This is a genomic window from Leucobacter sp. CX169 (assembly GCF_017161405.1).
In the GTDB taxonomy this organism is placed as follows: domain Bacteria; phylum Actinomycetota; class Actinomycetes; order Actinomycetales; family Microbacteriaceae; genus Cx-87.
This window is the reverse complement of the sequence record NZ_CP071051.1, coordinates 2,408,688-2,522,663: the sequence shown is the minus strand read 5'-3', so window position 1 is coordinate 2,522,663 and position 113,976 is coordinate 2,408,688. Positions and strand designations below refer to the sequence as shown.

Genomic DNA, 113,976 nt, shown 5'->3' with positions numbered 1-113,976 from the left:
CCGACACGGCTACCCGTCGTTACTTCTGGTCGATCTTCAGCATGTAGCCGAAGCCGCGCTTCGTCTGGATCAGCGAGTCGTCCGAGTGCTGATCGAGCTTGCGGCGCAGGTACGAGATGTACGACTCTACGATGCCAGCGTCGCCGTTGAAGTCGTACTCCCACACGTGATCGAGGATCTGCGCCTTCGAGAGCACCCGGTTGGGGTTCAGCATGAGGTAGCGCAGCAGCTTGAATTCGGTCGGGGAGAGCTCGATCGGCGTCCCGTTCATGTTGACCTCGTGCGTGTCCTGGTCCATGGTGAGCGGGCCCGCCGTGATGACGGCGTCCTCGTCCTCCTGGATGGTGCGGCGCAGGATGGCCTTAATGCGGGCGATGATCTCGTCGAGCGAGAACGGCTTGGTGACATAGTCGTCGCCGCCGACGGTGAGGCCCATCACCTTGTCCTCGGTGTCGTCCTTCGCCGTGAGGAAGAGGATGGGGGCGGTGTAGCCAGCCGAGCGCAGGCGCTTGGTGACACTAAACCCGTTCATGTCGGGCAGCATGACATCGAGGATGATGAGGTCTGGTTCTTCCTCGAGCACGGCCGAGATGGTTTGCGCGCCGTTTGACACGGAGCGCACACCGAACCCGGCGAAGCGCAAGCTCGTCGTGAGGAGCTCCCGAATGCTGGGCTCGTCGTCGACGATCAGAATACGTGGTCCCTTGTTACCGGTCATGTGTCCCAGTATCTGACCGTTAGCTATGAGCTTGCTGAAAGCCGCAAAGGTTGCTCGGATCGCCCTACAGGTCGTCGGCGTTCACGATCGTGTACGAATAACCCTGCTCGGCCAGGAACCGCTGGCGATTCTGTGCGAAATCCTGGTCGACGGTGTCGCGCGTGACGAGCGTGTAGAAGGAGGCGGTGGCCCCGTTCGCCTTCGGGCGCAGCAGCCGGCCGAGGCGCTGTGCCTCCTCCTGCCGCGAGCCGTACGAGCCCGAGATTTGAATCGCGACCGAGGCATCGGGCAGGTCCACCGAGAAGTTGGCGACCTTCGAGACGACCAGGATCCGCTCTTCGCCGGCGCGGAACGCGTTGAACAGCCGCTCGCGCTCGTCGACCGGGGTCTGGCCGGTGATGAGCGGGCTGCCGAGCGCCTCACTCATCGCCTCGAGCTGGTCGATGTACTGGCCGATCACCAGCACTTGCTCGTCCGGGTGTTTGTCGATGATCCGGCGTGCGATGGTCTGCTTCGCGGGGGCGCTCGATGCGATCCGGTAGCGGTCCGCGTCTTCTGCGGCCGCGTACTCGAGACGCTCGAACTCGGGCAGCACGACGCGGACCTCGAAGCAGGCGGCGGGCGCGATGAATCCCTGGGCCTCGATGTCCTTCCAGGCGGCGTCGTAGCGCTTCGGGCCGATCAGCGAGAAGACATCGCTCTCGCGGCCGTCCTCGCGCACGAGCGTCGCCGTGAGGCCCAGGCGCCGACGCGCCTGCAGCTCGGCGGTGAGCTTGAACACGGGTGCGGGGAGCAGGTGGACCTCGTCGTACACGATGAGGCCCCAGTCGAGCACGTCGAGCAGCGACAGGTGCGCGTACTCGCCCTTCCGCTTGCTGGTGAGGATTTGGTAGGTCGCGATGGTGACCGGCTTGACCTCTTTGCGCTGCCCCGAGTACTCGCCGATGTCGTCCTCGGTGAGCGTCGTGCGCTTGAGGAGTTCATCGCGCCACTGGCGGGCCGACACCGCGTTGGTGACCAGGATCAGGGTGTTCGCCTGCACCGACGCCATGGTGGCGGCGCCCACGATCGTTTTGCCGGCGCCACAGGGCAGCACGACGACCCCCGAGCCGCCGGTCTCGAAGCTGGTCACGGCGCGGCGCTGGTAGTCGCGCAGCACCCAGCCGTCCTCCTGCAGGGCCATCGGGTGTGGCGTGCCGGGGGTGTAGCCGGCGAGGTCCTCGGCGGGCCAGCCGCGCTTCACGAGCTCCTGCTTGAGCTGGCCGCGCGCCCACGCCTCGACCGGGTAGGTGTGGTCGTCGATGCGGTTGCCGAGCAGCGGGGCGATGGCCTTCGCGCTCGTGACCTCGCGCAGAATGGGCGGCTCGTCCGAGCGCAGGATCAGCTGGCCCTCCGCGTCCCGCTCGATCGTGAGGCGGCCGTAGCGGTGCATGGTCTCGTTGATGTCCACCGAGACGGCGCTCGGTACGGGAAACTTTGCGTACTTGTCGAGCGTCTCGAGGATCTCGGTGGCGGTGTGCCCGGCGGCGCGCGCGTTCCAGAGTCCGAGCCGCGTGATCCGGTAGGTGTGGATGTGTTCGGGAGCCCGCTCGAGCTCGGCAAATACCGCGAGATCGTGCCGCGCGTCCTCTGCATCGGGGTGCGCCACCTCGAGGAGGACGGTGCGGTCGCTTTGAACGATGAGCGGGCCGAGTGTCATAGCGGTCTAGCCTAGTCGGCCCACGTGTGAACCGGCTGCCGCGCCCGCCGATTGATCGCGTGCCCGCGCGCGTCAGGCCCTCCGCCGAGCCGTCGCAATCTGCGGCTTCGCGCCACGTGATGCCGCAGATTGAGACTTCTCGATGGCGAGAGCGGGCGGCGTCGATGGGGAGAGCGGGCGGGACGGGAGCTAGAGAGCGCCGTCCGCGTCCTGCACCGGCGCGACGGAGACAAGCGAGGCGAGGGGGAGGGTGCGCTCGACGTCAGCGCCCGGGTCGATGCCGCGGACTCGCCCGTTGGCGACCGCGTGCGGCAGCATGCGCAGCGGCCAGTCTCGGCCGCTCGCGTGCACCACGAGGTCCATGACGGTGCGATCGCGAATGGCGAGCTCCAGGATGCGCACGAAATCACCGGCCTCGGGCTGGCTCTCCGCCGCGGCGCTCACCCGGGACACCATCGCCTCGAGCGCGGGGCTCAGCGGTGCGTGGTCGGGAATCTCCGAGGGCGCGAACGGCGCCATTCTGGGCGCAGCCTGGGCGGCGCAGCGATCGGCCGGCGGTCCCTGGTGCGAGCCCGGGACGGTCACGGGGTACCGGGCGTCGGCCAGGGCGGCGGCGACGTGTTCCGGCGAGAGCCGCGAGAGCGCAATCGGCTTCGCGGCACGTTCCAGCCGGGTTAGCCGCAGGTGCTGGAGCGATCGGTCTACCAGCATCGCGTCGAGCAGCTCGGGTCGCTCGGCAGTGATGCGGCTGCGCGCGCCGTCGCCGTTGTGTGCGGCGACGATGATGCTGCCGTGGCGTGCCTCGACCTCGTCGAGCAGATACGCCAGGGGCTGGGGGATCCCGGTCAGCGAGAGGTGCTCAAGGAACTCGCGGGCTTCCTCGCCGGTCCAGCCGCGATCGAGCGCGCGGGTGAGCGAGCTGGACGACAGTCGAAAGACGGCGGCGATGCCGAGCTGTTCGAGGTCGGCGAGCTCGATCAGTCGTTGCTCGTCGTCGGGGCGAAGCGGGCCGGGGGCGACGACACTGAGATCGGGCTGCACGTAGACGCCATTTACCGGGGCGGGAAAGGCGGAGCTGACGATCTCGTGCGCGCGGTCCCAGTCGCCGGCGAGCAGCGCGGCGGCGGGCTCGCTCAGTTGGCCCCAGGGCGCGAAGCCCGCCTCATCGGCGGAGGCGCAGTACTCGGCTGCGGCTTCGCGCACCTCGTCAGTAGCGAGGGGGAACCGGTCGCGGAGCCCGGAGCCGGTCGCGGAGTCGAGCGAAGCTCCCGGCTCGGTGAGCAGGCCACGAACCGCGAGCGGCATGCCGGCGAGCAGTGCGGTCGCAAGCTCGAGCCAGCGCTCGGGGTGCGGCAGCCGGAGCCAATCGGCAGCGCGCGGGGTCACGACGAGCGGACGAGAACCGTCGCTGTCGCTGTTCCCTGCCCGCTCGGGAACGGTCGTGAGGCCGGCGAGCGAGAGCATCGGCAGGATCCGGATCACTGATGAGGGCTCGGTGTGCGCGGCCGCAGCGAGCGCCTTCACCGTAATCGCGGCGACAACGCCTCGTCGGCGGACGTGACCCGGGGTGCCGGTGAGGGCCCGCAGGATCGCCGCCGCCCGCTGGGTGAGCGTAAACGCGGGCTCGACCCAGTGGTCGGCGCGGCCCGGGGCGGACGGCTCGACCGAGACGGTGGGAGACGGGAGCGCGGCATGATCAAGGTCCGCCACGTCGATCGTCGCAGCGGTGAGTGCCCGTTCGAGCGCGGTGGTGACCTCGGGCAGCGGCACGGTGACCCCGCCCAAAAGCCCGGCGAGGCCGAGCGAGCGAAGTGACTCAGCGGCGTCGGCCGCGAGAGATTCGCCACGGCCGAGGCGCGCAATGTCGGCGAGGGTGCCCCGGTCTGCGGCGGCGAGGGCGCGGCTCAACGAGTCCGGTCGCAGCAGCGCTGTGGCAAGTCCGATCGGATCCTGAATCGCTGTCGGGCCGGACGGCGGGCGAGTGCCCACCAAGCGGGTCAACGCCGCCCGATCCAGGCTGGCGATTGCTCCGGCGAGCGCGAGTGTGCCGCTCACCGGGAAAGACTGCTTCGCTTAGCGGCGCGCATCCCGCGGATTGTCCTTGGCTCGACGCCGATTATTCACGATCAGCAGGGTGATGATCAGTACGAAGCCGATCGGCAGCCCGATATAGGAGGTCCACACCACCAGGGGCCAGCCGCCCGAAGCAAGAATCTCGCGACCCGAGCCGGTCAGGCCGATGATCAGCGTCACGAAAAACGCCAGCACGGCGAGCGCCACGATGGTCACGGCGGCATAGGCAAGGACGCGCTCGAGGCGCGACGGGGAACTGGTCTCAGCAGACATCTCTTCTAGCCTACCTCCCCAGCCCCACGCGGATAGACTGGGGACAACGCGAAGCTTCGGATTCATCACCGACTTGATGAACGGCAAGCACCGATACGCGTGACGACGATCCGCGCCTCGGGCGCGAGCGACCGGGGTGACTCGGGTCGCACCCAAGAAGAAAGGACGACGCATGCCAACTGGCAAGGTCAAGTTCTACGACGATGAGAAGGGCTTCGGCTTCATCGCTGGCGACGACGGACAGCAGGTGTACTTGCACGGATCCGTGGTGCCCGAGGGCGTTACCGTGCGCCCGGGCATGAAGCTTGAGTACGGCATCGCCGATGGCCGTCGCGGCCCGGCAGCCCTCTCGGTGCGGGTTGTTGACGCGCCGCCGCGGCTCGCGCGCATTCGGCGGAAGCCTGCCGACGACATGGCCGTGATCGTTGAGGATCTCGTGAAGCTGCTCGACGCGGTGGGGGGCCGGCTGCAGAGCGGGCAGTACCCGGACGGCGCGCAGGCGCGCACGATCGCGACCATGCTGCGCCGAGTTGCGGACGACTTCGATGCATAGCCCGGAAGAGACAGACGAGACGGCAACGGCCGAGGTCTCTCCCGAGGAGACGGCGATCGAGACGGTTGCCGTTGAGGGTGCTCCTGCAGAGGCGTTGGCGGCGGCAGAGACAGAGGCTGCCCCCATCGAGGCTGAGGTAGCTCCAGAAGAGCCGATTGACCCGGATCCGGTGCTGCTCGCCGCGGTCGATCAGGCGCGCGCCGCGCTTGCCGAGATTACCGACGCGGCAAACATTGGCGAGCCTGCGGGGCACGAGGTCAACGGAATTCACGTGTTGACCCTGTTCTTCGAGAACACCATGCCGGGCTACCCGGGGTGGCGTTGGGCGGCCGCTGTGGCGCGCGTCGACGAGGAATCCGCGGTGAACGTACTCGAGGTCGAGCTTTTGCCCGGTCCCGGCGCGCTCACGGCCCCGGCCTGGCTGCCGTGGTCTGAGCGGTTGGCGCAGTACCGCGAGGCCCAGGAACTACATGCGGCAGAGAACGCCGAGTCAGGCGTGACCGACTTTGCTGAGGGTGACGGGGACGCGTACGCCGATGACGACCCGGACAGCGACATCTTGCTGAACGACTTCAGCGACTTTGACGACGAGATCGACGGGGTCGACGTTGACGGCGAGGACGACGACGAGGACGACGAGGGTGAAGCCGAGGGTGACCTCGACGATTCCGACGACGACGATGAGGATCGCCTCGATCCTGACGAGGACGACGAAGAAGAAGAGTAAGAACCGCCCGAACTTCCCCGGAATCACGGGGCGAAGGACCGTCGCTGATGCGGCGGTCCTTTTCGTTGGTGCGCCCGCGCAGAGGCTAAATACGTAATCCTCACGGATGCCCCGAGATTTCCCCCAAACCTAGCGTTCACATCAAACGGGGGATTCACGCAGTTGGGCACCTGCACACCAGTTCCGCACAGTCCTCCGATCAGATGGAGACGAGGACGCAATGAAGCTTCCCAGCACCCCGATACGTCACCGGGGCGGACGGACCGAGACCGGTCGAGATGGGTCATTCCGAGGCACGCATTCCGCTCGGGGGCTCGAAGGGGGAAGCGGAAAGCCTCGACGATTCAGGCAGCTGTCCGCGGCTCTCGCCGTTGTGGCCTTGGTGCTGATGGGCGCGTCGCCGGCAATGGCCGAGGGAGAGATCGTCGAGCCTGCTCCCGACGCAACCGTAACGGCACCGGCTGAAGCGCCGGCTCCGGAGGCGCCGCCGGCTGAAGCCCCAGCAGCCGAGGTTCCCCCGGCAGAAACGCCTCCGGCGTCCCCTGAGCCCGCACCTCCGGCTCCAGCTCCGGCGCCCCCCGCCGCAGAGCAGCCGGCGCCGGAGGTGGCGCCCGCACCCGCTGAGACGAGCGATGCCGTGGACACTCCGGCAGCTCCGGCAGCGGACGAGGCGCCGGCGCCGCCCTATCTGCGCTGGAACGTGTCGGACGAGTCCGGCGCGCTCGTTGGCGATACCTCGATCACCGTCGAAGGGCCCCGCAATGACGCGGTCGCCGACGACGGAAATGAAAGCCAATGGCAGGGTGTGCTCTCGGCTACCGTCGCAGACAACACCGGCCAAGCCGGCTACGCGGGCTCGGACCTCGACCCTGTGGCCGGATCCTTCCTCGTGAAGCAGCTCGTATCGGACGCCGAAGCGAACGTGACCCACGATGTTGCCGCCGCGGAGCACTTCCGGGTGCGGCCAGCCGTCGCGTCCGAGGGCCTCGCGGTCGGTGATGACGCGGCTTGGCAGGAGCTGGCTTCCGCAGGATCGCCAGATGAGTCCGTGACCGCGGTGGCGTTGGTACCCTCGCCGGCCCCAGCCTCAGCGGCCAGAGTGGCACCCACGGAGGAGCCCGGAATCGTCGCGCTCGCAGCCCCGCCAGGAGCTGCAGACTTCGGCTACTACGGACGCCAGTCCGACAACAGCAACCCGACCACCTGGACGTTTGCGACGAGTGCGCCGGGGAAGTCCCAAGTGCTGAATCTGAGTACATCAATTCAAACCTCGGGCTCAAACTTCAATTTGGCTCTCGAGTTTGACCGAGAGAGTCAGACCGGCACGAACGCTTGGTACATCGAGTACACGATCGCCCCAGAACGCTGGGGGCCCGCCTCTTCGCCGGCAGCGAGCCAAGTTCCGCAACCTGATCGGAGCCAGGGCGGCACCGTGATCTACATTCACCAGCAGGGCAACACGATTGACGTGCTGAGGATCTGTACCTACACGAGCCTCGCGACCTACGCGACGATCGGCGCAAACTGCGTCAATCTCCCGGCAAGCGTCGTGGTGGAGCAGACGACGCACGTGAAGCTGCTCGTACCGCTGAACTCGAGCACTATCGGCGCTCCGGGATGTCCTCCGAAGCTCGGCTCGACCGCTTATGTTCGGGCAACCACCGGTGACGACCAGCTCACCGGCTGGGGAACGCCCGCAGAGCTGGAGCTCGGGAACTACTCGACCTGCGGAAAGATCGTCATCAACAAGCGGGTCATCCGCGCAAGCGCGGACAACCTTGAGGGCGCGACGTTCCGGCTCTACACCGGCACCACCGCCCCGGTGGCACCGATCGGCGACCCCTGGGCAACCTGCACGATCGGTGCTCCACCGGCGACCTCATGCACAATCACATTGGCAGCCGGACAATCGGGCAGCCGGTACTGGGTAGTTGAGGAAACCGCCGCACCGGGAACGTTCGCGTTGAATCAAATCGCGGTGGGTTCGGCGACCGGAAATCTCGATCCCCCGATTTACTACCCCGGACGTACCCCGGTGGTCAATAACGGATCAACGGTCCAGATGCCACAGACCAGCTCAGGCGACACCGCGAGCATCGGCGAGACCACCAACGCTCTGCTGAACCCCACGAAGCCGGCAACGTGTACCGCGGGGCTGCGCATCGCGCTCGTGCTCGACCGGTCAACCTCAATTGAGGAAGATGAACGCGGCCCGTACGCGACGGCGATTCGCTCGCTGGTCAACGGACTCGTCACCCCGGCGAATAACATCCTGATCACGCCGATCATGTTCAACTCGAGCGCCACGGTCGGCTCAACGACGGCCGCCTCGTCAGCACTGGCGACCAGCCTGTACAACACCCTCAACGGTGGGAGCGGATGGGCATCCGCGACGAACTGGGATGCGGCGATGCAAGCCGCGGCCGGGGGTCCATACGACGTCGTACTGATGGTCACCGATGGCGCTCCGACGCAGAGCAGGAGTGGCGGTGCGGACAACGTGAGGATTCACCACATTGAGCAGGCGGTCCTCTCGGCAAACGCTGTTAAGGCTGGAGGAATCCCCGTGATTGCGGTCGGCGTCGCGCTTCCCGCGAACGCACTGGTCAACCTCCAGGCGATCTCAGGACGCACAGCCGGTCAGGACTATTTCAACGTCGCACAATGGGCCGATCTTGGCGCCGACATGACCGCTCTCGCGCAGGCGCTGAGCTGCCAGGTCCCAATCCAGGTGAATAAGACCGAAGTGGCCTACAACACCAACCCCAGGTCTGGGGCCGAAGGCTGGAGCTTCACCGCCGGGAGTACCGGGGCGGGCACCACGCTCACGGGTACCCCGACCAGGAACACGCCGCTGAACGGCGGCCTGACCTGGACCCTCGGGTTCAGCAGCACGACCGGACAAACCGCCGCGGTCACGCTGTCCGAGCCGGCTCGGGCCGGCTGGGTGTTCACCAGCGTGGTCTGCAACAACGTCGACTTGACTTCCTCAGTGGTCACTGCCCCGGACGGGAGGGTGTCCATCACCCTCTCCGGCCTGACTGCTGGTTCGGTGGCCCAGTCGTGTGTCTTCACCAACACTCAACTCCCGCCGACAGCGACGCTGACTTGGTCGAAGGTCAAAGCGGGTACGAGTACCCTCCTCGGCGGATCGGTCTGGAAGATCGTCGGCCCGGCTCCGGACAACCCCGAGCTCGCGGTTCCCGATTGCACGATGCTTCCTTGTGCGGGAGCGGACCAGGATCCTGTCGCGGGTCAGTTCACCGTCAACAACCTCATCTGGGGCGACTACACGGTGACCGAGACGAGCCCGCCACAGGGGTACTCGGGTTCCGCGTCCTTCACATTGACGGTCAACTCCGCTAACGCGGGGACGACGATCAACAAGGGCCCGTTCGAGAACACCCAGCTGTTGGGCGCAGCGACCTGGACCAAGGTGGCGAAGGGGACGACTGACCTCCTGGGTGGTTCGACCTGGAAGATTGTCGGCACAAATCCCGTCGTCTCCGAGGTTGTAATCACGGACTGCATCAGCGGGCCGTGCGCTGGCCCGGACACGGATCCACTCGCCGGCAAGTTCGCCCTCCAGGATCTGGCCTGGGGCGAGTACACGGTGACCGAGACGAGTGCCCCGCAAGGGTACTCCGGAACAGCCTCGTTCTCCCTCACGATCAACGCCGCGAACGCGGGAACGACCGTAGACAAGGGAGCTTTCGAGAACACGAAGCTGCTCGGCTCGGTCACCTGGAACAAGGTGGCGAAGGGAACGACCAATCTGCTGTCCGGGTCCGAATGGAAGATCACGGGGACGAACCCGGTGGTTGCGGATGCCGCGATCGTTGACTGTGTCAGCGACCCGTGCGGTGGTCTCGACAAGGACCCCGCGGCCGGGAAGTTCGAACTCCGGGATCTCGCCTGGGGCGCATACACGATCGCCGAGACGAAGGCCCCTCCGGGCTACATCGGCGGCGCAACCTTCGACATCCTGGTGAACGCCGCGAACGCGGGAACGGTGATCGTCCACGGTGCGGTGGAGAACACGCAGCAGAACGGCGTGGCTATCCCGCTCACCGGCGGTATGAGCACCCTGATGTACACCCTCGCAGGATCGGGAATCGGGTTCCTTGCCCTGCTCCTCGGACTCGCCTACTGGCGCCGGGTACGCCGCCCAGTGGAGGTGAGCTGACATGTCGACGCTCGCCTTCCGCGCCCGCGGCCAACCTCCGCCAGATCGCGCAACTCCTGTTTCTCGCACACCAATACCCACAACGTAGTTCCGCACACCGGGTGCCCAAAGACGCGCCCCGAGGAGAGGTCAATCTCATGAACCAACAGGAACGGGGAGGGCTCGGCAGACGAGCACTCGCCCTCGTCGGAGTCACAGCGCTTGCGCTGATCGGCACGGCAGGCATCGGCTCCGCAGCTTCGGCTGTGGACGAGGTGCCCCCACCCAGCATTTCGAACATCACGGGAACGATGGGGTCGCTGACCATCCACAAGCACGCTGGTGACCCGGGTGCTGCGGGAAACGGATCCGTCATCACTGACGAGGAAGCAATTGCGGCGCTTGGCGAGGGTCTTGAGGGTGTGGAGTTCAGCATCCAGCGCGTTGCCAAGGATGGCGTTCCGATCGACCTGACCACTGCCGCGGGCTGGGATGCCGCGCAGCTGGTCACCCCGGGCAACGTGATGGCGGCACCGTACTCGTTCAGCTCGACGACCCCGGTCGAAACCGGAGCCGGCGGTGTGGTGACCGTGCCAGATCTTCCCTACGGTCTGTACTACGTCACTGAGACAGGCCCCGGAGATAACTCGATCGTTTCCCCGGTAGCGCCGTTCCTCGTGTCCATCCCGTACCCGGTCGCAGCGGACAGCTCCTGGCTGTACAACGTGCACGTCTACCCGAAGAACAAGCTGAACACGACTGTCCCGACGAAGACGGTTTCAGACCCGGTAGCGCCGCTGCTCGGTTCGACCGTCACTTGGACTGTGACCGCACCGATTCCGGCGCTGGGCGCAGGGGACACCTACCGGAGCTTCGTAATCTCGGATCTGCTCGACCCGCGGCTCGAACTCACCGGGATTGTGGTGAAGATCGACGGGGTTGAAGTGAACCCCGATGTATCCACGGGTTACACCCGCAGCGGGACAGGCCAGTCCGTAATCGTGACGCTGAACACCGATGCTCGCACGGCGCTGGTCGCGGGCGAGAATGTCACGGTCGAGTACACGACCAAGGTCGTCAGCCTGGGCGACAACGGCCTGATTGACAACACCGGGCTCGTTTACGTGAACGACACGACCAAGGAGACCGATCACCCTCGGACGAACTGGGGGCCGTTGACGGTCACGAAGAAGGCCGCACAGGATCCCAACCGGACCCTGCAGGGCGCGGAGTTCACGCTGTATGACGAGAAGGACGGCAACATCGTCGGAACCTACATGACGAACAGTGCCGGCCAGATCGTCATCGACGGGCTCTACGTCGGTATGGGTACGGATGTGACCGAGGACTACTGGCTGCTCGAGACGAAGGCCCCGGCCGGGTACGCGCTTCCCACAGGGGACGCCGCGTGGACCGAGGTTACGGTGAACGCCGCGGGTGAGAACGACCCGACAATGATCACCATCAACAACACCCAGCAGAACGGCCCGAACCTGCCGCTGACCGGCTCGACCGGCACGACAATGTTCATGCTCGGTGGGCTCGCCCTGCTCCTGACTGCAGGCGGAGTGGCCCTCGTGGCCTCCTCGCGTCGCCGCCAGGGCACCTTCCAGTAGCGAGCTCGCTCGCACCAGAAGAGGGTGGGGAGGTTTCGGCCTCCCCGCCCTCTCCCAACCCCCACCGACTGCATCAGTGCCGCCCAGGAGGACGCCATGAGCACGATCATCGATCAGGAGCCGCAGGCCGCACCGGCCCGCACCGGCTCCTGGCGGTTCCCGCGCTTCGCGTTCTTCACGGCGCTGCTGGCGCTGACGGGGCTGCTCATCTTTCTCTACCCGGGCATCGCCTCGTGGTTCTCGCAGTACGCCCAATCGCAAATCATCAAGTCCGTCGAGGTTTCAACAAGCAGCGCGGCGACGACGCAGCGCGAGGCCGAGATCGACCGGGCGCGCGCATACAACGAGGCACTCGTTGGCGGTGCGCTTGTCGGAGCGAACACTAACGTCCCCACGAGTGAGGGCACGGAGAGCGGCGACTTCGACTACGACAGCCTGCTTCGAGCCGACGCCGACGGGGTCATGGCGCGTCTGCGTATCCCATCAATCAACGTCGACCTTCCGATCTTTCACGGAACCTCGGATGAGACGCTCGGCAAGGGCGTCGGGCATCTGCAGGGCACGTCGCTCCCGGTCGGCGGCGTCGACCAGCACTCCGTGCTCACCGCGCACCGCGGGCTCGCAAGTGCCGAGCTCTTCACCCATCTCGACCAGGTCAAGGCCGGGGAGATCTTCACAATCGAGGTCTTCGGCGAGGTGATCAGCTACAAGGTGGTTGAGACGCAGGTGGTCGAGCCCAGCGAGACCCAGGCGCTCTACCCCGAGTACGGCAGGGACCTCGTGACGCTCGTCACGTGTACCCCGCTCGGCATCAATAGCCACCGGATCCTGGTGACGGGTGAGCGCATCACGCCGACTCCCATCGGGGCGATCAATGATGCCGGGAAAGCGCCCGACATCCCGGGGTTCCCCTGGTGGGCGGTCGGCATCGGCGTCGCGCTTGCGCTTTTGACGGCGTACGTCTGGCGCATGGGACGGGTCGGCGCGCTGCCGGCGCCGCGCGCCGCGGCGCAGCAGGGCTGGGGCATCGCCCCGAAGGGCTCCGGCCCGCACGCAGACTCCGCACCCGAACACGGGGCCGCGGATGGCCAAGGATCGGGGGGTTAATCCGCAGAGCCATACAGACCCGGGTCAGTGAGTGTCCCCCCGCTCGTTGGCCCGTTGGGGAGCAGGATCGATCACGTCACACGCGAGACTGGCGAATGTTGGAGTTCACCGGAACGACGTCGTACGGAACTCGTTGCCTGCCAGCTGCTGGGCCCGAGGCGCACACGCGCTTTCCCGGGCCCAGCAGTGTTTCTGCGGTTAGCCCAGGCGCTCGAGCACGTAGTCGATTGCGCCCGTGAGGGCGCGCACATCGTCAGGCTCGATCGCCGTGAACGTCGCGACGCGCAGCTGGTTGCGTCCGAGCTTGCGGTACGGCTCGGTATCGACGATGCCGTTCGCGCGCAGCACCTTCGCGATCGCCGCAGCGTCGATGGCGTCGTCGAAATCGATCGTCACCACCACCTGCGAGCGGTGCTCGGGGTTCTCGACGAAGGGGCGCGCGACCGAGCTCTGCTCGGCCCAGTCGTAGAGCACACCCGAGGACTCGGCGGTGCGCGAGGACGCCCAGGCGAGGCCGCCGTTGGCATTCATCCAACGCACCTGCTCGTCCATCATGCCGATGGTGGCGAGCGCCGGGGTGTTCAGCGTCTGGTTCAGGCGCGAGTTCGAGATCGCGCCGGCGAGGTTCAGCGTCTCGGGGATGTAGCGACCCGACGCCGTGACCCGCTCGATACGCTCGATCGCGGCGGGGGAGACCAGGGCAAACCAGATGCCGCCGTCAGAGGCGAAGTTCTTCTGCGGGGAGAAGTAATAGACGTCGGTCTCGGAGGCCTCGAAGTTGATGCCGCCCGCCGCGCTCGTCGCGTCGACGACGGTCAGCGCGCCGGCGTCGCCGTGCACGCGCGTGACGGGCGCCATGACACCCGTAGAAGTCTCGTTGTGCGGGAAGGCATACACGTCAATCCCGGCCTCGGCCTCGGCTGCGCTCCGCGATCCTGCATCGGCGCTGCGCACGGAGGGATCCTGCAAGAACGGGGCAGCCTTGGCGGCGGAGGCGAACTTTGCGCCGAACTCGCCAAAGGTGAGGTGCTGGCTGCGCTGCTCGATCAGGGAGTGCACCGCCGAGTCCCAGAAGGTCGTCGCGCCGCCATTGGCGAGCAGGATCTCGTAGCCCTCAGGTGCGCGGAACAGGTCGAGCAGGCCCGCGCGGACGCTTCCAACCAGGTCCTTCACCGGGGCCTGGCGGTGCGAGGTGCCCAGAACGCCGGGCTGCAGCCGCGACAGGAAGTTCAGCTGCTCGGTGCGGATCTTCGACGGACCGCACCCAAAGCGACCATCGGCGGGCATAAGGGAAGACGGGATCGTGATGTCGGCCATGGCACGATCTTACGCCGGGTTCGGAACCCTCTCGTGCGCGCGATAGGCTGGCGGACAGGCGAAACACTGCAGGAGGGAGCGCGCTATGGCCGACCTGATTGATACGACGGAGATGTATCTCCGCACCATCTTGGAGCTCGAGGAAGAGCGGATCACCCCGCTGCGCGCCCGAATTTCGGAACGTCTCGGCCACTCTGGCCCCACCGTTTCGCAGACAGTCGGGCGAATGGAGCGCGACGGACTGGTCGTCGTCACGGGCGAACGCCATCTCGAACTCACCCCCGAGGGGCGCAAGAAGGCCGTGCAGGTGATGCGGAAGCACCGCCTCGCCGAGCGCCTGCTCGCCGACGTAATCGGGCTCGAATGGGAGTTCGTGCACGACGAAGCGTGCCGCTGGGAACACGTCATGAGCGAGCAGGTCGAACGCAAGCTGCTCACCATTCTCGACCACCCGACGGAGTCGCCCTACGGCAACCCGATTCCGGGACTTGAAGACTTGGGTGAAGTGCCCGCTGCATCGTTCTCCGCGGGAGTCATCGGCGTGCCCGAACTCCTCTCGGGCGGACGCACGCGCGCCTTGGCCACTATTCGTCGCCTCGCCGAACCGGTGCAGGTGGATCCTGAGTTGCTGCGGCAGCTGGGGCAGTCGGGTGTGAAGCCCGGCAACACTGCAACATTTTCCTCGGCGGGCGCGTACGTGCTCGTGGAGGTCGACGGATTCGATGCGGGCATCGAGCTTCCTCACGAGGTAGCCACCCACATCTTCGTCGCGCAGCAGTAGTCCGGGGCGTTCGTCGCCGGGCAGATCATCAATGGAGTTGATACAGAGGAGCCCAGTTTGACGCTGACCGCCGCCCAAGCGCATGTGCAAAGGATCGCAGGGGTCGCGCAGATGCGCGGTCCGCACGAGTCGGAGTTCTTGCAGGCAGTCCACGAGGTACTCGACACGCTCGTGCCGGTGCTGGAGGAACACCCCGAGTTCGTCGAGGCGGGAGTGCTCGACCGCATGATCGAGCCCGAGCGACAGATCGTGTTCCGAGTGCCGTGGTTCGATGACCAGAACCAGGTGCAGGTGAACCGCGGTTTCCGCGTACAGTTCAACTCGGCGCTTGGCCCCTATAAGGGAGGACTGCGCTTCCACCCGAGCGTGAACCTGTCGATCATCAAGTTCCTGGGGTTCGAGCAGATCTTCAAGAACGCGCTGACCCGTCAGGGCATCGGCGGCGGCAAGGGCGGTTCGGACTTCGACCCCCGCGGCAAGAGCGACACCGAGGTCATGCGCTTCTGCCAGAGCTTCATGAACGAGCTGTACCGTCACCTCGGCGAACACACCGATGTTCCCGCGGGTGACATTGGCGTTGGCGGGCGCGAGATCGGCTACCTCTTCGGGCAGTACCGCAAGATCACCAACCGCCACGAGGCGGGCATGCTCACCGGCAAGGGGAAGGCCTGGGGCGGCGCGGAGGTGCGCGTCCAGGCGACCGGATACGGCGCCGTGTACTTCGCCGAGGAAATGCTGGCGCACCGCGGCGAGGGCATTGAGGATCGTCGCGCGATCGTGTCGGGATCGGGCAACGTTGCCACATACGCGATCGAGAAGATCGCCCAACTGGGGGGCCGAGCGATCACCGCCTCGGACTCGCAGGGCTACGTCGTCGACGAGGCAGGAATCGACCTCGAGCTGCTCAAGCAGATCAAAGAGGTCGAGCGCGGGCGCATCTCGGCGTACGCCGACCGCAAGCCCAGTGCCCGCTACGTCGAGGGCGGTTCCGTATGGGACGTGCCGGGCGAGCTCGCCTTCCCGTGCGCAACGCAGAACGAGCTGCCGCTTGCCGGCGCACAGGCGCTGATCCGGAACGGGGTCCGTGCGGTCGCTGAGGGCGCCAACATGCCGACCACCCCCGAGGCGGTCGCCGCGTTCCAGGAGGCCGGCGTGCTGTTCGGCCCCGGCAAGGCGGCCAACGCGGGCGGCGTCGCCACCTCGGCGCTCGAGATGAGCCAGAACGCCTCGCGCCAGCGCTGGGACTTCGGCAAGAGCGAGTCGCGCCTGCACGGCATCATGCGTGACGTGCACCAGTCCACCTTTGCGGCATCTGAGCGCTACGGCCGCCCGGGGGACTACGTTCTCGGGGCGAACTCGGCCTCCTTTGTCACGGTGGCCCAGGCGATGGTCGCGCAGGGCGTGATCTAGGCGCTGACTGCGTTTCGGCAGGATCCTGCTGGTGTGGGGCCTGCGGCGGATGCCGCGGGCCCCGCGCTTTTCCTGGGGAAATGCCTCGACCCAGAGCGACTTTCGGCCCCGGAACCGCAGGATTACGCGGATCTTGGCCTGAGCGTGACATATCCGTGATCTTCGGTTACGCTGGTCGAGGCTCCTGCTTCCAGTAGGAACCGAATCCCCGATCAGCAAACGTGAGGTAGAGCATTGGCACAGACCCCCGGCACCGAACTGGTGACGCGTCAGTCCATTTCGACCATTGGTTCGAAGCTGAAGAAGGGCACTCGAGTTGCCGCAGGTGTGGCGCTGAGCGCCGGCCTGGCCGCAACTTTCGCAATGCCCGCGTACGCGACTCAGACTGTTGAGGGTGCGCCGGACCTGGTCCCCGCCCAGCAGCTGACCACGGTAGACGTCGACACGGCAGTTGCCATCGAACTTCCCCAGGCCACCACGGCCGACGAAATCGCAGCCGAGCAGCGCAAGGTCGCTGAGGCCGAGGCAGCCAAGGCTGCTGAAGAGAAGGCTGCCAAGGCGGCCGAGGCGGTTGCCAACGGCGGCGGCGCCGGCGGCGCTGACCTTCCCAGCGGTTCGGGCGCGAGCGGCCTCCTCGGCGCTGCGTACGCACAGCTGGGTGCGAACCAGGATTGCACCGTCCTGCTCGAGCGCGCGCTTCGCGCGATCGGCTTCGGCGCAGGCGACCTGGGTACCGCCGTCGGCGAGTACACCCGGTACGGCAGCGTCGTGACTTCGGGTGGCTACGCCCCCGGTGACATCCTGATCTGGCCCGGCCAGCACGTCGCCATCTACGCCGGCAACGGCATGGCAGTGCACAGTGGTTACAGCGGCAACCAGACTGTGGTTGCGGGCGCCTGGAGCCCGAACGCGAGCCCGGTCGTCGTCCGCATCGGCTAAGCACTTCTTCCCAAACGGGGCGTCACCTTCGGGTGGCGCCCCGTTTGCTGTGTGTGGGGTGGCTGCGCGCCGCACCTGGCCGCGCCGCACCTGGCTGCGCCTGGCCGCGCCGCGTGCCCGCCCCGCCGCTGCGTCAGCCGCCGCCCCCCCCTGTCACGCATGTCGGAAATGACAATCATTCCGGACGCCCAGGGCAGTTTCCTTCCGGAATAATTCTCGTTTCCGACATGTTTAACGCCGCGCACCGGCGCCGCCACGCGCCGCCACGCGCCGGGGCACGCGGGCCGGGTGGCGTCAGCCGCCGCGCGCGCGCGATAGCATGGTGACCGCGCAGTTTTCGCCCCAGTAGCTCAGTGGATAGAGCACTTCTCTCCTAAAGAAGGTGTCGTAGGTTCGATTCCTATCTGGGGCACCATACGTGGCGCCAGAGCGCTTGGGCCTCAGTTCAGCAGCTCTCGCGCACGACCAGCGGTGACTCGATCAGCTCGGTGCGCGTCTGCGCCGGGCGTTCGGGTGCCGCGAGCAGTTCCACCATCATCTGGGCCGCACGCTGCCCGTACACGAACGGGTTCATGTCGACCGACGTGATCGACGGGGTGTGGAACTGCATCATCGTGCTGTCGACGCCCGAGACGAGCAGCACGCTCTCTCCGACCGTGTGCCCCATGGTGCGCAGCACGCCCGCGATGCGCACTGCGACGCCCTCGCCGCACACGAAGAGGCCGTCGCAGGCACCCGGCGCCCCGGTAAGTCGCTCGCTGAGCTGCTGGTGCACCTTCTCGTTGCTCTCCTGAGCCGAGATGAGAATGATCTCGGGTTCGATCCCGCGCTTGCGGCACCAGTCGAGGTAGACCGCCTCGATCGTGAGCGTCCACTCGGAGACGCGTTCGACGGTGAGGAGGCCGGGCCGACTGGGGCTTCCCGTGCCGCGCTCGAGCATGCGGTCGAGCGCGATGATCGTGCTCGCCTGGGTGTCGGACTCGACGACCCCCCAGGGCCGCGCCGCATCGGCCGGCGGCGGGTCGACGCACACCGTCGGCACGGTGCCCTTGAGAAGCTCGCGCATGCCCAAATCGTCCGAGTGAGGCTCGACGACGATGAAGCCGTCGACCGCGGGGAAGTCTTGCACATCACCCGTGTCGAGCGCCGACGGCAGCAGGATGGGGGAGTGGTCGGTGCTCGCGAGCCCGGCGGCGATGCCGCGTGTCACCTCGGCGAAGTAGAGCGAATACTGCAACACCGTTGAGGGGAAGTAGACGCCGATGGCCCCGGTGCGCGAGGTGCGTAGCGAGCGGCCCGAGCGGTTGATGCGGTAGCCGAGTTCCTCGGCCACCTGGTGCACGCGCTCACGCGTCTCCTCCGAGACCCCCGGCTTGCCGTTCATTGCCATCGAGACAGCTGCGACAGAGAGCCCCATGCGGGCGGCGATGTCTTTGAGCGTCGCGGGCAAAAATCCTCCTGGCGTGCGGGTCACCCGGAGAGTTCGGCGGCGCACAAGACGCCTTCGAGATCAACCCGTGATGATCCGCTTTTGACAATGCGGTCGACGGAGAGCTATTCTCCGAAGATCACTTAAACGATTAAGTTACACGCGGTTAGTTCAGTCTAGCGAGTGTTTTCAAAGGAGCAAACAGTGGGCGATCGGCTCGATCTCGCATTTCTCAACGGCGCAGTGTTCACGGGCGAGGAGTATATCCCCGCCCCCTGCCACGTCGGCATCAAGGACGGCAGGATCCTGCTGCTCGGGAATGAGGTGGAGGCCGCCATTGGAGAGTCGACCGAGGTCGTTGACATCGCGGGACAGCTGTTGCTGCCCGGGATGACCGATTCCCACGTGCACCCGGTCGAGGCGGGCATGGAGATGCTCGGCTGCAATCTCGCCGACGGCTGGAACCGCGAGGACTACCTCGCTACCGTGAGTGAGTACGTCGCGGCGAACCCGGACGAAGAGTGGATCGTCGGCGCCGGATGGCAGCAGGCCGCGTTCCCCGGCGGCGCGCCCCTCAAGGGAGACCTCGACGCGATCTGCAACGACCGCCCGATCATCCTTTCGAACCGCGATCACCACAGCGCCTGGGTCAACAGCGAGGCGCTGCGGCGCTGCGGCATCGACGCGCACACCCCGGATCCTGCCGATGGGCGCATCGAGCGCGACGAGCACGGGGAGCCCACCGGAACGCTGCACGAGGGCGCCCGCATGTTGGCCCTCTCGCACGCACCGCAGCCGAACCTCGACGAGATGTACGCAGGATTCCTGGTCGGCCAGGCGAAGCTGATCGCCTACGGCATCACGAGCTGGCAGGACGCCCTCATCGGGCAGTACGGCAACCACAGCCCCAAGTTCTACGACGTGTACCGGCTCGCCGAGGAGCGCGGCGAGCTCAGCGGGCGCGTCAATGGCGCGCTCTGGTGGGAGCGCAAGGAGGGGCTCGAGCAGATCCCCGCGTTCGTGGCGAAGCGCACTGCGGCACACGGCGGACGATTCCGCGCAGACACCATCAAGATCATGCAGGACGGCGTCGCCGAGAACCAGACCGCCGCGATGATCGAGCCCTATCTTGCGCCAGGCTGCGACTGCGCGACGACCGCGGAAGCGTCGGAAAACGCGGGGCTCTCGTTCGTCGACCCGATCAAGTTGCGGGACATTGTGACCGAGCTCGACCGGCAGGGCTTTCAGCTGCACTTTCATGCGCTCGGGGATCGAGCCGTGCGCGAGGCGCTCGACGCGATTGAGGTGGCGCGCGCCGCGAACGGCGACGCCTCGACGGTGATGCACCAGCTCGCGCACATCCAGATCATCAACCCGAGCGACGTGCCGCGTTTCGGCGCGCTCAACACGTCGGCGAACATGCAGCCGCTCTGGGCAAGCTACGACCCCCAGATGATCGATCTCACGCTGCCGTTCCTCGGGGACGAGCGCGTCACCCACCAGTACCCGTTCGCGTCGCTGGTGCGCAGCGGCAGCCACCTCTGCGCTGGCTCCGACTGGCCTGTGACCTCGGCCGACCCGTGGCTCGGCATGCACGTCGCGGTGAACCGCCAAGTGCCGGTCAGCCACCCCGACTACGACGAGCGGGTGTTTCTCGAGAACGAGAAGCTCGACCTGGCCACCGCGCTGCGCGCCTACACCCTCGGCGGCGTCGAAGTGATGGGGCGCAGCCACGAGGTTGGTCGCGTCGCTCCGGGCTATCTCGCCGACGTGGTCGTCACGAACCAGGATCCCTTCGCGAAGAGCTCCGCGGAGATTCACGAGACGCGCGCCGCGCGGGTCTACAGCGACGGCGCACTCGTCTACTCGGCCTAACTCCTGACTGTTACCCCTCCAATCCACACCCAAACAAAGGAACAACGAATGATGAAGAAGAGCTTGGTGGCCACGGCCGCCCTCGCAGTGCTTCTGACCACCGGTTGCGCGGCAGGAGGTGCCGACGCCAAGGGTGGCGATGCAGGCACCGACGCGGCAAAGCCCGCGAACACGGCCGTCGACCTGTCCAAGATCACGGTGAGCGAAGAGGCAGCGGCGATGCTCCCCTCGGAGATCGCCGAGCGCGGGACGTTCGTCCTCGGCGTCGACGCCACCTACCCGCCGAACGAGTTCAAGGACGATGCGGGCAACCCGATCGGCTGGGAGGTCGACCTCATGAATGCGACGGCCGCCAAGCTCGGCCTCGAGACCGACAACCAGGTCGCGAAGTTCGAGAACATCATCCCGAACATCGAGCTCGGCAAGTTCGACTCGGGCATCGCGGGCTACTACGACACGATCAAGCGTCAGGAGAGCTTCGACATGGTCGACTTCTTCTGGGCCGGCAACCAGTTCGGCTCGCTGAAGGAGAACGAGATCGCGAGCGAGCTCGACATCTGTGGCCAGAAGATCTCCGTGCCCAACGGTGGGTCCGCGCCGCTGTACTACCTGCCCGAGATCGAGAAGGAGTGCCTGGCTGCGGGCAAGGACAAGATCGAGGTCATGGGATACGACACGACCGAGGAGATGGTGGCTGCGGTGTCGCTCGGCCGTGCGTACGCGTTCGTCGCGGACTCACCCGTGGTGAGCTACGCGATCAAGAACAGCGGTGGCAAGCTCGTCGGCTCGGAGATTTACGACACGCTGCCTGCCGGTGCCCCGTTCAAGAAGGGCAACACCGAGCTGGTCGAGGCCTTCGCCGCGGCGATGCAGGAACTGCACGACGATGGCACCTACGACGAGATCCTGGAGTTCTGGGGCGTCGAGGTCGGCCGCGTCGACGCGATCACTGTCAACGCTGGCACGGAATAGTCGATGAGCCAACCGATCACTACTGTGGTCCCGGTGGCACCGCCGAAACCCATTCGCGCGGTGCCCCTCCGGCACCCCTGGCGCAACCTGCTCGCGTTCGCGCTGATCTTCCTGCTGCTTGCGTTCATCGTGGACGCGTCGCAGCGCGAGGCCTACGACTGGCCGGCGTTCGCTGAGTACCTGTTCGATCAGCGCGTCATCACCGCTGCCGGTGTGACGCTCGCCCTGACGTTCTTGTCGATGTTTGGCGCGATCGTCATCGGCATCATCCTCGCGGTCATGCGCGAGACCAGCAACCCGGTCCTTCGTGCGCTCTCCTGGGGGGTCATCTGGTTCTTCCGCGGCACGCGGGTCTGCTGCACGGTTAGGTGACAGTTTCTAGTCACGCAGCCAGTGCGGCTGGCGTGTTCATGATGGCCTCGAAATCGATCGGGGTCAAACGGCCGAGTCGGGGTTGGCGTCGGCGGCGGTGGTAGGTTCGTTCGATCCAGATCACGATCGCTATGCGCAGCTCCTCGCGGGTGGCCCAGGAACGGCGGTTGAGGACGTTCTTTTGGAGCAGACTGAAGAACGATTCCATGGCAGCGTTGTCACCGCATGAGGCGACTCTGCCCATCGACCCGACGAGGCGATTGCGGGTCAGAGCCCGCAGGAACTTCTGGCTGCGAAATTGCGATCCACGATCGCTGTGAACCACACAGCCGGCGACGTCACCGCGCATCGCGATGGCATTCTCCAGAGCGTTGACGGCCAGACTGGACTTCATTCTGGAGTCGATCGAGTACCCGACGATCTTGTTCGAGAACACGTCTTTGATCGCGCAGAGGTAGAGCTTGCCGTCCGTGGTGGTCCTGTGCTCGGTGATATCGGTCAGCCAGAGTTGGTTCGGCTTCTCGGCGGTGAACTCGTGCCGGACACGACCATTCTCGTCGGTGACCGTGCAGAGATCGTCGTGGACGGCCGGGCCGGGCTTCTTGCCGTTCCTGCCCCGTTTCTTCCCGAACACGCTCCACCACGCGTTGTCACGGCAGATGCGCCACGCTGTCCGGTCAGCCATTGCCTCCCCGACGTCGCGGGCCTCGTCCGCGAGCAGCCGGTGACCGAACTCGGGATCGTCGTGGTGGGCATCGAACAGCGCGTTCGCACGATATGCCTCGACCACCTCACTACCGGCGATCGGGTCGAGCAGCCACCGGTAGTAAGGCTGGCGAGCAAGCTTGAGGACCCGGCACGTCACCGCGACAGGGATCCTGTCCTCGGCGAGCTCCTTCACGAGCGGGTAGAGCCTTTTCCCGGCAGATTCGCCTGCGACAGATATGCCGCAGCCCGCCGGAGGACCTCGTTCTCCTGCTCAAGGAGGCGGATCCTCTTGCGCGCTTCGCGCAGCTCCACCGCCTCGCCGCGGGCCTGGCCCGGCTTAGAGCCGTCATCGACCGCAGCGCGTTGCAACCATTTCTGCAGCGTCATCGGATGGACCCCGAAGTCTTTCGCGATCTGCTCAATCGTCACTCCGGGTTCGCGACCTCGAGCGACTTTCACAACACCGTCACGGAACTCACTGGGATAAGGCTTAGGCACAATGACATCCTTCCAGGCCGCCCTCCCGGGCAAGCCAACTCAGATGTCACCTAACCGTGCAGCAGACCCCGCCCGTGTACGTGCAGCTGGTGTTCTGGGGTCTGCTCGGGGCGATTTATCAGTCGATCAACGTTGGTATTCCCTTCCAGGAACCCTGGCTCGTCATCGAGACCATGGACATCGTGCCAGTGTTCTGGATCGCGGTCATCGGCCTGGCGCTCAATGAGGCGTCGTACATGGCCGAGATCGTGCGCGCCGGCCTGCTCTCGGTTGACGAGGGCCAGGTAGAGGCCGCGAGCGCGCTTGGCATGGGCTGGTGGCTCACGATGCGCAAGGTCGTTATTCCGCAGGCCATGCGCGTCATTATCCCGCCGACCGGCAACGAGCTCATCGCGATGCTCAAGACGACCTCGCTCGTCACGGCGGTCCCCTTTAGCTGGGACCTCTACACTCGCACGCGAGACATCTCGGCAGCGACGCTCAACCCGATCCCGCTGCTGCTCGTGGCGTCTGTCTGGTACCTGTTCTTCACCTCGATCATGATGATCGGCCAGGCGCAGCTCGAGAAGCGATTCTCGCGCGGCCACGCAGGGGCGTCAGGTGGGGCAAGCAAGAAGCGCCGCAAGCCCACGGTGCGCACAACTCCGGTCGGGGCGCGGGCAGTCGCCGGTGCAGCGGCAGGATCCGGTTCGAACGAGGGGCAGTCATGAGCGAGATCAAGCTCGTCGCGCAACAGGTCTACAAATCCTTCGGCGACAACCACGTACTCAAGGGCATCGACTTCGAGGTGAAGCGGGGCGAGGTGAGCTGCTTGCTTGGCCCCTCGGGCTCGGGCAAGTCGACGTTCCTGCGCTGCATCAACCATCTCGAGACGATCGATTCGGGCAGGATCGAGGTGGACGGCGAGCTCATCGGGTATCGCGAGCACGGGAATAAGCTCTACGAGCTCAAGCCGTCCGAGGCGGCGCAGCAGCGGGTGAACATCGGCATGGTGTTCCAGCGCTTCAACCTGTTCCCACACATGACGGCGTTCGAGAACATTACGTGTGCGCCGATGAACGTGAGCCGGAAGAACAAGTTGGAGGCGACCGACCTGGCGTTCGAGCTGCTCGACCGCGTCGGACTCGCTGACAAGGCCGACGCGTACCCGAGAGAGCTGTCCGGCGGACAGCAGCAGCGGATCGCGATCGCCCGGGCGCTCGCGATGAAGCCTGACCTCATGCTGTTCGACGAGCCGACGAGTGCGCTCGACCCGGAGCTCGTCGGCGAGGTGCTCGATGTGATGAAGAACCTCGCCGAAAGCGGCATGACCATGATCGTGGTCACCCACGAGATGGGCTTCGCTCGCGAGGTGGCTGACACCGTGACATTCATGGACGGCGGCGCCGTCGTTGAGCACGGTGCACCCGACGATGTGCTGCTGCGGCCACAGCACGGACGCACCCAGGCGTTCCTCTCGAAGGTGCTGTAGTCAGAACACCTTGGATGGGCCCCGACCACACGGTCGGGGCCCATCTGGCATTTTCGGGGGCCGATCATTGATCTGATGAATCTGTGATAACTTGATTCGGTAAGGGTGCCCTTACCAAGATCAGATGAATCGGAAGAGGTGCCCGGCGATGATTGCCACGCTGCTCATTGGACTGCGCGAGGGCCTCGAAGCGGCGCTGGTCGTCAGCGTGCTGCTCGCCTACGTGCACCGGATCGGCCGCCCCGACGCAGCGAGAAAGATCTGGCTCGGCGTGGTGCTCGCCATCGTCGTGTCGCTGGGTATCGGCGCGACGCTCACGTACGGCGCGTACGGGCTGTCCTTCCGCGCACAGGAGCTCATCGGCGGCGGCCTCTCGATCCTGGCAGTCGCCATGGTGACGTGGATGGTGTTCTGGATGCTGAAGATGGCGCGCGGCATCAGCGGCGCGCTGCGGGATCAGGTGGACACGGCCTTGCTCGGCAGCGGCTGGGGCCTTGCGGTGCTCGGCTTCGTGTCCGTCGGCCGCGAAGGACTAGAAACCGCCCTCTTCATCTGGGCCACCACGCGTTCGAGCGGTGTCTCCCCGCTCCTCGGCTTCGCCTCCGCGGTGTCCGGGATCCTGGTGGCGGCCGCGCTCGCATGGGCGCTCTACCGTGGAATGCTGCGCATCGATCTCGGGAAGTTCTTCCGCTGGTCCGGGGTGCTCCTCATCATCTTCGCCGCGGGCGTGCTCGCGTACGGCGTCCACGATCTGCAAGAGGCAGGCGTCTTGCCCGGCCCATTCGTCGCCGCGCCCGTCGGGGCGAGCCCGTTCGTCGCCGCGTGGTTCGGCGAGAGCGCCTGGGCGTTCCAGCTCTCGCACCTCATCGCGCCTGACGGGGTGCTTGGCGTGCTGCTCAAGGGCACCATCGGGTTCTCTCCCGAGATGACGAAGCTCGAGGTACTCGCCTGGGCGCTCTACCTCGTGCCGACGCTGGTCATCTTCCTCCGACGCTCGTCTCGCACCGCGAGCGCGCCCAAGGCCGTGCCGGCCCCGCTGCCGAGCGACGCCCCTGTCACCCCGTAACTTCCCACGAACCACCGACAAAGGACCCTCATGACTCGAACACCCGCATTCCTCCGCTCCGCGCTGGCGGTCACCGCCGTCGCCACGGTCGGGCTGACGCTCACCGCGTGCGTGCCCAACGACGCCCCGAGCGCCGCGTCCATCACGGTGAGCGCCGCGAACGAATCGTGCGCGGTGTCGAGCCCCGAGAGCGCGAGCGGCACCGTCACGTTCGCCGTGACGAACGACGGCGACAAGGTGAACGAGTTCTATGTGCTCGGCGAGAACGAACTCACGATCGTCGGTGAGGTCGAGAACATCGCGCCGGGGGCAACCCGCGAGCTCACCGTTCAGGTGGGGCCGGGGACCTACTACACGAGCTGCAAGCCGGGCATGATCGGCGCCGGTGTCGGCCAGGCACTCTTCACTGTTACCGGTGATGCGGTCAAAACGACGCCCGAGGCGGACGCCGTCGTCTCGCAGTACATCGGCTACGTCAAGTCGCAGACCGAAGAGCTCGTGCCGGCGGTCGAGGAGTTCGTCGCGGCGTTCCAGGCGGGCAATGTCGACGAGGCCCGTCGACTGTTCCCGATCGCGCGCATCGCGTACGAGCGGATCGAGCCGACCGCCGAGCAGTTCGGCGACCTCGACCCCAAGATCGACTACCGTAAGCCCGGCGCGATTGAGGAGGGCCTGCCGTTCACGGGCTTCCACCGCATTGAGCAGGACCTGTGGCTCGACGAGGCGATCGCCAACTATTCGACGCCCGAGAAGGACCACTACGCCAAGGACGATCTCGTCCCGATGACGGCCGAGCAGCGCACCGAGATCGGCGACCAGCTGATCGCCGACATCACTGAGCTCACAGACAAGGTCGCGTCCCCCGACTTCACCCTCACCCTGGCGGACATCACCGAGGGGGCCAAGGGCCTGCTCGACGAGATCGCGGCGCCCGACGGGAAGCTCCCGGGCGAGGAGAACGAGTTCGGCCACACCGACCTCTACGACTTCACCGCCAACGTTGAGGGCTCGCAGGTGGCCTTCGATACCGTGCGCGAACTCGCGGTGGCAAACGGTGAGCAGGATCTCGTCGCCGAGCTCGACACAGAATTTGCCGCGATGCTCGAGTTGCTCGCCGAGTACGGCTCGTACGACGAAGGCTTTGTCTTCTACGACACGGTGGGCGATACGCAGCGCAACGAGCTTGCCGCACAGTTGAACGCGCTGAGCGAACCCATGTCGCGCCTGACCGCGGCCGTCGTCAAGGGCTAATCTCATGGATCAACCTGACCAGGCCCCTGAGGGCGCGCCCGCGCCCTCAGGGATCCGGCCGAGCCGGCGGGCGCTGCTCGGCATGCTCGGCGCCGGTGCCGCGGGACTCGCCGGTGGTGGGCTCGCGGGGGCGGCGATCGCGAGTGCAGCCGCGGCGGGGACCGCTGGAGGAGCCACCACCAGCACGGTCGCGTTTCACGGCGCGCACCAGGCGGGCATCGTCACCCCCGCGCAGGATCGCCTCCACTTCGCCTCGTTCCAACTCGTGCGCGGCACGACGCGGGACGACCTCATCGAGCTGCTGCGCGAGTGGACAGCGGCCGCTGAACCGCTGACGCGCGGCGAGGCGCTCGGCACGGGGCTCGAGCCGGACAACGCGCTCCTTCCGCCCGACGACACGGGCGAGGCCGAGGGGCTGCACGCGGGCCGACTCACAATCACCTTCGGCTTCGGGCGCGAGCTCTTCGTGGGCGACGACGGGGACAGCGACCCGTTTGGGCTGCGTGCGCAGCTGCCGGCGGAGTTCGCCCCGCTTCCCGCGTTCGCCTTCGATCTGCTTGAGCAGGCGCAGAGCGGCGGGGCGCTGTGCGTGCAGGCATGTGCCGACGACCCGCAGGTCGCGGTGCACGCGATCCGAAACCTCGCGCGCATCGCGGTTGGTCGCGCCCACCTCTCGTGGAGCCAGCTCGGGTTCGGGCGCACCGCCTCGACCTCCCGCGAGCAGGAGACGCCCCGCAACCTCTTCGGGTTCAAGGACGGCACGATGAACATCATGTCGGACGAGTCCGCGGCGCTCAGCGACTTCGTCTGGGTCGGGAACGAGGGCCCCGAGTGGATGCGCGGGGGCACGTACCTGGTGGCCCGCAAGATCATGATGACGATCGAGACCTGGGATCGAGCTTCGCTGGGCGAGCAGGAGAGGATCATCGGGCGCACCAAGCGCACGGGCGCCCCGGTGACTGGCGGCGACGAGTTCTCGCAGCCGAAGCTCGGGCTGCGCGGCGAGGACGGCGAGCCCGTCATGGATATGGCGGCGCACGTGCGCCTCGCGCACCCGAAGAACAACGACGGGGCGCGCATGCTGCGCCGCGGCTACAACTACGTCGACGGGTCGAACAATCTCGGCCAGATGGGCGCCGGGCTCTTCTTCATCTCGTTCCAGAACGACCCCGAGATATTCGTCCGGGTGCAGCGCTCGCTCAAGCCGGACCTCATGGGCGAGTACATTCGCCACATCGGCTCGGGGCTCTGGGCGGTGCCGCGGGGAGTGGCAAAGGGGGAGTTTCTCGGGCAGGCGCTGTTTGGCTAGTCATCCGCGGGGCAGGATCGATTCGCCCCAGCGCGCGAGCCGCACGCGGGAGTCGACCCCGCTCTTCGCATAGAGCGAGCCCACGTGGGTCTTCACCGTGGTCACACCGATGTGGAGTTCGTCGGCGATCGCCTGATTGCCCAGGCCGCGGGTGACGAGCTCAAGCACCTGGCGTTCGCGGGTGGTGAGATCAGCGAGGACGGGCGAGCGCCCCGCGGAGTCCGTGCCCGAGGCCTGAGACGCCGTTGCGGCTCGGGCGATGAGTCCGCCGGTAATCGCAGGATCCACCACGTGGCGGTCCGCCGCCACGTGATGCACCGCCTGGATGAGCTCGACGCCGCTTGTGCTTTTCAAGAGATAGCCGTGTGCACCGGCGGCGAGCGCCGCGGCGACCAGGTCGTCCGAATCGAAGGTGGTGAGGGCAATCACGCGTGTGCCGGTTTCGCCGGTGATGCGCGAGATCGCCCAGATGCCGTCGGTGCCGGGCATGCGCAGATCAACGAGCGCGACGTCGGGGGAGTGCCGGTGGGCGGCGGCGAGGGCATCGAAGCCGTTCTCTGCCTCGGCGAGGACCTCGATCGAGGTGTCAGTGCTCAGGATTGCGGCGACCCCGCTGCGCACGGCCTCGTGGTCGTCGGCAATAATTACTCGGACGGTACGAGTCATGCGGTTCTCCGATTCGTGCGTGGCAGGGGGACGACGATGTTGGCGCACCAGCCACCCTGACGATCTCGAGCCGCCGATTCCAGGCGCGCCCCGATGCTGCCGAGCAGCAACTCGGTGCCGCGAATGCCCAGGCCCGAGCCCAGGGCGCTGCTGCGCTTCGGCGGGACGTCGTTGGCCACGCTGATGTGCAGCCCGTCGCTGGGCTCAATATGAGCGTGAATCTGTACGTCACCCGAGCCGTGTTTCGCCGCGTTGACCACAAGCTCCTGCAACGCGCGCAGCAGGACCTGTTGGTGCGCGGGAGGGGCGTTGCTCAGCGCTTCGCGCAGGATCTTGTCGCTTTCGCCGGAGTACTCAAGTGCGCGCCCGGACGGCACGAGTCGCGCGAGTTCGTGCAGTTCGTCCACGAGAGCCGGTGTCTCCGGCTCATCGAGGCCATCGACCGCGCTGAGCACTGCGATCAGATGGCGTAACTCGTGGTGCGCCTGGTCGGTGCCGCGCTTCGCCTGCTCCAGGCTGCGCATCAGCGTGGCGGTGTCTGGTGTATCGCGCGCAGCGACAAGTTTCGCCGCCTCAACGTGCAGGCCAGCCACCGCGATCTGATTCGCGACGAGATCGTGCAGGTCGTGCGCAATGCGGCCGCGCAGCTGGCGCGCCGACAGGACGTGCTGCCTCGCCATTTCGGAGCGCGTGCGCATGCGCTCGCTGCGCACGCTCCACCCCCACATCGCGGGAACCGCCACGATGAGTACCCACTGCACCCAGAAGATCGGCACGGTGGTGTCGTGGAGCGGGCTCCAAATGAGCACCGCGCCGAGCACGACGGCGCAGCCGATCCCACAGCCCAATAGCACCCGGATGGCGCGCTCGCTGCCGTACTTCACGGCGGCATAGATCAGGTCAGTCAAGATAAAGATCACGGCGAGGCTGCCGCCGAAGCTGAGGTCCACGACCGTCAGGGCGACGCCGAGCCCGAGCGCCACGAGTGGCTTCCGTGAGCGCAGGATCGTGGCGCCGCATATCCCGACTAGGGGAAGCACGAACGCCCAGTTCGGCACCGCCACAACCGCGAGACTTGCCCAGAGCCGGACGATCCCCGCGGAGGTGAGCAGCAACCCAAGCAGCAGCCAGCAGCCGGCGACGATCAGGTCGCGTCGTCCAGGGTTCGCCTCGAGCGCCCTCCACCAGCGTGCCACCATGCCCCCCAGTCTGTCGGAACGCTCGTCGCCCCGTCTCATCCGGTCGGAGGAGGCGAGGCGGCCTGGAGGAGGATCCGCTGCGCTCGCCGCAACTTCAGGCTGGAATCATGGATCTCATCGTCATTGGAATCGTCGCCTGCGAGGTCGGGTTCTGGGTCGTGCTCAGCGCCGGACTCGTCGCTCGGTACCTCTTCCGGAGGCGCAGGCTGTCATCACTGCTGCTGCTGTGCGCCCCCGTGCTCGACCTGCTGCTGCTTGCATTGATCGGGTGGGACCTGGTGCTGAATGGCGCGAAGGCGAGCTTCGCGCACGGCCTCGGGGCCGTCTACCTCGGCTTCACAGTGGCTTTTGGGCATCAGGTCATTGCCCGAGTGGATGCCTGGGTTGCGCATCGCTTCGCCGGGGGACCGCAGCCGGTGAGGCCACCGAAATCTGGCCTGGCGCAGTTGCAGTATGAGTGGCGCGAATGGCTGCGCATGCTGCTGTGCGCGGTGGTAGCGAGCGCGGTGCTGCTTGCCATGGTGCGGTTGGTGGGTGACGCCGCGCGCACCGTCGAGCTCTGGGGGTGGCTGAGGCGGGTGTGGCTCGTCACCGGGGTGTGGCTGGTCGGCTGGCCGATCTGGCTCAGCGTGGCCTATGTGCTGCGGCCCCAGGCTCAGCTTGCGCCGAGCGGCGGCTCGACGAGCAGTCCGACCCGTTCGGACACGTAGCGCTCGAACTCCCCGGACGAGGCGAGCGGCATACCCGCGCGCCAGCGCACGCGCGGCACCCCGTCGTGCAGGCCGACGGGGGAATCGTCGCCGAGCACCGCGAGACCGGCGTCATCCGACGGCAGCGCCTCCGCGTCGAAGTGCACGATCGTGCCGACGGGGTACCCGCCGCGCAGAGCGGCCGCCGCGATCTCGCGGCGCTGCTCACGCGACTCCGACTGGAAGTTCGGCCTGCCGCGCTCGGCCGATCGGGTCGAGGGGCCCGCGACAAGCCAGAGCGGAAGAGACGGGGCAGGATCCTGCCGGCGACGAGTCTTCTGAGCCGGTGATACGTGGTCTTCGGGCGAGACCAACAGCAGCACGCCGAGCCGCCAGACCGCGCCCGTCGGACGCATCGCGGGTGGGATCCTGCGGAGGAAGCGACGATGTTCGGGGATCAGCTCGGCAAGCGCCTCGGGCGCGATCCCGGCCGCATGCAGCGCGCTGATAGCCTGAATCCCGGCGTCTGTAATGCGGGCTGCCGCCCCTCCCTCGTGCACCCGGCCAGTGTAGCGCCGGCAAGTGTCACCGGGCCCGGGCACGCACAGGCGACCAAGGAGTTTCATGATCCAGGCCAACGGCACTCGCAACGAAGCGCTGCGCGCCGTCCTGCTCGTGATGGCCGGTTCGATCGGTGTCCAGGTGTCGGCCGCGCTCGCGCTCGGCCTGTTCGACTCGATCGGTGTGCTCGGCACCAGCGCGCTGCGCATGATTATCGCGAGCATCGCGCTCTGCGCGCTGCTGCGTCCGAAACTGCGCGGGCGCAGTAAGGAAGAGTGGATCGGGATCGGCGTCTACGGCGTCTCGATGGCGATGATGAACATCTTCCTCTACCTCGCGATCGACCGGATCCCGCTCGGCGTCGCCACCACGATCGACTTCCTCGGACCGTGTGCCGTCGCGCTCGCCGCCTCGCGCCGGGTGCGTGAGGCAGGGCTCGCGGTGATCGCCCTCATCGGCGTCGTGCTGATCGTGGGGCTCGGCGGCGAGTTCGACCTAATCGGCTACCTCTTCGCCCTTGGCGCAGCGGTGAGTTTCGGCCTGTACACGCTGCTCGCCGCGCACGTCGGCAAGTCGGAGGGCGGCATGAGCGGGGTAGCGCTCTCGGTCGCGTTCTCCGCGGTACTCACGCTGCCCTTCGCCGTCCCGGTCGTCGGCTCGGTGCAGCCGGCGCAGTGGGGCATCCTGATCGTCTCGGCGCTGCTCGGCATGGCGCTCGCGTTCTTCGTGGACACCCTCGCCGCGCGGCTCACCTCCGCGCGCGTGGTCGGCGTGCTGTTTGCGTTTGACCCGGTCATTGGGACGCTCATCGGGTACTTTTGGCTGGGGCAGACGCTCACCCCGCTCGCGGTGTGCGGCATCGTGCTTGTGGTCGGCGCAGGCGCGGGGATCGTCTGGCTGGCGGGGGCGCGTGCCGCCCCGCAGGATCCCGGCGAGCTTGTCACACTCCCACTTTCAGCTGACTCCGACCCAGGAAAGGCGACCCCATGACGGACCACGGCGGCGCAGCATCGCTCGAGATCGAACGCAAGTACGAGGTGCTCGGCGACGAGCCGCTGCCGCGCATCGAATTGCCCGGGGCGGCCTCGGTGGCCGAGATTCGCGCCCAGATGGTCGCGCGCTACTGGGACACCGCTGACCGGGATCTCGGACGCGCGGGCCTCGCGCTGCGCTCGCGCTCGGGCGGATCTGACGCCGGCTGGCACCTGAAGGAGCGCGGCCCGAACGGCGTCCACGAGCTGCACTGGCCCGCGGCGGAGGAGATCCCGGAGGGAGCCGTGAACGTGCTGCGCGAACGGTTCAGGGCGGCGACCCCGGAGCTCGTGCCGGTGGCGACCGTGCAGACCGATCGCACCGTGCGCCGCCTGCTCGACGCCCAGGGTCGCCTCCTGATGGAGTTGGCAGACGACCACGTGTTGGCCACCGACCACGACGGGGGCGCCGTGCGGGCCTGGCGCGAGTGGGAAGCGGAGCTCGGCGAGGGCGCCGCCGCATCGCTGCTCGAACTGGCCGAACCGCAGCTGCTGGCGGCGGGCGCGCGGGCCTCGCTGAGTGAAGCGAAGATTCAGCGGACGCTGGGTCAGACGGTGCCCGCGGCCTGGCGCCGCAGCGCTCCGCTTCCCGAGCTGATCGCCTGCGCGCTCATCGACCTCGCCGACCGCATCGCGGCCGCTGGCGACGCCGTACGCGGCGACGAGCCGGACGCGGTGCACCAGACCCGCATCCTGGTGCGCCGTGCGCGCGACCTCATCACGCTGTTTCGCGCGGACCTCGGGGTCTCATCGGAGGACGCAGCCCCGGCGGTCGAGGCGCTTCGAGGCCTCGGCGCCCTACTGGGCGCGGTGCGCGACGCCGAGGTGCTGGCCGAGCACGCCGAGCGACTGCTCGCCCAGGAACCCGCCGTGGCCGGCCTTCGCCGGGTCAACCGCCTGCTCGTCGGAGCCGCGCAGACCGAGCGGGCCGCGGCCCTTGCCGAGCTGCGGGAGCGCATCGAGTCCGACGGCAACCCCTCGAGCGAGCCGGTCGATCCGGGCGACCCGCTCTCACTGCGCCTGGTCGCGAGCCGCCTCCGTGCGCTCGGATATTTGGCGGCCGAGCAGGATCCCGCCGCGGGAGCCGCGGACCCGGGTGAGCCGCCCGCGCCGCCCGCCGAAGTGATCGCCGAGCGCCTGGACGGGCTGCTCGACCGCCTCGCCCATGCGGCGGCGAAGCGCGCCGACGCGTTCACCGACCTCGAGGGCGCGAGCCGCCTCCACGGCATTCGCAAGCGCGCTCGCCGCGTGCGCTACGCCGTCGAGGCGCTGGGGGAGCGCTCGGGAGCCCCCGACCCGCTGCCCGCGCCGCTGAGTGCGGGGCTCGCGAAGGATGCACACGCGGTGCAAGACCTCTTGGGAGAGGCGCGGGACCGAGTCGTGCTCGCCGAGCATCTGGAGGCGCTCACGGAGCCCGTCGACGGTGCTGACGAGCCGCACGCTGCGACGGCTGAGCTCGCAGGGCGCCTGGCGCGACGGGTGCGCGACGAGGCCGCCGCGGCGCTCTCGGGAGGTCCATCAGCCATCGCCCGGTTGCAGGCGCATAGGGTGGGGGCATGAGCGAAGTAGATCCGAAGGCCCGACGGAAGCAGATCATCGTGGGCCTCGTGATGGGCCTGATTGTCGGCGTCGTTGTGAGCGCGTTGACCGCCTTTTGGCTCTGGCTGCCGGCCGGGCTCGCGCTCGGGCTGGCGTCGGGCGTGATCATCAAGCCGCCGGCCGAGTAGCACCGCGAGATTCCGCTCTTTTCGGACAGCCTGTCCGGCGCGAACGGCGCTCTCAGAAAAACAGAGGATGCGGAAGTTGCATTCGTATGTCAGGATCATTGACATAGCGAGTGAGGACATCATGCATCAGACCGTTTTTGAAAAGAATCGACCCGCAGCGAAGATCGTTGCCGAGTCGCTTCGCGACACCAAGCTTGAGTGCTTCTGGATCGACGACATCGCCGATTCCGTGGCACGCTACCCGGAGCTGAGCGGTATCCAGGTTGTCGACGATGCCGTCGTCGGTGGTGGCTTCGCCGGCCTCTGGACCGCGATCAAGCTCAAGACCGAGCACCCCGACCACCGTGTGGTGCTGCTCGAGGCCAAGCAGGTCGGCTGGGCCGCATCAGGCCGCAACGGCGGATTCTGCGAAGCCAGCATCACGCACGGCGAATCGAACGGCGAGTCGCGCTGGCCGAAGGAAGCCGAGAAGTTGTTCCGCATGGGACACGAGAACCTCGACGCGATGGAGCAGTTCATCGCCGAGAACAACCTCGACGCGGAGTTCGAGCGCAACGGCGTGCTGTCGGTCGCGAACGCGCCCCACCAGGTCGCGTGGCTCGAAGCGGGCGAAGACTCCGTTGTGCTGAGCAAGGAGGAAGCGCAGGCGCGTATCAAGTCGCCCACGTTCCTCGGAGCCACGTTCTCGGCGCGCGAAAACGCGAACATCCACCCCGCGAAGCTCGCTGCAGAGCTGGCCCGCCACGCAGCCTCGCTCGGCGTCGAGATCTACGAGCACAGCCTCGTCCAGGACCTGCACGGCAAGGCCGACCAGCCCATCGTGCTGCAGACGCCCAAGGGCACCGTCCGGGCCAAGCGCGCGGCACTCTGCACTAACGTGTTCCCCTCGCTGCTGAAGCGGTACGCGTTGCACACCATTCCTGTGTATGACTACGTGCTGGTGACCGAGCCGCTGACCGACGAGCAGCTCGCATCGATTGGCTGGGAGGGCCGCGAAGGCCTCGCCGATATGGCGAACCAGTTCCACTACTCGCGTCTCACGGCGGACAACCGCATTCTCTGGGGCGGCTACGACGCGATCTACTACACGGGTGGGAAGGTCCGCGCCGAGTACGAGGACCGCATGGAGAGCCACGAGAAGCTGGCCAGCCACTTCTTCACGACGTTCCCGCAGCTTGCGGGCGTCAAGTTCTCGCACCGCTGGGCCGGCGCGATCGACTCGAGCACCCGCTTCTGTGCGTTCTTCGGATCGGCGCTGGGCGGACGCGTGCAGTACGTCGCGGGCTTCACCGGCCTGGGCGTGGGCGCGACCCACTTCGCCGCCGACGTGATTGTCGACCGCCTGAACGGTCGCAAGACGGAGCGCACCGAACTCGAGATGGTTCGCCAGGTGCCGGTGCCCTTCCCGCCGGAGCCGATTGCATCGATGGGCATCAACTTCACGCGTTGGTCCATGGACCGCGCCGACCACAACGAGGGCAAGCGCAATATCCTACTCAAGACGCTTGATGCGCTCGGCCTCGGCTTCGATTCGTAGGGACTGACGATGACTGAATATGCGCTTCCCGAGGGGGAAAACCGAGTGATCGCAGCCGCGACCGCTTCGATCGAGCTTGAGGCGGTTCCCGCCGACGAGGTCGAGGCAGGAACGCCGAGCCAGGGCATCGTCGAGCTTGGCGCGATCGGCGGCTGCGAGGCTGGCATCTGGGAGCTCCGTACCGGCACGGTCACGGATACCGAGGTGGACGAGTTGTTCGTTGTGCTTTCGGGCTCGGCCGTGATCGAGCTTCTTGACGAGGGATCTCGCGTCGAGGTGCAGGCGGGCGATGTGATGCGCCTCGTCGCTGGTACCCGCACGCGCTGGATAGTCGAGGACCACATCCGCAAGGTGTACCTCGCGGGTTAGTTGATGCAGAAAGACCCTGGTGCTTCGGCGCTGGGGTCTTTTTGCTGTTCGGGACGCCCGTGCCGAGCCTGTCGCCACGCAGGCGAGACGGCAGGTGAATGCGCCCCGGGGCTGTCCAGCTGAATCCCAGCTTGGCGCTAGAATCGCGCAGGGCCCCCGCACAGGGAGGCACGCACACTTGACCCGAGGAGATCGCGCATGGCGCTGCCCTGGAAGCTGCACGGAGACGGCAAGATTGTCTCGACCGATGAGCTGGTGCTCCCCGAAGAGCGCCTGAGCTGGCCGCGCACGATCGGTTTCGGCGCGCAGCACGTCGTCGCCATGTTTGGCGCGACGTTCCTCGTCCCGCTGATCACCGGCTTCTCGCCCACGGCGACCCTGTTCTTCTCGGGCCTCGGCACGCTGCTGTTCCTGCTCCTCACACGCAACCGGCTGCCGAGCTACCTCGGTTCGTCGTTCGCGTTCCTCGCCCCGATTGCGGTTGCGACCACGGGCTTCGAGTACGGGGACCCGGTCGGTCTCGCCCGGGCCTCGTTCGGCATTCTTGCGATGGGCGTGCTGCTCGCCGTCGTCGGCTTCATTGTCCAGCGCTTCGGCGCCGGCTGGATCAACGCACTCATGCCGCCCGTGGTTATGGGCTCGATCGTCGCGCTGATCGGTTTGAACCTCGCCCCCGCGGTGAAGAACAACTGGCTGGGCAACCCGGCCAACAACCCCGACGTGAACCAGGGCCTGCACTCGACCGCCGCGCTCATCACGATCGTCGCGGTGCTGCTAATCACCGTGGTCTTCCGCGGCATTCTCGGTCGCCTGTCGATCGTGCTGGGCATGGTCGTCGGCTACGTCGCCGCGGTCCTCATGGGCATCGTCAACTTCGACGGGGTCGCTGAAGCCGCCTGGTTCGGCCTGCCCGACTTCCACCTGCCCGCGAACCCGTTCGCCGACCCGTCGCTCTGGGGGATCCTGCCCGCGTTCCTCCCCGTCGTGCTCGTGCTCGTCGCCGAGAACGTCGGCCACGTGAAGAGCGTCGGCCTCATGATCGATCGCGACCTTGACGCGAAGACCGGCCCCGCCCTCCTCGCCGACGGCATCGCGACGGTACTCGCCGGCTTCGGCGGCGGCTCGGCCACCACCACCTACGGTGAGAACATCGGCGTGATGGCAGCCACCCGCGTGTACTCGACCGCGGCCTACTGGGTCGCGGGCATCATTGCGATCCTGCTCGGCTTCTCGCCCAAGGTCGGCGCCCTCATCTTCTCGGTGCCCGCCGGCGTGCTCGGTGGCGTCACCGTGGCGCTCTACGGTCTGATCGCGCTCATCGGTGTGAAGATCTGGATTGACAACAAGGTGGACTTCTCAAAGCCGATCAATCAGTTCACGGCGGCCATCCCGCTGATCGTCGGAATCGCCGACTTCACCCTGCAGATCGGCAACGTGGTCTTCAACGGCATCGCGCTCGGCACGGTCGCCGCAATCTGCGTCTACCACCTGATGAACACCATCGGCAAGGCCCGCGGCACTCGCTAGCCGCGCCGCGCCGCAAAACTCCGGCCGTCCTCCGCGCGATTGCGGGGGACACGCCGTAGGGTGGCGGTGTGTGGAGTGCAGATCGACGCCGGAAGACCGGCAATAGCGGAGCGACGTCAACGAACGTCGCGCCCGAACAGCGCGCCGGTGAGCCCGAAATCGGTCAGCCGGTGGTCGAGGGATCGCTCGCCCCGAGGCTCTCGAACCCCCTGCCCCGCCTGGCGCACCCGACGCCCCGCGTGGCTGGCGGCCCGGATCTCCCCGTGAGTGACAGCGCCGGATCGCTGTCGGCGGTCGAGCCGTTCGCGGAGGATCACGCCGCCTGGCGCGCACAGCTCTCGGCAATCGGCGGCAAGAGCTCGCTGCTGCACTTCGAAGACTCCGCGCTCAGCCGGATCGAGCTCTCCACCACGCACCCGGGTGGCTTGCCCCAGTTCATTACGGGCCAGAAGATTCTGCTTTCGACCCTGATCCGTGACGACCTCGCGCTGCGCAACGCGCGCATCGCCGCGGGCAGGATCACGGACAAGGCCATCGAAATGCGCACCGTGCGCGGCCTCGAGACCGTACACCTCGGCATCGGCATTGCGAAGTGGAACTTCGAGGGCGCGGACTTCTGCGGCCCCGTGTTGCTGCGCCCCCTCGCTATCCGCCGGTACGGCCGCGACTTCGAGCTCAAGCTCAAGCAGCGCCCCTACGTGAACCCGGCGCTGACCCGCGCGCTCTACGAGCAGTTCGGGATCAGGCTCGATGCGCGCTCGCTGCTCGAGCTCTCGCAGGCCTCCGGAGTGTTCAAGCCGCAGCCCGTCATCGACCGGTTGCGCCAGGTGGTCGCGGGCGTCGCCGACTTCGTTGTGCAGCCGCGCCTCGTTGTCTCCTCCTTCCTAGACGTTGCGCAGCGCATGCTCACGGACGCACGCTCGTTCGATTCCCCCATCCTTGCGGCCATCTGCGGCAGTGAGCCAGCTCGGTCGAGTCTCGCAGCGGGGTACCGGCCCGTTTCGGCGATCTCGCCGAACACGCGTCCGCCCGAGACGGATCGCCACCTGCACGACGCCGACGCCGAGCAGGACGACGTGCTCGCGCAGATCGAGGCCGGTCACTCGCTCGTCGTCCGCACGCTGCCGGGCACCGGCGGCACGCAGACGGTGGTGAACGCGATCGGCGCCCTGGTGCGCGCCGGCAAGCGCGTGCTGGTCGTCTCGCCGCGGCGCGCCACGCTTGACGGAATCGCGCACCGGCTGAGCCGGGTGGGCCTTGCGGGCCTCGCGATCTCCCCGCGGGTCATTCGTCGAAACCTTGTCGAGGCGATCAGTCGCAACGAGGGCGCCCAGCAAACGAACCTGCGCGACGTCGACGACGCGCTCTCGCGTCTGCGCAGTGTGCTCATTGACTACCAGACGGCCCTCGACTCCCGCGACGGCCGCTTTGGCGTGGCCCCGCTCGAGGCCGTCCGTGAACTCACCCGACTGGCGCTCGCTGACGATTCGCCCACCACGACGGTGCGCCTCGACGATGTCGCCCTCAACTCGCTCGCCCTCGATCGCTCAGGCATCGCCGAGGCGCTCACCGAGGTCGCTCGCCTGGGCCAGTTCCAGTACGGCCCTGAGGAGTCCCCCTGGTACGGGGTGACCTTTACCACGACCGAGGAGGCGCGCAGCGCCTACTCCCTCGCGGTCAAGCTGGCCGAGTCCGAGCTGCCGCGCCTCATCTCGAAGGCCAACGAGGTCATCACGCAGACCTCGATGCGGCCGTACGAGACGGTTGCCGAGCTCGGCGTGTACCTGCGCCTGCTCATGGGTATTCGCGAGACCCTCGACAAGTTCACCCCCGAGGTCTACGACCGTTCGCTCACCGAGGTCATCGCTGCCCACGCGCCGCGCTCGAGCGACGACATGTCAGGGCCGAACAAGCGGCGCCTGCGCAAGCTCGCCCGCGAGTACGTGCGCCCCGGTGGCCACGTGACCGACATGTACGAGCGCCTCACCCAGATCCAGCAGCAGCGCGTGCTGTGGCAGCGCTACACGTCGGTCGTCGGCGCCCGCCCCGAGGTTCCGGTGGGCACCCGCGACGTCATCACTGCGTTCCAGGCCGCCTACCAGGACCTGGCCGAGCTCGACCGGGTGCTCGGCACCACGGCAGAGCCCGACCGCCTGAAGAACGTGCCGCTCACTGACCTCGCCCGCCGGGTTACCGAGCTGGCGCGCCCCTCGGAAGTACTCCAGAACATTCAAGAGCGCACCGCGCTGGTGGAGCGCCTGCGCGCCGCCCACCTTGAGCCGTTGCTCGACGACCTCTCTGCCCGGCACGTCCCCGCGGGTCAGGTCGCGGCCGAGCTCGACCAGGCCTGGTGGCAGTCCGTGCTTGAGCGCATGCTGCAGACCAACAAGGCGCTGCTGAGCGCCAACACGGGAGTCATCGAGCGCCTCGAAGCGGACTTCCGCCTCGTCGATGACGCGCACGCGGGCGCCAATGGCCAGGTGCTTGCCGCCCGTCTTGCCGACCAGTGGCGCGTTGCCGTGCTCGACCATCGCGAGGAGGCGGTCGCGCTGCGGGACGCCCTGCGTGCGGGCAGCTCGTCGATTGACCTGCTGGTGACGAAGGCCCCGACCCTCATGGGCGTGCTCGCTCCGGTGTGGGCGGTCTCGCCGTACGAAGTCTCGATGCTGCCGGAGGACCTGCGGTTCGACGCCGTGCTGCTGGTCGACGCCGGTGCGACGACGCTCGTCGAGAACCTGGGCGCGATCCGTCGCGCGGGTCAGGTCGTCGCGTTCGGCGACACGGTCACGCAGACCCCGGCTCCCTTTACAATCGCCGTGCGCCGCGAGGCCGTCGAGGATGAAGCGCACGTGGGCGACGACGCCGCCCTGCACGAGGGATCCGCGTACGCGCAGCTGCGCGCCGTGCTGCCGGAACTCTCTCTGACGCGCAGCTACCGCGCGGGCGGCGAGGACCTCACGAGCCTCGTGAACGACCGCTTTTACGACCAGCAGATCGAGTCGCTGCCGTGGGCGGGCAGCTTCCTTGGCCACCACAGCATCACGCACGAGTACGTGCGCGGCGGACAGGGCCTCCCTGACCAGCAAACGGGCGCGGTCGAGAGCACCGACGCCGAGGTCGAGCGCGTCGTGCAGCTTGTGCTGCAGCACGCGAGCGAGCGCCCGCGCGAGTCGCTCATGGTGATCACGGCGAGCGAAAAGCACGCCGTGCGCGTCTACCAGTCAGTGCTCGCGGCGTTCGCGAAGTACCCGCAGCACCGTGACTTCCTTCTGGGGGAGCGGGCGGAGCCGTTCACCGTGCTCACCCTCGAGCAGGCGACCGCGCAGAGCCGCGACCGCGTGATCTTCTCGATCGGCTACGGCCGCACCCCGCACGGGCGCGTGCTCTCGAACTTCGGTGCGCTGGGTCGCCCCGGTGGGGAGCGCCTGATCGCCGTCGCCATGACCCGCGCCCGCCGCGGCATGACCATCGTCAGCTGCTTCCGCGCCGATGACCTCGACGCGAACCGGATGAAGCACGGCGTGGTTGAGCTTGCTGAGGTGCTGGCACTCGAGCACCCGGATCCTGCCGCAGACGCGCTTCCCGCAGAGCGCGACCCGATGCTCGGGGAGCTTGCCGACCGTCTCGAAGAGCTTGGACTGAATGTCACGCTCGACTACCGGGGCGCGATTCCGCTCGCCGCCTCGCTCGGAGAGCGGGCTATCGCGGTCGAGCTTGACTACGCCGGCGGCGAGGAGAGCCTGCGCGACGCGCTGCGTCTGCGGCCGACCGTGCTGCGTCGTCTGGGCTGGCACTACCACCGCGTCCACAGCTTTGACCTGTTTGCCGACCCCGAGCAGGTGGCGCTGCGCATCGCCGGCATCATCGGGTACAACGCTGATGCGCCTGCCGAAGAGACCGAGTCGCAGGATCAGGCCGCGGCGCCCGGGGCCTCTCAGCTCGGTGCCTAGGCGCTCGGTGCCTCAGCACGCAGACCAGGATCCGCCGGCTCCCCGGCGGTCCCGCCGCGCCTCGCGCCCGGCGCCTGAGGGTACTGACCCGCATCCCGGCGATCACCCGCTCGATTCGGCGGCGGCGGAAGACCAGCCCGAGGGCTGGGGCGACGGCGCCGGTACAAAACGTCGAAGCGCAGCGAAGGGCGCCGATCAGGGGGGCGCCGAGAACGACGCCCGCCTGATCGGCGACAAGCCCCCGCACTGGGGGTAGCGCTACTTCTGCTGCTGCTGCGCCTTGAGCAGGTCGCGAATCTCCGCGAGGAGGTCGGTCTCAGTAGCGGCGGCCTCTTCTGCCGTCTCACCCTTGGCCTTTGCGGCGCGCTCGCGCATGGTGTTCATCGGCATGACGAACACGAAGTACACGACCGCTGCAACGATCACGAAGTTGAGGACGGCGCCGATCACTGCGCCGAACGCGATCGCCCCGCCGCCGGGAAGCTGCACCAGGAGGGCGGTATCGAGCGAGTCGGCCTGGAAGAACATGCTGATCAACGGCGTGATCAGCGAGTCGACGACCTTTTGCACCACCGCGTTGAACGCAGCACCGATGACGACCGCGACCGCCAGATCGATGACGTTTCCGCGCATCAAAAAGTCGCGAAATCCTTTAAACATGGTGCCCCCTTGTGTCAACGATCAGCGCCCCCGTGGCCCTGATCAGGTGGCCGCACCTCCGGCGCGACGCAATTAAGCGTACTCGGCGGGAGGCTGCGAGGGCCGGCAGTTACGCTGCGGAGGAGGTTCCCGAGCTGCTTGAGCTCGCAGTGGACGAGCTTGAGCTCGAGCTCGAGCTTGATCCTGCAATCGAGCTTGAAGCGCTCTTGCCGGAGCCCGATGCGCGCGAGTCGGTGCGGTAGAAGCCCGAGCCATTGAAGGTGACGCCGACCGCGCCAAACACCTTGCGCAGCTGGCCGTCGCATTCGGGGCACACCGTCAGGGAGTCCTCCGAGAACGACTGGTGGATGTCAAAGGCGTGTCCGCAGGCGTTGCAGCGGTAGGCGTACGTGGGCATAGTTCTTCGATGCTACCCCGCCGAGCTGGGCAACCGTGCCGATTGCTGCGAGCAGATGGCGAACTCGCGTCAGTGGCTCGTCTTGAAATAGTGGACCTGGGACTCCGTGACGACTCCGGTCACGGGGACATCATGCAGTTCGGTCGGCACTTCGGGGACGAACTCGCTGTCGTAGACGACGGCGAACACGGGTGGACGCCGGTCCATCGAGCCGAGTGACTTGTCGAAGTACCCGCGGCCCCAGCCGATCCGATCGCCGGTTTCGTCGATTGAGCACGCCGGGATAATCATGAGGTCGACGTCATTCACTGCCAGCGGGCTCAGGATCTCGCCGCCGGGCTCGGGGAGGCCGTAGAGGCCCTCGTGGATGTCGCCGTCGCCGGCGACGGCCCACTCGAGCAGGCCGTCCTCGCGTGCAATCGGGAGGAGCACGCGGACGCCTTGCGTCGCGGCCCACTCGAGAAATCCGCTCGTGTCGGGCTCGCCAGCAATGGCGAGGTAGCACGAGACAGAGCTGGCGCCCCGGCCGGTGACGAGCGTACGGAGGTTCGCGGTGATCCCGTCGCGCGCCGCCGTGCGTGCAGCCTCGCTGAGCTCCGCTCGCCGCTGGCGTACCTCGGTACGCACCATGCGCTTCGCGCGGGTGATTTCGGTTCGGTCGATGTCGTCGGCCATGCTGCCAGTCTAGGCTTCCCACTCGAACGTTTGCCGTCTTTCTGCTTTCGCGTGGCGAAGCTGCCGGCAGGCAAATCCCCGCCGAACGACGTTCGCGCGGATAGGCTGACCGCATGGCTAATTCGGTAGGCACCCCCGAGCACACGGCTTCGCGCGTAACCAAGGCGGTAATCCCCGCCGCCGGGCTGGGTACACGCTTCCTGCCCGCCACGAAGGCGATGCCCAAAGAGATGCTGCCGATCGTCGACAAGCCGGCGATCCAATACGTGGTCGAGGAGGCCGCGGCGTCGGGCCTGCGCGACGTGCTCGTCATTACAGGGCGCAACAAGGAGAACCTCAACAACCACTTCGATAGCGTCCCCGAACTGGAACTGACGCTGCGCAATAAGGGTGACGATGATCGTCTCGATCGGGTCTCCGCGGCCAGCGAGATCGCGGACGTGCACTTCCTCCGGCAGGGGCAGCCGCTCGGGCTGGGCCACGCAGTCGGCCGCGCCCGCAATCACGTCGGCAACGAGTCGTTCGCGGTCCTGCTGGGCGACGACCTGATCGACGAGCGCGACCCGCTGCTGACCCACATGATCGCGGAGCACGATCGCCGCGAGGCGACGGTGATTGCTCTCATGGAGGTCGAACCCTCTCAGATTCACCTCTACGGCTGCGCCGACGTCGAGCTGACGGACGATCCTGATGTCGTGCGGATCCGCGGCCTCGTCGAGAAGCCCGCGGCAGCGGAAGCACCCTCGAACCTGGCGATCATCGGTCGGTACGTGCTGCGCCCCGACATCTTCGATGTGCTTGCCAACCAGGCCCCCGGACGAGGCGGGGAGATTCAGTTGACGGATGCGCTGAACCGTCTCGCGGACGGCGGCAACGGCAACGTCTACGGCGTGATTTTCCGTGGGCGCCGCTATGACACGGGCGACCGCGCTGACTGGATCAAGGCGAACGTGAAGCTCGGCGTCGAGCACCCCGAGATCGGGACCGAGCTGCGTGATTGGATCATCGGATTCGCCGAGACCCTGCGGCCCGGATCCGGCACGAGCACCGAGCGCTAGGAACGGTCGACGTGGCGATGCCGCACCGACCCCTGCTCGAGAACGGGCGCGTCTCGCTCGAAGTGATCCGCCCCTCCCACGCGGCCGAACTGGAGTTCCTGCTCCGCGAGAACCGGCGCTGGCTCCAGCAGTGGGAGGCGAGTCACCCGTCGGGGCTCGGCGTTGTCCCCGGAAGCACCTCGATGAAGCCGGGCATCAAGTCGATGCGTGCCGCCTGGAAACGCGGCACCGGGCTGCCCTTCGTGATCCGCTACGACCATCGCGTCGTCGGGCAGCTGAGCGTCTCAGAGATTAGCGGCGGCGCCCTCAGATCCTGCCAGATCGGGTATTGGGTGAGCGAAGCGGTGGCGGGACGAGGCGTCACCCCCACCGCGGTCGCGCTCGTCACCGACCATCTCCTGGGCGCGCGGGGGCTTCACCGGGTCGAGATCTGCATCCGACCCGAGAACCAGGCGTCGTTGCGGGTCATCGAAAAGCTGGGCTTCCGCTACGAGGGAAGACGCGAGCGCTACATCTATATAGACGGCGCGTGGCGCGACCACGACTGCTTCGCCCTGACGAGCGAGGAGGCACGGGACGGCGTCATCTCACGGATTGTCGCTGGGGTACGGCGTGCCGATCCGAACCGCGGCGCGGCGACACCGTAACCTAGCCGACATGAGCGGTGGCGGGGTCCTTGGCGGCGGGGTGATCTTCGTCGTCGCCGCGGTGCTCTGGGCCGCCGTATTAGTGCCCACCTGGATGCGTCGCCGTGAGTTTCGGGTAGCGGAGCAAAACGCCCTCCGCCTCCAGCGCACCCTTCGCGTCCTCGCCGAATCTTCCGAGATTCCGCACGAGGTCCGGCTCGAGGCGAATGCCCGTGAAGCCGTCGCACACGAGAAGCTGTTGTTGTCGGCCGAACGGCGTCAGGAATCGGAGCGCGCCGCGGCGCTTTCTGATGCCCGCGCGTCCGAGCGTCGGGCAGAGCTGCTCGCAGCGGAGGCCAAGCGGCGTGAAGCCGCAGTTGGCCGCGCCGCGCGTCGTCGCACGCCGCTCGCCCGGCGAGTGCGCTCGGTCACAGCGCTGATCGCGCTACTGGCGCTGGTCGGTTGCCTGCTCGGAGCCGGTATGGCCATCGCCGGTATGGGCGCCGTCGTGCTCGGTAGCTCTGTGCTGGTGTTCTTCGCTGCCACCGGGGCCCTCGTGCTCCTGGCCCCGGGTCGGGCGCAAGACGAAGCTGCGCGGCGACTCCCCGAAGTTCCAGCGGTGGTTGTCGCGACGACCGAGGAAGAGGCTCCCGAGGCTCCGGTCTCAGGGCGGACTCCCCAAGAGCACGCCGCCGTGCAGTCCGCGGCAGCTGAGCGCATCGCCCGTGCACGTGCGCAGGCCCGGGCCCGGGCCGCCGCTCCCGCCGCGCCAGTCGCCCGCGAGCCGCGAGAGCACTCGATCCTGCTGGCGGAGGCTGCGAAGAATGCCGCCGCGGGAGTCCCTGCCGCTGCACCTGCATCGCCTGAGCCGACTCATCACTCGTCGGCCCCAGTGGAAGCCGCACACCGGCCGCGCACGACGCCCCCCAAGCGCACGCACAGTGCCCAGCGTTCGCAGGAGCTCGCGGCCGCGGCGCGCCTCAAGCGCATGGGCGTCGTCGAAGACACGAGCGTGGGCATGCCTGACCTCGACGCAGCGATGCGTCGACGCCGCGAGGTGGGCTAAGCCCGACTCGCGCTGCGGATCCTGCGCGTGCTCGAGGTAGTTTCAGCCGCGCCGACTCTGCTAGGCTGGACGAGTTGTTCGGGTCTTTAGCTCAGTTGGTAGAGCGCTTCGTTCGCATCGAAGAGGTCAGGAGTTCGAATCTCCTAAGATCCACTCGAGAGTGGTTGAGACACAACTCGAAACACAACGCCCAGGTGAATCACCTGGGCGTTTCGTGTTTCTGCGGGGAGTGCCTAGACGATCTTCTTCACGACGCTGCCCTTGAGCAGCATGGGGCCGAAACCGTCGATCTTGGCCTCGATGTTGTGACCGTCGCCCACATCGTCAATCAAGCGGATGCTGCGCACCTTCGTGCCGACCTTGAGGGCGGCCTGGGCGCCCTTCACCTTCATGGTCTTCGCGATCGTGACGGCGTCGCCATTCGCGAGGACGTTGCCTACGGAGTCACGAATGACTGCCTCGGCGGCGGGTGCGTCCTCGCCGGAGTCAGCTGCGGCGCCCGCAATCCACTCGTGCGCGCACAGCGAGCAGACGGTGAGATCGCCCATCTCGTAGGTGTACTCGCTCGCGCACTCGGGGCAGGTGATGGTTGATTCGCTCATGTACCCAGGGTAGCCGCGGTCTCGCGGCTTGCGGGCCCGAGGTCGTACGTGACCCACGGCGTCTGCTGCGCCACCGAGTCGTAGAGCGAGCGGGCCGTCGCGTTGTCGCCTGCCGTGATCCAGCGCACGACCGTCGCGCCCTCGTCGCGGGCGATTTCGGCGAGGCGGGTGAGCAGCGCGCTCCCGAGGCCGTGGCCGCGCGATGCCGGCGCGGTGAAGAGGTCGTCCAGGAACAGGCCGTGCGAGGCGCTCAGTGGCCGCGCAAACGTGCGGAAGTGTGCGAGGCCAAGCGGCACGCCATCTACGCAGGCGAGGAGCCCGCGGGTCTCGTGGGAAGTGTCGTGCAGCCACGACCAGACGGTGTCGAGCGCCGCGTCGGAGTGCAGGGCCCCGTAGAAGTCACGGTAGCCGCGGTAGAGCTCGCGCCAGGCGGACTCGTCGGCCGGGGTGACCGCGCGGACAGTGACGCTGGCTGCCGCGCTCACTGGATCTTCTCGATCTCGACGAAGACGACGGGGCGGGTGCCACGGTTCGCGACCGTGTGCTCGGCACCTGCCGGACGGGTGTAGCTCTGTCCGATGCGGAGCTCTGCGACGATCTCAGACCCGTCGATGCTCGTGACGTGCATGGTCTCGTCGACGAGCGGCACGACGACGTACTCGTACTCGTGCACGTGCATCGGAATCGCCTCGCCAGGGTCAATGGTCCACTTCGTGACCGTGAAGGTCCCGTTGTCGATCTGGACGTCGCCGGTCACAGCCATGATGCTCCACTTCGTTGAGGTTCGAGTTCCTCCCATCCTAGGCGTCCGCATCACCCAACGGGCTGGTCCGGTATACCGGACAGACACGGCAAGTTCCCCGTTGTCGCGCGCGCTCGGGCACGATGCAATAGGGACAGTACCCAACGAAAGGACGCCGTCAATGGCACTCCCCGGAGCCCGTCCCGTCCGCGCAGCCCGCGGCATCGAGATCTCAGCGAAGAGCTGGCAGACCGAAGCGCCGCTGCGCATGCTCATGAACAACCTCGACCCCGAGGTGGCCGAGCGACCCGACGACCTCGTCGTCTACGGCGGTACCGGCCGCGCCGCCCGCAGCTGGGCCGCGTACGACGCGATCGTCGACACGCTCCGCGATCTCGAGGACGACGAGACGCTGCTCGTGCAATCAGGCAAGCCGGTCGGGGTGTTCCGCACGAACGTCTGGGCTCCGCGCGTCATCCTCGCAAACTCCAACCTGGTCGGCGACTGGGCGAATTGGCCCGAGTTTCGCAAGCTCGAGGCCGAGGGCCTCATGATGTACGGCCAGATGACCGCCGGCTCGTGGATCTACATCGGCACCCAGGGGATCCTGCAGGGCACCTTCGAGACGTTCGCGGCCATCGGGCGCAAGTTCCTGGCCGAGCAGCGCGGCGCGCAGTTCGACGGCACCCTCGCCGGCACACTGACGCTGACCGGTGGATGCGGCGGCATGGGCGGCGCCCAGCCACTCGCGGTGACCATGAACGACGGCGCGTGCCTGATCGTCGACGTCGACGAGACCCGGCTGCAGCGCCGCATCGGCAAACGCTATCTGGACGAGCTCGCCACTGACATCGACGACGCGATTGCCCGGGTCAACCAGGCAAAGGCCGAACGACGCGGTCTCTCGGTGGGCCTCGTCGGCAACGCCGCGGAGGTGTTTCCTGAGCTGCTCCGCCGCCACAACGCTGGCGAGGTGACGTTCGACATCGTGACCGATCAAACGAGCGCGCACGACCCCCTCGCGTACCTGCCGATCGGGTACACGGTCGCCGAGTGGCAGGATCGCGCGGCCGCCGACCCCGAGGGCTTCACGCTCGCCGCCCGTGCCGCGATGGCCGCACAGGTGCAGGCTATGGTCGAGTTTCAAGACGCGGGCGCCGAGGTTTTCGACTACGGCAACTCGATCCGCGATGAGGCCCGCCAGGGCGGCTACGACCGTGCGTTCGAGTTCCCCGGCTTCGTCCCCGCCTACATTCGCCCGCTCTTCTGCGAGGGCCTCGGCCCGTTCCGCTGGGCCGCACTCTCGGGAGACCCCGAGGACATCCGCGTCACCGACGAGGCGATCCTCGAGCTCTTCCCCGAGAACGAGCACCTGCACCGCTGGATCCGGGCCGCGCAGGATCGGGTCGAGTTCGAGGGCCTCCCCGCCCGCATCTGCTGGCTTGGGTACGGAGAGCGCGCCCGCGCGGCCGTGAAGTTCAACGAGTTGGTAGCCGAGGGCAAGCTCAAGGCGCCGATCGTGATCGGCCGCGATCACCTCGATTCGGGCTCGGTCGCGTCTCCCTATCGCGAGACCGAGGGCATGGTTGATGGCTCGGACGCGATCGCTGACTGGCCGCTGCTCAATGCACTCACGGCGACCGCCTCGGGCGCGACCTGGGTGTCGCTGCACCACGGCGGCGGCGTCGGCATCGGCCGCTCCATCCACTCGGGCCAGGTGAGCGTTGCCGACGGCACCGCTCTCGCCGCCGAGAAGCTCGAGCGCCTGCTCACGAACGACCCGGGCATGGGCGTGATCCGCCACGTCGACGCCGGCTACCAGCGCGCAGTCGACGTTGCGGCCGAGCGTGGGGTCCGGATCCCGATGGAGCCCGTTGTGCGTGACGGTGGCGCGTCCGCACGCGCCGCGGCGGGCGTCGCACAGTGAGTGACTCGGCCGGCGCGGACGCCAGCAGCACGCTGATCACGGGCATCGCCGAGCTCACCACGAACGACGAAGCGAACGGCGGGCGCCTACGCGGCGCTGCCGTCGTGCTCGAGGGTGACCGGATTGCCTGGGTAGGTGCTGAGGCGGACGCCCCGGCCGCCGATCACCGCGTCGACGCCGGGGGGCGCGCGGCGCTGCCGGGGTGGGTGGACTCCCACACGCACCTGGTCTTCGCGGGCGACCGCACCGCGGAGTTTGAGGCACGCATGGCGGGCGAGTCGTATGCCGCTGGCGGCATCAACGTCACCGTCAATGCCACCCGGGCCGCGAGCGACGCCGAGCTCGAAGCGAATCTCGTGCGGCTCGTGGGCGAGGCACAGCGCGGGGGTACGACCACTCTCGAGACGAAGACGGGCTACGGGCTGACCGTCGAGGACGAGGTTCGTTCGGCCCGAATCGCCGGGCGGCACGTCGACGCGGTCACGTTCCTGGGGGCGCACCTCGTCCCGGCCGGGGCCGATCCTGCGGCGTACCTCGAGCTCGTCACGGGCGACATGCTCGACGCGATCGCCCCGCACGTGAGTGCGGTCGATGTGTTCTGCGAGCGGGGAGCGTTCGATGAGGCCGCGACCCGTCAGGTGCTCGAGAGCGCGGTGGAGAAGGGGCTGGCGACCCGAGTACACGGCAATCAGCTGGGCGAGGGCCCGGGTGCACGGCTCGCGGTCGAGTACGGCTCGCTGAGTGTCGACCACCTCGGTTTTCTGAGCGACGCCGACGTCGATGCGATCGCTGGCTCGTGGGCGAACGGAACGCGCGGCACGGTCGCCACGGTGCTTCCCGCCTGCGACCTGTCCACGCGCATGCCGCTCGCCCCCGCGCGCCGCCTGATCGATGCCGGCGCGGTGCTCGCGATCGCCTCGAACTGCAACCCCGGCACGTCGTACACCTCGTCAATGGGGTTCGGCGTCGCGACAGCCGTGCTCCAAATGGGGCTGACCGTCCCCGAGGCAGTGCGCGCCGCCACCCTGGGCGGCGCGGCCGCGCTGGGGTTCGATCGCGCGGGCGCACACGGCCCGGCACGAGGAATCATCGCGGAGGGCGCCCGAGCGGACCTGCAGCTGTTGGATGCGCCGTCGGTCACGCACCTTGCGTACCGCCCCGGTATGCCGCTGACGTGCGCCGTATGGCGAGCGGGGCAGAGAGTTCTCTGACAGTCAGTGCGTTTGCGGCCGCGAAAGCCTAGTGTGAGTGGGCGGGCAGTTCATCCGCTGACAGAGGGGGACCATGAAGGTCATCAGCTATAACCTGCGCAAGAATCGCGCGCTCGGCGAGGTCCACGCTTTGGCAGAACGCCACCGCAGCGACATTCTCTGTCTGCAGGAGGCTGACCCGCTGTCCCTCCCCGCCACGCTCGGGCACCTGCGCCTCGCGGGCGCAACCGAGCAGAATCGACTGGGTCTTGCGTTGTACGTCAGTGACGAGCGCTTTGAGACGATCGAAACCCGCACGGTTGCCCTGAAGAAGTCGCTGCACGACCGGGTGCTCGCGCCCGCTCACGAGCGGCTGCTCGGCACGCGTCTACTCGATCATGAGACGGGCCGGGAGCTCGTTGCCGCTTCATTCCACGCGGCGCCCCTCACCGCCTCGAACTCGCTCCGCCGGCACCAGATCAGCGCGGCGCTCGCAGAGCTTGGAGAGCTCGGCCCTGAGCTGCCCACCATCATGATCGGCGACTTTAACTACCCGGTGTTCAAGGGCGGCCTGCACGCGCACGTGAAGGATGCCGGCTTCAAGCTCTCGCTCAGCGACCGCCGCACCTACACTCGCTACAAGTTCTTCCGCGGACACTTTGACTTCGCGACCTCAGTGGGCTTTGACATCGGCAGCGTGCGCACCCTCGCGCGCGGCACCTCGGACCATCTCCCGATCCTGCTGTCGGCCGCCTACACGCCAGAGTTCTCAGGCGTGCTCACCGCCTAGGGCAGCATGAAAACATCTCGGAAAGTACTCATTGTCTCGGGCATCTGCGTGCTGGTGCTCGGCGCGGTGGCGGCCATCGCAGGTCCGGTCATCTACCGAGACTTCATCTCAGCCCCGGCGGCCGAGGCCCCCTCGGTGGGGAACGATGGCGCTGGGCAAGAGGCTGCGTCCACAGAGCTGGATCCGTCGACCCTGGCTGGCAGCTGGATCGTGGGCGACGGATCAGAGGCCGGGTATCGAGTGAACGAGGTGTTGAACGGGACCCCCGTCACCGTCACCGGCCGCACGAGCGACGTCAGCGGCACGTTCACGATCGGTGACTCGGGCCTGACCCTCGAGGCGGCCGAACTCACGGTTGACGTCGCGTCAATTGCGACGGACAGTGGCAACCGTGACGCATACTTCCGCGATCAAGCAATGCGAGTGGGCGAGTTCCCGACCGCAGTGTTTACCCTCACCGAGGCGGTCACGCTCGACGCTGCCCCGGGCGCGAACGAAATCGTACAGACCGCTGCCGCCGGCACGCTGACCCTTGCGGGGGTTTCGCGCCCGGTCACCTTCGATGTGCAAGTGAAGAGCGACGGAACCTCTGCCGAGATCGCCGGGTCGATTCCGATCACCTTCGCAGACTTTGGAGTTGAAGCTCCGAATCTGGGCTTTGTTGCGGTCGAGCCGAGTGGTCAGGTCGAATTTCAGCTCACCGCGGCGCGCGGCGCATAGGGCCCCGCGGCGCGACGCGTGCCGGTCAGCTCTCGGCGCGGCGTCCGTGGATCCGTGTCGAGAGTGTGATCGCGGCCTCGCCGACGGCGGCAGCGAGCTGCTCCCAACGATCCACCGGCTTGGAGTCGGAGGGGAACGTGATCGCGAGGCCCGCGACCGGCCAGCCCCGGTGATCGAGTACCGGCTGCGCGATCGACGAGAACCCCGGCGTGATCGCGCCCTCCTCGATGGCAAATCCCCGGGCGATGGTCTCGTCGAGCACGGCGCGCAACCTCGAGTAGCGGTCGATCGTGTCCGAATGACCATCGCGGTGCACGAACGCATCGGCGCCCGGGTAGAGCGCCCGCACCTGCGCGCGCGGCATGGCCGACAGGATCGCGCGCCCTGAAGCCGTCAAGTGCGCAGGCAGCCGGACGTCGACCCCCGTCACGAGTGCCGGTGACCCCGGAGCGCGCTCCTCCACGATGTACAGCACGTCGCTTCCGTGCAGCAGCGCGAGGTGTGCGCTCACCCGGATCCGGTCGACGAGCGCCGCGAGCAGCGGCTTGCCGAGTCGGGCGAGCGGATCCTGCCGGGCGTACGCCGAGCTCAGCTCGACCGCAGCAAGCCCGAGCCCGTACCGGCGCTCCTCGGCGAGGTGCATCACGAAACCGTGCTGCTGCAGGGCCTCGAGCAGGTGGTACACGGTGGAACGCGCGAGCTCCAGCTGGGTGGCAATCATGCTCGCGGGAAGTGGCCCGCGGGAGGCGGCTAGGAGTTTCAGGATGCGCAGCGTGTGGTCGGCCGCGGGAACCTTTGCGGGTGCGGTCACCGTACTTCCCCTCATCGCTGACTACCGAAGGGCGTCGATCGCCCCCTCCACCGTATCGAGCACTGCGCCCGAGCGGACAAACTCGTGCGCCGTGTTGATGTCGGGGGAGAGGAAGGCGTCGGTGTCGGGGGCCGAAATGCGGGTGCGGAACAGGCCGTGCAGGGCCTGCGTTGCCGGTGCCGGGGTGCCCGCACCTGCCGCCTCACGGAAATCGAGTGCCCGGGTGGACGCGAGCAGTTCGATGCCGAGCACGCGCGCAAGCCCGTCGACCGAGCGACGCAGCTTTCTGCCAGCAGCCCATCCCATAGACACGTGGTCCTCCTGCATGGCAGAGGACGGGATGGAGTCGACCGAGGCCGGCGTCGCGAGTCGCTTCAGTTCTGAGACGATGCCGGCCGCGGTGTACTGCGCAATCATGAGGCCCGAGTCGAGGCCGGGGTCTGCCGCGAGGAAGGGTGGCAGCCCATGGTTGCGGGCCGTGTCGAGGAAGCGGTCGGTGCGCCGCTCGGAGATGCTCGCGACATCGGCGACGGCGATCGCGAGGAAGTCGAGCACGTAGCCGACCGGGGCGCCGTGGAAGTTTCCGTTCGACTCGACCCGGCCGTCGTCGAGCACGACGGGGTTGTCGATCGCCGAGCGCAGCTCAATTGCGGCGACGCTCGCGGCATGCGCGGCGGTATCGCGGGCGGCGCCGTGCACCTGCGGGGAGCAGCGCAACGAGTACGCGTCCTGCACGCGGGTGAACTCGCCCTCGGTCGGGCGCTGAATGAGGCCGGAACCGGCGAGTACCTTGGCCATGTTGGCGGCGGACGCTGCCTGACCGGGGTGGGGTCGAATCGTGTGTAGTTCGGCAGCGAACACCGAATCGGTGCCGGTCAGCGCCTCGACGCTTGCCGCTGCGGCGACGTCGGCAACCCGGAAGAGCTGTCCCAGGTCGTGGAGGGCGAGGCACAGCATGCCGAGCATGCCGTCCGTGCCATTGATGAGGGCGAGGCCTTCTTTTTCGGCGAGTACGACGGGGACAATGCCCGCTGCGGAGAGGGCGGTTGCGGCAGAGGCGGGGGATCCGTCCGGGAGGCGAACGTCGCCCTCGCCCATCACCGAGAGGGCGCAGTGCGCGAGGGGGGAGAGATCGCCCGAGCAGCCGAGCGAGCCGTACTCGTGCACGACCGGGGTGATTCCGGCGTTGAGTACCGCGGCATAGGTTTCGGCGGTTTCGAGGCGCACGCCCGTGTGGCCGCTCGCGAGCGTGTTGAGACGCAGGAGCATCAGGGCGCGCACGACCTCCCGCTCGACCTCGGCCCCAGTGCCGGCGGCGTGTGAGCGGACGAGGGACCGCTGCAGCTGCGCGCGCTTCTCCGCGGGGATCTGCACCTTTGCGAGCGCCCCGAAGCCGGTTGAGACGCCGTAGTGCGGGCGCGAGTCGTTCGCGAGCGTCTCGATGACGGCCCGGGCTGCGGAGATACGGTGGCGGGCGCGATCGCCGAGGACAACGGCTGCGTCGTGACGCGCAACCGCGACCACATCGTCGATGCTGAGGGGAGATTCGCCGAGGGTGACGGTTGTGAGAGTGCTCATGCTCTGATTGCACCGCATTGACGGCGTGCAGGGCAGCGGCCACGAGTCACTACTGTCTGGTATCCCGGACGCGACTCAATCGGTGCGCTGTTTCTCGGCGCCTGAGCCGTCTAGCGTCGAGATATGGTCGACCAATCGTCTTTCCCCTCCTCCTCCCCGGCGCCCGCTTTCACCCCGGCGACGCCCAGCGTGGCCCCCGGGCTTCCGGTCGACCCGCTCTGGCCGCGCGCCGGCAGTTGGGCCGCCCCGCTTGGCGGCGAGGCCGTGGACGTGGTGATTGTCGGGGTACCGACGTCGCGTACCTCAATCTCGGCGACGAACGCGCACGAGACCCCCGCCGCAATTCGGCAGGCCCTCCGGCGCTACTCGGGCCATGCGGTCGCGCCCGGCACCCCGGGGGTGCGGGGTGAGGAGGCGCAGCTCGAACTCAGCCAGGTGCTGAGTATTCGCGACGCGGGAGACCTCGCAGACCCCGACAGTGTGGAGGGTGAGCTGGCGGCAACCGCAGCGATTGCCGCACTCGCTCGCGACTCCCGCCTCGTGATCGCGCTCGGTGGCGACAACTCGCTTACGGTGCCCGCCGCTCGAGGCGTGCTCGGAGCGCAGCTTGATTCGGCGGCGTTGGCTGCTGGCGCAATCGGGGCGGGCGGGCTGATCACCCTCGACGCGCACCACGATCTGCGCGATGGGCGGAGCAACGGATCGCCCGTTCGTCGCCTGGTCGAGGCCGGCCTTGACCCGCGTCGTATCGTCCAAATCGGCATCGCCGACTTCGCGAACTCCCGGGCATACCGCGACCGCGCGCGCGACCTCGGCATTCGGGTGATCCACCGCGACGAACTTTTCGACCGACCACTCAGAGAGATCGTGGCCGAGGCGCTCGCGATCGCGGGGGACGGTAAGGGGCCGATCCATGTTGACCTCGACGTCGACGTCTGCGACCGCGCGGTGGTGCCGGCGTGCCCAGCCGCGGTGCCGGGCGGAATTTCTGCCGCAGAGCTGCGCCGAATGACACGACTCCTGGCGCGGGATGCCCGCGTCGCGTCGTTCGATCTCGCAGAGATCGACGCGACGGCCGACTCGGCGGACGGCCGCACGGTCCGCTTGGCGGCGCTACTCGTGCTCGAGGCGATGACCGGTCTCGCCGAGCGGGCGGATCCTGCCGGGTAGTGAGGCTAGCGGACCAGGCGAGCGATCGCGGCCGAGGCCTCTTTCAGCTTCTCGTCGGCGACCTCGCCCCCCTCGCGGGCGGCCTCGGCGACGCAGTGGCTGAGGTGGTCGTCGAGCAGTTCAAGGGCGACCCGCTCAAGCGCCTTGGTCGCCGCAGACACCTGGGTGAGCACGTCGATACAGTACGTGTCCTCCTCGATCATGCGGTGGATCCCGCGCACCTGGCCTTCGGCGCGACGAAGCCGCTTGAGGAGCTCATTCTTGTGATCCGAGTAGCCGTGCACTGCGGTGACCTTCCGTGAAAACTGCGGCAAAAGTGACTGAGCCACTCCCTGTACCATATGCCCCCGGGGGGTATCAGGCAAGTGGCTTGCGGCTCCTTGCCAGCTGGACGACGCCGCCGATAATGACGATGAGGACGGCGACCCAGATGGCAGCGTAAGTGGTGTACTCCTCGGGAGCGATTGCCTCGCCGAGCATCAGCGCCGCGATCATGAGCAGCGCCGGCTCGAGATAGCTGAGCAGGCCAAACGTGCTGAGGGGAAGCAGTTTTGAGGCGATCAAGTAGAGCAAGAGCGCCAGTGAGGCGACAACGCCGATGATCGGTCCGAGCCACCAGATGGCCGGGTTCTCGCGCAACGCTCGGCCGTCAACGATCTCAACGACGACGAAGTAGATCGCGATCGGTAATACGATGACCTGTTCCCCGACGGTGCCGCCCATGTTATTGAAACCAAGCCACCGCCGCACGATGAAGTAGACGGGGTAGCCGAGGGCGACGAGCAGCGTCTCCCAGGAGATGCCGCCGACGCGGATGATCTCGGCGACGACACCGATCGCGGCCACCCCCGCCGCGAGCCACTGCCACCAGGCGAGTCGGTCGCGGTACAGCAGGCGGCCGACCACCACGAGCACGAGGGGCAGCAGGAAGTATCCGAGAGCCACCTGCAGCCCGCGTCCGTACACCGGGGCCCAACCAAATACCCATATCTGGGCGGCCAGCATGAGCCCGCAGGCGAGCAGCCCCAGTGCGAGAACCGGCTTCTCCCGGATCCTGCGCCACAGTGCGTCAACCTGGTGCCAATCTCGCAAGAGAATGACAACCAGGATGATGCTGGGGACGGCAACCAGCGAGCGGATTGCCCAGAGGCCCTCGCCCGACATGGGGGCGAGCAATGGCATGAAGAAAAAGAGCGCGCCAAAACTGAGGGACGACCCGACCGAAGCGAGTGTGCCGCGGCCGAGCGTGGGTGCTGCGTTCAGAGTTCGATCGCTCCGATGATCTCGCCGTACTGGGTCTCGCCGATGGGAGTGAACCCGACGCGAAGGAAGAACTCCTCGGGGCCGGCCTCGCCCTGCTCCCAGATCACCGTGAGGCGGCTCACGCCGCGGCTGCGGGCCTCGTCTTTGATGGCCTCGACTGCGAATCGACCCACGCCCATGCCCTGGGCGTTGGCGTCGACGTTGATGCGCCAGAGCGCCGCGCGGAACTCCTCCTGCGCAGCATCGGGGTCGAAGTTGCCGTGAATGAAGCCGACGACGCGCTCTTCGCTGAGGATGACGCGTTGCCAGGTGGAACCGACGGGGATGACCGCCGCCGCTGCCGAATACGAGACCGGCGTGACGAACCACTCCTGGCCCGGCTTCAGGCCGAGCGAGTTCACCGCGACGATCGTTGCCGCCGACAGTTCTTCTAGTCGTAGCTGGCTCATGCTCTCAGGCTAGCTGACCCGCGCCGATTCGCAATACCGTTCGGGCAACTCCCTGGTGGGCGCCGCAGATTCAACCGCATTTATCTCGACGTCGAAGTACTTTACGGAAGGCAGGGTAGACTACCCGAGGGTCCCACCGGGCCCGGAGGAGCGATAAGAATCTGGAGTTGCTTTGGCGAAGATCAAGGTTGAAGGCACAGTAGTCGAGCTCGATGGCGACGAGATGACCCGCATTATCTGGCAGTTCATCAAGGATCGCCTGATCCACCCCTACCTCGACCTGACCCTCGAGTACTACGACCTGGGCATCGAGCACCGCGACGCGACGGACGATCAGGTCACGATTGACGCGGCACACGCGATTCAGAAGCACGGTGTTGGTGTGAAGTGCGCCACCATCACCCCAGACGAGGCCCGCGTCGAAGAGTTCGGCCTCAAGAAGATGTGGAAGAGCCCGAACGGCACCATCCGCAACATTCTCGGCGGCGTGATCTTCCGCGAGCCGATCATCATCTCGAACATCCCGCGCCTCGTGCCCGGTTGGAACAAGCCGATCATCATCGGCCGCCACGCGTTCGGTGACCAGTACCGTGCGACCGACTTCCGCTTCGCGGGCAAGGGAACTCTCACGGTGGAGTTCACGCCCGAGGACGGCTCGGAGCCGCAGAAGTTCGAGGTCTTCCAGTCGCCGGGTGACGGAATCGCCCAGGTGCAGTACAACCTTGACGCCTCGATCCGCGACTTTGCGCGCGCCTCGCTGAACTACGGGTTGAGCCGCAACTACCCGGTCTACCTCTCGACGAAGAACACGATCCTGAAGGCCTACGACGGTCGTTTCAAGGACATCTTCCAGGAGATTTACGACGCCGAGTTCAAGCCGCAGTTCGAGGCCGCGGGCCTCACCTACGAGCACCGCCTCATTGACGACATGGTCGCTTCGGCCATGAAGTGGGAGGGCGGCTACGTCTGGGCGTGCAAGAACTACGACGGCGATGTGCAGTCCGACACCGTTGCCCAGGGCTTCGGCTCGCTCGGCCTCATGACCTCCGTACTGGCGACGCCGGACGGAAAGGTCGTCGAGGCTGAGGCGGCGCACGGCACCGTCACGCGTCACTATCGCCAGCACCAGCAGGGCAAGCCCACCTCGACGAACCCGATCGCTTCGATCTTCGCCTGGACGCGCGGCCTCGCGCACCGCGGCAAGCTCGACGGGAACCAGGCCCTCATTGAGTTCGCGCTCACCCTCGAAGACGTCGTCATCAAGTCGGTTGAGTCGGGCAAGATGACGAAGGACCTCGCTGCGTTGGTCGGCCCCGAGCAGGGCTACCAGACGACCGAGGAGTTCCTCGCGACGATCGACGAGAACCTGCAGGCGCGACTCGCGTAACGTGTCCTCACGAAAACGGCCCGGATCGAGAATTTCGATCCGGGCCGTTTTGTGTTGTGCGCCATGACAGGACGGTGAATTTGCCATCCCCCAACATCTGACATAGATTAACTTTGGATCACATCCAACTCTGGCGAATGCGCCTGAATTCCGGGCTTGCCGAGTTTGTCGGTCAAGACACTTCAATGAAGAGGAACGTACATGACGAAGCGCATCACGGGCTTGCGATTCGGCTTTGCCGCACTGGCAGTTGCCGCACTGACTCTCACCGGGCTTTCGCCCGCCACCGCAGCCGGATCCGTGGTGGGGCCGAACGACGTCGCTGGGTTCGAGAACGGCGCTGAGGGTACCCCCGGGTATAACTACGACACGTGGCACATCGGTAACACGGAGGACCCGGGCGTCCCGGTTTCGGACAGCCTGACGTTCAACGCCTGCTCCGTGTCGTTCCTGCCGTCGGTCGGAACGGCAGACGTGACGCAGCTGCTCAAGGGTTTCCCGGTAGACGGGCGCCCGACTGCGAACGCCGCGAGCGGTACCGCGAGCCTGCAGGCTTTGATTGATTCGATTTCGATCGATGTCGCACAGGGCGACGTGACTATTCAACTTCCCACTTTCATTTACTACGAGAGCGGCGAGGGCGCAGAACACGAGCTCGAAGAGTTCACCACGGTGTACAACCTGGCCGGCTTCGGCCCGGGTGTGCACACGTTGAGTGGCATGGAGCTGACGGACTCGAGTGAGTATTTCAATGGCGGCGATACGCAGGATCTGTTTGCGTCCATGCAGAGTGATATCGACCAGTACAACGACGTATTCGAGATCCTCGGCGTCGGCATGACCGGCTCGGACGGAGCCATCGTCAACTCGATCACGTTTGCCGGCAATACCTACTCGTTCGGCACCGGCTGCTCGGGCGAGGTCACCCCGCCTGCGACGGGCAAGCCGAAGCCCCCGGTCTCGGTGCAGACCGGTATCAAGGACGCCTAGACTGCAGGTACTGACGGCGGCTTCTCGATGCCCGAGGAGCCGCCGTTCTTTTTTCGCGGCACGATGACTCAGGAATGCACATGACGCTCACCACCAGCCTTCGACGGCACTGGAAATGGTTCACCGCAGGTGGGCTGGTCCTCCTAGTTGCCGGGGGATTCACGACGGCCGCGTTGATGGGGGTCTTCAGTGAGCCCGTGGGTGAGGCGGCGCCGAAGCCGACCTCCACCATCACCGCGACCCCGACACCCCAGGCGACTCCGGCGCCCGCGCCCGCGCCCGCACCGGCGGCCGAGGTCGTCATCGATACGACCCAGGTCATGCCATACTCCGAGGTCTGGAACCCGCCGGACGAGGGTGAGAGTTTCTGGCAGATCGTCGACCCCGCGAACGGGTACCCCGAGGACGGCGGGACCGACTACCTGCTCGCTCACGCGTGCGAGCAGGGCGGCTGCGCCGGAGACGGCATTCGCGCGCTCGTCGCTGGGGATCACTTCGCCTACCGCGGCGCGCAGTACGTCGTCGAACAGAAGCTCGAGATCAACAAGGCCGACATTGGCGCGCAGCCCATCTGGGAGCACGTGCCCGGCCGAGTGGTCGTGATCACCTGCATCCTGAACCTTGAGACGATGACCTTCGACGAGAACGACATCATCGTCGCAAGCCCAGTGGCGTAGCCGAGGATCGCTCCGGCGGAACGGCCGAACGGCGAGCAGTCGCCCTTGGGAAGCGCTCCTAGCGGGTCGTCGACTCTCGAATGTGCAGGACCCCCTGCGGCCCGTGCATCAGCGGCTCTACGGGCTGGCCCTCCGCGAGTCGGACCGCGAGTTCAACCGCGCTGCGGGCGAGCAACTCGGGACGCAGATCGACGGCGGTGACCGTCGGGCTGCCCACCCGATTCTGCAGGGCGTCTGAACCGCCAACGACGAGTAAGTCGGTCGGTACCCGAATGCCACGCGCCTGAGCCGCGGCGACGAGGCCCGCGGCATGCCTGCCGGTGAGGCAGTACACGGCGTCAGGCCGGGTGTCCGCAGGGCTCGTATCAAGGACCTCGGCCGCGATGACCTCTCCGGCCGCCTCGCCGATGGTCTCGGCCTGTTCGAGCACGAGTGGTTCCTGCCCGTGCTCAATGCACCAGGCAACGTAGCTCGCGCGCGAGGTGAGATTCCACTCGTTGCGGTCAGTGCCGACGACGATCGCGACCCGTCTCGCGCCCGCGGACTCGAGGTGGTCGAGCACGCGGGTGGTCTCGAGGGCTGTGCTGGAGCCGATCGAAGGGAACGCGTGGGGCCGGGCAGGATCCGCGCCCACCGAGAGTGAGGGGATGCGCTGGCGCTGCAAGAGCGTGAGCACGGGGTCGTTCTCGACGGGGTCGGTCACGATGCAGGCGTCGGCGGCGAGGGTGCTCACGGGAGCGCCCGGCTTGGTCGGGTCGGAGACGAGCATGAGCCCATAGCCCCGCTCCATGGCGGTGAGTGCCGCGGATCCGGCGAAGCGCATGAAGTAGTCCACGCCCTCGGGGAGGAACGTCTCGAGACTGTCCAGCGGGCGAATGATGAGCCCGATGAGGCCCATGTGCGACTCGCGGAGTCCGCGGGCGAGGGCGCTCGGCCGATACCCGACCTCATCTGCGATTTTCTGGATGCGTTCGACGGTGGCCTTCCGGACAACGCCCTTGCCGTTCAGCGCGTGCGAAACGGTCGTCGGGGACACTCCAGCGGCAATTGCCACATCTTTGATGGTCGCACGTCGATCCGCCTGCACGGCCTCAGCATAGCCCGCGCTTCGCCTGCCCCGTGCGCGGGGTCCGGGTGAACCGGCCGAGAGCGCCGGGATTCTGGGGCAAAACAAATCGATTTGCACAAATCGATTTGGAAAACGTAGGATCGTGCATGGATCAGCTCCCGCGCGACCCGCGGGAAGAGATTCAATGACGAATCCGAATGGAGAACTACGTGAAACTCGCAAAGATGAGAGCGTCAATCGCCCTCCTCGCGGTGTCCGGTGTGGCACTCGCTGGCTGTGCCTCAGGCGCACGCGGTGGCGAAGGCGGCGGCAACGCCTCCGAGAACGAGCTGTTGCAGGTCACCCCCGCAGCGACCGGTGAGATCGACAAGGTCACCTGGAACTCGACCTACGGTGAACTCGCCTCGCTCGACCCGATCAAGGCGTTCAACTACCCCGAGAACACCATCGTCTCGAACCTGTGCGAGTCGCTCTTCCAGATTCAGCCCGACTTCTCGATCGAGCCGAACCTCGCGACCGACTCGAAGACCGAAGACGGCAAGACCTGGGTCTTCGGGATCCAGGACAAGGTGACGTTCTGGGACGGCACGCCGATGACCGTCGACGACGTGATCTACTCGATCAACCGCCACATTGACCCCGCTGAGGGCAGCTACTGGGGCGGCGGCGTCGTGTCGAACATCGCCTCGGTCGAGCAGACCGGCGACTGGGAGATTACGGTCACCCTGAACGAGGCCGACAGCGCGCTTCCCTCATCGCTCGCCACCATCATCGGCGTCGTGGTGCAGCAGGAGTTCCGCGAGGCCGCAGGCGAGAACTACGGCAACCCCGATGCTGGCGTCATGTGCACCGGTCCGTTCCAGGTCGGCGATTGGAAGCAGGGTCAGTCGATCACGCTCGATCGCTACGACGGCTACTGGAACCAGGACCGCGCGGCCAAGGCCAAGCAGGTTGAGATTGGCTTCGTCGTCGATCCGACCGCCATCGCGAACGGCCTCGCCACCGGCGAGATCCAGGGCTCGTACGACGTGCCGCTGCCCGCGCTGAGCCAGCTCTCGACCGGCGAGAAGGGCAACCTGTACTACGGCGAGGGCATGCAGATCATGGCCATCATCGCCACCGGCAACGGCGCGTTCGGCGATCCTGCCGTGCGTCGTGCGCTGACCCGTGCGACTGATCGTGACGCCATCAGCGCGACCGTCTACGAGGGCACGGGCACGCCCTCGCGCTCCGTGGTGCCGCAGTCGCCGTGGAACCAGTTCCCCGATGTCGCCGAGCTGCGCGACGAGGAACTGCCCGACCTCAGCTACGACATCGAGGCCGCGAAGGAAGAGCTCAAGGCGGCCAAGGTCGACCTGACTCAGCCGATCAAGATCGTCTACCCGAGCGAGCGCAGCTTCTACGCCGACATCCTGAACGAGATGGCGAACGGCGCGAAGGAACTCGGTATCACCCTCGAGCCCACCGGCATTCCGAGCGCCCAGTTCGGTGCGTTCTTCTCCGATCCCGAGGCGCGCGAGGGCTACGACGGCTTCGTCACGACGAACTACCTGAGTGCACCGGACCCCCTGCTGCACCTGGCGAGCGTCGCTCAGACCGGCAGTGACCAGAACTACTCGAACTTCTCGGACCCGGCAGTCGACGCGGCACTCGCTGCGGCGCAGGCCGAGACGGATCCGGCGAAGCGCGCGGAGCTCACCGTTGCGGCGGAGGCCCTGGTCATGGAGCAGCAGCCGTGGGTGCCGATCGCTGACCTCGCGGTTCGGATGTACATGGACAAGTCGATCACGGGCGCCCCGGCGTCGTTCATTTACCTCTACTACCCCTGGGCCGCTGACCTCGGCTCGGCCAAGTAGCCGGTAACCCCCGCAGGAAGGGATCGTCCATGACCTATGTACTGAAACGTATCGCCGCGCTGGCACTGGTGTTGCTGATCTCCAGCTTCATCGTGTTCTCCGGCATGTACCTTGCCCCGGGCAGCCCCGAGCAGTTCCTCGTCCAGGGACGCACGGTCAGCCCGGAGGTGCTCGCCGCGATCCGCGCGCAGTACGGTCTGGACGATCCCTTCCTTCTCCGCTATTGGAACTGGCTGCTCGACGCGCTCCAGGGCGACCTGGGACGTTCGCTCGTCTCGCAGCAGGACGTGACCGCGCTCGTCGCGTCACGGCTCCCCACCACACTGTTCCTTGCGACCTATGCCGCGCTGCTGATCGCGATCATCGGCGTCGGGCTGGGCGTGCTTTCGGCCACCCGCTCGGGCATCTTCGAAAAGCTCGTCGTCTTCGGCTCGAACCTCGGCTTCGCCGTCCCGACCTTCTTCGCAGCGCTCGTGCTCATGGCGCTGTTCGGCGCAAACCTCGGCTGGTTCCCGGTTTCCGGATCCGGTGAGGGGTTCGTCGACAGGATCTGGCACCTCACGCTGCCCGCCATCGCCCTCGCCCTGCCCGGTATCGCCATCGTTGCGCGCATCACGCGCACCGCGGTGCGCGAGGAGCAGGGGTCCGAGCACGTGGTGATGGCAATCGCCCGTGGCGTTCCCAAGCAGATCGTGCTGTGGCGCCACACCATCCGTAACTCCATGCTTCCGGTGACCACCGTGCTCGGCACGAACATCGCGGGCCTGCTCGCCGCCGCCTTCGTCATCGAGTACGCCTTCACTCTCGACGGCATTGGTTCGCTGCTCGTGAATTCGGTGCAGAAGAAGGACTTCGCCGTCGTCCAGGCCATCGCGCTCATCATGGTGCTGGCCTTCGGCCTCATTAACCTCATCGTCGACCTGCTGTATGCAGTGATCGACCCCCGGGTCCGCCTGAACAAGGGAGTGTCGGCGCGATGAACAAGCCCACTGAAGTGAGTCGGAACACGACCGCTCAAGACACCGTCGCGGTGCAGCTCGTCCGCCGCCACCGGCACGACCTGCCCCAGACCTGGTGGCGCCGTCTGAACAACCGGCTCGGCGCCGTCGGCATCGTGTGCGCCGTGATCATCGTGGGCGTCGTACTCATGGCGATCCTCGCGCCGGTGCTCGCGCCGTACGACCCGTACGTGGGCAGCGTCACCGCCCGTCACGAGGCGTGGAGCCTCGCGCACCTGATGGGCACCGACCAGTCGGGTCGCGATATTTTCTCGCGCATCATCTGGGGCTCGCGCACCAGCCTCCTCGGCCCGCTCATCGTGATCGTCATCACGGCGTTCCTCGCCACGACGCTCGCGCTCACCGCGGTCTGGTTCGGCGGCAAGGTCGACGCATTCATCAGCCGCGTCCTCGACATTCTGTTCGCCTTCCCGAACATGCTGCTCGCGATTCTCGCGATCGCGATCTTTGGCCCCTCGCTCGTGACCGCCTCGATCGCCCTGGCCATCGGGTTCACGCCCTACTCGGCGCGGGTCATCCGCTCGGTGGCGCTGCGCGAGCGCGGACTGCCCTACGTCTCCTCGGCGCAACTGCAGGGCATCTCGGGATTCATCATCACCGTTCGGCACATCCTCCCGAACGTGCGCACGCAGATCTTTACCGGTATGACGATCAACTTCGGCGCCGCCATGATCGAACTCGCGGCGCTCTCGTTCCTCGGACTCGGCGTGCAGCCGCCCGCGGCGGACTGGGGCCTGATGGTCTCGAACGGCCAGGCCTCGCTGCAACAGGGGTACTGGGAGCAGAGCATCTTTGCCGGTCTCGCAATTGTGATCACCGTGGCCGCCTTCGGCTACGTCGGAGAGCAGCTGGGCGGACGCCGGGCTGTCGGAGGGACGCGCTGATGCTGAAGATCAATGGACTGGTGCTCACCGTCACCGACCCCGCCACCCGTGCGGAGACCGAGATCCTGCACGGGAACTCGTTCGAGCTCGCGCAGGGCGAGGCCCTCGGCCTCGTCGGTGAATCGGGCTCGGGCAAGTCGATGACCCTCAAGTGCATTCTCGGCATCGAGCCGAGCGGCGCACGCGTGGAGGGCGGGATCGAGCTCGACGGCACGGACCTCCTGAACGCGAGCGGCGAGGACCTGCGCAGGATCCGCGCGAACGAGCTCGCGCTCATCGCCCAGAACCCGCACGGCGCGCTGAACCCGGTGCTGCCCGTCGAGCGCTACCTCATCGAGGGGATGAGCGACGCGCGCAGCATGTCGAAGTCCGCCGCCCGTGAGCGGGCGATCGAGCTGCTGCGCGAGGTCGGCATTACCGACACCGAGCGCGTGATGCGGTCTTACCCGCACCAGCTCTCGGGCGGCATGCTCCAGCGCGTCGTCATCGCCGGCGCGCTCTCGGGTGAACCGAAGCTGCTGCTTGCCGACGAGCCGACTACCGCGCTCGACGTGACCACGCAGGCTGAGGTCGTCGCGATCCTGGACGAGAAGCGCCGCGAGCACGGCTTGACGATGATTTTCGTCACCCACGACCTCGACCTCGCGGCCGCCGTCTGCGACCGCCTCGCGGTCATGAAGAACGGCGAGATCCTCGAGATCGGCACGCCCGATGAGATCCGGGACAACCCGAAGACCGAGTACACCCGTGAACTGATGGCCGCCCGGCCGATGCTGTACCCGGCCGGGCACCCCGTACCGACGCAGGAGGCCGGAGCATGAGCGAGACCCCCATCATTGAGGTTGTTGGCCTGAAGCGCACGTTCCACCTGAGCCGCAAGGCCAGCGTCGCGGCGCTCGACGATGTCACATGCGAGCTGCGGGCAGGCACCTGCCTCGCGGTGGTCGGTGAGTCTGGATCGGGTAAGTCGACGCTTGCGAAGGTCGTCGTCGGTCTGGAAAGCGCCGATTCCGGCACGGTCCGGATCGCCGGAACCGAGGTGCGTCCCACGACCTCGCGGGCACAGCTGCGCGATCGCTCGAAGTATGTCCAGATGGTGTTCCAGGACCCGCAGGGATCGCTCAACCGCTCGCTGCCGGTCTCGGCGACCATCGACGAGATGCTGCGCGCGCACTGTCCAGACCTCGATCGCGCCGGGCGCCGGGCACGTGTGCTCGAACTTTTCGCGGAGGTTGGGCTGACCGAGCGTCACGCCGACGCGCTGCCCGGCGCACTGTCGGGTGGCCAGAAACAGCGCGTCGCGATCGCCCGCGCCCTCGCGGCCAACCCGAAGATCATCGTGCTCGACGAGGCCGTCTCTGCGCTCGACGTGTCGGTGCAGGCCCAGGTGCTCCAGGTACTCAAGCGCCTGCGCGCCGAACACGGCCTGAGCTACCTCTTCATCACGCACGATCTCTCGGTGGTGCGTGACATTGCCGACGACGTCGTCGTGATGCGGCACGGTCGCATCATCGAGCGGGGCACCGTCGATCAGGTGCTCGACCACCCGCAGGATCCCTACACGCAGCTGCTCATCGCCTCGGCCCCGCGGCCAGGGTGGAAGCCGCAGCGCGGGCTTCGGGACTCGCTCCTCGGCACAAGCTCGTAGCACCCGCCTCAGCGCCGGCGAACACTCGCCGGCCTCACCGCACTATAGGCTGAATGCCCCGCAACGGCGCGGCATCGAATGAAAGTACTTTCATGACCCAGAAATCCGAACGACTTCACCTTCGCGTCTCGGGCGAGACCCGGGCCGAACTTGGCCGCAGCCGCGGCGAGCAGCTGCGAGGCAGCCTGCCCGGCGCCTACGCCGGCTACGCGGAGCTCTTCCGCAAGCTCGGCGTCACCCTCGAGATGGAGCGCGAAGGCGCCCAGCGCACTGTCGAGGCCCTATCCGTCTGGCGCCCCGAAATCGTCGATGAGCTCACCGCCGTCGCCGAGTCATCCGGCCTCGACCTGCTTGAGATCGTCGCGCTGAATGCGCGCACCGAAATTATTGCGCTGAGCAGCACCGGCTCGAGCGAGTGTTCGACGGTCGCCGCCCTCGTCGACGGTCGCCGCCTCGGCGTGCAGACCTGGGACTGGCACATCGAGCTCGACCAGTTCTGGCACACGCACGAGGTTGATGGCCCGGGGTTTCGCTATGCGGGGCTCACTGAGCAGGGCATTCTCAGCAAGATCGGCATGAACGAGCGCGGTCTCGCTCTGCACTTCAACATTCTCGGACACCGCCTGGACGGCCCGGGCGGCGTGCCGATGCATGTGCTGTCGTCGATCGTTCTCTCCGAGTGCGCGAGCGTCGCTGAAGCGATCGAGCTGATCCGCGAGGCGCCGATCAATTCGTCGTCGGCCTTCACGATGCTCGACGGCGAACAGTCCGTGTCGGTCGAGATGAGCCCCGACGGTGTCTTCGTGATTGGCGAGGTTGACGGATCGGTGCAGCGCACGAACCATTTTCAGGACGTGACGCCGCTCGCGGCGCAGAAGACCGAGGTCTACGAGCCCGACTCGTCCGAGCGTCTCGCGCTCGTGCGCGAGCGTCTCGCGGGCGGGCTGCCCGCAAGCGCGGAGGCCATGGTCGAGCTGCTGCTCAGCGGCGAGGGCCAGCCGCCGCTCTGCAGCGTGCCCGACATGACCAAGCAGCTCGGTGAGCGCTGGGGCACCCTGGCCACGATCGTGACCGAGCCTTCGACCCGCACGATTCGCGTGCTCGACGGAATGCCGACCGAGGCCGCGACCGGTGCGTGGCGTGAGATGACGGTGCCGCAGTAGTCTCCGAGGTCTCCTGACGACAGTGGCGCGTGACCTTCCCGGTCACGCGCCACTGTCGTTTTCGGCTGCTGGTGTCGATTAGACCTGCGCCGCAAGCAGCTCGCGCACCCGCGGGGCGACGACGTGGCCGTACAGCTTGATCGACTGCATCAGCTCCGCGTGCGGCATTGGCCCGCTCGCGTACTTGAGGTCGAAGCGGTCGAGGCCGAGCGTGCGCACGGTCTGAGCGATGCGCTGCGCGACCGTCTCGGGAGAGCCGACATACAGCGAGCCGTTGTCGGCCTCGTGCTCGAACTCCTCACGTGTGGTCGCCGGCCAGCCCCGCTCGGCGCCGATGCGGTTGCGGTTGTCCCGGAAGTGGGGCCAGAGCTGCTCGCGCGCGAGTGCGTCGGTCTCGGCGATGTGCCCGGGGGAGTGGACGGCGAGCGGCATCGACTCGCGGCCGAGGTCGATCTGCGTTTGCCGGTAGAGGCGCACGAAGGGCAGGAAGCGCGCGGGATCACCGCCGATGATCGCGAGCATCATCGGGATCCCGGATCGGACGCTGCGCAACACGGACTCAGGGCTGCCGCCCACGCCGATCCACGCGCTTACGCCGCCCTCGCGCTCGGTCTTCGGGAAGACCTCCTGCTCGGAGAGCGCGCTGCGGTGCTGGCCCGACCAGGTCACGGGGCCCTCGGCGCGTAGCCGTGAGAACAACTCGAGCTTCTCAGAGAACAGGGTGTCGTAGTCGGAGAGCTTGTACCCGAACAGCGGGAACGACTCGGTGAATGAGCCGCGTCCGAGCACCACCTCGCTGCGTCCGTTGCTGATCGCGTCGAGCGTCGCGAAGCGCTCGTAGACGCGTACCGGGTCGTCGCTCGAGAGCACGTTTACGCCGGTGCCCAGCAGGATCCGGTCCGTGCGCGCGGCGATCGCGGCCAGGATGACCTCGGGCGAGCTGATTGCGAAGTCAGCCCGGTGGTGCTCGCCCAGGGTGAACGCGTCGACCCCGGCGCGCTCGGCGGCGACGCCCTGCTCGATGACGTCGCGGATCACCTCGGCGTGTGAAGCGGTGCTCCCATCGGCGCGCTCAGTGACGTCGCCGAATGTGTCAAGGCCAAGGATCAGGCGGGAGGATGGGGCAGCAGCGTCAGGTTCCATGCCGGGTGCAACCAGAAATGCGGCCGCGATATTCCGCCGGGATCCTGCAGAAGAGGTTACGCCTTGGGACGCAGCGCGAGGTAGCCGTAGACGGCACCGACCACGCCGTAGACGGCGGCGATGACCCACGGCACACCGATCGCGAGCGCCGCGGCGACGGCTGAGCCGAGGAAGACCAGCTCGACGAGGCTGCGGCCGAAGCGGTCGGTCGGCAGCACGGGGCGCGGCGACAGGAACAGCGCCCAGATCAGTACCGAGAAGACGAGGGCGCCCAGGCCCACAAAGATGCCGGGCAGCGGAAGCGGCCACGCCAGGAAGCCCCAGACGGTGATTGCGACGACGGCGAGGAGGTGCCACAGGGCACGCGCCGCCTGCAATATTGAGGACTGGACGGGGGCCGGGACAGGATTGCTGCTCACCCCTCCAGTGTACCGGCGGTCGGGCGGTGAAACTGCCGGGCCCGGTGACCAGCCCCGCCTTCGCCCCGTGCCTCCTATGGTCGAAGAGACGCGCAGACGTCGCACGAAAATCGCGAGATCCGCGCGACCAGGGGAGTCCAGACCGGCGACACACGTCGTGCAGTGCGCCGCCGGTCTGGAGCGAGCTACGCGGTGTAGGTCGGCTCCCCGGCGATCCAGGTGACGCGCACCGCGAGGTCGGGGACCTCGTGCGCGGCGACCTCGAGCGGGTTTCCCGAGAGCCAGACGGCGTCGGCGGGCGAACCGACTGCCAGAGTGCCGCGTTCGGGCGCGAGAGCCTGGCGCGCAATGCCCTTCGTGTACGCCGCGAGGGCGGTGCCCGCGTTCACGACCTCGTTCGGCAGCCAGGCCGGCTCGTCAGGGGTGAGGTGGCTGTTTCGCAGGATCGCGGTCGAGAACGCCTCGCGCCAATCAAGGGTGGTCACGGGCCAGTCGCTGCCGAACGAGATCGTGGCTCCCGAGCGCACGAGCGAGCCGATGAGGTACTGCCGGTCGTCGCGATCCTGCCCGATGTGCGGGATCGTGAGGTTCTCCATGACCGAATCGCACTTGGCCCAGTAGGGCTCGAAGTTCGCGATGACGTCGAGCTCGGCGAAGCGGGCGACGTCCTCGGGCGCGAGCATCGCGACGTGCGCGACGACGTGGTGGCGCGCACGCTCGGGGTCGACGCCGCTGTCGCGGATCGCCTCGAACGCATCGAGGGCGCTGCGGTTCGCGGCGTCGCCGATGGCGTGCAGGTGCAGCTGGAAGCCGGCGGCATCGAACGCGGCGGTCGCCGCCTGCAGTTCGGCGTCGGTCCAGTTCGGCAGGCCCGAGTCGTCGGGACGGTCGGCGTAGGGCTCGAGCAGGGCCGCGGTGTGCCCCTCGATCACGCCGTCGAGGAAGAACTTGACGGTCTGTGCGGTGAGGCGCTCGTGCCCGAGAGCGATCACGCGCTCGCGGTCGGCGAGGAACTGGGCGACCTGCTCACGCCAGGTGAGGGGGTCGGCGCGGAACGCGAGGTTCACGCGCGTGTGGAGGCGGTTCTGCGCGGCGGCATCGAGGTAGACGGCGACGTCGCTGCCCTCGACCCAGGCGTCCTGGATCCAGGTGATGCCGATCTCGGCGAACTCGCGGGTGGCCCGCTCGATCGCGTCGACGCGGACGGCGAGGCCGCGCACGGGAACGATGTTCGCGAGGAAGTCGTTTGCCGCGGCCTCCTGCAGCGTGCCGATCGGCGAGCCGTCCTCGCGGCGCACGATGCGCCCGAGCTCGGGGTCGGGGGTCTCGGCGGTGATGCCGCCGGCCGCGAGCGCAGCTGAGTTCACCCAGGCGGTGTGGTAATCCCAGGCGCGCAGAATCGTGGGGGTATCGCCCGTTACCTCGTCGAGCCAGTGGGCGTCAAAGATGCCGCCGGGGGTGAAGGTCGCGTCGTAGCTGCCGCCGATGATCCACTCGTCGTCGGGGTGGGCTTCCTTCCAGACGCGGACGGCCTCCACGATCTCTTCGACGGTTGCCGCGGCGCGCACCGCCGGGCCGTTCGCCTCGAGCGCGCCGAGAATCGGGTGGCAGTGGCCGTCGCCGAGTCCGGGGGCGAGCACACCCCCCGCGAGGTCGAGCGTACGGGCGCCCGCGGCGCTCGCGAGCGCCTCGGCCTCGGCGCCGTGGGCGGCAACTCGGCCATCCCGGAAGGCGATCGCGTGAGTGCTGACGGGGGACCCGTCCAGATCCGCGTCAATGAGAATGGTTCCGCCGGTAATGACCGTGGTCATCGGTGACCTCCGAGTTGCTCGAGCTGTGTGATTGAGGATGCTGCGGCCGCGGCGATCCTGTGGGATGTGAACCGCTGGGCAGGGAAACGGGGCGACGCCATGCGCGCCGCCCCGTCGCAGCCTACTTGAAGGGGGCTTCCTTGGCGATCGCGTCGATGACGCGCGTCTCGGGGCCCTCCGAGAGGTCCATCTTCGGCACCGGCTTCGTGAAGAAACGGGTCTTCGCGAGCAGGATCGCGAGGCCGACGGCGAACCAGATGCCGCCGACCACCCAGGTGCCGGGATCGAGTGAGGTCCACAGCCAGATCGTCAGGGCGAAGCCGATGATCGGGGCGATGCCGTACTTGATCCAACCGAGGGGGGTGCGCTCGGCGACCTCGCCTTGCTTCGGGAACAGGTAGACGCGGATCACCGAGAGGTTCACCATCGCGAACGCGGCGAGCGCGCCGAAGCTGATCATGAACGCCGCCTGCTCGAGCGTCAGCACGAGGCTGAGCAGCGCGAAGATCGAGACGGCCGTCGCGGCGATAATCGGGGTGCCGAATCGCTTCGACAGGATCCCGAGCGGCTTGGGAAGCGTGCCGTCACGGCCCATCGAGTAGAGGATGCGGGCGACCGAGACCTGGCCGGCGAGGCCGGAGCCGAAGCAGCCGGCCACCGAGAAGACGACGAAGATGACGCCGAGCCAATCGCCTGCGACGTGATGAGCGAGCACGATGCCGGCCGCGTCGATCAGCTCGCGGGGAGCCTCAGCCCAGTCGGGGAGCGTGTAGGCGCGCGCGCCGATCCACGAGACCACGATGAAGAGCACGCCGCCGATGAGGGTCGTGAGCATGATGGCGCGCGGGATGTCGCGCCGCGGGTGCTTGGCTTCTTCCGACAGGGTCGAAACCGCGTCGAAGCCGAGGAAGGAGAGGGCGAGGATGCCTGCGCCAGCGAAGATCGGGCTGAAGCCCTCGGAACCGGGGATGAAGGGCTCGAGGATGCCGGGGGCATTCGGGTCGTTGATCGTCATCTTGATGGCGAAGATGGCGAAGATCGCCATCGAGGCCACGGACAGCGCGATGACGAAGATGTTCAGCTTGCTGACCAGCTTGATGCCGAGCACGTTGAACACGAAGACGGCGAGCAGGGTGAGCAGCGAGGGGATCCAGGCGGGGATGCTTGGGAATTGCGTGCTCACGTACAGGCCGAGGATCATGAAGTTGATCATCGGGATGAAGAGGTAGTCGAGCAGCAGCACCCAGCCGGTCATGAAGCCGACGCCGCCGCCAAATGCCTGCTGCGCGTAGGTGTACGCGGATCCTGCGACCGGATAGCGGCGCACCATCGAGGCGTAGCTGTAGGCCGTGAAGAGCATCGTGAGCAGCGCGACCGTGTAGGCGAGCGGCAGGCGACCCTCGGTCACCTGATTGACGATGCCGTAAGTGGTGAATACCGTGGCGATCGCCATGTAGGCGAGGCCGAAGAGGACAAGGCCGCCGAGGCCCAGCTCCCGCTTCAGGTGAACGGTTTGCGTCTGACTCACTGTTATCTCCCTTGATACCCGGTGTGGGCGCTCAGCGTGCGAGCGCGAAAGCCCCGGTTCGCTTTTAATGAACGGTGTTCTTTACACTGCTGATAGACATTAGTACGAAGTAGGGCGCCGCGCGAACTCAACACTGGGGGCGTGCGGCTCGGGGAAGCGAGATCCCCAGTGAACCAAGGGAGATTCACGCATGACTGTTGTACCCAAGCGCCGTGTTGGGCGGCCCCCCAAACGCGTGCTCAGCCGCGACATCATCTTCGAGGCCGGACTGAAGCTCCTCGACGAGCGCGGGGCGCACGGCTCGGGCATGCGCGATATCGCGCGTGAGCTCGGCGTGCAGCCCTCCGCGCTGTACAACCACGTTGCGGGGCAGGACGACGTGATCGCCGGGGTGCGCGAGCTCATCGGCGATCGCATCGACGGTGCAATGTTTGACGAGCTGCCCTGGGACGAGGCGTTGGTGGTCTGGGCGCACTCTTATCGGGACGCCTTCGCCGCGCACCCGCCTACGATTGCGTTGCTCGCGGTCACCCCGGTGCTGCCCGACTCGCGCATCAGTTTGATGTACGAAAAGGTGCTGACCGCGCTCGAGCAGGGTGGCTGGCCCGTGGACCAGCTGCTGTCGGTCATGGTCGCGCTCGAGTCGTTCATCCTCGGCTCCGCGCTCGACGCGGTCGCCGACGACGAAATCCTCAACCCCGGGGATCGCGTGGACGTGCCGCTCTACACGGCCGCCCACGCGGCGCGGCGAACCGCGATCGCCGGGCGTCGACCCGCCGACGTCGCATTCGAGCTCGGGCTCGACGTGATGATCAGCGGGCTGCGCGCGCGACTCGCGGTGGGGTAGGCCGGGGCAGGATCCCGCCCTCCCGGCCACCCACGCTCTCCCTGCCACCCTCGCCGAGACGTCTCAATCTGCGGCTTCCCCCGAGGTCATGCCGCAGATTGAGACGTCTCGAAGTGGCGCACGCGGCGCGGCGCGCGGGGCGGGGTGGCGCAGGGGCAGGATCCTGCCGGTTCGCCTAGTGGAAGATGATCGTGCGGTCGCCGTCGGACAGGATCCGGTTCTCGGCGAACCAGGTCACCGCGCGGCGCAGGGTGCGCGCCTCTTCATCCTGACCGAGCTGCATGAGCTCGGTGGGCGAGTAGGAGTGGTCGACGCGGGTGACGGCCTGCTCGATGATCGGGCCCTCGTCGAGGTCGGTCGTCACGAAGTGCGCCGTCGCGCCGATCAGCTTTACGCCGCGGCGGTGCGCCTGCTTATACGGGTTCGCACCCTTGAATCCCGGGAGGAACGAGTGGTGGATGTTGATCGCGCGTCCCGCGAGCGCCTCGCAGAGTTCGGGAGACAGGATCTGCATGTAGCGGGCCAGCACCACGAGCTCGATGTCGTGCTCCTCGACCGCCTCGAGCACGCGAGCCTCGAACGCGGCCTTGTCCTCGGCGCCCGCGATGGCGCGGTGCTCAAACGGCGCGCCATAGAACTCGGCGATGTCGCGCACGGTCTCGTGGTTCGACAGGATCAGCGGGACCTCGATGGGCAGCTGGCCGCCCCGGCGACGGTACAGCAAGTCGTTGACACAGTGCGTCGCGGTGGAGGCCAGGATGAGGGTGCGCACCGGGCGGCCCACGACGTCGAGACGCCAGGACATGTTGTAGCGGTGCGTGACGGACGACAGCGCGTCGTTGAAGCGCGCCTCAAACGTCTCGGGCTGGGCGACCGCCGCGACCTGGATGCGCATGAAGAAGCGTCCGGTGTCGTGGCTCGCGAACTGCTGGCTCTCCTCAATGTTTCCGCCGGAGGCCACGATCGCGCCGCTCACCGCGTGCACGATTCCCGGACCGTCGACGCACGACAGGGTGAGGACCCACTGGGGAGCGGAAACGGGGGCTGGGGAAAGCGCGGACTGCGCGGCGGTGGTACTCATCGCTCCCCAGGGTAGTAGATCTCGCTGCGCTGATATGCTTTCGAACAGTCGTGACTGGCGTACAGATGGACACCATCGGGGAGCGACGAACCGAGAGTCTGGCCGCTCGCCTGGGCCGTTGAACTGATGTCACCCGCGTGCCGGGTGGGAGTGAAAGAGGTAATTCCTTGACGAACCAGTCCGCTTTCTTCAACGAGCCCCTTGCGGTCGTCGATCCTGAGATCGCCGCAGTGCTCACCCAGGAGCTCGGCCGCCAGCGCGGCACCCTCGAGATGATCGCGAGCGAGAACTTCGTTCCGCGCGCCGTGCTCGAGGCCCAGGGCTCCGTGCTCACGAACAAGTACGCCGAGGGCTACCCCGGACGTCGCTACTACGGCGGCTGCGAGTTCGTCGACATCGCCGAGGACCTGGCCCGCGACCGTGCCAAGAGCCTGTTCGGCGCCAAGTACGCCAACGTGCAGCCCCACTCGGGTGCGTCGGCGAACGCCGCGGTGCTCTCGGCAATCGCCGAGCCGGGCGACACGATCCTGGGCCTCGAGCTGTCGCACGGTGGCCACCTCACCCACGGCATGAAGCTCAACTTCTCGGGCAAGCTCTACAAGGTCGCCTCCTACGGCGTCGACCCCGAGACGTTCCTCATCGACATGGACGTCGTTCGCCAGAAGGCGCTCGAGGCGAAGCCCAAGGTCATCATTGCCGGCTGGTCTGCGTACCCCCGTCAGATCGATTTCGCCGCGTTCCGCGCGATCGCCGATGAGGTGGGCGCGACCCTGTGGGTCGACATGGCGCACTTCGCTGGCCTCGTCGCCGCGGGCCTGCACCCGAACCCGGTGCCCCACGCGCACGTCGTCTCGTCGACCGTGCACAAGACCATCGGCGGCCCCCGCTCGGGCTTCATCCTCACGAACGACCTCGAGATCCACAAGAAGATCAACTCGAACGTCTTCCCCGGCCACCAGGGCGGCCCGCTCATGCACGTGATCGCCGCGAAGGCGACCGCGTTCCTGCTCGCCGCGAGCGACGAGTTCAAGGACCGCCAGGTGCGCACCCTCTCGGGCGCGAAGCTGCTCGCGTCGGCCCTCACCTCTGACGCGTCGAAGGCTGCTGGCATCGACGTGCTCACGGGCGGCACCGACGTGCACCTCGTGCTCGCTGACCTCCGCCACTCCGAGCTCGACGGCCAGCAGGCCGAGGACGCGCTGCACGCGGTCGGCATCACGGTCAACCGCAACTCGGTGCCCTTCGACCCGCGCCCGCCGATGGTGACGAGCGGCCTCCGCATCGGCACCCCCGCGCTCGCGACCCGCGGCTTCGGCGATGTCGAGTTCGCCGAGGTGTCGGACATCATTGCGCGTACTCTGCAGCCTGGTGCCGACGTCGAGGCGCTCGCGGCACGCGTCACGAAGCTCGCCGACGCGTTCCCGCTGTACCCCGGCCTCGAAGAGTGGTAGGCCGTTGACCGCTCAGAAACTCGACGGGACGGCAGCCGCTGCTTCGATCAAGGACGAGCTGCGGGTGCGGGTTTCGGCTCTCGCCGAGCGCGGGATCGTTCCCGGGCTCGCGACCGTGCTCGTTGGCGCCGACCCGGGCTCGCAGTGGTACGTCGCGGGCAAGCACCGCGACTGCGCCGAGGTCGGCATCTCGTCGATCAAGCGCGAGCTGCCCGAGACGGTGACGCAGGAGGAGCTCGAGGCCGTCCTCGACGACCTCAACGCCGACCCGGCCTGCACCGGCTACATCGTGCAGCTGCCGCTGCCGAAGCACATCGATACCGACCGGATCCTCGGGAAGATCGACCCGAACAAGGACGCGGACGGGCTGCACCCGACGAACCTCGGCTGGCTCGTGCTCAACGCGAACACCGAGATCACGACGCCGCTGCCGTGCACGCCGCGCGGCGTGATCGAACTGGTCGAGCGCAACGGCCTGTCGTGGGCGGGCAAGCATGTCGTCGTGGTGGGTCGCGGGGTGACCGTCGGCCGCCCGATCGGCCCGTTGCTGACCCGGCGCGAGTTCAACGCGACCGTCACGCTGACGCACACGGGCACGCAGGATCTCGGCGCCGAGCTGCGCCGTGCCGACGTGATCGTGGCTGCCGCGGGAGTCGAAGGCATCGTCACCGCTGAGAACGTCAAGCCGGGAGCGATCGTGCTTGACGTGGGTGTTTCGCGCAAGACTGACCCGGAGACCGGCAAGAGCCGTGTCGTCGGGGACGTCGATCCTGGGGTGGCCGAGGTCGCGTCGTGGATCTCGCCGAACCCCGGCGGAGTCGGTCCGATGACGCGCGCGCTGCTGCTGCAGAACGTGGTCGAGATGGCGGAGCGCGCCTCCGCCTAATCCCGCACCGCTAGGCTCGCGCTGGGAAGGGAGAGGCTCATGGAAGAAACGGTTCGCATCGAACAGGACCTGCTGCAAGAAGTTGCGGCGGGTCGGCTGTCCGCCGCCTCCGAGCTCCTGAGCCTCCTCTCCCCGCGCGAGGTCGCAGACATCGTCGAGCGCACCAGCTTGGCCCGCGCCGCGATCATCTACCGCCTGCTGAGCAAGGATCGGGCACTTGAGGTGTTCGAGCGGCTCGAGTCGGCCGTCCAGGGTGACCTGGTCGCTGCGCTGCGCGATGACGAGGTCACCTCGCTCTTCGCGGAGCTCGACCCCGACGATCGGGCGCAGCTGATCGAGGAGCTCCCCGCGAGCGTCGCCACCCGTCTGCTGCACGGCCTGCCGCGCCGCGAGCGCGAGCAGACCGCGGCGATCCTGGGCTACCCGGTGGGCAGTGTGGGCCGGCGCATGAGCCCGGAGTATGTGAGCACGCACCCGGATCTGACCGTGGCGCAGACCATGGAGCGGGTGCGCCGCGGTGCCGCCGACGCCGAAACGATTTACACCGTGCTGGTCACCGACCGCGCGCGAGAAATCGTTGGCGTGGTCAGCCTGCGCGAAGTGATCGCGAGTGATCCCGGCATTCGCATCGCTGAGCTGATGAGCGAGCCGGAAGTGGTCAACGCGACACTCCCGGCGGAGGAAGCGGCTCGGTTGCTCAGCGATGGCGAGTATCTGCTGATGCCCGTGGTGGACAGCGAGCGGCGCCTGCTGGGCATCTTGACGATCGACGACGCGAACCAGATCCTGCGTGACGCGGAGGAGGAGGACGCGGCCCGCGCCGGCGGCGCCGAGCCGCTGCGCCGCCCGTACCTGTCGACCTCGGTGTTCTCGATTACCCGCTCGCGGGTCGTTTGGCTGCTCGTGCTTGCCGTCTCGGCGTTGCTGACGGTGCAAGTGCTCGACATCTTCTCGGCGACGCTTGAACAGCAGGTCGTGCTCGCCCTGTTCATCCCACTGCTCACCGGCACGGGAGGCAATACGGGTTCGCAGGCCGCCGCGACGGTCATCCGCGCCCTCGCGGTGGGTGACGTGCGCCCGAGCGACGTGGGCAAGGTGCTGCTGCGCGAGGTGCAGGTGGGTGCCCTGCTGGGCGCCCTGCTCGGCACGCTCGGCTTCGCACTCGCGGGCCTCGTGTTCGGCCTCGACTTCGGCATCATCATCGGGCTGTCGTTGCTCATCATCTGCGCGCTTGCGGCGACCGTTGGCGGGGCCATGCCGCTGCTCGCAAAGGCCATCCGTGTTGACCCCGCAGTATTCTCGACCCCCTTCATCTCGACCTTCTGCGACGCGACCGGGTTGATCGTGTACTTCACGATCGCTCGCGCCGTCCTCGGCCTGTAACCGGGATTCTGCCAGCGGGGCGCGGCATACTGGTCGGGGCGCTCGCGCGCCCGAAGACTTTCCCTGCCGTTCACGATCTTCGATGAAAGCCGAGCACCTGTGACCTTCTCCCTCGCCGCCACCGTGCTGGCTCAGACAGATCCCAGCACCGGATACGAGGGATTCATTGGGTGGGTGCTTGACCTCATGGACAAGCTCGGCGAGATCGGCGTCGGCCTCGCCGTCCTGATCGAAACGTTTGTGCCGCCCATCCCCTCCGAGGCGGTACTGCCCGGGGCAGGATTTCTCGCATACGAGGGGCGCATGAGTTTTTGGCTGGCGTGGGCCATGGCCACGCTCGGCGCGCTCATTGGCGCGTGGCTCTGGTACGCGATCGGGGCGGCGTTCGGGCGCGATCGCACGCGCCGGGTGGTCGGCAAGATCCCGCTCATGGAGCACGACGACTTCGATCGGGCCGAAGCGTTCTTTCAGAGGTGGGGTGGCGCCGCCGTCTTCTTTGGGCGCTGCGTGCCGCTCGTGCGCTCGTTTATCTCGATCCCGGCCGGGATTGAGCGCATGTCGCTGTTGAAGTTCACCTGCTATACCTTCGCCGGTTCCGGGTTGTGGAACGGCCTCTGGATCGGCCTCGGCTACGCCTTCGGCCCCGCGATCCGGCCACTCCTCGAGCAATGGAGTGGAGTGCTCTCGGACCTGATCGTCATCATCATTCTCGCGCTCGTCGCGTGGTTTGTCGTGTCGCGGGTGTTGCGCAACCGGAAACGCGCGCGGGCTTCGGAATAGCTGGCCGGGCCGCAGCCGGGGCGGTCTTCGGACAGGATCCTGCAGTCGAGCCAGCTACCTCGGCTACCCCAGCCGCACCAACCGCGCGAGCGCGTCCGAGAGCACCCCGGCGACACCCTGATCCTGGTCCATTTCCCCGCGGGACTCGATCGCGAGATCCGGACGGTCAGTGATGATTCCGTCGACGTCGTCGCGCAGCAGCTGGCGCTGTTCTTCGGGGTCGTTCACGGTCCAGACCAGGTAGGCGAGTCCCTTGTTCAGCGCCGCTCGCTGCAGCGCCGGGGTCGAGGACCAGCCCTCGACGACGATGAAGTCTGCGGTCGTGTCGGGGGCGTCTGAGCCGGCAAAGGCCATGGTGTACCCGACCGTCAGGTTCGGACGGAACGCTTTGAGGGACTCGATAGTGGGCTTGTCGAGGCCGTGGTAGATGTGGTCTTCGAGATATCCCAGCCCCTCGATCTCTGCGACCAGCCGGGGCACGAGCTCGGGCGCTTCGCCCCCGTGCAGCTTGATCTCGATGAGTAGCGGCTGGTCGAGCTCGTCGGCCCGGTTCAGGTACTCCTCGAGCGAGGGAATGAGCCCCTCGTGGCCGTACTGATCGGTCACCGTGATGGCGGTGAGCTCGTCAAACGTGAGGTCCGCGACGGCTTCGTCGCGTCCGGCGAGCCGCGACAGGTTTGCGTCGTGCATCACGACGAACTGACGATCCTTCGTCTCCATGACATCGATCTCGACGAAGTCCGCGCCAGCCCGGTGCGCGGCCTCTAGGCCCCCGATGGTGTTCTCGGCGCCCTCCTGGCTGAAGCCGCGGTGCGCGAGTGCCAGAGTGTCGGGGTGGCTACTCAGCTCCTGCACAACGCGCAGGTTCGCGAATCCGAGCACGAGCACGATTGCGGCGGCCAGGCCGGTTAGGATCAGCGCGGACCTGCGGTTGAACCCGGTGCGGTGCGCCACGGTCTGCGTGTCGAGGCCCCCGCCCAGCTCGCGCAGCGTGATGGAGGCCGGGAGCTCGTCCGCCCAGCTCGCGAGGGCGGAGACGAGGACGGCCGCGAGCGCCGCAACCGTGATGCCTGCCAATGCGACGGCGATGACCTGCGAGACGCCCAGGCTGAAGGCCGCGACGGTGACCGAGGCGCCGGGCGTCTGCAGGTCGCTGATGACCGTCGGGACGAGGGCGAACGCGCTCACGAGCGCAATGCCGACAGAGCCGAACAGGATCGCGAGTGCCCCCGCCGCAAGCACCGAGGCCCGTGTGAGAAAGCCGCGGGTGAGCCGCCAGCTCGCACGCATCGCGCGGCCACCGGTCGCGTCGCTCAGCGCGAAGATGGGCAACGCGAGCGCGAAGCGCAGGTTCAGGAACGCGATCGCCGCGAAGAACACGATCAGCGCGATCGTCCCGCCCGTGGTTTTCTCCAGCTCTCCCGTGATGAACGCCGGCACCGAGATCGCGCGCGTGAGCACCGAGATGAAGCCGAAGTTGGCAAGCGGCATCAGGAAGAACAAGAGCCCGACGAGCGGCGCCGAGGAGGGCCGCACCAGCTTCTTCGCGATATGGCTGAGGTCCGCCGCGACGACCCGCAGGTGCAACGACTCCCCGGCCCGGATCCTGCCGAGTGCAATGATCAGAAGCGCCAGCTGCAACGAGATCAGCCAGAACGCGAGCAGCGTGATGACCACGATCAGCAGCAGCGTGATCGGGAGTCCCGGCCCGATGCTGAGCGCTCCGAGGTCGAGCCCGACCATGCCGCTCGCCCGCAGCGCCTCGGCGAAGAGCCAGCGGATGACGGGAAGCGCGACGAGGATGATGGCGAGCTGGCTCCCGGCGTACAGCGCGACGAGCCGCCACCCGCCCGCGCGGATGGTCCGAAACGCCTCCCGGACGAACAGGCCGGTCGAGCGGAAGAACGGTCGACGCGGTGCGCGCGGGCTCACGCTGCGTTTGCCTTCTTGGCCCGCACCTTGCGGTACGGGTGCGTGTCGACCCGATCGGTGATCTCGGTGATGATCTGGTCGTACCCCGCGCTGCGCCGTGCCGTTGCGATCATCTTCTTGGTGGTCGCGGCCGCGGCACGCAGGTTCATGGGGCGCCCCTCGATCCCGTAGAGTTCGCGGCCCCACTCGGGCAGCAGCCACAGGATCCCGTCCTGGATCACAATGCCGGTCCACACCTTGAGGGGGTTGCCGCGGAGGCCCGGGCGGCGCAGGTTCTTCGCGAGTTCGGCGGCGGGGAGCGTCAGGGCCATCCAGCCGCGCTGCGCGTCCATATAGGTATCGAGTTCGGCGCGGGTGGCGGAGAGCCCTTCGGTGTCGACGCCGGCCAGGCGGGCGGCGACGTGCTGCTCGAGCACGAACGCGTCCTGCTCTGCCGGGGTGAGCGCCGGGCCAAACTCGTCAGCGGCGCGGAGGACTCCCCAAGTGACGGTGTTGTGGGTCCACTCCAGCCACGCCTGGGTGTCGGCGCGGTGCTCGATGCCGGTCTGCGGGTCGGTCCAGCGGCTCGCGGCGTGCATGCGTCGCACCGATTCGCCCGCGGCATCCGCGTGCGCTGTGTCACCAAAGATGGTGGTGTCGATGTACCGGCCCGTGCGCTCGGCGCGGCCGGCCATGTCGGTCGCATACCCGCTTGCCGCGTCGAAGAGGCGCATCATCTGCGGGTTCAGTGCCTGCATCAGGATCGCCGCGACGCCGCCCAGCTTCGCCGACGGATCGGCGAACAGGCGCCAGCTCACGCTGTCCGGGCCAAAGTACCCGTCGTCCTCGCGGACGACCGCCGCCGGAGTGGGAGTGGTGCTCGTCGTCGGTGCCGGAGTGTTCATGATGTGCTGCTCCCCCTGAGCGTCAGTGACCTGGACTGTATGCAAGTTTATGAGGTGGCGGTCGCTTCGGCCAATCGAGTCGCCGCGGGTCGCTATTCGTGCGCGTCGATGTCGAGCGCATCCGCATCGGCCGATGGCTCGACGCGGGGCCGACCGAGGAGCGCGAGCATCGGAAACAGCAGTACCGACAGCATGCCGCCACCCACCATCGCGGCCGCGAGGCTCGGCGTCAGCACCTGCTCGTCGACACCGATCTGGGTGACCGCGATGACGAGCGGCAGAGTGGTCGCGGTAAACAAGGCGGCCGTGCGGCGGTCGGACACGGAGGCCCCGCGCCCAGCGAGCAGAAACGCCGGCACCCCGCGCGCGAGCAGCATCACCAGGGCGAACACGGGCACCAGGATGAGCGCGCGCTGGTCGGCGAGCAGCTTGTCGAGGGGGAATGTCACCCCGGTCATGATGAAGAACACGGGCACGAAGAACCCGAAGGCGAGCGATTCGAGCTTGGCCTCGACAACCGCCTCGTCCTCGGGGTCTCCGCCGCGCAGAGCGAGCCTCGCGAGCATGCCCGCGACGAAGGCGCCGAGCAGGAAATCAATACCGAGTAGCACCGCGACTGCGACGAGCGCCGCGAGGACGAGCACGACGAAGCGAATCGCGAACTGGCCGCTCGTGTGCATGGTAGAGCGCACTAAGCGGTGCAGCCAGTCCCGCGGCCCGGTCGCCGCGAGCCACACCGCGACCCCGGCGATCGCCACGAAGACGAGCAACACGATCGTGCCGGCGAGCGGACTGCGGCCGCTCAAGAAAATGGAGATCGCCACGAGGGGAGCGAACTCGCCGATCGCGCCGAACGGCACGATCACCGCCCCCAGCGGACCCTTGGACAGCCCCGCATCGCGCAGGATCGGCATGATGGTGCCGAGCGCGGTGCCCGTGAGCGCGATCGCGATGACGAGAGAAGCGGCAGGATCCTGCCCGAGGGTGAAGCCTGCCGCGAGCGCGATGCCGAGCGATATCAGCCACCCCAGGGAGGCGCGGGCGGCGGGACGCCCGGTGAGCGCGGAAGGCGCGATCTCGTTGCCCGCCATGAAGAACAGCATGGCGAGCCCGAGCGTGGAGAGCATCTCGAGAAGGGAGGAGTCGCTCACCCAGCCGAGCCAGCTCGGGCCGACTGCCATGCCGAGGGCGATCTCGAAGACGACGAGGGGGACGAGGAGGGCGCGGCGCACAACCGCCGCCAGAATGGGCGCAAGCACGGCGATCGCGGCGACAAAGACGAGCGCGATCGCGGTCTCTTGCATGGGCTCCCCGTTGAGTCGACGAATTGACTTCCCACTGTACCGGCGACCTCGGTGTATCTTGGAAAGTACTTTTGAGTGAGGCGGTCGCAACCATTGCGAGGCTCGAACATGAACATGCAGCAGGGTTGCCCGGCGCAGTGCAGCGTCGGAGAACATTGAGGGGACCCATCGTGCCGCCTGAGGGGGATCACCCGATCGATGAGACGCCGAAAGAGCGGCTCGACCGCAACTGGAATGAGCTGTTGCAAGAGATGCGCGTCATCCAGACCGGCACGCAAATCATCACGGGCTTTCTGCTGGCAGCGGTGTTCCAATCGCGCTTCACCGACCTCGATTCGTACCAGCTGACGGTCTACCTCGCGCTCGTCGTCATTTCTGTGCTCACGACCATCGCGGGGTTGGCGCCGGTGAGCCTGCACCGGTATCTGTTCCGGAAGCAGGCGAAGGACTGGATCGTCGCCTATGCCGATCGCTTCGCGAGGATCACCCTCTGGGGAGTGGCGACGACGGTCACCGGCATCAGCCTCTTGATCTTCGACTTCGTACTTGGACGCCTCGCGGGGATCATCGCGGCGGGCGGTATCGCCGCGGTCCTCGTCGGTGTGTGGATCGTCATTCCGCACCGGGCCGGAATCGCGGCCAAGATTCGGGATCCAGACTAGCGGTGGCCGGCGCGGCCCCAGCCGCCACACAGAAAAGTGCCCGGCCCCCGCAGGGGCCAGGCACTTCGTTCATGCGGAGAAAACCTATTGATCGTCGCGTAGCTTCTCTTTCGCTTCGTTGCGCGCCTTGACGGCGTCCCGTTCAGCCTCAGCCTTCTTTACGTCGAGGTCGGCTCGCACCTCGTCAGCCTTGTCCTTGAGCTTGTCGACGCCTTCTTCCACAACGTCACCAATCTTCTTGGCGGCGGCTTCGGCGGTTTCCTTTGCGTTATCCAGAATGCCCATTGGAGGCTCCTCTCGTGAAGGGAACCCCCACGCTACGGAGCGTTGCTGAGTATTCCCCGACCGGCCCAGGGATCCTGCGCTAGAACCGTGTGCCGAGCCACAACCCGAGCAAGGCGGCGGCCACGGAGAACACCAGCATGCCGATGCCGCTCATCAGCGAGGCGCCAAAGCGGCGTTGCTGAATCAGGTGCACCGTCTCGTAGCTTGCGGTACTGAAGGTCGTGTAACCGCCCAAGAACCCGGTGCCGAGCACGACTCCGAGCTCGTGAGGTACCAAATCCGTCAGCGCGATGCCGGTGAGGACGCCGAGGACGAGCGAACCCGACACGTTGACGATGGTCGTGGCCCAGACGAACTGTGTGCGGAGGTGCGTGCGAATGAGGCCGTCGACGAAGAACCTGGCCGCCGACCCCGCGCCACCCGCGAGCGCAAGCATCGCGAAGATGAGCGGCGTCACCTGGCGGTCCCGTCGGGAGAGGGGCGCGGCCGCGAGCGCGCACGCAGGCCGGCGGCGAGCGCGATGCCCGCCCAGGTGGCGAAGGCCCCGACGATGACCGTGCCCAGAGCATAGGCAGCGGCTGCGCCGGGCCGCCCGTCCACGATGAGCAGGGCTGTTCCGGTGGCGAGCGCACTGTAGGTGGTGAAGCCGCCGCAGAAACCGGTGCCCAAGAGCAGCCTCAGGCGTCGCGGGGTCGGGTCGTCAGGTGTGAGGTGCGCGAGCGCTTCGAAGAGCCAGCCCAGGAGAAACGCTCCGCTCACGTTGATCAACGCGATCGCGACGGGGACGTCGCCGAGCGGCGGGATAGCGAGCGCGAGGCCCTCTCGGGTGGCGGCGCCGACGGCGCCCCCCAACGCCACACTGGCGAGAAAGGTCGCGCGGAGGTGTGGCGGGCGAGCGCGGGTGTCCCCGGAATGCTCGATGCGCGTGCCCATGGAACGACCTTACTCGTGCGGGCCCCAGCGACGTCGCCGGGCTAGGCCTGGTCGCGACGGTACGCGGTCGGCGTGATTCCGAGGATCCGGTGAAAGTCTGCCGTGAGATGGGCGTTGTCGCTGTAGCCGAGATCGACCGCGATCTGTCCGATGGTGAATTCGGGCGCGGATCGGAGGCGTTCCGCGGCTTCCTGCAGGCGATAGCGGCGGATCACTGCGAGGGGCGGCAGCCCGACGGTGCGCAGCGCGAGTCGTTGTACGCTGCGCGTCGACATCGCCAGGCGCTCGGCCAATTGGTCGACGCGGACGATGGATCGATCGGACGCGATGAGATCTTCGAGCTGGTTGCCCAGTTCATCGGCCTGTTCGGGGCGCGGCAGAAGTGCCGTGATCCAGGCGGCGAACGCGTCGGCCGCGCGCTCCCGGGCGGCCGCGCTGTCCTTCTGCATTGCTTCCGCGACGGCCAAGTGAAGCTCTGGTGCTTCGAAGATTACCTCGGTGTCGGCGATGTCCTCGAGCGCCCAGGAGAGGGACGCCGCCGCGGCCGGGCGCAGCAGGGCGCCGACCGCCCACCCCTTCCCACGAAGGTCCCGGTGCGAGACCCCGGTCGTCGGCCCGGAAAGCGTCACCCCCTCGGGCCCGACGACGAGATTCGAGGCCGGAAACGGCAGAATCGTCTGCCGCGACGTCCGCCCGGGGGCGAGGTCCCATCGCGGGATCCAGAACCACCGCACGAGCTCGACGAGCTCGGTCGGAGCGGGGACGCGATGGAATGTGGGGAGCCGGGTGGGGTACAGGATTCCGCCGAGCCCTGCTTCGTCCACCACGCTGCTCCCTGCGATCGTGAAACGTATCGCGAATTGCCAAGACACGCGAGATACCGCTCGTCTACCGTCAAGTTATGGACACTCACACTACGCCCCTGCGCGGGGTTACCGGAGCACACACGACCGACGGGCTTCCGCACGGATGGGTCTGCTGCACGGTTAGGTGACATCTGAGTTGGCTTGCCCGGGAGGGCGGCCTGGAAGGATGTCATTGTGCCTAAGCCTTATCCCAGTGAGTTCCGTGACGGTGTTGTGAAAGTCGCTCGAGGTCGCGAACCCGGAGTGACGATTGAGCAGATCGCGAAAGACTTCGGGGTCCATCCGATGACGCTGCAGAAATGGTTGCAACGCGCTGCGGTCGATGACGGCTCTAAGCCGGGCCAGGCCCGCGGCGAGGCGGTGGAGCTGCGCGAAGCGCGCAAGAGGATCCGCCTCCTTGAGCAGGAGAACGAGGTCCTCCGGCGGGCTGCGGCATATCTGTCGCAGGCGAATCTGCCGGGAAAAGGCTCTACCCGCTCGTGAAGGAGCTCGCCGAGGACAGGATCCCTGTCGCGGTGACGTGCCGGGTCCTCAAGCTTGCTCGCCAGCCTTACTACCGGTGGCTGCTCGACCCGATCGCCGGTAGTGAGGTGGTCGAGGCATATCGTGCGAACGCGCTGTTCGATGCCCACCACGACGATCCCGAGTTCGGTCACCGGCTGCTCGCGGACGAGGCCCGCGACGTCGGGGAGGCAATGGCTGACCGGACAGCGTGGCGCATCTGCCGTGACAACGCGTGGTGGAGCGTGTTCGGGAAGAAACGGGGCAGGAACGGCAAGAAGCCCGGCCCGGCCGTCCACGACGATCTCTGCACGGTCACCGACGAGAATGGTCGTGTCCGGCACGAGTTCACCGCCGAGAAGCCGAACCAACTCTGGCTGACCGATATCACCGAGCACAGGACCACCACGGACGGCAAGCTCTACCTCTGCGCGATCAAAGACGTGTTCTCGAACAAGATCGTCGGGTACTCGATCGACTCCAGAATGAAGTCCAGTCTGGCCGTCAACGCTCTGGAGAATGCCATCGCGATGCGCGGTGACGTCGCCGGCTGTGTGGTTCACAGCGATCGTGGATCGCAATTTCGCAGCCAGAAGTTCCTGCGGGCTCTGACCCGCAATCGCCTCGTCGGGTCGATGGGCAGAGTCGCCTCATGCGGTGACAACGCTGCCATGGAATCGTTCTTCAGTCTGCTCCAAAAGAACGTCCTCAACCGCCGTTCCTGGGCCACCCGCGAGGAGCTGCGCATAGCGATCGTGATCTGGATCGAACGAACCTACCACCGCCGCCGACGCCAACCCCGACTCGGCCGTTTGACCCCGATCGATTTCGAGGCCATCATGAACACGCCAGCCGCACTGGCTGCGTGACTAGAAACTGTCACCTAACCGTGCAGCAGACCCGATCGACCTCGCTGACGCCGTTCCTGGCGATCCCGCGGGCGAGGGAGGCCCTGCGGTACTACCAAGAGGTGATGGGCGCGTGCGTCATTGACGTCACCGAGTGGGAGGGCAGGGTCGTGCACGCCGACGTGGACTTCGGGAACGGGCGAATGCAGCTTGGCGAACCGAACCCCGCCTACGGCCTCGTCACGCCGCCCGAGGGGGATGTGGACTGTTATTCGATGGGGTTCTACTGCTTCGATGTGGACGCGCTTCTCGAGCGGGCCGTCGCGGCGGGCGCCACGGTGCGCGAGCCTGCGACGAACTTCGTTTCGGGCGACCGCTTCGCCTCGATCCGGGATCCCTTCGGCGTGCGCTGGTCGATTATGTCGCGGGTCGAGGATCTGTCGGAGGAGGAGAGCGTTAAGCGCGTCGCCGAGTGGGCGGCGACGCAGGGCCAGTAGCCGTCGGGTGCCCGTGCGGCCACGCTAGCTGACGGCGAAGTCCCGCGCGGTGTGTGCACCGATCACCGCCGACAGGATGATCGCGGGATGGGCCACCGCGAGGTACAGTCCCGACACCTCAGGCGCGAACCCAAGCAGCGGTGCTCCCGCCCGCGGCACCGGCCGGCCGGTGACGACGTGTCGACGTCGACGGCACTTCCTGCGGTTGCGGCGAGCCCTGCAGTCGCGGTCCCCGCGGCGAGCACGACAGTCGAACCCAGGAGCGGGCCGCCCGGGGTCTGTGTCCCGAGCACCCTCCGTCCTTCGATGAGGAGAGAGGTCACCGTAACCCCGTGCCGCACGCTTGCCCCGTGTGCGCACGCCGCGTCGAGCAGGGCGCGGGTGAAGGCGACCGGATCAACCCCGGCGTCGCGGGCCGAGAGTGCCGCCACAGCGGGGGAATCGCGAAGCCCCGGTTCGCGGGCCAGGACCTCGGCCCGATCGATCAACTCGGCAGGATGGCCCACTGCCTGGTGGCCCAGGACAAACGCCCGCGTCGCGGCCTCCGATGCCTCCCAGGTGATGGCGCCGCGACGGCGCAGCCCGAACGGCGTGTGGAGCTCGCGCTCGAGGCGGGCAAACTCGCGCGCGGCTTCCGCGCGAAGCCCATCGGAGTACGCGGAGGCGGTGCTCTTGGCCACCCCGACCCAGGCGAACGAGCTTCGCGTCACACCGCTTGCGGCCTGATCCTGCTCGAGCACGAGCACTGGGTGGCCCGCGCGCGCAAGATGGTACGCGACGGATGCGCCGACGACGCCGGCGCCCACCACCAGGATCGGGCGCTCGCCGCCGTGAGCGTTCGGGAACATAGCCCGATGCTACCGCCCGGCCACTAGCCGATCTGTAGCTCGCCCATCTCGCCCCAGGAGTCGCCCTCCACCTTGCGCGAGACGATCTTCGGGGTGGCGACCAGCGCCGGGCGCATGGCTTCGAGGCCCGCCGCGAAGTGAGCGCTGTTCACGTGTGCGCCCGCGGCCTCGTCATCGAGGAACGCCTCGACGAGGACGAATTCTGCGGGGTTTTCGACGCTTCGCGACCAGTCGAACCAGAGGTTGCCGGGCTCTTCGCGGGTGGCGCGGGTGAACGGACCCACCAGGTCCATGAACTGATCGGTGAATTCGGGCTTGGTTTCGAACTTGACGACAATGAAGTACATGCCGCCAGTCTAGATTTGGGTGCTGAGTGGCCCACCCAGGTGTGCGGGACTTACCAGCCGCGCTCGCGCCACTCGGGGAGGGCGGGGCGTTCTGCGCCGAGCGTGGTCGAGCCGCCGTGACCGGTCAACACGATGGTGCTGTCGGGGTAGGCGGCGAACAGTCGTTCCTCAACGTCGTTCAGGAGGGACGTGAAGCGCTCCGCGTCGTCCTGGGTGTTGCCGACCCCGCCCGGGAAGAGGGAGTCGCCGCTGAAGATAATGGTGGCCTCGCCCGGTGTCTCCAGGACATACGCGATCGAGCCGGGGGTGTGGCCCCGAAGGTGCACGGCCGTCAGCACGATGCCGTCGAGGTTCAACACATCGCCGTGTCCGAGAAGGCACTCGGCGGACACCCCGGTCTCGTCCTCGATGCTCGGGGCATCGTCGGCCCCCGCCGCGGTGGGCACATCGTAGGCGTCGGCCAGCTCGGCGAGCGCGCGAATGTGGTCCCAGTGGCTGTGGGTGGTGGCGATGATCGCAAGTTCGGGCTCGACCTCAGAGTCGGCGTCAGCGGCCGCGTCGGCAATGAGCGCCTCGATTGCCGGCACGTCGTCGGCCGCGTCGATCAGCACCTGGGTGCCGGTCTGTTTCGCCGTGAGCAGGTAGACGTTGTTTTCCATCTCCGACACGACGGCACGGCGAATCGTGACGGTGGGGAGGTCGAACAGCAGCGTGGAATCGGTCATGGTGCCAGGCTAACCTGCCCGCGCGTCGTTATGCCCGGGGAATGAGGCGCGAGAGTGGGAGGAAGGGGGCAGGCAGCGGCGGGTCCGGTTCGTCCCGCGGCAGGCCAAAGCGCGGGCTTGGCCCGTCGGGTGCGGCCGCATCGCCGCTCCCCGCCAGCTCGAACTCGCGCTGCCACGCCTCGCGGGCCGCCACGATGTCGCCGTGGTCGCGGCCGACAAAGTTCCACCACAACACGATCTTCTCGCCGAAGGGGACCCCGCCGATCAGGATCAGCCGGGCGCCTGGGGCTCCCGCGGTCAACGTGATCTCCCCGGGGCCGACCGCGCTGAATGCGAGGTGCGCCGTCGGCACGTCGACCGTGCTCCCGTCGACCGTGAGGTGCAGTTCTCCCGTATCGAGCAGGATCCCGTGCTCAAACGTCGGATCGATCGGTACCCGGATCGATGCACCGGGATCGAGCCGAAGCTCGGCGCCGACGAGCTCGGTGTGCGTATGTACGGGGGAGCGCACCCCGAGCAGCGCGCCCATGAACACCTGCCCGGCCCAGCCCGGCCCGCTCAGCACCGGCGGGACATGGTGCTCGTACTCGCGTTTCATGTGTCTGGCGTGCTCGGGCAGCGCGACCCAGAGCTGCACGCCATGCAGCAGGGCGGTCGCGGGGGTCGACCGCTCGGAGTGGCTGATGCCGCTGCCTGCCGTCATGAGGTTCAGTTCGCCCGGGCGCACGAGGGCTCGGGATCCGGCGCTGTCGCGGTGTTCGATCTCGCCGGCGAACAGCCAACTCACCGTCTGCAGCCCGATGTGCGGGTGGGCGGGAACGAGCATGCCGCCCGTGAGCGCAACATCGTCCGGCCCGTAGTGGTCGAGAAAGCACCACGCGCCGATCAGCGACTTCCCGCGCCGCGGCAAGGTGCGCCGCACGTCCATGGCGCGCAGGCCGCCGAGCGGCACCTCGCGGGGCTCGAAGATTTCCACGAGTCACACCCTACGCCGCGGGGAGGTGCACCGACACGACCATGCCGCCAGCTGCGGGCGGCTCCATCGTGAGTGCGCCGCGATGTGCCAGGACGATGTTGTGCACGATCGCGAGTCCCAGCCCGACACCCGCGTGGTCATCCGAGCCGCGGGCTCGTCCCGCGCCGCGCCGGAACGGCTCGACGAGTCCCGTGATCTCAGCCGGCACGGTGGGCGGCCCCGAGTTCGAGACCCGAATCACGGCCACGCCCCGCTCGTGCGCCGTCTCCACGATGACCCAGCCGTCGCGGTCGAGGTTGTGCACGATCGCGTTGTGCACGAGATTCGTCACCATCTGCAGGAGCATGGTCTGTGAGCCGAGCACCTGGGCTGCGTCACCGGTGACCTCGAGGGTGATGCCCCGTCGCTCGGCCAGGGGCAGTAGGTTCTCCGCCGCCTCCTCTGCGATGAGCGAGAGGTCCTCCGTTGTGGGGGGCAACCACCGCGTCCCCGCTGCGTTTGAGGAGGAGCAGCGCATCGGCGAGTTCAATCGCGCGCGTGTTCACTCCCTGCAGGCGGGCGATGAGGGCGTCGACGTCGCGGGCAGGATCCTGCTGGGCGACGTCGAGGAGCGTCTGCGTGATCGCAAGTGGGGTGCGTAGCTCGTGCGAGGCATTCGCCGCGAACCGTTGCTGCGCCGCGGCCTGCGCCTCGAGCTGCTCGAGCATGTGGTCGAAGGCGTCGGCGAGCTCGCGAAACTCGTCCCCCTTCCCGGCGAGCCGGATCCGGTGCGACAGGGAGCCGGTGCTGGCCAGGCGGGCCGCATCGGCAATCTGCCCGAGCGGCGCGAGCATGCGCCCCGCGAGAAACCAGCCGCCCGCGAGACCGATGACGAGGAGAAACAGGAGGACGAGGGCAGCGGCCGGCGCGAAGGCGCGCAGCAGGTCGGTGCGGTTCGGGATGAAGCCGTCATCGGAATAGATCGGGCCGTCCGGCACGTAGCGCAGGAGGAACGCCCAGACGACGGCGAGCAGCAGGCCGCCCGCGAGCTCGAGGAACCCTGCGTAGCTCAGGGTTAGCCGGAAGCGGACGCTGAGGCCCTGCTGCCTAGGCATTGCTCGGGCCGCCCGCGTCTTCGCCGATGCGATAGCCGACTCCCTGCACCGTGGAGATGAGCCAGGGTTCGCCGAGGCGCTTGCGCAGGGAGGAGACCGTGATGCGGACGGCATTGGTGAACGGGTCGGCGTTCTCGTCCCAGGCTCGTTCGAGCAGCTCCTCGGCGCTTACGACGCCGCCCTCCGCGGCGACGAGCACTTCGAGCACGGCGAACTGCTTGCGGGTCAGAGCCACATACTTGTCGTCTCGAAACACCTCGCGCCGGAAGGGATCGAGTCGCAGGCCGGCGATCTCGCGAATCGGCGGGCGGGACTGCGCTCGCCGCCGGTCGAGGGCGCGCAGCCGCAGCACGAGCTCCCTGAGCGCGAAAGGCTTGGTGAGATAGTCGTCGGCGCCCAGCTCAAAACCGGACGCCTTGTCGTCGAGGCGGTCAGCCGCGGTCAGCATCAAGATCGGGATGCCACTTCCCGAGCCGACGATGAACCGGGCGACGTCGTCGCCGGACGGGCCCGGAATGTCGCGGTCGAGCACCGCGAGGTCGTAGGTGTTGAGGCTGAGCAGCTCGAGCGCGGCGTCGCCGTCGCCCGCGATGTCGGCGGCGATCGCCTCGAGGCGCAGACCGTCGCGGATCCCCTCCGCCAGCAGCGGCTCGTCCTCGACGATCAGCACTCTCATGTCCCCGATGCTACGCACCCGGACCTATCGCCGGCGTATCGAAAACCGCATACGCCCTCGCAACACGTGGGTCGCTTCAGTCGAGAGCATGAACCGCTCAAGAGAAACGTCGCGTACCGTTCGCAATCTCATCGTCGTCGGGGTGACGTGTGTCGCGATCCTGCTCATCGCGGTGCTCGCGCAGGGCCTCGCCGCGTCCGTGTTCTCGCAGGATCGCGCCGGCGCCGTCGTCGCCGAGTACTTCGGCGGCGGGGGCGAGCCCGGCGAGGCGGACGGCGTCGTCAGCTCCGAGCTGACCGTCTCGGTGTTCGATGATCATCTCGCCGCCGTCACCAGGCTCAACCCCGAGCTGCTCGCGGCGGTGCGCCAGGCCGCGACGGACGCGTCGGCCGAGGGCATCGAGTTCTTCCTCAACAGCGGGTGGCGCTCACCGGCGCTCCAAAACAGCCTGCTCGAACAGGCTGTCGACACGTATGGGTCTCGCGAGGAAGCGTCGCGCTGGGTCGCGCCCGCCGAGTCCTCGTCACACGTCTCGGGCGACGCAGTCGACATTGGCCCCTTCGATGCGACGTACTGGCTGTCGCAGTATGGCGGCCAATACGGCCTCTGCCAGACCTATAGCAACGAGTCATGGCACTACGAGCTGCGACCCGAGGCGGTCACGAACGGCTGCCCCGAGCCATACCTCGACCCGACGGCGGACCCGCGGCTGCAGTAAGGCGGGGGATCGCGCAAGGTCGATCGGTAGGATGGGCCTGGTTACCAGCCGCCGCCAAACAAGGGTGATTTCCCATCGCACAGGAACCGAAATCCGAGCCTCAGCTGTTGAGCTGGGAGCATGACGGGTCGGCAGAAACGGCCGCGTGGTGGTCCACCAACGATCGTCCCGCTCCGAAGAAGATGGTCGTGGTCGACGACCGCCTCACCGCCGATCAGGCCGTGAAGTATGCGGCGCAGGGTACCGCGATGCTGTGGCTCGGTGACTTCCATAACGCCAAGCAGATTCTGAGCGCGATCGATCGCCGCCTCGCCAAGGGCGGCAAAAAGAAGGCGCCTCGTCCTGCCGATTCCGATGCGGACGAGTTCTATCGCCTTCGCCAGGCTCGAGCCCAGCGCTCGCGGATGATGTCGCTGATTCTGGTGCCGCTTACTTTTGACGCGGACGGCGCGGCCGCGCTGCCCCTGCCCCGTGCACCTCGGGTCGATGCGGCGGTCGCATTCGGATACAGCGAGCAGCCGGGGTTCGGACGCGGCCCGGCGGTCGTCAGTCTGCAAGAGCTCACCGGGGTACTGAGTGCGCACCAGTGGTTCGTGACCGGCGTCGAGGTGCCCAGCTTGGGCGCAAAGATCTACCCGAGGTATGGCACCTTCCTGCCCACTCGGCACGAGTATGTCGATTTGGTGGCGCAGGCACCGCTGCCGTCGCGGGAGCTCGCGTTCGATATCGGCACCGGCACGGGCGTGCTCGCCGCGGTGCTCGCGCACCGGGGCGTCGCCCGGGTCGTGGGGACGGACATTCACCAGCGCGCCGTCGATTGCGCGAACGACAACTTCTCGCGGCTCGGCATCGCCTCGTTTGCCTCGGCGGAGCTGACCAGCATGTTCCCCGAGGGGCGGGCGCCGCTCGTGGTCTGCAACCCGCCGTGGCTGCCGGGAGCCGCGACCACCTCGCTCGACGCGGCGGTCTACGACCCGGGCAGCCAGATGCTGCTGCAGTTCCTCGGCGGTCTGTCGGACCACCTCACTGCGGAGGGCGAGGGCTGGCTGATCCTGTCGGACCTTGCGGAACACTTGGGGCTGCGCAGTCGACAGATGCTGCTCGACGCGATCGAGCAGGCGGGGCTCGTCGTGATTGACCGGCTCGACACGGTGCCGACGCACGGCCGGGCGTCCGACGCTTCGGACATTCTGCACGCCGCACGCTCGCGCGAGGTCACCTCGCTGTGGCGGCTGCGAGTGCAGGGGTAGCTCCTCACGGAGCCATTCTTGCTACGGTCGCCTCGGCGTCCTTCGCGAGCAGGTACATGGCGCGCTTACTCGCCGGAGGCATAGGCTCGAATCCGAACTTGCGATAGAAGGCCTCGGCTTGCTCGTCAAGCGCGTCCACAACGAATGCGCGAGCACCGACGATCCGGGATGCCTCGAGGCCCTTGACCACAGCGTGTTGCAACAGCGAGACGCCGAGGCCATTGCCTGAGAAGCGCTGGTCGACCGCGAGGCGGCCGATGAGGATCACCGGAATGGGATCAGGCATATTTCTCCGGAGGGCGCCCGGCGTGTTCTCCTGCAGTAGCGAGCTCGCGGAGAGGCAGTAGTAGCCGGCGACGAGGTCGGACTTGCTGTACATCGAAACAAATGTTCGCGACGCCCCGGTGGTTTCGTTCTTCAGTGCGCGCGCACGAAGCCAATTGTTCAGTGATGGTGCGCCACAGTCGAAGCTCGCCGTGTCGTCAGAGGGGAGCAGCGGCCGAGGGCTGCGGAAGCTCAATCTTCGAAAACCGTCGGGCGGCCGAGTAGGTCTGCGAGACCACTGATGGGCTTCGCCGGCTGGTCGAGGATCGCGTTGAATGCGTCCCAGGACTCCTTCGACATGCGAAGGTCCCGTTCGACGCGGATCACGTGTTCGGCCTCTCTCACGAGCAGCGACACCGAGAAGTCTGTGACCGATCGGCCCGACAGTGCGGCTGCCTGCTCAATCTCGGACTTCTGATCGCGCGTCAGTCGCAGCTCGAGGCGATCGGACTTGGTGGCGGACATGACAGCAGTGTACGGCAATATGCCGTACATTGCTCCTCTGGGTGACGTGATGTTCAGACACCGCTTTGAGTGGTGCTTGAGCTCAATGTCGGAGGCTCGGGATACCGTGACAGTGTTCACGACGACGTGAGCAGAAATAGGGAATCTAGTGCCGAACTACATTGTAAACAGGAATGCTCAGCCGGGGTCACGGGACCATGAGGTGCACGACCTCGCATCGTTGAAGGGTTGTCTTCCGAAGCCGTCTGATCAGATTTCATTGGGGGTTTCACTCAACTTGCCAAGGCGCGGTGTTGGCAGCTCGACGTCACTTCAGTGATGTGGATGGGTGCTTCTATTGCGCGACGGCTTGCCATGCCAGCTGACGTAGACGGGCTTCCGTCGGGATGACCGCGGCGTCTTCCCGGCGGGATTCCGGCACAACAATTGGGGCAATCCGCAGCCGTGCTCCTGAATTACGAGGAAGTACCATGATCTCATGGACAATGCCTCGCTGATGCTTATATTCACCATAGTTTTCTCGCTCTTGGGCACCATCGTTTCACTGTGGATCCTGTGGGCCATCATTCGCGGCGCAGTGCTTTCCGCCCTCCGAAAGCATGCTGACGAGCAGCGCGCCGCTGCCGGAAGCTACTCCAGGTAGGGGCGCGCTCGGGCACATTCGTCTTCGTCGGCCTGAGCGAACTCGTCCGAGAAAGACCTACAGAGCCGCGGTGTAGATCCGGGCCGGTTCCGCGATTTCGAGAGCTTCGAGCCGACGCATCGCAGCCGTGAAATGCGGGGTCTGCGTGTGTGCGTCGAGGTGCGCCTGCGAGAGCCACTGCTCAACCAGCATGAGTTCGCACGGATCTTCGCGCAGTTGCAACAGTTCGTAGCTGACACATCCGGGTTCCGCGAGCGTTTCCGACACCAGTGCGCGGTAGACCTCGAGCGTCTCGTCGAGGTGCTCGGGCTTGACGGTGCTCCCGACATGAACTCTGATCAACGTCGCTCCAGAGGTAAGTGGTGGACCGGAAGGGCTCGAACTCACGGCTCGCTGACTCTGCCCGGGCCGCCATCAGGGGGAGCCTCGAGCAAGCTCACCTTACCAACGCAGCGTTTGTCTGGGATGTCGACCGGGTCACGTGTATTCGACGTGAGCGTCGAGCTGACCTGCCCGTATCGTTGTGGGCATGGCTACAGCGATCCTGCGACTCTCCGAACGGCACTTCGATGGGGTGATCGCGCTCTTCGAAGACCCAGGCGGAGATATCGATCTCACCGCGATACTCCGCGCCAACCTTCAAGCTGGCGCAGAAGGTCAGGCTGTCTCGCTGGTCGCTGAGACCGAGAACGGTCGCGTCGTTGGGTTTGTGAACACGGCCCCACACGACGACTCCGACGACGGCACAGATAGTCATTTGGACGTTGACACTCTCGAAATTGGTTTGCTGCTCACCGCGGCAGGGGAAGAAGACACTCGCCCCAAACTGCTCAGTACGCTGATTCCCGCTGCCACGGTTCGTGAATTTGAGCGGATTTACCGGCGCGTCCCCCCGACGGAAAGCGAGCTTTTCGGGATGCCGGACTGGTGGCTCCTGCCGCTGGAGCATGGTGTCGCCTGGAACGACGTTGACGACCCCTCCTCGGTGTTCGTCCAGTTGCCAAACGTAGGCGGCCAGATCGCCGTGCATGAGACAGGTTCTGGCGAAAGCTCGTGGGCTTTTCAGGTCCCAGGCGACCTTCGCAAACTCGGCAGAAGTATTCTTGCTGCGCGAGATGCGGCGGAGAGAGTCATCTAGCCGAGAGAACGACGCGCAAAGGTCTCGAGTGCGGCTCAAATTTGCCGCCTGAGTTGGCGGGGTGCCTCGGCGCTGACTGTCAGTCAGTGTCGGTGGAACCTTCTACGATGAGATCGACAATGAATGAACCCCAGCGGCATCTCGCCGCAGAAGCATCGAGCCCCAGCAATGCGGCTGAGGCGTTCGCGGCGCCCGCCGCCGACTGGCGTGAGCAACTGGGCAGGCTCATCGATCCCCGCGCGACAGCTCCAACTTCTCGTGTCGCGGTGAATGCTGATTCGGATTCTGAGCCATTCACGCCGCTGGCGCTGCAGTTTGAACTGCGCGAGATGATCCCGCGCACGACAGAGCGCTGGAACGGGCCCACTTCGCGCGCCATCAAGCCCGGGCAGGATCCTGGCAGCGGTATCTACCGTCTCGGAACGCGGCCAGCGCAGCGCACCGAGCGGGGCTGGGCTCGCGGGAACCTGACGTGGTCGAACATCGGTCACCAAGGTGGCCGGCTACACCTTGACGGGTCCCAGCAGCGATGGTTCCGTCAGTTCTTTGCGCTCCACCGAGCCGCCGCGCCGCTGGCGGTCGGCCAAGACGCAAGCTGGGTGTTTTTCGACGATTTCGTCAGCCCAGCGCTCTGGGCGATGCTGCACCAGGCCGAGGCGCTGAACATCAAGTTGGTCTCCTCCGGAAGCCACACCCCGGTGCAACTGCATGCGGGGGCGGTACTGAGCCTCGACGCCGCAAGTCAAGCGGATGGAGGGCTGCACCTGCGCCCCCGACTCACGCTGGACGGCGAAGAGGTGCCGTTTCGGGACAGCGGCGCCATCTCCGACCACGGCCTGTACCTAGCTGCGCGCGACAAAGCCCGAGCAGTGCATCTCGCTTCGGTTGCCGGCGGGTTGAGCGCGGCAGAGATTGGGCTGCTTGCAACGGGAGACCAAGCGATACCCGTGGCGGTTCCGGCTGCAGAGCGCGACTCATTTCTCGCCGACGGCGTGCCGGCGCTCCGTACGGGGTTCCGGGTGGAGAGTGTCGACGACTCGGTTGCGTTGCCGGCACCGCGTCCGGGAACGGCGGTGCTCACCGCAGCCTGGCAGCGGGGGCACCGGCTCACGCTCAGCTGGACGGCCGAGGGGGTTTCGGGCGCCTCCGCTCCCGTGCTCGCGGAGCTGTTGCCGTCCGAGCTGTTTCACGGCGGAGTCATTCCGGAGTCCTGGGCGGACGAGTCCGAACAGATGCCACCGGTCGTCGAGATGCGTGGCGCTGACGCAGCCGAGTTTCTCCATGAGACCGTGCCCAGGATCGAGAAGCTCCCGGGCATCGAAGTTCGCAAGACCGGCGACTCGCCGAACTACCGCGAAGCGTCGGGGGTGCCGACGCTCACGGTCACGACGGTTCCCAGCGAGACGGAGGACTGGTTTGACCTCGGGGTGCTGATCACCGTTGACGGCAAGACCGTGCCCTTCGCTCCGCTGTTTCGCGCCCTAGCGAAGGGCGCGAAGAAACTGCTCCTCACCGACAATTCGTACTTGCACTTGAATCATCCGGCGTTCACCCCGCTCGCCGAACTCATCGCCGAGGGCCAAAACCTCGAGGAGTGGGAGACGGGGGTCCGGATCAGCCGCCACCAGGCGGCATTCTTGGCCGACTTCGAGGATCTCGCGGACGAGTCGGAGTCTGCGGTTGAATGGCGCGCCCTTGTGCAGGATGTCGGCAATGAGTACCCGGCGCCGGTCGACGTGCCGACCGGGATCCGCGCGGAGCTGCGGCCGTATCAGCTGGCCGGCTTCCACTGGCTCGCCTTCCTCTGGCGCAACCGACTCGGTGGAATACTCGCCGACGACATGGGGCTGGGCAAAACGCTGCAGTGTCTGACGCTGATTGCCTGGGCCAAGCAGGGCGAATCTGCGGCCGACGGGTCGCGCACTCGCGCTCCCGAGAGCCGTCCGTTTCTCGTCGTCGCACCCACTTCCGTTATGACCAACTGGGCGGCCGAGGCGGCCCGTTTCGCGCCCGAACTGCGGGTGCGGGTGCGCACCGCGACTGAGGCCGTCTCGGGCCAGACGGTGGAGCGGGACGCCGCCGAAGCCGACATCATCGTCACGAGCTACGCCCTCTTCCGGCTCGACTACGAGCGCTACCAGGAGGTCGCGGAACACCCCGAGCGCGGTATCGCCGGCCTCATCCTGGACGAAGCGCAGTTCGTAAAGAATGCGCGCGCCATGGGGAACGAGCTAGCGGAGCAGCTGCCCGTGTCATGGAAGCTTGCCGTGACGGGCACCCCGATGGAGAACTCGTTGCGGGAGCTGCACGCCATCTCGCAAATCGTCGCCCCGGGCCTCTTTCCGTCCGCGCGGCGATTCGCAGAAGAGTATGTGCACACGATCGAGCGACCTGCCCCAGGGGTGTCGGTCGGGCGCGGCGCCGGTGGTGCTCCGGCGGTGCAGGCGCGACTTCGCGCCCAGCGCATTGAACAACTTCGCCGCAGGCTGCGGCCGTTCATGCTGCGCCGCACGAAGGACCTCGTCGCCACCGAGCTGCCCGAGAAGCAGGAACAGATCCTCGAGATCGAGCTCGATCCTGGGCATCGGCAGCTCTATGACGCGTTCCTGCAGCGGGAGCGGCAGAAGCTCTTTGGGCTGATCGCTGATCTCGACCGTAATCGCTTCACGGTGTTCCGTTCCCTCACGCTGCTGCGCATGCTCGCCCTCGACGCGTCGCTCATCGACCAGCAGCACGACGATCTCCCGTCCGCGAAGCTCGAGGCGCTTGCCGAGCACGCCGTTGAGCTGGCGAAGGAAGGCAGGCGCACGCTCGTCTTCAGTCAGTTCACGTCATTTCTCGAGCGTGCGCGGGAGCGCTTGCACGCTGCCGGCGTGCGCACCGTGACCCTCGACGGGAGCACGCGAGGCCGCGACGCGGTCATCGAGGGCTTCCGCCGCGGCGAAGCCGACGTGTTCCTCATCAGCTTGAAAGCCGGGGGAGTCGGCCTGAACTTGACCGAGGCAGACACGGTGTTCCTGCTCGACCCGTGGTGGAACCCCGCGAGCGAGTCACAGGCGATCGACCGCACCCACCGCATCGGGCAGCAAAAGCCGGTGCACGTCTTCCGCATGATTGCGCTGGGCACGATCGAGGAAAAGGTGCTTGAGCTGCAACGGCGCAAGCGCGCCCTCTTCGACGCGGTCGTCGACGATGAGGAGCTCTTCGCGCAGGCGCTGACGGCAGCGGACGTTCGCGAACTACTCGGCTGACGCCCATAGGTGAAGAGCCAAACCATGCGCAAACCGCAATGCCCGAGAACCGGGTGTTTCTTGAAACGGTCCGCAGCGGGCACTTCTCGCGCTCTACCCAGCCGCTGAAATCACTGATTTCCCGTGTTCTCAAGGGGATGAACGCCGTGGGCCATCGTTCACATGAGTTACGTCCCGGCGAGTGATGGAGCTTCTCGACAGCGTGCAGATCAGTGTTTCTGATGACGCCGCAATGAGTTCGGGAAGTAGGGTCACCTTCTCGACCGACTCGTTGGTCGGCATGCTCAGGGTTTTGAGTTCCAGTATGGACTCTTTTCGAGCGCAGTGGCGATCGACCACTTCCCATTCGTCGGATTGTTCGACCAAGACGGGGCCAGACGGGTGCAGCAGCGCGGCACGGATAGCCGACAGGACATTCCGCATGAAAAGCACCCGGCAGCGGCCTCCTCCCCGCGCCCGATTTTTCTGGGGCTCCTTGCGGCAGTGCTGACGTAGAAAGTACCAAATTCGGTGTACACATCAGGATTTAGCTTTCACTCGCACCACCCGTTCTTAGATAAATGGATAGAACCCTGATTTGGGTCCCTGTTTACCTCGAGAAGAGCATTCAATGCACAAAAGCGTGTCCAGGTTTGGGCCAAATTGTCTTGATCATCCCCCAGGATCTCTCAGACGCACGGCTGGCAAGGCACTCGCCTACGTTGTTGCGTTCGCCATCGCAGTCAGCAGCGCCCTCATTCCCGCCATCGCAGCAAACGCTGCAAGCTCGGGCCTCATCGCAGTAACGACCTCTACTCCGGCGACGCAGAGCGTCGGAAGCACGTGGAATTTCGACGTGTCATGGTCGTGTTCAGGCGTAGCATCTGACAACTGCGAAAATATGAAGATCGACATCCCCATCGATCTTGTCAATCCCCACCCGGGCGCAATCGAGGACATGGATACTTGGGCGGTCACCGTTGTTCCCGCAGCTGGGTCCCTTGCGGGATTTACCTCGAGCCTCAACAAGACCGGCAACAAGATCGTTCTGACACTTACCGCGGCGAACACGATTCTGGCAGGCCGGGCAGAGAACTTCCTCGTTCGAGTGAAACCTCACCCCACCACCGGCGACGGAGTGGGTTTCACTTTCGGTGCCGCGGAGCTCAGCTCCACCAATTTCCCCACGGTCACCTCAAACGTCATGACTAACACCGTCACGAACCAGGACCTTGCTCCAGTGGTCATCCGGTTCGTAGGTTCAGCCACGATCCCGGGTGAGCCTGAAAACATGCTCACCACCTACGCAATTTACCCTGAGATTCAGGGTGTGTGGGACCCGAACGCTCACGCCTATTCATCGTGTGTCTTCCGAGACGAGCAGCGCAACGTCTCTGACACTGCCATCGCGGGAACCGTCTCTATTGTTCAGCAGCTGCCCCCGAACGCGACGTTCGTTTCAGCGAGCGGCGGCGGAGTCCACGACCCAGTGGCAAACACAATTTCCTGGAGCGGTTGCAGCAACCTCGCTCAGGTGCCGTTCAAGGTGAAGGTGAAATACCCCTCGGCTTGGGTACTGAACCCGGTCACCGGTGACTACCACTATGACGTTGGATCAAGCTGGTTCACGGACATCCTTGAGACTTCGGTAACGCGGACGTTCACCGACACGGCCGGTAACGTCCAGAGCACCAACAGCAGCGTGACGCACGACAATATCCCCGAGGATCGTCCCGCCGGCGTGTTCGCTAAGTGCGCCATTGGCCGCGTCGCCCCAGGAGCCGGAGACGTTGCCGTTCCGAATCAGTGTGGTCCTTTCCGCGTCGCTCCCACGTTTGCGTTCTCAGGCGACCTTGCGCTGCACTATTACGACATCACCGCGCAGAAGATGAAAGAAGCAGACACGCTCACTGTCACTGAGTGGATGCCGTGCCTCTCGAACCCGATTCCAGACTCGGCGCCGGGAATGCCGAGCTACGAGTCCAGGGAAAATTGCTTGGATCCACTGGCGACGATCACGCACATTGTGAGCTACGAAGTTCCCGACAACGGTGCGCAGCGAGGGCTGGGTTATCAAAACCTGGACCTGTACATGTCGGACGGCAGCGTTGAGTCGTATACCGCAATGAACCCTCTGGCTGGGCTTCCCGCTCTTCCGACGTTTTCCGGCGGCCGCAAAGTGATTGGGTTCAAGATGGTGCTGAATCCGCTGACTCTCGACGGTGGCATTCGCATCAATCTCACCACCCGACTGACGCCTCTGGCAGACACTTCCATGAACTTGCATAACCGTGCGGTCATCGATGTGGAAGGCGCGAACGGTTGGGCGGAAGAAGGCATCACCCCGCCTGGTGTTGGCGTCGTGAAGGAGCGGAACACCGCAGTGGCGTTCATTGGCCTGTCCGAGTCGCCGGGTAGCGGTGTTCGCACCATCCGCGGCAGCTTTGGCACCTGGGGTCTTGACCCGGCTCTTGGCCTGCCGAGCTACACCACAGTGCTCCCGGCCGGATACACGATACCCGGTGGCAACGTGTCAACGGTGGCCATCAGGGACCAGGATAATGCCCTGGTCACCGCAAACTACGACATCACGTTCATCCCGGGCGACGATGCCGCAGGGACCCTTCCCCGAATTCTCGTGATCCCTCGCGCAGGAACCCCCGCGGTACCTGACGTGACGGATTCGAGTGCTTCGTGGCCCTACATTTCAGTCACATCGGTGGTTGAAGTGGGCACGGGGAACAGGTTTGGTTATCAAACCGTTGAAGCGATGACCTCGCTGAACGGTGGGCCAACTCAGGTCCAGAGCTGCTTGCACTACAACACGCTCGCTCCGGGTGATCCCCGCGACATCGACAATGATGGTCTCGCAACGGATGACTCGAACTGTCGAGCAACGGGTTGGGCGCAGTTTCTCCCCCGTGAGGCTGCCGCGACTTCTGTTGTACAGAAATTCGCTCGCGACCTGGGCACGTCGACTTGGTTCGGCGCAAACCAGACCGCAATCACGCCTTCTGGCGCTGCCGAGTACCGCATCCACTGGGAGAACGCCGGTCAGCCGACGCTCAACAACATCGTCATGTACGACATGTTTCCCCGCCTGAATGACACCGGCACGGTGGCAGCTCAGGCGACACAGCCGCGCGGAAGTGAGTTCACCCCGGTGTTCTCGGGTCTCACTGCCCCTGTCCCTGTGGGCGCAGTGGTCGAGTTTACGAACTCGGACAACGCGTGCCGCCCCGAGGTCAACCCGGCGCTCACTGCGTGCGTCAACAATTGGACGACGAACACCGCGTCGCTCGGCGGTAACTCAGCGGTGCGTGGCATGAAGATCACCCTCCCGGGTAACTGGACCGGCGGACAGAGCATCGACATCACGTTCTCCATGCAGATCCCTGCAGGGACGCAGAGCGGTGTTCCTGCCTGGAACTCGGTTGCATCTCGCGCGAACAACGGCCCCGGGTCGATGGTTGCTGCGGAGACCGCACGCACCGGTATTGCGATGCCGGCCGATGTCATTGTGCAGAAGTCGAGCCCGCAGGCGGGAGGCCCGGTCGCAATCGGTGATCTCGTCACCTACAACATCGACGTCACCAACCGGCTGACGTCGGCGGTAAACGGTGTCCGTGTGGTCGACAATGTGGCTGGCATCCTGCCGTACATGGAGGAGGCGTCTGCGCCTACCTCCACGAGTGGCACCGTCACCTATGACAGCGCAACCCAGTCCTACGTTTGGGTTGGCGATCTAGGTCCAGAAGCATCAGCGACGATCACCATTACGATGAGAGCCACCGCAGCTACCCCTGCTGCGGGCGCAATCAATCGCGTCGTCGGCACTGTCGGACTCGTCCCGACGAACTGCCCGCCGAACAGCACGGACCCTGAGTGCACCGAAGCCGTGCGTGCAGTGGAGCCGATCGTGTCTCTCGATAAGTTTGCCGCGTCAGTTGCTCAGAGCAGCTTGATTGAAGCAAACACCGACGTTGAATGGACCTACCGTGTGACGAACGGCGGTACGGAGGAGCTTGAGAACCTGGTGGTTACTGACAGCAGGGGTGTCGCTGTCCTCTGCCCCTCAGCAACTCTCGCTGTCGGGGCCAGTATGGACTGCCTTGGCACCGGCAACGTCGGCACCGCGACACCGTACGAGAACACCGGCATCGTGGTAGGTACAGGACTGCACACGGGTGGCGCAGTCACCGCGCTCGACGACTGGGATGTGCGGATCATTCCGCTCGTTCCGACCATTGATCTCGTGAAGGACGCTCCCGGCGTTGCGGAGGGAAGCACCGTTGGTGCAGAAACTCTCGTCGACTGGACCTACACCGTCACGAACACGGGCACGGATACGCTCGTGAACCTCACAGTGGTGGATGACCAGAACGTGCCGGTCACATGCCCGGTCGCCACCCTCGTAGTGGGTGACAGTACAGTGTGCACCGGTACCGGTAGTGTCGGCTTCGGTTCGCGCTACACCAATATCGCTACCGCTCGCGCGGTCGGCGGGTACACGGCCACCCCAGTGTCAGATATTGACGACTGGTCCGTGAACGTGACTCCGTACACGGTCGGCATCACGCTGGACAAGTACGCACCCGCAGTAACCGAGGGAGGCACCGAGATCCCCGGAACCGTTGTTGACTGGGAGTACCTCGTCACCAACAACGGCGAGGAGCCGATCGGAGACATCGAGCTGGTCGACGACCAGGGAGTGGCCGTGATTTGCCCCGCAACGGAGCTCGCGGTCGGCGCGAACATGATCTGCGCTGGTTCGGGAAGCATAGGCGCGGGTCCCGGCTACACGAACATCGGCACGGTCAGGGGCATCACAACTCTCACGGACACTCCGGTCACGGATGACGACCCCTGGACCATTCAGGTGCGCTACCCTGTGCCGAGCATTGTCGGTGTCAAGGGTGCGCTGAACGCGGTCGAGGGCGAGTTCACTCCCGCCTTCCATGTTGTCGACTGGCAGTACACGGTCACTAACAATGGCGAGGAGCCGCTGGAAGACATCGTCGTCACTGATGACCAGGGTGTCGTGGTGACCTGCCCGCAGGACACGCTCGACGTGAACGAAGCGATGGTGTGCACCGGATCCGGCTCTATCGGTTCGGACGACGAGTACACGAACCTGATGGAGGTCGATGCGGTCGGCACAGTCTCTGGCGAGCCCGTCGACGATGCGGATCCGTGGACTGTACCGCTCGGCTTCCCGCCGGTCACGGTCGGCATCATTAAGGACGCTGTGGATGTTGCCATCGGTGACCGGGTCGAGAAGGATGCCGAACTGACGTGGACGTACACGGTCGTGAACACGGGTGGTCAACCGCTTGAGAACGTGATTGTCACGGACGATCAAGGTGTCGTGGTGACCTGCCCGCAGGACACCCTTGAGGTCGGCGAGTCGATGGAGTGCATGGGTACTGGTTCAGTGGGTGACAGCGAAAGCTACACCAACGTGGGATCAGTGACGGGTACGCCGAGGTGGAAGGGCGACCCGGTCACGGCAGTATCGACTTGGTCGACTCCGATCTCCGATCCGATCCCCGAGACCCCAGTGGTTCCGGAGACCCCGTTGGTTCCGCAGCCTCCGACCGCTGGCGGCACTCCTCTGGTTCACACCGGCAGTGAGATTCCAGTGTTCCTGTTCGCCCTGGGCAGCCTGATGGTTGCCGCTGGCGCACTGTTGGTGATGCGGCGTAAGCGGGAGGCGAAAGAAGGAGCCCGAAACGAAGGATAATCGCAGGATCCCTGTCGGCCATTTGACCGCCAGGTAAGAATCCCCCACTGTCAACAGGGTGACGGTGGGGGAATCTCTTTTCTTTGTGTGACCCGCCCCCGATTGCCCACACAGAGATGCGCCTCCGCCGATCGAAACACCAATGGGGGAGGGGCAACCACGGGGTGTCGGGCGAGGGAATGCTCCTGGATGGGGCGTTGGCGCGTAGCGCCATGCTGAACGGAACCATATCTACCTACGCCTGCGTTGCAAGGAACTCGTCCGTAGACCAGCTCACGCAGAAAGTTAGGCGGCAGGCTGAGCGATGACGACGAAGTTACTGTCGAGCTCGCCCGACTCGTCGCCCAGTGGGCATGTGATCAGGACCAGACGGTCAGGCTGGTGCTGCCAAATATCCATCCCGCTGATCGCGTCCTGTTCCGCCTCTATTGTCGTCAGCACAACAAACAGGACTCCCCGATATGTGAAGGTGTCGCCCATGGCGAGTTTTCTTACCGGGTCGCCGGCGCAGTCACCGCTCGTGCAGGAGTGTGCAATGACATAGTCGGTGCCACCATCCTCCGGGTATCCGTTCGCTCCATCAACGATCTGCCAGAACATTTCACCCTCATCGGGCGGATTCCGGGTCTGATGCAGGAACTGGTGACAGTTCTAGTTAGGCCGCGAGGGCCAGGTCGTTGTTCATGATGGTCTCGAACTCGATCGGCGTCAAACGGCCCAGACGGACCTGGCGACGCCTGCGGTGATAGGTCCGCTCGATCCAGGTCACGATCGCGATGCGTAGCTGTTCGCGCGTGGCCCAGGAACGTCGGTTCAGGACGTTTTTCTGCAGCAGGCTGAAGAACGATTCCATTGCCGCGTTGTCGCCGCAGGAAGCGACTCTGCCCATCGATCCGACGAGATTATGGACGGCAAGTTCGCGGCGCAGTTTCCTGCTTCGGAATTGCGATCCTCTGTCTGAATGGACGATACAGCCGTTCACGTTTCCGCGCATCCGGACGGCGTTGCGGACAGCTCGGACCGCGAGTGATGCCTTCATTCTCGAGTCGATCGAGTAACCCACGATCCGACCGCTGAAGGCGTCTTTGACCGCGCAAAGATAGAGCCGACCTTCGCTCGTTTTGTGTTCCGTAATGTCGGTCAGCCAGAGCTGGTTCGGCCGGGACGCCACGAACCGGTGACGCTCACGCCCGTGCTCGTCGATGACGACGCAGAGATCGTCGTGAACGGCGGGGCCAGACTTCTTGCCGTTCTTGCTCCGCTTCTTCCCGAACACACTCCACCAGCCATTCGATGATGCGATCCGCCACGCGGTCCGATCCGACATCGCCTGGCCCTCCTCGCGGGCCTCGTCGGCGAGGAGCCGATACCCGAACTCCGGGTCGTCGCGGTGCGCGTCGAACAGCGCGTTCGCCCGATACGCCTCCTCGAGCTCCCGGCTTGTCACAGGATCACGTAGCCAGCGGTAGTAGGGCTGGCGAGCGAGCTTCAAGACCCGGCACGACACCACGACAGGGATTCCGTCGGCGGCGAGCTCGCTCACGAGCGGGTACATCATTTTCCCGGCAGATGAGCCTGGGACAGATACGCGGTCGCGCGACGCAGCACCTCGACCTCCTGCTCGAGGAGGCGATTGCGCTTACGGAGCTCGCGCAGCTCGGCGGAATCCTGCTTCGTCTCACCCGGCTGTTCGCCGGCTTCGATGCGGGCTTGACGCATCCACTTGTCGAGAGTTCCGACATGGACGCCGAAGTCCTTCGCGATCTGCGCGAGGGAGACGTCTGGGTCGCGGTTCTGCGCGACCCGGACGACGTCGTCGCGGAACTCCTTGGGGAACGGCTTGGGCATGATGACATCCTTCCAGGCCAGCCCTCTCGGCTAGCCATGTTTGATGTCACCAGTTCCTGCATCAGACCCTCCAGACCGCGTGATACGGCATCGTTTCGGTCGACTCGATGTTGACTGTGTTGGTCGTCGGCGCACGTATCTCGTCGTCACCCTCACCCCTCATGATCTGCTCATGGGTGGGTAATAACGGAGCATTCTCGCCTACATTCGCCTCGTTGGCAGCGTTTTGAGCGGCGATCATGACGGAGAGCAGTGCCGCGGTCGCAGGCACTACAACGGCTCCGCCGGCGACGATCCACCACCGCTTCTTGAGGGTTTCAACGAGAGACATTTGGTTCTCTGTTCACAAATGTTTGTACTGAGAGAATCGCGGTGGCCGCGCCATGAGGGGGAATCACGCCGCGGCCACCGCAGCTTAGGGGTCGCGAGTTAGCGGCCGGTTTCAACAGCTACCGGGGGCCTTGGCGCGAGATGGCCTGCGAACTGCGCAGGGATTACAGGGTCGATCCGAGCGACCGAACTTCACCATTTTCGGTGCACTGCTAGTGGCAGTGTGCATGAAATAGCGATCCTTTCAAGGCGAGGAAATGGTGGGCCAAGTGGCCGCAGCGTCAAACGAGCCAGCCGTTTCAGTCTGCCCCCACACCACATCGCAAGTCTCGCTCAGCAGTGATTTTTACACCGAGATTGGTACCTTCGCCAGAGCCACGTGCGCAATAGCGGCCGAGTGGTACTCGTCAAGCCGATCGAGCGTCATCCGAACTGCGCGGTCGCGGTTCTTGGAGGGAAATTCTTGGGCATCGTCGGTTCCTTGAACCAGAAAGCATGCGGCACGAAACCCGGGACGGTTCAGGTGACGCGCATCTCTCAGCGGCCGTCGAACAAGCCGATACGGTACGCCTTCTCGAGCGCCCCTGCCCGAGAGTCGGCGCCCAACTTGCGATAGAGCGCAGCGACTTGCTTCTTGACTGTCGTGAGCGCAACGTGCAAGCGCAGGGCCATGTCAGCCTGCGTCAGACCTTGATCGATCAGCCGGAGCAGATCCGCTTCGCGAGACGTCAAGTCGACGAGCAACGCTGTCTCAGAAGCATCGCCCCCAATCGCCGCGATCCGCTGCCCTACTTCCTCCGGATCCAACTCGAGACGTTCCAGCAGTCCGCTCCACCCCGGTGTCTTCGCGCATCTTGCCGCGAGCTCGGCGCGAACACTGGACGGCAACGCCGCGAGCGGAACCAACGAGCAGGCGAGAGCCATTTCACGCGTTGCGAGGTGGCACGCACGATCCGCAGCAGGTTCGTCGCCGAGCGCCAGATGTCCCGCGGCACCCATCAGGTGCGCCGCGGCGCGATCACGATCAGAGGCGCGCGGATCGTTCAGCGCGATATCAACGTGGCGCAGCACCAGATCGATGCGCCCAGCGGCGAGCATCAGGCCCGCCCAGCTCTCGTGCGAGGGCGGAACAGGAGTATCTGCCTGACGCTCAAGGTAGCCGCGGGCCCGCTGAGCCTGTCCCAGAGCCAGTAGCCCCACGACACGAACACGGTGGACGATGCTCACGGCGAACGGGCTCAATCGGCCTGATCCGGTTGCCCGCTCACTCAGTCGCGTCTGTGCTCGTGCCGCCGCCGCGAGGTCACCCGACAGCAACTCAGCCCACTGCTGGGTGAGCATTACGACAGGCCACAGTTCAGAGCGAGGCGCCGCGAATTCCAGCCGTTCAAGCAGTACCTGTGCGCGCTCGATATCAAGTCGGTCAAGTGCCAGCATCGCCTCTACGGTCATTGTTAGAACCGACACGTACTCGAAATCCCAGACTTCACCGAAGATGGCCTGCGCCTGAGCGAGACACTCCACAGCTTGCACTCTCGGGCCGCGCAGTTCGTAGATCAACCCCATCAGCGCCCACGCAAACGCCGGTATGTAGTCGCCATACCCCGGGCGCTGCCAGAGCAAAGTCGATTCGCGCAGCGCCTCCAACGCTTCGGGCAGTCGATCCACAAAGAAGTACAGGATCCCCTGCTCGAGGCGAAAGAACGCCCGGTTGCGATCCGATGCGGAGATGCCCGTTGATTCGTTGTCTGGAAGCAACTGCCGTAGTTCATCGAGGGTTGTGAGTGCTCCGGTAAAGTCACCCCGCAGCCGCTGGAACCGCATCCAATTGATCCCGACATGCAGACGGGCATCAGCCGTTCCCATGCTGTGCCATCGAGGCCCCAAAGTGGCAGTGCATTCGGTAACCTGCAGCGAAAGCCGCTCAACAATCAGATCGAGGTTTTCCCCCGCGGGAAGACTCCGCACTCGCTGCATGACTGAGGTCGATTCAACGTAGACGTGAGCGAGCCACAGACCGGGGTAGTCATGCAATTTCGGCTCGGGTATTGAACCGAATGCCTCGTGAATGGCGACCGGATCCGTGACCATTACACGCATGCCGTAGCGATACCAAAGTTCCTGCAGGCCGGACCACTCCGATGCGAAGCGCAACTGCACGGCGAGCTCCCCAATCAGGGGCTCCCCGGACGCCGTGTCCGCGGCGGCCGAACGCAGGGGCTCGATGAGGTGCCGCCGACACGAGAGCAGCGCGGCTTCAACCCCAGATCCGCCCTGGGTGAGTTCCGATTCATGTCTCGTCGGCCCGTACCGAAGTAACTCATGTTGCAAAATCTCCCTTATTTCCGTGGGAACGACCCACGTCTCTTGGCCACGATGGTCAGCTCGATCCGCCGGTTCGAGATACCCAGCCTCCGCAAATCGCTCGAGTAGGCTGGCGCCCACGAAATGCCCGGCCTCCAGTGCAGGTCGGTCACGCTCAGCAGAGAAGCGTCGCGGGAAGGCCGTCTGCAACAGCGAGATGCTGTGTTCTGTGACGCGGTGGAACAGCAAAAAGTGGCTCGCGTAGGCGAACATCACCGGAGCGGTCGCAGTCGAGGATAGCCCGAAAGGCCTGCTTCGATCAGAAGTAATCGGCTGCCCTGAAGCGGATTCCATAGCGCGTACCCATCTGCCCACGTCATCGTGTGCCCTCCAGCCGAGGACAAAATTGCCAACTGGCAAAGGTCATTATTGCACTAGAAATTGGTGGCCAATATAGCTTTCCCTGCAATCCCCTTGCGCTGCACCCGGCGGTTCATAAGGCGCCCTAGGTTTGCTGCTGCGTCCTCGGTCGATGCTTGCCAGGTCGTTGTCGCCCCATGAGTCAGTGCACCGGTGGGTGAACCTGCCCCCGGCAACCACTGATGAAGGGCTTCGCCGACACGATGAGCGCCGAAGGGCACCCTGGTTGAGTTGATCTGCCAGGAGGAGGCGGCGTTGGTCGACCGGGCCATGATCCCTCTCTCTGATGGAACTGGGACTGCTGCAGCTTCGGTTGACTCCTAACCTGCGGTGATTCGTCACCGCTAGAAGGATGTATTTATGCCTAAGCCATACCCCGCGGAGTTCCGTCAGGACGTCGTCGCGATTGCCCGGAAACGAGAGGCCTCGTTCAAGCAGATCGCGAAGGACTTCGGGATCAGCGAGTCCTGTGTCCAGAGCTGGGTCAAGACCGCCGAAGTCAACGAGGGTGCCAGGCCTGGCACCACCTCCGAGGAGGCGGCCGAGCTGCGCGAGTTGCGCAAACGGAACCGGCTGCTGGAGCAGGAGAACGAGGTGCTGCGCCGCGCGGCGGCGTATCTGGCGCGTGACATCCTCCCCAAATGATCTACCCGCTGGTCCGTGAACTGGCCGCGACGAGTGCACCCTGCCCGGTGCCCGTCGTGGTGACCTGCCGGGTGTTGGGCTTCAGCAAACAGGCGTTCTACGCCTGGGAGAAAGAGCCCGTCTCGCAACGCGACTGGGACCAGGCGCACCTGATCAACGCCGCCTACGACGTCCACAAGGACGACCCCGAGTTCGGCTACGGGTTCATCGCCGACGAGCTCCGCGCAAGCGGTGTGAGCGTGTCGGAGCGGACCGTGTGGAAGGCGTGCTCGCAGCAGCGGATCTGGAGCGTGCTCGCGAAGAAGCGCGGCGTGAACAGGAAGGCTGGCCCGCCGGTGCACGACGACTTCGTCGAGCGCCGCTTCACCGCGGCCCGCCCGAACGAGCTCTGGCTGACAGACATCACCGAGCACTGGACCGGTGAGGGCAAGCTTTACCTCTGCGCGATCAAAGATGTCTATTCCAACCGGATCGTCGGCTACGCCATTGATGACCGCATGCAGGCGTCTCTGGCGGTCTCTGCGGTCGCACGGCGTGACCCGCAGGGCACTGTGGTGCATTCGGACCGCGGATTGCAGTTCCGGTCCCGGAAGTTCGTCCACGCCCTCACCCAGGCCGGGCTGACCGGGTCGATGGGGCGGGTCGGCGCGTGTGGTGACAACGCCGCGATGGAGTCCTTCTTCGCGCTGCTGCAGAAGAACGTCCTGAACCGGAAACGCTGGGCGACCAAGGCCGAACTGCGGCTCGCGATGGTGCACTGGATCGAGGGCACCTACCACCGGCGCCGCCGCCAGCGCAGCCTTGGCTGACTCGCCCCGATCGAGTATGAAATGATCACAAACGTCGCACTCGCGGCCTAACAACCCGAGACAAGCAAAGCTGCAGCAGTCCCGTCTACTTGTTCTTGTTCTGTGGCGCAGGAGCCATATCGCTTTTCGAGTCGTAGACCCGCCCGCGATACCGTAGACGCGACACACCGGGTCCTGTGAGTTGAGCGGCGTGGAAGCTGTACTCCGGTCGAGACCAGACCTCAGGGACCTGGCCTACGCGCGAAAACCTCGCCAGCGTCGCCGAACCCTAAGCGATCGAACTCGACTGTGGTGATGGCTCAACCTTTCACGTTTATGCCGACGGTGCAGACATCGCGAGCGTGGCGGAAATGATGGGTAACAACCCGAGCATGACGCTCTCGACCTACACCCACGCAATCGCCGAGCAGAAGCTTGCGCTGGCCGAGCAGGCTGCGAGCCGGTATCGGGATAAGGTGCAAAATAAGGTGCAGGTCGAAAACGGCTAGCCGCCCTGATGGGGGTCTTCCCCTTGTGCTGATTGGTGGGCCCGGCGGGGCTCGAACCCGCGACCCGCGGATTAAAAGTCCGATGCTCTACCAACTGAGCTACAGGCCCAACATTCCGTTTCGCGCTGACGCACGAACGGACCTCACCATTCTATGAGGTTTGGCGGGCGGCCATGTACACCCGACGGGAATGCAGCCACGAGGCATAGAATCGGCTGACTCCAGCACCGTTCAACAGATGGGAAGCCAGTGTCTCGCGAACATCTCCGCCCGATCCTGCAGCCGAGCGCGCAGTTCGATTGGATTATCGGCGCGAAAGACCCCGCGGTCACGCTGCGCCTGGCGCAGGAGACGGCCTGGGCCCTGCTCGATCGCGTGCGCAGCGTCGCCGACCCCGAGATCGTGGCCCGCGTCATCGCGATTGCCGACCCGATCGAACGCTTAAGCGACGCGCCCGGCATCGACGACATCGCCGAGATGTGGGCTGACTCGGGCCCGCATTCCCTCGCCGGGGTGCTCTGGCGCCTCTACCTCTTGCGCAGGATCGCGACCGGCGACCCAGAGGGCACGGCCGAGCTCTTCCGCCTGGGAGCGGAGCGAGCCGCGCACATGATCGACCCGATCGTGGCCGGGATCGAGACCCCCGCATCTCCCGAGGCCGTTGTCGGGCTGTGCGACACGATCCTGCGCGGGGTGTTTACTGGCGACTTCGCGGCCGCGCTTGATCGCGCCGCGAGCACCTGCAAGCTGCTCTCGCTGGGGGCGGCGGCGCTCGCGGACTCCCGCGACCCGCATGACGACCAGCACGCGGGCGCCCTCACCACGCGCGCCCTGCGCTACGACGAGTTCGCGCGCGACCTGCACGCGGGCGCCCGGCGCTGGCGCTCCGGCACGCTCGCATAGCGCGACCAG

Annotated in this window: 107 protein-coding genes, 3 tRNA genes and 1 riboswitch; of the genes, 61 read left to right on the top strand and 49 right to left on the bottom strand. The window is 66.5% G+C overall.

The annotated features are described in order from the left end of the window. Nucleotides 1-19: 19 nt before the first annotated feature. From JW030_RS11560 to JW030_RS11545, 4 genes are all read right to left on the bottom strand, one after another. Nucleotides 20-718: a response regulator transcription factor gene (locus tag JW030_RS11560; RefSeq protein ID WP_188046717.1), complete on the bottom strand. Its 699-nt coding sequence runs from the start codon at nt 716-718 to the stop codon at nt 20-22. Nucleotides 719-782: 64 nt separating this feature from the next. Beyond that, on the bottom strand, nt 783-2,417 hold the full coding sequence (locus tag JW030_RS11555; protein ID WP_188046718.1) for a DNA repair helicase XPB: 1,635 nt from the start codon (nt 2,415-2,417) through the stop codon (nt 783-785). A 189-nt stretch (nt 2,418-2,606) separates the two neighbouring features. Continuing rightward, nucleotides 2,607-4,472, bottom strand: a complete 1,866-nt coding sequence (locus JW030_RS11550; RefSeq protein WP_188046719.1) for a helicase-associated domain-containing protein — start codon at nt 4,470-4,472, stop codon at nt 2,607-2,609. A gap of 18 nt (nt 4,473-4,490) precedes the next feature. Next, nucleotides 4,491-4,763, bottom strand: coding sequence for a hypothetical protein (locus JW030_RS11545; RefSeq protein ID WP_188046720.1), 273 nt, complete (start codon nt 4,761-4,763; stop codon nt 4,491-4,493). Between the two features lie 172 nt (nt 4,764-4,935). On the opposite strand from JW030_RS11545, the gene JW030_RS11540 reads away from it, so the two are divergent. The 5 genes from JW030_RS11540 to JW030_RS11520 all read left to right on the top strand — a co-directional run bounded on the left by JW030_RS11540 (nt 4,936) and on the right by JW030_RS11520 (nt 12,931). Further along, nucleotides 4,936-5,316: a cold-shock protein gene (locus JW030_RS11540; protein WP_188046721.1), complete on the top strand. Its 381-nt coding sequence runs from the start codon at nt 4,936-4,938 to the stop codon at nt 5,314-5,316. Next, the gene (locus JW030_RS11535) at nt 5,309-6,043 is read left to right on the top strand and encodes a DUF3027 domain-containing protein (RefSeq protein ID WP_188046722.1); all 735 of its coding nucleotides are present in this window, start codon (nt 5,309-5,311) and stop codon (nt 6,041-6,043) included. Before JW030_RS11540 ends, JW030_RS11535 begins: the two co-directional genes overlap by 8 nt. A 637-nt stretch (nt 6,044-6,680) precedes the next feature. Beyond that, the gene (locus JW030_RS11530) at nt 6,681-10,229 is read left to right on the top strand and encodes a SpaA isopeptide-forming pilin-related protein (protein ID WP_188046723.1); all 3,549 of its coding nucleotides are present in this window, start codon (nt 6,681-6,683) and stop codon (nt 10,227-10,229) included. A gap of 137 nt (nt 10,230-10,366) precedes the next feature. Then, the gene (locus JW030_RS11525) at nt 10,367-11,824 is read left to right on the top strand and encodes a SpaH/EbpB family LPXTG-anchored major pilin (protein WP_188046724.1); all 1,458 of its coding nucleotides are present in this window, start codon (nt 10,367-10,369) and stop codon (nt 11,822-11,824) included. Nucleotides 11,825-11,920: 96 nt separating this feature from the next. Next, the gene (locus JW030_RS11520; protein ID WP_188046725.1) at nt 11,921-12,931 is read left to right on the top strand and encodes a class C sortase; all 1,011 of its coding nucleotides are present in this window, start codon (nt 11,921-11,923) and stop codon (nt 12,929-12,931) included. A gap of 198 nt (nt 12,932-13,129) precedes the next feature. On the opposite strand, the gene serC is transcribed toward JW030_RS11520, so the two are convergent. Further along, nucleotides 13,130-14,248 (bottom strand): phosphoserine transaminase, encoded by a 1,119-nt coding sequence (serC, locus tag JW030_RS11515; protein WP_188046726.1) that lies wholly within the window; start codon nt 14,246-14,248, stop codon nt 13,130-13,132. A gap of 85 nt (nt 14,249-14,333) precedes the next feature. On the opposite strand from serC, the gene JW030_RS11510 reads away from it, so the two are divergent. The 4 genes from JW030_RS11510 to JW030_RS11495 all read left to right on the top strand — a co-directional run bounded on the left by JW030_RS11510 (nt 14,334) and on the right by JW030_RS11495 (nt 17,793). After that, a complete protein-coding gene (locus tag JW030_RS11510; RefSeq protein ID WP_188046727.1) occupies nt 14,334-15,029 on the top strand; it encodes a metal-dependent transcriptional regulator in 696 nt (231 codons plus the stop codon). Nucleotides 15,030-15,092: 63 nt separating this feature from the next. After that, nucleotides 15,093-16,439 carry an NADP-specific glutamate dehydrogenase gene (gdhA, locus tag JW030_RS11505; RefSeq protein WP_255499226.1) on the top strand — a complete coding sequence of 449 codons (1,347 nt, stop codon included), beginning with the start codon at nt 15,093-15,095 and terminating at the stop codon, nt 16,437-16,439. A gap of 234 nt (nt 16,440-16,673) precedes the next feature. Further along, the gene (locus tag JW030_RS11500; protein ID WP_188046728.1) at nt 16,674-17,378 is read left to right on the top strand and encodes an NlpC/P60 family protein; all 705 of its coding nucleotides are present in this window, start codon (nt 16,674-16,676) and stop codon (nt 17,376-17,378) included. Between the two features lie 339 nt (nt 17,379-17,717). Next, nucleotides 17,718-17,793, top strand: a tRNA-Arg gene (locus JW030_RS11495). Between the two features lie 30 nt (nt 17,794-17,823). Here JW030_RS11495 and JW030_RS11490 read toward each other — a convergent pair. Beyond that, the gene (locus JW030_RS11490) at nt 17,824-18,828 is read right to left on the bottom strand and encodes a LacI family DNA-binding transcriptional regulator (RefSeq protein ID WP_188046729.1); all 1,005 of its coding nucleotides are present in this window, start codon (nt 18,826-18,828) and stop codon (nt 17,824-17,826) included. Between the two features lie 183 nt (nt 18,829-19,011). Between JW030_RS11490 and JW030_RS11485 the strand changes: the two genes are divergently transcribed. From JW030_RS11485 to JW030_RS11475, 3 genes are read left to right on the top strand one after another with little or no spacing between them, the layout of a single operon-like run. Then, nucleotides 19,012-20,682 carry an amidohydrolase gene (locus JW030_RS11485; protein ID WP_188046730.1) on the top strand — a complete coding sequence of 557 codons (1,671 nt, stop codon included), beginning with the start codon at nt 19,012-19,014 and terminating at the stop codon, nt 20,680-20,682. A 48-nt stretch (nt 20,683-20,730) separates the two neighbouring features. Continuing rightward, nucleotides 20,731-21,654 (top strand): ABC transporter substrate-binding protein, encoded by a 924-nt coding sequence (locus tag JW030_RS11480; protein ID WP_188046731.1) that lies wholly within the window; start codon nt 20,731-20,733, stop codon nt 21,652-21,654. Between the two features lie 33 nt (nt 21,655-21,687). Then, a complete protein-coding gene (locus tag JW030_RS11475) occupies nt 21,688-22,026 on the top strand; it encodes a hypothetical protein (protein ID WP_206348566.1) in 339 nt (112 codons plus the stop codon). A gap of 10 nt (nt 22,027-22,036) precedes the next feature. Here JW030_RS11475 and JW030_RS11470 read toward each other — a convergent pair. Beyond that, nucleotides 22,037-23,232 (bottom strand): IS3 family transposase gene (locus tag JW030_RS11470; RefSeq protein ID WP_188046806.1). Its coding sequence is split into 2 segments (ribosomal slippage): nt 22,037-22,945 and nt 22,948-23,232, totalling 1,194 coding nucleotides; the frame shifts between segments, so codons are not numbered across the junction. A gap of 56 nt (nt 23,233-23,288) precedes the next feature. Between JW030_RS11470 and JW030_RS11465 the strand changes: the two genes are divergently transcribed. From JW030_RS11465 to efeB, 5 genes are all read left to right on the top strand, one after another. Continuing rightward, complete coding sequence (locus tag JW030_RS11465) at nt 23,289-23,942, top strand: amino acid ABC transporter permease (protein ID WP_188046626.1); 654 nt, start codon at nt 23,289-23,291, stop codon at nt 23,940-23,942. Then, nucleotides 23,939-24,703, top strand: a complete 765-nt coding sequence (locus tag JW030_RS11460; protein WP_188046625.1) for an amino acid ABC transporter ATP-binding protein — start codon at nt 23,939-23,941, stop codon at nt 24,701-24,703. Before JW030_RS11465 ends, JW030_RS11460 begins: the two co-directional genes overlap by 4 nt. A gap of 148 nt (nt 24,704-24,851) precedes the next feature. After that, a complete protein-coding gene (gene efeU, locus JW030_RS11455; RefSeq protein WP_188046624.1) occupies nt 24,852-25,769 on the top strand; it encodes an iron uptake transporter permease EfeU in 918 nt (305 codons plus the stop codon). 30 nt (nt 25,770-25,799) lie between these two features. Next, nucleotides 25,800-27,020 (top strand): iron uptake system protein EfeO, encoded by a 1,221-nt coding sequence (gene efeO / locus JW030_RS11450; RefSeq protein WP_188046623.1) that lies wholly within the window; start codon nt 25,800-25,802, stop codon nt 27,018-27,020. 4 nt (nt 27,021-27,024) lie between these two features. Continuing rightward, complete coding sequence (gene efeB, locus JW030_RS11445; protein ID WP_188046622.1) at nt 27,025-28,329, top strand: iron uptake transporter deferrochelatase/peroxidase subunit; 1,305 nt, start codon at nt 27,025-27,027, stop codon at nt 28,327-28,329. Here efeB and JW030_RS11440 read toward each other — a convergent pair whose 3' ends face one another. Further along, entirely contained in the window at nt 28,330-28,995 is a 666-nt protein-coding gene (locus JW030_RS11440) for a response regulator transcription factor (protein ID WP_188046621.1), read from the bottom strand. Further along, nucleotides 28,992-30,194, bottom strand: coding sequence for a sensor histidine kinase (locus JW030_RS11435; protein WP_188046620.1), 1,203 nt, complete (start codon nt 30,192-30,194; stop codon nt 28,992-28,994). The genes JW030_RS11440 and JW030_RS11435 overlap by 4 nt, the downstream gene beginning before the upstream one ends. A 107-nt stretch (nt 30,195-30,301) precedes the next feature. Between JW030_RS11435 and JW030_RS11430 the strand changes: the two genes are divergently transcribed. Beyond that, entirely contained in the window at nt 30,302-30,904 is a 603-nt protein-coding gene (locus JW030_RS11430; protein WP_188046619.1) for a hypothetical protein, read from the top strand. Here JW030_RS11430 and JW030_RS11425 read toward each other — a convergent pair. Continuing rightward, nucleotides 30,850-31,443 (bottom strand): hypothetical protein, encoded by a 594-nt coding sequence (locus JW030_RS11425; RefSeq protein ID WP_188046618.1) that lies wholly within the window; start codon nt 31,441-31,443, stop codon nt 30,850-30,852. The genes JW030_RS11430 and JW030_RS11425 overlap by 55 nt on opposite strands. A 64-nt stretch (nt 31,444-31,507) precedes the next feature. On the opposite strand from JW030_RS11425, the gene JW030_RS11420 reads away from it, so the two are divergent. From JW030_RS11420 to JW030_RS11385, 8 genes are all read left to right on the top strand, one after another. After that, nucleotides 31,508-32,434, top strand: coding sequence for a DMT family transporter (locus JW030_RS11420; RefSeq protein ID WP_188046617.1), 927 nt, complete (start codon nt 31,508-31,510; stop codon nt 32,432-32,434). After that, nucleotides 32,431-34,035, top strand: coding sequence for a CYTH and CHAD domain-containing protein (locus tag JW030_RS11415; RefSeq protein ID WP_188046616.1), 1,605 nt, complete (start codon nt 32,431-32,433; stop codon nt 34,033-34,035). Before JW030_RS11420 ends, JW030_RS11415 begins: the two co-directional genes overlap by 4 nt. Beyond that, complete coding sequence (locus JW030_RS11410) at nt 34,032-34,202, top strand: HPP family protein (protein ID WP_188046615.1); 171 nt, start codon at nt 34,032-34,034, stop codon at nt 34,200-34,202. Before JW030_RS11415 ends, JW030_RS11410 begins: the two co-directional genes overlap by 4 nt. A 121-nt stretch (nt 34,203-34,323) precedes the next feature. Continuing rightward, on the top strand, nt 34,324-35,739 hold the full coding sequence (locus JW030_RS11405) for an FAD-binding oxidoreductase (protein ID WP_188046614.1): 1,416 nt from the start codon (nt 34,324-34,326) through the stop codon (nt 35,737-35,739). 9 nt (nt 35,740-35,748) lie between these two features. Then, nucleotides 35,749-36,108: a cupin domain-containing protein gene (locus JW030_RS11400; RefSeq protein WP_188046613.1), complete on the top strand. Its 360-nt coding sequence runs from the start codon at nt 35,749-35,751 to the stop codon at nt 36,106-36,108. Between the two features lie 198 nt (nt 36,109-36,306). Then, a complete protein-coding gene (locus JW030_RS11395; RefSeq protein ID WP_188046612.1) occupies nt 36,307-37,635 on the top strand; it encodes a uracil-xanthine permease family protein in 1,329 nt (442 codons plus the stop codon). Between the two features lie 284 nt (nt 37,636-37,919). Next, nucleotides 37,920-41,585: an AAA family ATPase gene (locus JW030_RS11390; protein ID WP_370567046.1), complete on the top strand. Its 3,666-nt coding sequence runs from the start codon at nt 37,920-37,922 to the stop codon at nt 41,583-41,585. Between the two features lie 7 nt (nt 41,586-41,592). Continuing rightward, nucleotides 41,593-41,841: a hypothetical protein gene (locus JW030_RS11385; RefSeq protein WP_188046611.1), complete on the top strand. Its 249-nt coding sequence runs from the start codon at nt 41,593-41,595 to the stop codon at nt 41,839-41,841. Between the two features lie 2 nt (nt 41,842-41,843). Here JW030_RS11385 and mscL read toward each other — a convergent pair whose 3' ends face one another. The 3 genes from mscL to JW030_RS11370 form a co-directional block, all read right to left on the bottom strand. Beyond that, on the bottom strand, nt 41,844-42,245 hold the full coding sequence (gene mscL / locus JW030_RS11380) for a large conductance mechanosensitive channel protein MscL (protein ID WP_188046610.1): 402 nt from the start codon (nt 42,243-42,245) through the stop codon (nt 41,844-41,846). Between the two features lie 109 nt (nt 42,246-42,354). Beyond that, entirely contained in the window at nt 42,355-42,642 is a 288-nt protein-coding gene (locus JW030_RS11375) for an FmdB family zinc ribbon protein (protein WP_188046609.1), read from the bottom strand. Nucleotides 42,643-42,711: 69 nt separating this feature from the next. Further along, a complete protein-coding gene (locus tag JW030_RS11370; RefSeq protein ID WP_188046608.1) occupies nt 42,712-43,317 on the bottom strand; it encodes a 5-formyltetrahydrofolate cyclo-ligase in 606 nt (201 codons plus the stop codon). Nucleotides 43,318-43,430: 113 nt separating this feature from the next. Here JW030_RS11370 and galU point away from each other — a divergent pair, with 113 nt between their 5' ends. The 4 genes from galU to JW030_RS11350 all read left to right on the top strand — a co-directional run bounded on the left by galU (nt 43,431) and on the right by JW030_RS11350 (nt 46,220). After that, nucleotides 43,431-44,375 (top strand): UTP--glucose-1-phosphate uridylyltransferase GalU, encoded by a 945-nt coding sequence (gene galU / locus JW030_RS11365; RefSeq protein WP_188046607.1) that lies wholly within the window; start codon nt 43,431-43,433, stop codon nt 44,373-44,375. A 17-nt stretch (nt 44,376-44,392) separates the two neighbouring features. Then, nucleotides 44,393-45,022 carry a GNAT family N-acetyltransferase gene (locus JW030_RS11360; RefSeq protein WP_188046633.1) on the top strand — a complete coding sequence of 210 codons (630 nt, stop codon included), beginning with the start codon at nt 44,393-44,395 and terminating at the stop codon, nt 45,020-45,022. A gap of 10 nt (nt 45,023-45,032) precedes the next feature. Continuing rightward, the gene (locus JW030_RS11355; protein ID WP_188046606.1) at nt 45,033-46,067 is read left to right on the top strand and encodes a hypothetical protein; all 1,035 of its coding nucleotides are present in this window, start codon (nt 45,033-45,035) and stop codon (nt 46,065-46,067) included. A gap of 80 nt (nt 46,068-46,147) precedes the next feature. Next, nucleotides 46,148-46,220 (top strand) — tRNA-Ala (locus JW030_RS11350). An 80-nt stretch (nt 46,221-46,300) separates the two neighbouring features. On the opposite strand, the gene JW030_RS11345 is transcribed toward JW030_RS11350, so the two are convergent. Genes JW030_RS11345 through JW030_RS11335 form a run of 3 tightly spaced genes read right to left on the bottom strand, consistent with a single transcriptional unit; the run spans nt 46,301 to nt 47,432 of the window. After that, nucleotides 46,301-46,669 carry a zinc ribbon domain-containing protein YjdM gene (locus tag JW030_RS11345; protein ID WP_188046605.1) on the bottom strand — a complete coding sequence of 123 codons (369 nt, stop codon included), beginning with the start codon at nt 46,667-46,669 and terminating at the stop codon, nt 46,301-46,303. Then, the gene (locus JW030_RS11340) at nt 46,666-47,154 is read right to left on the bottom strand and encodes a GNAT family N-acetyltransferase (protein ID WP_188046604.1); all 489 of its coding nucleotides are present in this window, start codon (nt 47,152-47,154) and stop codon (nt 46,666-46,668) included. The genes JW030_RS11345 and JW030_RS11340 overlap by 4 nt, the downstream gene beginning before the upstream one ends. Beyond that, nucleotides 47,151-47,432, bottom strand: coding sequence for a cupin domain-containing protein (locus JW030_RS11335; RefSeq protein WP_188046603.1), 282 nt, complete (start codon nt 47,430-47,432; stop codon nt 47,151-47,153). The genes JW030_RS11340 and JW030_RS11335 overlap by 4 nt, the downstream gene beginning before the upstream one ends. A 160-nt stretch (nt 47,433-47,592) precedes the next feature. Between JW030_RS11335 and hutU the strand changes: the two genes are divergently transcribed. The 4 genes from hutU (at nt 47,593) to JW030_RS11315 (ending at nt 52,038) form a co-directional block, all read left to right on the top strand. After that, nucleotides 47,593-49,338, top strand: coding sequence for a urocanate hydratase (hutU, locus tag JW030_RS11330; RefSeq protein WP_188046602.1), 1,746 nt, complete (start codon nt 47,593-47,595; stop codon nt 49,336-49,338). Next, complete coding sequence (gene hutI / locus JW030_RS11325; RefSeq protein WP_188046601.1) at nt 49,335-50,549, top strand: imidazolonepropionase; 1,215 nt, start codon at nt 49,335-49,337, stop codon at nt 50,547-50,549. The genes hutU and hutI overlap by 4 nt, the downstream gene beginning before the upstream one ends. A 73-nt stretch (nt 50,550-50,622) precedes the next feature. Next, entirely contained in the window at nt 50,623-51,318 is a 696-nt protein-coding gene (locus JW030_RS11320) for an endonuclease/exonuclease/phosphatase family protein (protein WP_188046600.1), read from the top strand. A 6-nt stretch (nt 51,319-51,324) separates the two neighbouring features. Continuing rightward, nucleotides 51,325-52,038 (top strand): YceI family protein, encoded by a 714-nt coding sequence (locus tag JW030_RS11315; protein ID WP_188046599.1) that lies wholly within the window; start codon nt 51,325-51,327, stop codon nt 52,036-52,038. A 25-nt stretch (nt 52,039-52,063) separates the two neighbouring features. On the opposite strand, the gene JW030_RS11310 is transcribed toward JW030_RS11315, so the two are convergent. Together JW030_RS11310 and hutH are read right to left on the bottom strand one after the other, a co-directional pair. Then, nucleotides 52,064-52,864: an IclR family transcriptional regulator gene (locus JW030_RS11310; protein WP_188046598.1), complete on the bottom strand. Its 801-nt coding sequence runs from the start codon at nt 52,862-52,864 to the stop codon at nt 52,064-52,066. Nucleotides 52,865-52,870: 6 nt separating this feature from the next. Next, nucleotides 52,871-54,427 (bottom strand): histidine ammonia-lyase, encoded by a 1,557-nt coding sequence (hutH, locus tag JW030_RS11305; RefSeq protein WP_188046597.1) that lies wholly within the window; start codon nt 54,425-54,427, stop codon nt 52,871-52,873. Nucleotides 54,428-54,550: 123 nt separating this feature from the next. Between hutH and JW030_RS11300 the strand changes: the two genes are divergently transcribed. Then, nucleotides 54,551-55,597, top strand: coding sequence for an arginase family protein (locus JW030_RS11300; protein WP_188046596.1), 1,047 nt, complete (start codon nt 54,551-54,553; stop codon nt 55,595-55,597). A gap of 5 nt (nt 55,598-55,602) precedes the next feature. Here JW030_RS11300 and JW030_RS11295 read toward each other — a convergent pair whose 3' ends face one another. Genes JW030_RS11295 through JW030_RS11285 form a run of 3 tightly spaced genes read right to left on the bottom strand, consistent with a single transcriptional unit; the run spans nt 55,603 to nt 57,309 of the window. Then, nucleotides 55,603-55,938, bottom strand: coding sequence for a metal-sensitive transcriptional regulator (locus tag JW030_RS11295; RefSeq protein WP_188046632.1), 336 nt, complete (start codon nt 55,936-55,938; stop codon nt 55,603-55,605). Between the two features lie 16 nt (nt 55,939-55,954). Next, on the bottom strand, nt 55,955-56,860 hold the full coding sequence (gene rarD / locus JW030_RS11290; RefSeq protein WP_188046631.1) for an EamA family transporter RarD: 906 nt from the start codon (nt 56,858-56,860) through the stop codon (nt 55,955-55,957). Then, nucleotides 56,857-57,309, bottom strand: a complete 453-nt coding sequence (locus JW030_RS11285; RefSeq protein ID WP_188046595.1) for a GNAT family N-acetyltransferase — start codon at nt 57,307-57,309, stop codon at nt 56,857-56,859. Before JW030_RS11285 ends, rarD begins: the two co-directional genes overlap by 4 nt. Before the next feature lie 172 nt (nt 57,310-57,481). Here JW030_RS11285 and JW030_RS11280 point away from each other — a divergent pair, with 172 nt between their 5' ends. The 3 genes from JW030_RS11280 to JW030_RS11270 all read left to right on the top strand — a co-directional run bounded on the left by JW030_RS11280 (nt 57,482) and on the right by JW030_RS11270 (nt 60,363). Further along, the gene (locus JW030_RS11280; RefSeq protein ID WP_188046594.1) at nt 57,482-58,696 is read left to right on the top strand and encodes an NADP-dependent isocitrate dehydrogenase; all 1,215 of its coding nucleotides are present in this window, start codon (nt 57,482-57,484) and stop codon (nt 58,694-58,696) included. A 201-nt stretch (nt 58,697-58,897) separates the two neighbouring features. Further along, a complete protein-coding gene (locus tag JW030_RS11275) occupies nt 58,898-59,686 on the top strand; it encodes a hypothetical protein (RefSeq protein WP_188046593.1) in 789 nt (262 codons plus the stop codon). Between the two features lie 80 nt (nt 59,687-59,766). Beyond that, nucleotides 59,767-60,363: a hypothetical protein gene (locus JW030_RS11270; RefSeq protein ID WP_188046592.1), complete on the top strand. Its 597-nt coding sequence runs from the start codon at nt 59,767-59,769 to the stop codon at nt 60,361-60,363. Nucleotides 60,364-60,421: 58 nt separating this feature from the next. Here the strand turns inward: JW030_RS11270 and JW030_RS11265 are convergent, their stop codons facing one another. Next, nucleotides 60,422-61,450, bottom strand: a complete 1,029-nt coding sequence (locus tag JW030_RS11265) for a LacI family DNA-binding transcriptional regulator (protein ID WP_241095444.1) — start codon at nt 61,448-61,450, stop codon at nt 60,422-60,424. Nucleotides 61,451-61,656: 206 nt separating this feature from the next. Here JW030_RS11265 and JW030_RS11260 point away from each other — a divergent pair, with 206 nt between their 5' ends. From JW030_RS11260 to JW030_RS11235, 6 genes are all read left to right on the top strand, one after another. Continuing rightward, nucleotides 61,657-63,288: an ABC transporter substrate-binding protein gene (locus tag JW030_RS11260; protein WP_241095443.1), complete on the top strand. Its 1,632-nt coding sequence runs from the start codon at nt 61,657-61,659 to the stop codon at nt 63,286-63,288. Between the two features lie 29 nt (nt 63,289-63,317). Next, nucleotides 63,318-64,268 carry an ABC transporter permease gene (locus JW030_RS11255; RefSeq protein WP_188046590.1) on the top strand — a complete coding sequence of 317 codons (951 nt, stop codon included), beginning with the start codon at nt 63,318-63,320 and terminating at the stop codon, nt 64,266-64,268. Continuing rightward, nucleotides 64,265-65,191 (top strand): ABC transporter permease, encoded by a 927-nt coding sequence (locus JW030_RS11250; RefSeq protein WP_188046589.1) that lies wholly within the window; start codon nt 64,265-64,267, stop codon nt 65,189-65,191. Before JW030_RS11255 ends, JW030_RS11250 begins: the two co-directional genes overlap by 4 nt. Next, the gene (locus JW030_RS11245) at nt 65,191-66,012 is read left to right on the top strand and encodes an ABC transporter ATP-binding protein (RefSeq protein ID WP_188046588.1); all 822 of its coding nucleotides are present in this window, start codon (nt 65,191-65,193) and stop codon (nt 66,010-66,012) included. Before JW030_RS11250 ends, JW030_RS11245 begins: the two co-directional genes overlap by 1 nt. Beyond that, nucleotides 66,009-66,839, top strand: coding sequence for an ABC transporter ATP-binding protein (locus JW030_RS11240; RefSeq protein ID WP_188046587.1), 831 nt, complete (start codon nt 66,009-66,011; stop codon nt 66,837-66,839). The genes JW030_RS11245 and JW030_RS11240 overlap by 4 nt, the downstream gene beginning before the upstream one ends. Nucleotides 66,840-66,931: 92 nt before the next feature. Continuing rightward, nucleotides 66,932-68,002, top strand: coding sequence for a C45 family peptidase (locus tag JW030_RS11235; RefSeq protein WP_188046586.1), 1,071 nt, complete (start codon nt 66,932-66,934; stop codon nt 68,000-68,002). A gap of 78 nt (nt 68,003-68,080) precedes the next feature. Here the strand turns inward: JW030_RS11235 and JW030_RS11230 are convergent, their stop codons facing one another. From JW030_RS11230 to JW030_RS11215, 4 genes are all read right to left on the bottom strand, one after another. Further along, nucleotides 68,081-69,145 (bottom strand): LLM class flavin-dependent oxidoreductase, encoded by a 1,065-nt coding sequence (locus JW030_RS11230; RefSeq protein WP_188046585.1) that lies wholly within the window; start codon nt 69,143-69,145, stop codon nt 68,081-68,083. 56 nt (nt 69,146-69,201) lie between these two features. Further along, nucleotides 69,202-69,564, bottom strand: a complete 363-nt coding sequence (locus JW030_RS11225) for a DUF2568 domain-containing protein (RefSeq protein WP_188046584.1) — start codon at nt 69,562-69,564, stop codon at nt 69,202-69,204. Between the two features lie 185 nt (nt 69,565-69,749). Continuing rightward, nucleotides 69,750-71,375 (bottom strand): amidohydrolase, encoded by a 1,626-nt coding sequence (locus JW030_RS11220; RefSeq protein WP_188046583.1) that lies wholly within the window; start codon nt 71,373-71,375, stop codon nt 69,750-69,752. A 121-nt stretch (nt 71,376-71,496) separates the two neighbouring features. Then, the gene (locus JW030_RS11215; RefSeq protein WP_188046582.1) at nt 71,497-72,903 is read right to left on the bottom strand and encodes an APC family permease; all 1,407 of its coding nucleotides are present in this window, start codon (nt 72,901-72,903) and stop codon (nt 71,497-71,499) included. Between the two features lie 190 nt (nt 72,904-73,093). Here JW030_RS11215 and JW030_RS11210 point away from each other — a divergent pair, with 190 nt between their 5' ends. Continuing rightward, entirely contained in the window at nt 73,094-73,750 is a 657-nt protein-coding gene (locus JW030_RS11210) for a TetR/AcrR family transcriptional regulator (protein WP_188046581.1), read from the top strand. A gap of 175 nt (nt 73,751-73,925) precedes the next feature. On the opposite strand, the gene purU is transcribed toward JW030_RS11210, so the two are convergent. Continuing rightward, nucleotides 73,926-74,831, bottom strand: coding sequence for a formyltetrahydrofolate deformylase (purU, locus tag JW030_RS11205; protein ID WP_188046580.1), 906 nt, complete (start codon nt 74,829-74,831; stop codon nt 73,926-73,928). Nucleotides 74,832-74,871: 40 nt separating this feature from the next. Continuing rightward, nucleotides 74,872-74,954, top strand: a riboswitch (ZMP/ZTP riboswitch). Nucleotides 74,955-74,998: 44 nt separating this feature from the next. On the opposite strand from purU, the gene glyA reads away from it, so the two are divergent. The 4 genes from glyA (at nt 74,999) to JW030_RS11185 (ending at nt 79,331) form a co-directional block, all read left to right on the top strand. Then, nucleotides 74,999-76,282 (top strand): serine hydroxymethyltransferase, encoded by a 1,284-nt coding sequence (gene glyA, locus JW030_RS11200; RefSeq protein WP_188046579.1) that lies wholly within the window; start codon nt 74,999-75,001, stop codon nt 76,280-76,282. A gap of 4 nt (nt 76,283-76,286) precedes the next feature. Continuing rightward, nucleotides 76,287-77,168 (top strand): bifunctional methylenetetrahydrofolate dehydrogenase/methenyltetrahydrofolate cyclohydrolase, encoded by an 882-nt coding sequence (locus JW030_RS11195; protein ID WP_188046578.1) that lies wholly within the window; start codon nt 76,287-76,289, stop codon nt 77,166-77,168. 39 nt (nt 77,169-77,207) lie between these two features. Then, the gene (gene mgtE / locus JW030_RS11190) at nt 77,208-78,551 is read left to right on the top strand and encodes a magnesium transporter (protein ID WP_188046577.1); all 1,344 of its coding nucleotides are present in this window, start codon (nt 77,208-77,210) and stop codon (nt 78,549-78,551) included. Between the two features lie 99 nt (nt 78,552-78,650). Next, the gene (locus JW030_RS11185; RefSeq protein ID WP_241095442.1) at nt 78,651-79,331 is read left to right on the top strand and encodes a DedA family protein; all 681 of its coding nucleotides are present in this window, start codon (nt 78,651-78,653) and stop codon (nt 79,329-79,331) included. A gap of 63 nt (nt 79,332-79,394) precedes the next feature. Here the strand turns inward: JW030_RS11185 and JW030_RS11180 are convergent, their stop codons facing one another. From JW030_RS11180 to JW030_RS11170, 3 genes are all read right to left on the bottom strand, one after another. Further along, nucleotides 79,395-81,263 carry a glycerophosphodiester phosphodiesterase gene (locus JW030_RS11180; protein ID WP_188046576.1) on the bottom strand — a complete coding sequence of 623 codons (1,869 nt, stop codon included), beginning with the start codon at nt 81,261-81,263 and terminating at the stop codon, nt 79,395-79,397. Next, the gene (locus JW030_RS11175) at nt 81,260-82,147 is read right to left on the bottom strand and encodes an oxygenase MpaB family protein (RefSeq protein WP_188046575.1); all 888 of its coding nucleotides are present in this window, start codon (nt 82,145-82,147) and stop codon (nt 81,260-81,262) included. The genes JW030_RS11180 and JW030_RS11175 overlap by 4 nt, the downstream gene beginning before the upstream one ends. A gap of 92 nt (nt 82,148-82,239) precedes the next feature. Next, complete coding sequence (locus JW030_RS11170; RefSeq protein ID WP_188046574.1) at nt 82,240-83,451, bottom strand: cation:proton antiporter; 1,212 nt, start codon at nt 83,449-83,451, stop codon at nt 82,240-82,242. 170 nt (nt 83,452-83,621) lie between these two features. On the opposite strand from JW030_RS11170, the gene JW030_RS11165 reads away from it, so the two are divergent. Then, nucleotides 83,622-84,113 (top strand): DUF6328 family protein, encoded by a 492-nt coding sequence (locus tag JW030_RS11165; RefSeq protein WP_241095441.1) that lies wholly within the window; start codon nt 83,622-83,624, stop codon nt 84,111-84,113. 84 nt (nt 84,114-84,197) lie between these two features. On the opposite strand, the gene JW030_RS11160 is transcribed toward JW030_RS11165, so the two are convergent. From JW030_RS11160 to JW030_RS11145, 4 genes are all read right to left on the bottom strand, one after another. Next, complete coding sequence (locus tag JW030_RS11160; RefSeq protein ID WP_188046573.1) at nt 84,198-84,398, bottom strand: hypothetical protein; 201 nt, start codon at nt 84,396-84,398, stop codon at nt 84,198-84,200. 79 nt (nt 84,399-84,477) lie between these two features. Then, complete coding sequence (crcB, locus tag JW030_RS11155) at nt 84,478-84,855, bottom strand: fluoride efflux transporter CrcB (RefSeq protein WP_188046572.1); 378 nt, start codon at nt 84,853-84,855, stop codon at nt 84,478-84,480. Next, a complete protein-coding gene (locus tag JW030_RS11150) occupies nt 84,852-85,331 on the bottom strand; it encodes a CrcB family protein (RefSeq protein ID WP_188046571.1) in 480 nt (159 codons plus the stop codon). Before JW030_RS11150 ends, crcB begins: the two co-directional genes overlap by 4 nt. A 41-nt stretch (nt 85,332-85,372) precedes the next feature. After that, a complete protein-coding gene (locus JW030_RS11145) occupies nt 85,373-86,158 on the bottom strand; it encodes a helix-turn-helix domain-containing protein (protein ID WP_241095440.1) in 786 nt (261 codons plus the stop codon). A gap of 213 nt (nt 86,159-86,371) precedes the next feature. Between JW030_RS11145 and JW030_RS11140 the strand changes: the two genes are divergently transcribed. Both JW030_RS11140 and JW030_RS11135 read left to right on the top strand, forming a co-directional pair. After that, nucleotides 86,372-87,567, top strand: a protein-coding gene (locus tag JW030_RS11140; RefSeq protein WP_188046806.1) for an IS3 family transposase whose coding sequence is annotated in 2 segments (ribosomal slippage) — nt 86,372-86,656 and nt 86,659-87,567 — 1,194 coding nt in all. Because the reading frame shifts where the segments join, the coding sequence is not laid out codon by codon here. Between the two features lie 20 nt (nt 87,568-87,587). Then, entirely contained in the window at nt 87,588-88,043 is a 456-nt protein-coding gene (locus JW030_RS11135) for a glyoxalase/bleomycin resistance/extradiol dioxygenase family protein (RefSeq protein ID WP_241095439.1), read from the top strand. Between the two features lie 62 nt (nt 88,044-88,105). On the opposite strand, the gene JW030_RS11130 is transcribed toward JW030_RS11135, so the two are convergent. The 7 genes from JW030_RS11130 to JW030_RS11105 are packed head-to-tail and all read right to left on the bottom strand — an operon-like array spanning nt 88,106 to nt 92,709. Continuing rightward, nucleotides 88,106-88,891 (bottom strand): FAD-binding oxidoreductase, encoded by a 786-nt coding sequence (locus JW030_RS11130; RefSeq protein WP_206348564.1) that lies wholly within the window; start codon nt 88,889-88,891, stop codon nt 88,106-88,108. Between the two features lie 23 nt (nt 88,892-88,914). Next, on the bottom strand, nt 88,915-89,238 hold the full coding sequence (locus JW030_RS11125; protein WP_188046755.1) for a putative quinol monooxygenase: 324 nt from the start codon (nt 89,236-89,238) through the stop codon (nt 88,915-88,917). 50 nt (nt 89,239-89,288) lie between these two features. Further along, entirely contained in the window at nt 89,289-89,963 is a 675-nt protein-coding gene (locus JW030_RS11120) for an MBL fold metallo-hydrolase (RefSeq protein ID WP_188046756.1), read from the bottom strand. A 28-nt stretch (nt 89,964-89,991) separates the two neighbouring features. Further along, nucleotides 89,992-90,939 (bottom strand): pirin family protein, encoded by a 948-nt coding sequence (locus JW030_RS11115; protein WP_241095438.1) that lies wholly within the window; start codon nt 90,937-90,939, stop codon nt 89,992-89,994. Nucleotides 90,940-90,949: 10 nt separating this feature from the next. Next, entirely contained in the window at nt 90,950-91,303 is a 354-nt protein-coding gene (locus tag JW030_RS13680; RefSeq protein WP_371813478.1) for a sensor histidine kinase, read from the bottom strand. A gap of 10 nt (nt 91,304-91,313) precedes the next feature. Beyond that, complete coding sequence (locus JW030_RS11110; RefSeq protein WP_370567050.1) at nt 91,314-92,033, bottom strand: HAMP domain-containing protein; 720 nt, start codon at nt 92,031-92,033, stop codon at nt 91,314-91,316. Continuing rightward, on the bottom strand, nt 92,026-92,709 hold the full coding sequence (locus JW030_RS11105; protein ID WP_188046757.1) for a response regulator transcription factor: 684 nt from the start codon (nt 92,707-92,709) through the stop codon (nt 92,026-92,028). The genes JW030_RS11110 and JW030_RS11105 overlap by 8 nt, the downstream gene beginning before the upstream one ends. A gap of 88 nt (nt 92,710-92,797) precedes the next feature. Here JW030_RS11105 and JW030_RS11100 point away from each other — a divergent pair, with 88 nt between their 5' ends. Both JW030_RS11100 and JW030_RS11095 read left to right on the top strand, forming a co-directional pair. Then, nucleotides 92,798-93,427 carry a M15 family metallopeptidase gene (locus JW030_RS11100; protein ID WP_188046758.1) on the top strand — a complete coding sequence of 210 codons (630 nt, stop codon included), beginning with the start codon at nt 92,798-92,800 and terminating at the stop codon, nt 93,425-93,427. 107 nt (nt 93,428-93,534) lie between these two features. Next, entirely contained in the window at nt 93,535-94,677 is a 1,143-nt protein-coding gene (locus JW030_RS11095; protein WP_241095437.1) for a class I SAM-dependent methyltransferase, read from the top strand. Between the two features lie 4 nt (nt 94,678-94,681). Here the strand turns inward: JW030_RS11095 and JW030_RS11090 are convergent, their stop codons facing one another. Beyond that, complete coding sequence (locus JW030_RS11090; RefSeq protein WP_241095436.1) at nt 94,682-95,056, bottom strand: GNAT family N-acetyltransferase; 375 nt, start codon at nt 95,054-95,056, stop codon at nt 94,682-94,684. Nucleotides 95,057-95,193: 137 nt separating this feature from the next. Then, nucleotides 95,194-95,466, bottom strand: a complete 273-nt coding sequence (locus tag JW030_RS11085) for a DUF1778 domain-containing protein (protein WP_188046760.1) — start codon at nt 95,464-95,466, stop codon at nt 95,194-95,196. 478 nt (nt 95,467-95,944) lie between these two features. Here JW030_RS11085 and JW030_RS11080 point away from each other — a divergent pair, with 478 nt between their 5' ends. Further along, nucleotides 95,945-96,109, top strand: a complete 165-nt coding sequence (locus JW030_RS11080) for a hypothetical protein (RefSeq protein WP_188046761.1) — start codon at nt 95,945-95,947, stop codon at nt 96,107-96,109. 57 nt (nt 96,110-96,166) lie between these two features. Here JW030_RS11080 and JW030_RS11075 read toward each other — a convergent pair whose 3' ends face one another. Continuing rightward, entirely contained in the window at nt 96,167-96,451 is a 285-nt protein-coding gene (locus tag JW030_RS11075; protein ID WP_188046762.1) for a putative quinol monooxygenase, read from the bottom strand. A gap of 187 nt (nt 96,452-96,638) precedes the next feature. Here JW030_RS11075 and JW030_RS11070 point away from each other — a divergent pair, with 187 nt between their 5' ends. The 3 genes from JW030_RS11070 (at nt 96,639) to JW030_RS11060 (ending at nt 106,220) form a co-directional block, all read left to right on the top strand. Further along, nucleotides 96,639-97,247, top strand: a complete 609-nt coding sequence (locus tag JW030_RS11070; protein ID WP_188046763.1) for a hypothetical protein — start codon at nt 96,639-96,641, stop codon at nt 97,245-97,247. A 119-nt stretch (nt 97,248-97,366) separates the two neighbouring features. Beyond that, the gene (locus JW030_RS11065) at nt 97,367-100,498 is read left to right on the top strand and encodes a DEAD/DEAH box helicase (protein ID WP_188046764.1); all 3,132 of its coding nucleotides are present in this window, start codon (nt 97,367-97,369) and stop codon (nt 100,496-100,498) included. 880 nt (nt 100,499-101,378) lie between these two features. Continuing rightward, nucleotides 101,379-106,220 carry a DUF11 domain-containing protein gene (locus JW030_RS11060; protein ID WP_188046765.1) on the top strand — a complete coding sequence of 1,614 codons (4,842 nt, stop codon included), beginning with the start codon at nt 101,379-101,381 and terminating at the stop codon, nt 106,218-106,220. 285 nt (nt 106,221-106,505) lie between these two features. On the opposite strand, the gene JW030_RS11055 is transcribed toward JW030_RS11060, so the two are convergent. The 4 genes from JW030_RS11055 to JW030_RS11040 form a co-directional block, all read right to left on the bottom strand. Beyond that, nucleotides 106,506-106,820, bottom strand: a complete 315-nt coding sequence (locus JW030_RS11055; protein WP_188046766.1) for a hypothetical protein — start codon at nt 106,818-106,820, stop codon at nt 106,506-106,508. A 55-nt stretch (nt 106,821-106,875) separates the two neighbouring features. Then, a protein-coding gene (locus JW030_RS11050) for an IS3 family transposase (RefSeq protein WP_188046809.1) occupies nt 106,876-108,068 on the bottom strand; the annotation gives its coding sequence in 2 pieces (ribosomal slippage) (nt 106,876-107,781 and nt 107,784-108,068; 1,191 coding nt in all). A gap of 61 nt (nt 108,069-108,129) precedes the next feature. Next, on the bottom strand, nt 108,130-108,399 hold the full coding sequence (locus JW030_RS11045) for a hypothetical protein (RefSeq protein ID WP_188046778.1): 270 nt from the start codon (nt 108,397-108,399) through the stop codon (nt 108,130-108,132). Between the two features lie 536 nt (nt 108,400-108,935). Next, nucleotides 108,936-111,056 (bottom strand): LuxR C-terminal-related transcriptional regulator, encoded by a 2,121-nt coding sequence (locus JW030_RS11040; protein WP_206348562.1) that lies wholly within the window; start codon nt 111,054-111,056, stop codon nt 108,936-108,938. Nucleotides 111,057-111,482: 426 nt separating this feature from the next. Here JW030_RS11040 and JW030_RS11035 point away from each other — a divergent pair. Both JW030_RS11035 and JW030_RS11030 read left to right on the top strand, forming a co-directional pair. Next, a protein-coding gene (locus JW030_RS11035; RefSeq protein ID WP_188046776.1) for an IS3 family transposase occupies nt 111,483-112,576 on the top strand; the annotation gives its coding sequence in 2 pieces (ribosomal slippage) (nt 111,483-111,756 and nt 111,756-112,576; 1,095 coding nt in all). Between the two features lie 350 nt (nt 112,577-112,926). Then, nucleotides 112,927-113,064, top strand: coding sequence for a hypothetical protein (locus JW030_RS11030; RefSeq protein WP_188046775.1), 138 nt, complete (start codon nt 112,927-112,929; stop codon nt 113,062-113,064). A 33-nt stretch (nt 113,065-113,097) separates the two neighbouring features. Here the strand turns inward: JW030_RS11030 and JW030_RS11025 are convergent. Continuing rightward, nucleotides 113,098-113,173: transfer RNA gene (locus JW030_RS11025), tRNA-Lys, on the bottom strand. Between the two features lie 140 nt (nt 113,174-113,313). Between JW030_RS11025 and JW030_RS11020 the strand changes: the two genes are divergently transcribed. Next, nucleotides 113,314-113,967, top strand: coding sequence for a hypothetical protein (locus JW030_RS11020; protein ID WP_188046774.1), 654 nt, complete (start codon nt 113,314-113,316; stop codon nt 113,965-113,967). Nucleotides 113,968-113,976 lie beyond the last annotated feature (9 nt).

What these genes read in the sequence shown, in the direction of transcription:
- JW030_RS11545 (WP_188046720.1), bottom strand. Translation starts at nt 4,763, where the DNA reads ATGTCTGCTGAGACCAGTTCCCCGTCGCGCCTCGAGCGCGTCCTTGCC.
- mscL (WP_188046610.1), bottom strand. Translation starts at nt 42,245, where the DNA reads ATGTTTAAAGGATTTCGCGACTTTTTGATGCGCGGAAACGTCATCGAT.
- JW030_RS11320 (WP_188046600.1), top strand. Translation starts at nt 50,623, where the DNA reads ATGAAGGTCATCAGCTATAACCTGCGCAAGAATCGCGCGCTCGGCGAG.
- JW030_RS11335 (WP_188046603.1), bottom strand. Translation starts at nt 47,432, where the DNA reads ATGGCTGTGACCGGCGACGTCCAGATCGACAACGGGACCTTCACGGTC.
- JW030_RS11460 (WP_188046625.1), top strand. Translation starts at nt 23,939, where the DNA reads ATGAGCGAGATCAAGCTCGTCGCGCAACAGGTCTACAAATCCTTCGGC.
- JW030_RS11255 (WP_188046590.1), top strand. Translation starts at nt 63,318, where the DNA reads ATGACCTATGTACTGAAACGTATCGCCGCGCTGGCACTGGTGTTGCTG.
- JW030_RS11510 (WP_188046727.1), top strand. Translation starts at nt 14,334, where the DNA reads ATGGCCGACCTGATTGATACGACGGAGATGTATCTCCGCACCATCTTG.
- mgtE (WP_188046577.1), top strand. Translation starts at nt 77,208, where the DNA reads ATGGAAGAAACGGTTCGCATCGAACAGGACCTGCTGCAAGAAGTTGCG.
- JW030_RS11030 (WP_188046775.1), top strand. Translation starts at nt 112,927, where the DNA reads ATGATGGGTAACAACCCGAGCATGACGCTCTCGACCTACACCCACGCA.
- JW030_RS11415 (WP_188046616.1), top strand. Translation starts at nt 32,431, where the DNA reads ATGACGGACCACGGCGGCGCAGCATCGCTCGAGATCGAACGCAAGTAC.
- efeB (WP_188046622.1), top strand. Translation starts at nt 27,025, where the DNA reads ATGGATCAACCTGACCAGGCCCCTGAGGGCGCGCCCGCGCCCTCAGGG.
- JW030_RS11160 (WP_188046573.1), bottom strand. Translation starts at nt 84,398, where the DNA reads ATGGGCATTCTGGATAACGCAAAGGAAACCGCCGAAGCCGCCGCCAAG.
- JW030_RS11355 (WP_188046606.1), top strand. Translation starts at nt 45,033, where the DNA reads ATGAGCGGTGGCGGGGTCCTTGGCGGCGGGGTGATCTTCGTCGTCGCC.
- JW030_RS11420 (WP_188046617.1), top strand. Translation starts at nt 31,508, where the DNA reads ATGATCCAGGCCAACGGCACTCGCAACGAAGCGCTGCGCGCCGTCCTG.
- efeU (WP_188046624.1), top strand. Translation starts at nt 24,852, where the DNA reads ATGATTGCCACGCTGCTCATTGGACTGCGCGAGGGCCTCGAAGCGGCG.
- JW030_RS11090 (WP_241095436.1), bottom strand. Translation starts at nt 95,056, where the DNA reads ATGTACAGCAAGTCCGACCTCGTCGCCGGCTACTACTGCCTCTCCGCG.
- efeO (WP_188046623.1), top strand. Translation starts at nt 25,800, where the DNA reads ATGACTCGAACACCCGCATTCCTCCGCTCCGCGCTGGCGGTCACCGCC.
- JW030_RS11235 (WP_188046586.1), top strand. Translation starts at nt 66,932, where the DNA reads ATGACCCAGAAATCCGAACGACTTCACCTTCGCGTCTCGGGCGAGACC.
- JW030_RS11105 (WP_188046757.1), bottom strand. Translation starts at nt 92,709, where the DNA reads ATGAGAGTGCTGATCGTCGAGGACGAGCCGCTGCTGGCGGAGGGGATC.
- JW030_RS11040 (WP_206348562.1), bottom strand. Translation starts at nt 111,056, where the DNA reads ATGGAATCCGCTTCAGGGCAGCCGATTACTTCTGATCGAAGCAGGCCT.
- JW030_RS11560 (WP_188046717.1), bottom strand. Translation starts at nt 718, where the DNA reads ATGACCGGTAACAAGGGACCACGTATTCTGATCGTCGACGACGAGCCC.
- JW030_RS11555 (WP_188046718.1), bottom strand. Translation starts at nt 2,417, where the DNA reads ATGACACTCGGCCCGCTCATCGTTCAAAGCGACCGCACCGTCCTCCTC.
- JW030_RS11120 (WP_188046756.1), bottom strand. Translation starts at nt 89,963, where the DNA reads ATGACCGATTCCACGCTGCTGTTCGACCTCCCCACCGTCACGATTCGC.
- JW030_RS11300 (WP_188046596.1), top strand. Translation starts at nt 54,551, where the DNA reads ATGGTCGACCAATCGTCTTTCCCCTCCTCCTCCCCGGCGCCCGCTTTC.
- JW030_RS11130 (WP_206348564.1), bottom strand. Translation starts at nt 88,891, where the DNA reads ATGTTCCCGAACGCTCACGGCGGCGAGCGCCCGATCCTGGTGGTGGGC.
- JW030_RS11435 (WP_188046620.1), bottom strand. Translation starts at nt 30,194, where the DNA reads ATGGTGGCACGCTGGTGGAGGGCGCTCGAGGCGAACCCTGGACGACGC.
- JW030_RS11210 (WP_188046581.1), top strand. Translation starts at nt 73,094, where the DNA reads ATGACTGTTGTACCCAAGCGCCGTGTTGGGCGGCCCCCCAAACGCGTG.
- JW030_RS11250 (WP_188046589.1), top strand. Translation starts at nt 64,265, where the DNA reads ATGAACAAGCCCACTGAAGTGAGTCGGAACACGACCGCTCAAGACACC.
- JW030_RS11125 (WP_188046755.1), bottom strand. Translation starts at nt 89,238, where the DNA reads ATGTACTTCATTGTCGTCAAGTTCGAAACCAAGCCCGAATTCACCGAT.
- JW030_RS11080 (WP_188046761.1), top strand. Translation starts at nt 95,945, where the DNA reads ATGGACAATGCCTCGCTGATGCTTATATTCACCATAGTTTTCTCGCTC.
- JW030_RS11430 (WP_188046619.1), top strand. Translation starts at nt 30,302, where the DNA reads ATGGATCTCATCGTCATTGGAATCGTCGCCTGCGAGGTCGGGTTCTGG.
- JW030_RS11370 (WP_188046608.1), bottom strand. Translation starts at nt 43,317, where the DNA reads ATGGCCGACGACATCGACCGAACCGAAATCACCCGCGCGAAGCGCATG.
- JW030_RS11525 (WP_188046724.1), top strand. Translation starts at nt 10,367, where the DNA reads ATGAACCAACAGGAACGGGGAGGGCTCGGCAGACGAGCACTCGCCCTC.
- hutU (WP_188046602.1), top strand. Translation starts at nt 47,593, where the DNA reads ATGGCACTCCCCGGAGCCCGTCCCGTCCGCGCAGCCCGCGGCATCGAG.
- galU (WP_188046607.1), top strand. Translation starts at nt 43,431, where the DNA reads ATGGCTAATTCGGTAGGCACCCCCGAGCACACGGCTTCGCGCGTAACC.
- JW030_RS11285 (WP_188046595.1), bottom strand. Translation starts at nt 57,309, where the DNA reads ATGAGCCAGCTACGACTAGAAGAACTGTCGGCGGCAACGATCGTCGCG.
- JW030_RS11100 (WP_188046758.1), top strand. Translation starts at nt 92,798, where the DNA reads ATGAACCGCTCAAGAGAAACGTCGCGTACCGTTCGCAATCTCATCGTC.
- JW030_RS11315 (WP_188046599.1), top strand. Translation starts at nt 51,325, where the DNA reads ATGAAAACATCTCGGAAAGTACTCATTGTCTCGGGCATCTGCGTGCTG.
- JW030_RS11345 (WP_188046605.1), bottom strand. Translation starts at nt 46,669, where the DNA reads ATGAGCGAATCAACCATCACCTGCCCCGAGTGCGCGAGCGAGTACACC.
- JW030_RS11230 (WP_188046585.1), bottom strand. Translation starts at nt 69,145, where the DNA reads ATGGAACCTGACGCTGCTGCCCCATCCTCCCGCCTGATCCTTGGCCTT.
- JW030_RS11110 (WP_370567050.1), bottom strand. Translation starts at nt 92,033, where the DNA reads ATGCCTAGGCAGCAGGGCCTCAGCGTCCGCTTCCGGCTAACCCTGAGC.
- serC (WP_188046726.1), bottom strand. Translation starts at nt 14,248, where the DNA reads ATGGCCGACATCACGATCCCGTCTTCCCTTATGCCCGCCGATGGTCGC.
- JW030_RS11310 (WP_188046598.1), bottom strand. Translation starts at nt 52,864, where the DNA reads ATGAGGGGAAGTACGGTGACCGCACCCGCAAAGGTTCCCGCGGCCGAC.
- JW030_RS11275 (WP_188046593.1), top strand. Translation starts at nt 58,898, where the DNA reads ATGACGAAGCGCATCACGGGCTTGCGATTCGGCTTTGCCGCACTGGCA.
- JW030_RS11170 (WP_188046574.1), bottom strand. Translation starts at nt 83,451, where the DNA reads ATGCAAGAGACCGCGATCGCGCTCGTCTTTGTCGCCGCGATCGCCGTG.
- JW030_RS11405 (WP_188046614.1), top strand. Translation starts at nt 34,324, where the DNA reads ATGCATCAGACCGTTTTTGAAAAGAATCGACCCGCAGCGAAGATCGTT.
- JW030_RS11175 (WP_188046575.1), bottom strand. Translation starts at nt 82,147, where the DNA reads ATGAACACTCCGGCACCGACGACGAGCACCACTCCCACTCCGGCGGCG.
- JW030_RS11240 (WP_188046587.1), top strand. Translation starts at nt 66,009, where the DNA reads ATGAGCGAGACCCCCATCATTGAGGTTGTTGGCCTGAAGCGCACGTTC.
- JW030_RS11295 (WP_188046632.1), bottom strand. Translation starts at nt 55,938, where the DNA reads ATGGTACAGGGAGTGGCTCAGTCACTTTTGCCGCAGTTTTCACGGAAG.
- JW030_RS11540 (WP_188046721.1), top strand. Translation starts at nt 4,936, where the DNA reads ATGCCAACTGGCAAGGTCAAGTTCTACGACGATGAGAAGGGCTTCGGC.
- JW030_RS11400 (WP_188046613.1), top strand. Translation starts at nt 35,749, where the DNA reads ATGACTGAATATGCGCTTCCCGAGGGGGAAAACCGAGTGATCGCAGCC.
- JW030_RS11065 (WP_188046764.1), top strand. Translation starts at nt 97,367, where the DNA reads ATGAATGAACCCCAGCGGCATCTCGCCGCAGAAGCATCGAGCCCCAGC.
- JW030_RS11520 (WP_188046725.1), top strand. Translation starts at nt 11,921, where the DNA reads ATGAGCACGATCATCGATCAGGAGCCGCAGGCCGCACCGGCCCGCACC.
- JW030_RS11085 (WP_188046760.1), bottom strand. Translation starts at nt 95,466, where the DNA reads ATGTCCGCCACCAAGTCCGATCGCCTCGAGCTGCGACTGACGCGCGAT.
- JW030_RS11375 (WP_188046609.1), bottom strand. Translation starts at nt 42,642, where the DNA reads ATGCCCACGTACGCCTACCGCTGCAACGCCTGCGGACACGCCTTTGAC.
- JW030_RS11270 (WP_188046592.1), top strand. Translation starts at nt 59,767, where the DNA reads ATGACGCTCACCACCAGCCTTCGACGGCACTGGAAATGGTTCACCGCA.
- JW030_RS11220 (WP_188046583.1), bottom strand. Translation starts at nt 71,375, where the DNA reads ATGACCACGGTCATTACCGGCGGAACCATTCTCATTGACGCGGATCTG.
- JW030_RS11045 (WP_188046778.1), bottom strand. Translation starts at nt 108,399, where the DNA reads ATGTCTCTCGTTGAAACCCTCAAGAAGCGGTGGTGGATCGTCGCCGGC.
- JW030_RS11055 (WP_188046766.1), bottom strand. Translation starts at nt 106,820, where the DNA reads ATGTTCTGGCAGATCGTTGATGGAGCGAACGGATACCCGGAGGATGGT.
- JW030_RS11245 (WP_188046588.1), top strand. Translation starts at nt 65,191, where the DNA reads ATGCTGAAGATCAATGGACTGGTGCTCACCGTCACCGACCCCGCCACC.
- JW030_RS11060 (WP_188046765.1), top strand. Translation starts at nt 101,379, where the DNA reads ATGAAGATCGACATCCCCATCGATCTTGTCAATCCCCACCCGGGCGCA.
- JW030_RS11395 (WP_188046612.1), top strand. Translation starts at nt 36,307, where the DNA reads ATGGCGCTGCCCTGGAAGCTGCACGGAGACGGCAAGATTGTCTCGACC.
- JW030_RS11150 (WP_188046571.1), bottom strand. Translation starts at nt 85,331, where the DNA reads ATGGGCACGCGCATCGAGCATTCCGGGGACACCCGCGCTCGCCCGCCA.
- JW030_RS11410 (WP_188046615.1), top strand. Translation starts at nt 34,032, where the DNA reads ATGAGCGAAGTAGATCCGAAGGCCCGACGGAAGCAGATCATCGTGGGC.
- JW030_RS11070 (WP_188046763.1), top strand. Translation starts at nt 96,639, where the DNA reads ATGGCTACAGCGATCCTGCGACTCTCCGAACGGCACTTCGATGGGGTG.
- JW030_RS11480 (WP_188046731.1), top strand. Translation starts at nt 20,731, where the DNA reads ATGATGAAGAAGAGCTTGGTGGCCACGGCCGCCCTCGCAGTGCTTCTG.
- JW030_RS11360 (WP_188046633.1), top strand. Translation starts at nt 44,393, where the DNA reads ATGCCGCACCGACCCCTGCTCGAGAACGGGCGCGTCTCGCTCGAAGTG.
- JW030_RS11260 (WP_241095443.1), top strand. Translation starts at nt 61,657, where the DNA reads ATGAGAGCGTCAATCGCCCTCCTCGCGGTGTCCGGTGTGGCACTCGCT.
- JW030_RS11440 (WP_188046621.1), bottom strand. Translation starts at nt 28,995, where the DNA reads ATGACTCGTACCGTCCGAGTAATTATTGCCGACGACCACGAGGCCGTG.
- JW030_RS11535 (WP_188046722.1), top strand. Translation starts at nt 5,309, where the DNA reads ATGCATAGCCCGGAAGAGACAGACGAGACGGCAACGGCCGAGGTCTCT.
- hutH (WP_188046597.1), bottom strand. Translation starts at nt 54,427, where the DNA reads ATGAGCACTCTCACAACCGTCACCCTCGGCGAATCTCCCCTCAGCATC.
- purU (WP_188046580.1), bottom strand. Translation starts at nt 74,831, where the DNA reads ATGAGTACCACCGCCGCGCAGTCCGCGCTTTCCCCAGCCCCCGTTTCC.